The sequence below is a fragment of the Pontibacterium sinense genome, assembly GCF_015209595.1.
Lineage (GTDB): Bacteria > Pseudomonadota > Gammaproteobacteria > Pseudomonadales > Balneatricaceae > Pontibacterium > Pontibacterium sinense.
This window is the reverse complement of sequence record NZ_JADEYS010000012.1, coordinates 1-115343: the sequence shown is the minus strand read 5'-3', so window position 1 is coordinate 115343 and position 115343 is coordinate 1. Positions and strand designations below refer to the sequence as shown.

Below are 115343 nucleotides of genomic sequence, written 5' to 3'. Positions count from 1 at the left end.
ATGGTATTTTTAACGGCACTTCTGTCACCGGCATCCGCTCGGTAGGTTTTAACAACTCGCGCAGCAATAGTGCCATCCAGCGGTGGGTTTCCATCCTCAACCACCCTGTCAGGATTTGCTGTCTGAAGTTCAGTCACTTGGTGGTAACCTTCACCCTGTTCTGGCAGGGCGGAGTTGCCGTATCCAGCACACCCACCCACTGCAGCGCTTAGCAGAAGAACAACAACTGGCATCTGAATTTCTGATAGTTTCATTGTCCTGTCCTCTGCTAGTTAATACTGTGCCCAAAGGTGCTTTCCGATCCTCCAGCGGCCGATCGTATGACCGAGTCGGAGTCATCAACAGCAAAGCTTTCGGCCGTAGGTTCTTCCTCTAGTGCTGAATCTTCTTCGCTGGCGGGTGCTTCTTCGCTTGCAGTATCAGATGTAACCACCGTATGAGTTTTCCCCAGCAGGTAGAACTCGAAATCATTCGGCTCTACGAAGCCGGCACCCGGCAGTACGATTTCGTCTGCATTAAATGGCTGAGCGAGTGTTGGCGTCACTAAGATCACCAGCTCGGTTTCACCTTTCTCATACTCTTGGCTGCGGAACAGATGTCCCAATACTGGGATGTCACCTAAGCCAGGAAATTTAGAGACAGCATCACGCATGTTTTCGTTAATCAATCCTGCAATACCAATGGTCTGCCCATCTCCCAGCTCAACTGTTGAGCGAGCACTGCGCTTGGTTAACGCTGGCACGAAAAAACTTGAACTGGCGGATGTACCAGAACCCGTTCCGATCGATATTGAACTGGAGCTGGTCAACTCGCTGACACTTACATTGAGATTTAAGTTAATGCGACCGGAGTCCAGTACTACCGGAATGAACTTCAGACCGACCCCAAACTCTTTAAACTCAATAGTGATCCCATCATCGTCCGGCACTGGGATAGGAAATTCACCACCAGACAGGAATTCAGCTTCCTGGCCCGTTAGCGCAGTCAATGTCGGCTCTGCCAACACCTTGGCAAGACCGTTCTCTTTAGCGGCATCGATAGCCAGTGAGAACATGAAGTCGTCATCCAGGAAGCTAGCAAAAATCCCCTTATCAGGAATCGACAGATTCCCTGGCGCAAACTCGTCTACCGCAGGTCCGGTAACGGCACCGCTGTTAAACAGCCCCCGGCGAAGGCCATTTTCATCTACCAGATCAGGGAAGCTCGCACCGCCGTTCACCGCGCCGAAGTTCACATCACCCCCCTCGGCGAAGGCGTGAAACTTAACGCCTAATCGCTTAATCACTGATCGGGATACCTCAGCAACGGTCACTTTCAACATCACCTGTTGCGAGCCACCGATGCTCATGAGGTTAATGACGTTCCCTTTCTGGGTGGCACCGTCTGAAGATGGTTCCTGTAGATAGCTATGTGCGACTTTCATCGCTGTATCCATGCTCAATGCATTGGATAATTCGCCACTGAGGACAATCGCGCCCTGTGACGTATTCACACGGATGGGTTCACCCGGCAGAAGCTGATGCAATTTGGCTTTTAAGGAATTCAGGTCTGGGGTGACCTCTACATCCAACGATTGAGTGAGATTGTTCTTACTGTCCCACATAAGAATGTTGGTGGTGCCTATTCCGTTCCCAACGATATACACCTGATTGGCTCGCATCACCAAGATATCAGCCACTTCTTTATTACCGACTGATATTTTGTGAACCGGCCCCCCAAGTTGAATAATTCGAGACTTATAAAGCGGAACATTGACGATTTGAGCGACTCTTTCCAGAGCGACGGCCTCAGCTGCTGCATGAACCTTACTGAACGCCAGTGAAGCGACCAGCAGCAGCATGAGCAGCTGCAAAAGCCATCTTTCCGACAGGCTGTGACGGCCTGTATGCATTATGGTTGCTGAATATGCCATGATCATTCCTCTGCTTTCCCTTGTGGCTTGATCACGAGGTCTTTTAAGGCTTCATGAATCTCCACACTTCATTTGTTGTGCAACTGCATTACATCGGAACCTTCTTCGACTGCCACTGTGTACCTTTAATCACGATCACTTTAGGTGGTGCGACATAGGTACGTTTTGGTTTTGGTTTTGCTTTTGCGACCTGCTTCGGCTCTTCTACCGGATTACGCAAGGTCAGCTGGATGTTGCCTTCGCCACGTGCTTTCGCCAGCTGTTCCGCCTGTCTAGGCGTCACTTCCAGAGTAACGGCACGCACCACAACCGGATCGTTTTTATCAGTCCGGGCGGTCTGGTCAACCGCAAGTACCTTGATATCCTTAAGCACTGTCTCTGTAATGACACGCTTGCTATTACCGGAAGATCGTGACGAAATTACATCCACCTTATTACCTGGTAGCAGGAAACCGGCCACACCTACGACATCATTTACGCGAACTGTAAATGCACGCATATTGGGTTCAATCAAGGCCGCCAAGGTTGCGCCTTCCAGGTGATCAGAAACGCGCTCCATACGAATAATTTCCCCAGGCAACAAGATGTCTGTGGTGACTTTTCCAATCACATCATCAATGGCGTGAAAACTATTTTCCGGAGCGACATCCTTAGGCATCATCACAACTTTGAGGTGACGTTTTTCGATCGTATGCCCATAGGGAATATCTAGAGCTGCCAGTACAACCGGCGTTCCTATCTCTTCCTGTTTCGCGACAGTTGTCTGCTGCGAACTGATCCAGTTGTTTGCAATCCACGCCGCACCAACGGCGAAGGCGATCGATAAGAAGAACAAGGTCAGCGTTCTGCGTTTAAACATGATTAAACCCTCCCTCGAGGCATTAACGTTCGGTCATCTGCTGTTGCTCATCCAGACTTACAAAGTAACTGTCCCACGCCCAGTCAAGGTGTTCAGGCTGTAACTGGCCCTCTCCCCCTTGATACTGAAATCGATCCCAGGCCATCCCCAACAGGTCACGAGGGTGACAAGGGCGCAGAGCAACGCCTTTGGTTCCATGTAACTGGTAAAGCGCGTAGTGCAATAATTCAGGGTCGAACGGAATGTTGCGCTCGGCACACTCCTGACGCCAAATCTGCTCGTAGTGGTTCGGCTCCAGGAAACCGAAGTACACCTTGTAACCAATACGTCGCAGGAAGGCTTCATCAGCCAGATCCAGCGGATTGATGTTAGAAGAAAACACTACCACCTGATCAAACGGCGTCTGCACATGCTTACCTGCACTCAGTGTCAGGTAATCTTTGTGTTCTTCCAGGGGTACAATCCAGCGGTTGAAGATCTCCATCGGCGTCGCACGTTGACGTCCCATATCATCAATGATGAAAATGCCGTTATTTGCTTTGAGCTGCAGCGGTGCCTGATACTCCTTCAGCACACCATTAAAACTCACTTCAAGCATCTCCATTCCCAGCTCACCACCGGTGATCACAACAGGTCGCTCACATAGTACGAAGCGTGCGTCGTAATCATCATTGAGGCGCAGATTGGGATTAGTCTTCAATTCTTCAACCGGATGGTGAATCAAAGGATCAAACAAACTGACAACGCTGCCATCAATTTCCAGCGAGTAGGGTATGAGACAGCTGTCATCAAACAGCGCCATCATCTTTTGAGTAATGTAGGTTTTACCGGTACCAGCGGGTCCATAAATAAAGATGGCTCGGCCAGAATTCAGCGCAGGTCCAAGCTGTTCTTTAATCTCAGACTTGAGTGAAATTTTGGAAAAGGCACGACAGAAATGGTCGCGAGTCACGGTATAGTTATGTACGGACTGAGCCGCAACAACTTCACGATATAACTCGATTGGCACAGGTGCCGGACCGACATAACCACTCTTTGCAAACGCATCAACGGCATAGTCACGACCGCGCTGGGTCAGTCCGTAATATAGCTCTCGTTGTTCAAAACCACGTGAATGAACCTCGATCAATACTTCCTTACGCAGGAAGCTGACAATGTTCTCAATCACCGGGCCAGAGAGAGCCACCCGTTGCATTATTTGTTTAAGGGTCAGCAACCCAGCATCATTGATGTGTTTAACAAAGAGTTCAGCCAAAAAGTGCAGGGAAAGCCCTGTTTCTTCCACCGTAGTTGGTCGCGGTGCGCGCGTTCTAAGGCCGTTATCTTCTAATACGTCTTCGTTAAGTAAATGGGAATTCATTGTCCTTCTCCCCACAATTGCCACCGATAGCTCAACTCGCTACTTAAGTGATAAAAGTCCAGCTCTGAATACCAGCCAAGTGCTAAAACGCATCCCCCTGCGATAGCTACACCAAAAGGGAAACGACGCCCAGCGATTGAGTCTGTGTTAGGACTAGAGATATGTTTGGAATGTATGGCCACGGCGTAGCGTTGCACAAACGATGCCCACTCCCCTCTGCTGGTAATAAGCATCAAAGCGTAGACACCTCCCAGACATAATCCAAAAGCAGCGGATAAAGCTGCAATTTTCACCGTCGTCAGGCTGCCTACTGCTACCATTAGCTTCACATCGCCAGCTCCCATGCCTCCCGTCAAATAGAAAGGTAGGAAGATGGCCAATCCTACTGCCGCGCCAGTCAGCGCAGTGATCAACCCATCCAGGCCCAAAAACAGCGTTTGCAGAGTCAGGCCAACCAGTAAAGAGCTGTATGTCAGCCAGTTGGGAATACGATTGCGGCGCAAATCCGTTAGCGCCGCAGTCATGAGTACCAGCAGGAGAAAAACAGTAGACAGGTCGTATGTTAAATAGCCCAACATTGTTCTTTCCTCCCTCTCTGTCCCCAGCTGGTTTACATCAGTTCTTCAATCATCCTGATTAAGCACCATCACAATCGGTACCGCCGACATTGGTACACAAGGTGTTAATAGCACCGCCAACGGCAGTACCTAATTCAGTGAAAGATACAACCAAGACTGCGGCAACCAAACTACCCGCCACTGCGTACTCAACAGTAGTCAGACCTTCTTCTTCTTTCAGAAAAGCAATCAATGTGTCTTTAAAAGTTTTCATTGTTCTGTCCTCGGGTTTTTGCATGTCCTGCTTGTTTGAATCAGCGTTCGCATGCAGGTATGTCAATCAACTCACGCTGGGAACTATAGGAGGGGATTTGGAGGGGCATTGGGACTATCTTGCGAAAACCTTGTCACTATTCAAATTTTCGGACCGTACGCTCAGTAATGAAAATGTTTCATGAGATTTACACTATAAACAGGCCGAAATGGCTAATAGATGTACAGATATAAACTAAAATAGATGAAACAGTGTTTACAGTACGTAATAGATACATAACGGCAACTGTACACTTTCGGATCACATGTATCGTGATAGTGGAAGGGAAATTCATGGAAAAATCAGTCCTACTCTGGATAGACATGAAGGCCTCTAGAAGTGAAGAAGGCGTTTCTATCCTGTTTGAAAAATATTTTGTTGTGCGAATGATCGGTGCCGATCAAGCAGCGATGTTGACGCCTTCCGACATAACGCCCAGCGCCATCTGTTTTGATTACGACTTCCCAGATAAGTACGGTTTAGACCTGTTACGTTCCACGCGAATGAACTTTCCGACCTTGCCCGTCTTGCTGCTAACCGAGCAACATTCTGAAGCGCTAGCAATTTGGGCACTGCGTATGAGGGTATGGGATTTTTTGGTTAAACCGCTCAACGCAGCACAGACCGAACAAGAGATCCACCAGCTGAAGAATCAGATAGATACTCATGAGCACTGGGAAACAACCCCCTTCAACGGATCTAATGTTCCGCCCATTCCCGAAGAAGCTCGCTTCATTAATAACGGTACGCAAGAGGAACGCTCATTAGCCCCAGCGGTCTCCTATATTCAGCAACATCTGACTGAAAAGATCTCGGAAGAACAGATGGCCTGCCTTTGTCGTATGCGACCATTCCAATTCAGTCGCAGCTTCCGCAAAATTTGTGGGATTACATTTCAGGAGTTTGTGCAACGTACTCGAATTGAAGAAGCAATGCGCCTTCTGCAAAACCCAAACATGACGGTGCTTGATATTGCACTATCGGTGGGTTTTCGCGATCAATCATACTTTACCCGCGTCTTCAAAAAACATATCGGTATGGCTCCCACCGCTTACCGTGACAGCCGCATCATCGGCGAGACAATCCACAGTTCAGAGCATGAAACTCTGGATATGTTTGGCACACACTGACTTTATCGCACACATATCCCTTTCTCTGAGATCACCTTGTTGCAATGGACGCGACAGGGTTTCGGTAATTCCAGACGTTTATCGCACGCGCCCAATGTAGAAGCTAAATATCCTTCAATGGGACTGTCCCTTTGGGGTTGTTATTGGTACCTAATACCAGAAGAACCACTCTCTCAGAGATCTATCGCTTCGTATTGGTTACGCTGGTCTGAACAAACGCTTATTCGCCCAACGATATCGGCCATTGAGTGAAAAATTCACGATGCCGTGGCATATAAAAATGCACAGTTGCAGCGTAAGCGGGGATTCAGGGGCTTTATCGTAGGCGATTTTTGCGACACTGACGGAATCGTCAGTCATCGGGAACACGAATGCAGAATTGACCTGAATCGATTACAAAGACTTATATTGCATAGAGGGGGTGGGAGATGGATCTCCTTTTGATCATTTCAACACAGATATCTTGAAATACGGGGAACCATCTCATAAGCCACCGTGTTATCAGTGGCTTTTATATTGTGACGTAGATAATCAGATTGGCTGACGACTTTCAGTGGTCAGAATCAGTAGCAGGGCTTCACTATGCTCCAGCGCATCACGTCCCAGTGGGGTCAGATAGCCACCATCGTCCTGAGTGATCAGGCCTTTATCGTGCAAGCGCTGTGCAGCTTCGATCATCTCTGTTGCTGCCGTGTTATGGACTTTGATACCACTCTGGGTTGATTCCAGAGAAAACTGGCTAAGCAGGTTGAGTTCGTCAAGCAGAGACTGAGAGTACGGCATTCGTCGGATTCCTTCTGTCAGACCGGGCGATGGTGCCCGGTTCTATAAGACGTAACAGCAGGTCAGACGCGATGAGCAGTAGTGTCGGCTTTATCAGCCTGAGTGATACTCTCTGGCAGATTGCCATGCTGCACAATACGAATGACCTTCTCTACTCTAACACCTTTACGGTGAGATTTGGCACGATAAGGGTTGCCGGTGGCTTCTGCCAGTGCGTGAAAATCCATAATGTGACTCCTTTTATATTTATTGTGGGGTGTTCGTGGGTATTTTCGTTGGAGTACGAGATGGAACGGTGTAGCAGTTGATCGTCAGGGCCTGAGTTTGAACATCGATAACCCCATGTATGAGTCTCTAATATCAATCAGATAAAAATGATTCACCAGTCAACTTTCGTTTGATGTGCTGCTGCAGCATGTTTAGATTTCATATTTGAAAGATGCCTGGATGCCCTCTGGCAAATAGCTCTGCATATGATAAAAAGACAATAAATTCCGTTGGAAAAGCGCAGCAAAACGCAGCTTTATTTCTGCCGAAGCGCGCTATTATTCGTAAAAATTCCGTCTACTAAATTCAATCCGGAGGTCTTCCGATGAGCATTACCCGTATGGAAACCGGCCAGCGTATGAGCCGTATCGTTATTCACAACAACACAGTATATCTCTGCGGCCAGGTTGCTGCGGATGCGTCAGCGGGCATTGAAGAACAGACCCAGACTATGTTGGATAAAGTTGATGCGTTGCTGGAACAGGCGGGAAGTGACCGTGAGCACATCCTGTCCGCAACGTTGTACATTCGTGACATGAAGGATTTTGCAGCAATGAATGCTGTATGGGATGCATGGGTTCCTGAAGGTCACGCTCCTGCTCGCGCATGTGTGGAAGCGCGTATGGCACGTCAGGAATTGCTGGTCGAGGTATCAGTGGTTGCGGCGCAGAAGTAAAGCAGCCTATGCCACAACGGAGATCAGCTGCATAAGCAGCTGATCTTGTATCGCGCATCGCTTTTATTGTCGCCGTTCATACCGGGGCTTCCGGTATCTAATTCAGCATATCTGCAGTGGTTTCGTATTGCTCTGCCAGTAAGAAGTCTGCGGCTGTTTGTCCTTCATCTCTTAATACTGAAGCCTGGCGCCTCAGCTCCCGGATCATATCTTCCCTGCGAATGCGCGGTTCTGCGCGTTGCAACTGCGGTGCTTTATTCGGATCGGCCTGATAGTACATCTTCGAATCCTCTTCGCATATTATTCTAATATCGCTGCGTCTCTGAGCGGACAACGTACAGAGATTCAGTATAGACGCTCTCTGAAAGGAGAAGAGGGTTGGCAGAAAATATGGATTCCAAAGTGCACAAAAGCAGTTTTTTATTGTTCCAGGTCATTTTAGAACTGCTGCATCATTTCTCGCACTCTGCGGTCGTCCACGCACCTTTTGGCATAACTCAGTGTGGCGTCACTGCAGTGTATCGATTCCATATCAGCAGGCAGTTCTGCACCTGAATTGATTAGGAAGTGAATCAGTTCAAGACGCTCTGTTCCTAATGCCAGAGGCATTAGATCGGGGTCCTGAGTGAGCTGGCTCCCGTATTCAATCAAGCGACTCAGATGCACCATCTGTTCGGTTTCAGAGCAGTGATAGAAACATGCGCTGAGCAAATTATCCGTGTTGGCGTCTGCACCGGCGCGTAGAAGTTGAGTGATCAGATTCAGACTGTTCTCAGATTGCTGTAAAGCCAATAGCAATAAAGGCCGGCCGCAACTGGCCAGTGCATTCGCATTACACCCCTGATTCATGATCAGTTCCAGTGACTTGGGTTGTTGAGCACCAATAGCAACCTCTGCTGCGGATTGCTTATCTCGTAACGGAGAATCCAAGGCTGCCGCATCAAATTTCGTCAGCAGTCGGGCAAGCTTATCCAAGTCCGCATCAATGATGGCGTTAATCAGTTTCTGGTTACGGCTGGAGGTAAGTATTTTTAGCATGGCGTTTCAAAATCCCAGACGGCTGCGCAGTGGTTTAATTGTGAGCAATAGCAATACAACCGCTGCCACCCAGTGGAGCAGCATATATTCACTGCCGTATTGATGATCGCTAATCCCTGCAGCAAGCTCGAATGCGGCATCACCCAGCAAGGCATCGACCAGCAACCCGAGACCCACCGCGCTGATACTGATACCTGTCAGATAAAGGACGACCGCACGTTTACCCAGTTCCCGGATCAATATACCAAGAGATGCGATGTTTGTAGCGGGGCCCACCAGCAGGAAAACCAGCACCGTACCCGGGGATAATCCGGCAACAAGCAGTGCAGCGGCTAGTGGTGTTGAGGCGCTGGCGCAAATATACAGTGGTAAGCCAACCAAAAGCATCAGCAGCATGGCGCCTAATCCGGAACCATGGGCAGTGAGATTGCCCGGCTCAACAAGTGATGCGATCACCGCGGCCATCACCAGACCAAACGCCATCCAGTATTTTATATCGTCCAGAACATCGACCAGTGCGAAGCGTAATCCAGCCCAGATACCTGGTTTTTTTGTAGGTATTGTTTCAGTTTTAGATTGGCTGCTGCAGCATGATGCCTGAGGTGGAGCCTCTTTAACTGCATTTTTACTGCTGCAACAACTGCTTGTTGTTGTGACCGTGGCAACGGGGTCAGCTGCTTTTTTACTGCCGCAGCAGCTGGTTGTCGTCATGACAGGGGCAACGGGCTCGGCCGCTTTTTTACTGGAGCAGCCGCCAGCATCCGATGCTGAACTTTCTGCGGGTGATTCCTCTGCCTGCTTGCTTCTACAACAGCTTTTTACAGGAGTTTTTTGATCTGCAGTTGCTTTAGCCGTCCCGTCCCGATCAAAAAACAGGACCAGCAAACCACTCGCAATCGCACTGGTGATCGCAGAGAACGGACGGATGATCGCCATCACGGGACCCATCAATGCATAAGTGACGGAAATGGAGTCGATGCCTGTTTCTGGAGTCGCTATCAGGAAGGATGTGGTGGCCGGCTTAGAAGCCCCGCTACGGTGTAAGCCAATCGCGGTCGGTAACACGCCACACGAGCACAGAGGAAGAGGAGCTCCGATCAGCGCGGCACGGATGACGGACCCCGGACCTTTTCCGCTGAGAAGGCGCTTGACGAGTTTCTCAGGAATCCAGCCTTTGATGACCGCCGCCAGCGATAAACCGAATAATAACCAGATCGCAGTTTCGAGATAGATATTTAGCAGGTTTTCCAGAAACGTCATGGGCAACGATAGCTCTTAATGTCGGTGCATGGATCTTAATTCGATGCTTCTAATATACGCCGATTGAATAAATGCAGCGAGACTAATCAAATGACGCCCCAAACACGCAAGAGATAGATACCTGCACTCAGACTCAATACCGATCCTAAAGTGGTCGTCAAAATAATATTGGCAGCCAACTCCCCGTTCGCGCCCGTTGCTTTTGCCATCACAAAGCTGGCGGCGGCGGTTGGGCAGCCAAAAAGAATAAACAGCATGGCCAGATCCTGGCCGCGAAAACCATAAATCCATGCACCAATACTCAGACCCACCGGCAAAATAACCAACTTGGTCGAGGTTGCCCAGAATGCCATGGCGGAGGTGTCTTTCAGGCTCTTTATGCTGAGGGAGCCGCCAATGGCTAGCAGTGCAAGCGGAAGCGTGAGGTTAGCAAAATAGCGGCCGGTTTTTTCCACGACTTCAGGTAACGTCCAACCCATAAAGGAGAACGGTAACGCAAAAAGTACCGCCAGGATCAGTGGATTCTTAATGATTTCCAGAAGTGCTGAGCTGAACTTTAAACCGCCCTCTTTATGCAGCGGTAAGGTAAGAGCAAAAATTGACAGTACATTATACAGCGGGATCACCATCGCCAACAGGATCGATGCTTGCGCCAGCCCGGAGTCCGCAAATAAGTTATAGGAAACGGCTAAGCCAATAATTCCGTAGTTACCGCGAAATGCCCCTTGAATAAACGCCCCCAGATCCCGCCCATCCTTGATCCAGCGTGCTGCCAGCCACCACAAAAGGACAAAAGAACTTAGGGTGGCACCCACAAAGTAGATCAACTGATCAGGATTAAACACCGATTGAAAATTGGTGCCGGAGATCGCCATAAATACCAGTGCAGGCAGAGTGAGCGTAAACACCAGTCTGGAGGCTGTGCTGACAAAAGGGGCATCAATCAGGCCAATGCGCTTAAGTACGATACCGAGGAAAACAATAAAAAAGATCGGTGCAACGGTATTGGCGGTAAACGCCAGAGATTGCAGGTAGAGTTCCAACGTGAATGATCCGCCGTAGAAGTATCAGTGAGATGAATACGGCGCAATTTTAGCACAAAGGCAATGCCGGAGTTGTGACCTCCCAGGACGTTCAGCGGTACGAAATCAGCGTACTTATTGATGAAGCTTGGGGTAGTCGAAACGGGTGAGCGTACCGCAGCTTTCTGCCAGCTCCGACCAGCTGGTGATACTCAGATGGATATGCAGGAGTCCAGCGGTAGGAAATTTTTCCAGCACATCATGGGTGAGAAAATAACCCAGATCTTGCAGCCCCGGATTGTGGCCAAACATCATGATATGACGGTAACGGTCTGATTGGTTCTGTAATACGTTAAGTAAGGTTTCGTAGCAGGACTCGTATAACTCGGGAATTTTCCGGATCTCTTCCAGAGGCATTTCCAATGACTGACTCACCGATTCAGCGGTGGTGACCGCTCTGACAGCGCCGCTACTCAGAATCAGATCAGGAAAGAGCTCAAACTTAACAATGCGCTCTCCTAAAGCAGGCAGGTCGCGCAGACCTCGTTTGTTAAGCGGGCGTTCAAAGTCGCTGAGACTCGGATCGTTCCAACAGGATTTTGCGTGCCGGATTAGGGTGAGCTGACGCATGATGTTTCCCCCCTTTGAGTTACTAGTATTGTGGTAAAGGGGTAAAACCTCAAAGAAAAAACAAAAAAACGCCCGAGCCATCAGCTGGCTACGGGCGTTTTATGATCACTGAATTTAGCGATAATCGTAGAAACCGCGACCGGCCTTTTTACCCAACCAGCCCGCTGCGACGTACTTGCGCAGCAACGGTGCCGGGCGGTATTTATCTTCGCCCAGATCGTGATGCAGGACCTCCATCACCGCTAAGCAGGTATCCAGACCAATAAAGTCGGCCAGCGTCAGTGGGCCCATCGGGTGCGCACACCCCAGCTGCATCGCGGTGTCGATATCCTCTACATTCGCGATACCTTCTTCCAATACATAGCAGGCTTCGTTGAGCATCGGCACCAGAATACGGTTAACGACAAACCCCGCTTTATCATTACAAGCGACCGGGCTCTTTCCAAGCTGTTCCGTAAATGCCTTAGCCGTGTCAAAGGTGCTGTCGCTGGTCGCGAGACCTCGAATCACTTCAACCAACGCCATCACAGGCACCGGGTTGAAGAAGTGCATACCGACCACTTTATCCGGACGACTGGTCGCCGCACCTATGGTCGTGATGCTGATAGAGCTCGTATTGGATGCCAGAATGGTGTCGGCTTTGCATACCGAATCCAGATGCTGAAACAGGTTGAGCTTCAGGGTAATGTCTTCACTGGCCGCCTCGATCACCAGATCACAATCAGCCAGATCGGTCAGCGAGCCAACCGGCGTAATATGCTGAAGCAGGGTATCTGCCTCGCCGGCTGTGATCTTCTCTCTTTCCACCTGTGAATTCAGGCGCTTGGCGATGCTATTAAGTCCACTTTGGGCTGCTTGCAGATTTACGTCTGAGATTCGTACCGCGATGCCTGCGGCAGCGATAACCTGAGCAATACCGGAACCCATCTGTCCCGCACCGACTACACCTACTGAGCTGATCGTTGTCATCTGTCCCCATCCACTATACGCAAAATTTTGCACACTGAGATTAATCGTTACCGGCCAGTATAAGGGAATGTACTGATATGCGACAGCACTGGGCTATGCCTCTTTCGGTGGGGTAAGTTTGCTGAAGTCGTCGGCACCTGGCCCGAGTGGCTGACCGTAACTAAATTCAACATAGTTGCCGTTAGGGTCCCGCAGTCCACAGTAATAGCCCACCGGAAAAGGCTCCTGGCGGGGCTCCCATACCAGACTCCCTGCCTGGCGTGCCCGCTGAGCTATATCATCAACGGCAGCATGGCTGTCTAACGCAAAGCCAAAGTGCCGATAGTCGTTATCCGCCAACACCAGATTCTGCCCCCCATTCATTAATACGAAAATGAAATCAGCTTCGCGTGAAGGCTCAGCCATCCATATGATCTTTTTCGGACCGTGCTGACGCTGATGAATAATTGCCATGCCACAGAACTGACGATAAAACTGAACGCACGCGTCAATGTCTTCCACGTGTAATGCAATATGTGTCAAACGGGGTGTCTGCATAATAAAACATCCAGTCGATTCAGAATTGAGTATATAGAAGATATAGCTTAGAAACGGCGGGGGTGATGCGAGGCGGTGTTGTCGTTCAGGTATGAGGATTGCGCCCCCGGTTTATAATTTTAATAAACTAGTTTATTGCTTAAACCGTTCTGTCTCCGGGGGCGGCGAGCAGAAAAGTATCTCGTGTTTAGTGGTCGTCCAGCAGACCTTTATCAACAATTCGCCATGTCAACTCACAGGCTTCCAGCCTTTCCAAAAGCGTTGCTTCAATCTCCTCATCGGTCAGTACTGCTTCTAACTCGTTTTTATTTTTCCGGTCGAGTGTAGGCTCCTCCATAGGAGGGTGTTGGTTGCTTCTCATTGTTAACCGCCCTCTGTAATACTTGGTTGGTCATGTCCTTTCTGAAGCTTACCAAGAGGTATTAGCCCCTCTGTTGAGAGGTCTTTTTTATTGTTGGTAAGCGGTCTGGGTGAGACCGCATCTCCTAAAGGCTAGCACTGATCAAAAAAAAGTCACACCTTTTAGTGGGCTTTAATATCCGACTATTCAAATATGAATTATTTGTTACAAATATATTTTTGGTAAGTTATTGAATATTTACATTAACAGATTGATATCTATGAATTTTATTTTTTATTTCTCTTGGTTTTAATACAAGATTTTTTAATTTCTCTGGGCTATTTAGCGAATATTTAAGGCTTACACATGCTTGCTGAGGAGAAATAAACAAACGTTTGATTAGCGGAATTCCTATTCGAATATCCTTGCACATTATTCTCGCTTCTCTCGTCTCAGTGCCATACTAGAATGAGTTCTGTAAGCAACCCAGCAAGCGTACATGGAGTGAGGACAGGGTTATGACGGTTGAACGGGGACACTCTATCCCTGAGGCGATCAATCCTCAGGGCTTTAAAAACGTAACGGATATTGCGGCATGGGCCTGCAGTCAATATGCCGACAAACCAGCGTTTACCAGTCTCGGGCGTACCTTAAGTTTTCAGGAGCTTGACGAGCTGGCAGACGCCTTCGCGGTGTATCTGCAAAGCAATACGAATCTGGAACCGGGCGACCGTATCGCAGTCCAGTTGCCCAACATCGTGCAGTATCCCGTCGTACTGCTTGGGGCAATGCGAGCCGGCCTGGTCGTGGTCAATACCAACCCCCTCTACACCACATCCGAAATGCAGCATCAGTTTTGTGATTCAGGTGCAAAGGCACTGGTTATCCACAAAAGCATGGCCCGCAATGCTGAGCAGATTCTGGATGAGACGGAGATCGAAACGGTCTTTGTTACACAGGTGGGTGATTTGCACAGCTTTCTCAAGCGAGTGCTGATCAATGCGACGGTTAAATACGTTAAAAAAATGGAGCCGCCATTCAATCTGCCTCAGGCGATCCAACTATTTGACGCACTGGATCAGTGCCTCGGGCAGATCCCTGTGCCCGTGGAGATTAATAGTGAAGATATTGCGGTCCTGCAATACACCGGTGGGACCACTGGGGTATCAAAAGGGGCGATGCTGACCCACGCCAATCTCGTCTCCAATGTATTACAGACGAGTGATCGTATTAATGCCGTCGGTGATGGCTGGCAAAATACGGTGATTGCCCCCTTACCCCTATACCATATCTATGCATTCACCCTGGCACAGATTGTTCTGCTGGCAGGTGGACACAGCGTGCTAATTCCCAATCCACGAGATATGCCCGGTTTTATTAAAGAGCTGGGGCATTGGCAGACAAGTACGTTTCTTGGGCTGAATACATTGTTTGTTGGCCTATGTAACCAGCCAGCGTTTGCGGACATCGACTTCAGTCACCTGCGGATGACGGTATCGGGCGGCATGGCGTTAACGCATGCGGCGGCTGAACAATGGGAGCAGGCCACAGGGTGCAGCATTATGGAAGGTTATGGCCTGACCGAAACATCACCGGTTGTCTCGGTGAACCCCTATGGCGGGATACAAGTGGGCACCATAGGGCTGCCACTGCTGGAAACAGAGATTAAAGTGATTGATGCTGACGGTGTCACATTACCCACCGAGCAACCCGGCGAGCTCTGTGTGCGTGGACCGCAGGTCATGAAAGGCTACTGGCACAAGACACATGAAACGGAAGCGGTGTTTACCGCTGATGGCTATCTGCGTACGGGGGATGTCGCCGTGTTGCAACAGGACGGCTATCTGCGGATTGTTGACCGGGCTAAAGATATGATTATCACGTCCGGATTTAACGTATACCCCAGCGAAGTGGAGGACGTGATCTGTGATCATCCGGAAGTTCTGGAGTGTGCGGTCATTGGTGTGCCGGATGCCGTGTGTGGTGAAGCGGTAAAAGCGTTTGTCGTCAGTGCATCAGAAAATCTATCGCAAGAGACGTTGCAGAAGTGGTGCCACAGTCAGTTGACCGGCTACAAAATTCCGAAGAGCGTGGAGTTTTCAGAGGAACTCCCAAAAACGAATGTTGGCAAAGTACTGCGTCGAAAGCTGCGTGAAAATCACCCACAGTGATTGATCATGCCCCATACGCTGAATAGGGATGATCACAATGTGTGTGATCATCCCTATTATTTAGCTTGTTCTTAATCCGCTTTTTGTAACAACCTCACTCAATGCCCAAGCGAGGGATTTCAATCTTTGGGCAGCGGTCCATCACCACGTCCAGCCCCGCGTCACGTGCCCGTTGTGCACCGGCCTCATGAATCACATCCAGCTGTAACCACACCGCTTTCGCCCCAACCTGAATCGCTTCGTCAATCACTGCACCCGCCGCTTCAGAGTTTCGAAATACATCGACCATATCGATCGGCTTTTCAATCTCTGCTAAGGAAGCAACAACCGGTTGGCCTAATATATCGCTACCCGCTTTAAGCGGATTGACCGGAATGACGTCATAGCCCCGTGCCAATAGATAATTCATAACCCGAAAGCTGGCGCGCTCCGGTTTGGGGCTTGCCCCAACCAACGCAATCACTTTGCTTTGGTTGAGCACCTTTATCACAACCTCATCCATCGGGCTCAACAGCTCCACTTCACTCATCAGCTTCCCCTTGGGAACAGATCGGACATGCCTTATCTTTACGTAACTTCAGAGAGCGCCATTCCATCGTACGACCATCAAGAAGTAGCAGTTTCCCAACGAGAGGCTCCCCTACCCCCGCCAGGACTTTCAGTGCTTCCATCGCCTGCACTGACCCCACGATTCCGACCAATGGCGCTAACACACCCGATTCTGAGCAGGTCAGGTTTTCATCATCACCCTGCTTATATAAACATTGGTAACAGGGTGAATCATCTTGCCGAGAATCATAAACGGCAATCTGCCCTTCCATACGGATAGCAGCCCCGGAGACCAGTGGTTTCTTGTGAACAACACACGCCCTGTTCACCGCAAAGCGCGTCGTAAAGTTGTCGGTGCAATCCACCACCAGATCGACCTCAGACACCAGTTTCTCGAGTTCTTCGTCAGAAAGACGGCGATCAATCGCTGTAAATTTTGTATCCGGATTGAGTGCCGACAACGTTGCCTGAGCCGAAGTCACTTTCGGTTCACCAATGCGCTGGGTAGTGTGTACGATTTGTCGTTGCAGATTGGACAGATCAACTTCATCATCATCCACCAGCACCAGTTCGCCAACGCCTGCAGCGGCAAGATACATAGAAACCGGACTACCCAGTCCACCCACGCCAAGAATCAAAACACGGGCATTTAGCCACGCTTCCTGACCGTCGATCTCAACCTCGGGTAACATAATCTGGCGGCTGTACCGCAATAACTGCTCATCACTTAACATTTTCTAACTACCTCTTACCCAACAGCCGAGTGTCACCCGGTCCCGGTCACCCAAATCTTGAATGGTTGCAACGTCGTCATACCCCAGCTGTTCTAACAGCGCACGCACGCGTTGTCCTTGATCGTAACCATGTTCGAACAGCAACCAGCCTCCCCTATTCAGATACTCACGGGCATCACTGGCGATCTTTTCAATATCAGCCATCCCCTGCTTATCAGCAATCAAGGCGCTCAGGGGTTCAAAGCGAACATCCCCCTGCTGCAAATGAGGATCCTGTGGATCGATATAGGGTGGATTGCTAACGATCATATCAAAGCGCCCAACCAGAGGCTCAAACCAACTCCCCTGGACAAAGTCAGCATTGCGGATTTCAAGTCGCTGGCGATTACGTTCCGCCAATACCACTGCGGCATCCACGCGATCACAACCCACCACTTGCCAACCCAAACGCTCAGAGGCCAGAGCCAACGCGATAGCACCCGTGCCGGTTCCCAGATCTGCCACCCGATACGGGCCATTCGCCAACTTATCCAGCGCAACTTCGACCAGCGTCTCTGTTTCGGGCCGAGGAATCAGCGTATCCGCCGTCACTTCCAAATCCAGAGTCCAAAATGCCTGAGATCCGATCAGATGCGCCACCGGCTCACCTTTCAGGCGGCGGGTCAGTAATTGCTCGTAAGCCCGCTGATCAGGTTCTGACACTTCTCTGTCTGACCAGGTAAATAGATAACTGCGAGGGCGCTGCAATACATGGCACAGTAACAACTCAGCATCCAGACGGGACGAATCACTCACCCCTTGCAGACGCTCATGCAGCGCCACGGCCTGTTCGATATTCATTCGATTCCAAAGGTTAAACTAGCTTCAGCCCCATACTACCGCGACATCCACCACCATAGAAGTCGACCTAGGAGCCAATCTTAACGTCGACGATGATTTACAACTGGGTTGCGTCAGAAACAAAACAGCCCCGATACCGCAAAGCATCGAGGCTGTTTTTACAGATCAGCTTGAGCATGAATCAGCTATCGGACAACGCACCTAACTGCTCTGCCTGATACTCGTTCATCAACGGATCAACCACATGCCCAAGATCTCCAGTCATCACTTCCTGCAGCTTATAGAGCGTCAGATTGATCCGGTGATCGGTAACCCGGCCCTGCGGATAGTTGTAAGTCCTGATACGCTCAGAACGGTCACCACTGCCGACCAGACTTTTACGCGTGCTTGCCTGCTCTGCCGCATGGCGTTCCGTTTCAGCGGCCTGCAAGCGGGACGCCAGCAAAGACATCGCCTTCGCGCGGTTCTTATGCTGCGAACGCTCCTCCTGACACTCCACCACCACGCCCGTTGGGATATGGGTCAGACGGATTGCCGAATCGGTCTTGTTGACGTGCTGACCACCGGCCCCCGAGGCACGGAAAGTATCCACTCGCAGATCAGCTTTGTTGATCTCGATCGCCTCAACCTCATCCATTTCGGGCATGACCGCGACCGTACAGGCAGAGGTATGGATACGGCCCTGAGATTCAGTCTCTGGCACACGTTGTACCCGATGTGCACCGGATTCAAACTTCAGACGGGAAAACACATCGGTCCCGACAACACGGCTGATCAATTCCTTATAACCACCATGCTCACCTTCATTGGCGCTTACAATCTCAACGCGCCATCCCTGTGATTCGGCATAGCGGGAGTACATGCGAAACAGGTCACCCGAGAAAATAGCCGCCTCATCGCCGCCGGTACCCGCACGAATCTCCAGAAAGACGTTACGCGCGTCGTTCGGGTCTTTGGGCAACAACAGAATCTGCAGCTCAGTTTCTAGGCTCTCGATCCGCTCTTTCGCATCAGACAGCTCATCTTTCGCCATCTCACGCATATCGGGATCACTGTCTTTCATCATCAGCTCGGCTTCTTCCTGATCGGCCTGCGCTTCATTGTAAGCTTCAAAGCTTTTGACGACTGGCTCCAGCTCGGCATATTCCTTCGAATAGTCACGGAACAGATTCTGATCAGAAATAACGTCGGCATCAGACATCAGCGCAGCAAGCTCTTCGTAGCGATCGCTGAGCTTTTCTAGTTTAGCGAGAATAGACTCTTTCATTTATGGGTATCGTTCTGATCCGTTTCGGAAAGCTGGTACAACTCCTGTACCAGCGACAAAAGCTCAGTACGACCTTCCGCACTGGCTTTACGCATTTGAATGGTTGGCTGATGCAGCATTTTATTCGTCAGGCCACGGGCTAGCTGAGTGATAACCTCCTCCGCTGATTTCCCATTCTTCAACTGACGCAACGCTTTATCCAGTTCCTGATCGCGGGTAATTTCCGCTTGGCTGCGCAGCGAGGTTAATGTATCAACCGCCAGCAAAGAACGAAGCTGACGCATAAAATCATGCGCCCCAACTTCGATAATCTCTTCAGCCTCGCGCGCCGCACTTTCACGACTGCGCTGATTCTCTTCGATCACCTCTTTCAGGTCATCGACGGTGTACAGGTAAACATCATCCAGATCAGCGACCTGAGGCTCGATATCACGCGGTACCGCGATATCCACCATAAAGATCGGTTCATGCTTGCGCTTTTTCAGTGCGCTTTCCACAGCACCTTTACCCAGTATCGGTAACTGACTGGCTGTGGATGCAATGACAATATCAGCGTTGCAGAGCGCATCAGGAATATCACCCAACAAGATAGCGCGCCCGTCGACTTCGTTCGCAAGCGACAATGCACGGTTTAATGTCCGGTTTGCCACCGTAATATCCTGAACACCCGCCTGAGACAGATGCCGGGCCACCAGCTCAATGGTTTCACCCGCGCCGATTAATAACGCCTTACTGCTGCGTAGATCGGAAAAGATATGCTGTGCCAGACTCACCGCCGCGTACGCAACCGATACCGGGTTTTCACCAATCGCCGTATCAGTACGTACCTGCTTTGCAACCGAGAAGGTTTGCTGAAACAGGCGTCCCAGTTCAGCACCCACATGGCCATGTTCCTGCGACAACGCAAAAGATGACTTCAGCTGTCCCAGGATCTGAGGCTCACCTAGTACCAGCGAGTCCAATCCGCTGGCAACACGCATCATGTGACGCGCAGCATCTTCATCCCAGTGAGCATAAGAACAGTCCTGCAGCTGATCGGGGTCCAGATCATGAAATTCCCCGAGCCATTCCAGTAAGGCACGCGTACCTTCCAGCTCAGTGGTGCAATACAGTTCCGTACGATTACAGGTCGAGAGAATAGCGATCTCTTTAAGCGCAGCCGAGCCTCGGGCGCCAGATAGAGCGTCCGCCAATTGTTCGGGAGAAAACGCTACCCGTTCCCTCACCGATACCGGAGCGGTTTTGTGGTTAATACCTAAAGCCAGTAAAGCCATGACGCCCAAAAACTACCTCTGTAACGGAGACGAATACCGCCCTGTAATTTCAATCAAGCGCGCTATGATACAACGCTTTACACAAAAGGTTAAAAATCCCGTCCCTATTTGTTAATCCAAGGCTCAATTAATTGTGTCTTCATTGCTGAACGGTGACAGTCTGTCTACGACTGAACCATCCGCCCACGCGGCAGTCCACAGTCTGTTACACTGACATTCATATAAAGATTCATCTATATTGACCTGAACATACAGGGACGCTGGCTCATCATCACATGAAAATACGCCTCTACGCTCTAATCACTGCATTCGCACTCACTGGTTGCAGTCTGCAAACTATCAAACAGCAGTCTGCAGGCAACGATTCACCGCCTATATATAAGCAGGGTGAGTTCAATCGAGAGTCTGTGTATGAATTGCTGGTTGCTGAACTGGCCGGACAAAAAGGTCAGTTTGAACTGGCGATGGCCAACTATCTGAAGCAGGCTCGCCTGACCCGTGACCCGAATATTGCTGAGCGCGCCACCCGTGTCGCTCAATACCTACGAAACGTCGGAGCTATCACCGAGGCCGCTGAGCTGTGGATCGCTACCGATCCCGAAAACCCAGAACCGTATCAAATATCTGCCAGCATTCTGCTGCACCAAAAGCGCTACGATGAAGCCCTCCCGCTGGTCGACCGAGCACTGGAATATGACCGTCCGCGTATGCTCGCCGTAATCCGTAGCCAGATTCCCGAAATGTCTGCCGACGTATCCACCGGATATCTCAGCTTGTTTGATGAGATGCTCGCCAACAATCCCAACCAGGCCGATCTTCTCGTCACACAAGGCTTGCTGCATAAACAGCAAGGCAACAACAATGCAGCGCTCAACGCGTTTAACACCGCACTACAGGTCAATCGCAACAACGTAGACGCCGTCGCCCAAAAAGCAGAATTGCAACGCCTCCAGGGCGATTTTCGCAATGCGCTGATGACTATTCGCCCAGCACTGAAGTCTCAGCCAGACAACCAGCCACTCCTGATTTTGAAAACACAACTGCTTTTCCAGTCTGGCCAGCTGAAGCAAGGGGTGACTGAAGCCAACCGTATTCTGAAGCAGAATGGACAGGATTATCAGCTTAAGTTCTATCTTGCACTCCTGATGCTGGAAAACAATCAGACTGCCGAAGCAAAGGAACTGTTCGAAGAACTGCGGGGACAGAACGAAAATGATACCCGTCCCCATTTTTACCTTGGAGCCATTGCCCAGCAAAACGGGAAGATCGAACAAGCGATTGCCCATTTCGAAAAAGTTGATGACCCAGCAACCACTTTTCAGGCAATCAGCCGGATCGCCACCCTGCTGGACACACCTGAAGACCGCGAACGCCTCTCCGTGATTGTCAGCGATGTGCGTAAAACTCGCCCAGATCTTGCTCCTCAACTATTTACTCTTCAGGCAGAGTGGCTGAACCTGCACGACTTTTCAGACGAAGCATTGATACTGCTGGAAGAGGCTATTGCACGCTTTGAAAATGACGTCAGCCTGCTTTATACGCGCGCAATGCTGCTGGAAGCGACCGACTTTGATCGGGCAGAAATCGATCTGCGCCGCATCTTGCAAATTGAACCTAATAGTTCGCTGGCATTGAATGCTCTGGGTTACACCCTGACCGTCCATACCGAACGTTACGAAGAAGCGCATCAACTCATCTCCCGGGCGCTAAAAATGCGTCCTGACGATCCAGCCATTATCGATTCAATGGGCTGGGTACTTTTTAAACTGCAACGTTACGATGAAGCCGTCGAATACTTACTACGCGCATATGAAGCGATTCCTGACGGTGAAGTGGCATCACACCTGATTCAGGCCTATTGGGCAAAAGGTGAAAAAGACAAAGCACTGGCGCTTTTGAAGCAAGGACTCAATAAGAGCCCTGACAATAGTCATCTGCAGGAAGCCGCACAGGCGATTGGAGCACAGTAAGTCATGCCGCAGTTTTTACAGGTTGCTCTGCTGGCGACACTTTTAACCCTGACCGGCTGTAGCTCGTTCACTACCAGTGAACAACCCCCAATACCTCAGATCAACAGCTGGAACGATCACCAGCAACAAATGGCACTGCTGACACACTGGGAACTGAGCGGAAAAATTGGTATTCGCTCCCCCCAGGACAATCAATCAGCAAACCTTTTCTGGCAACAGCAAGATCAGAAATATGTCATTGAGATGACGGGCCCCCTGGGGCAGGGAGGCGCACGCATTACCGGGCAGCCAGGTCATATTCAGGTTAGCATCGCAGGTGAAGGCGATTTTCAGGCGGGCTCTCCTGAAGCACTGCTGCAGGACACCCTTGGCTGGAGCGTCCCTGTCGAGCAATTTCAATGGTGGGTACGCGGCCTGCCTGCACCTGACTCCTCCTTTCAACAACAGATGAATAACAACCGCCTCGATGAATTGATGCAGGATGGCTGGCACGTGCGCTATCTGCGCTATAAACAGCACGACATTTATACACTTCCGAGTAAAATTCGACTCAGTCGCGATGCACTCAGTATCACGTTAATCATTAAGGAGTGGACCCCACTTCATTAGCCTTCCCGGTGTTGACTTTCCACAACGCATCTAAGAGAATGTGCGCCTCTTTAAACGGGAGGCTGAATCCTCCATAGAGGAGATTACTGGGGTATCGCCAAGCGGTAAGGCACAGGATTCTGATTCCTGCATGCGGAGGTTCGAATCCTCCTACCCCAGCCAAACACTCATGAACGATTCCCTTTCTGAAAAAAATCCCGATCTAATTACCGAAAAGGTGCACGCTGTGTCCAAGATGATGGTCTTCACCGGCAATGCTAACCCGGAACTCGCTCGCAAAGTTGTTGAGCGTCTGGATATCCCAATGGGTAAAGCAAACGTTGGCCGGTTTAGCGATGGTGAAGTAACTGTTGAGATTCAGGAAAATGTCCGTGGTAAGGACGTCTTCATCATTCAATCCACTTGTGCGCCTACCAACGACAACCTGATGGAACTGATTGTGCTGTCTGATGCGCTGCGTCGTGCATCTGCTTCACGTATCACTGCCGTAATCCCTTACTTCGGTTACGCACGTCAGGATCGTCGCCCACGTTCAGCACGTGTGCCTATTACTGCAAAAGTAGTTGCTGATCTGATGTCCAACATCGGTATCGACCGCGTTCTGACCGTAGACTTGCACGCCGACCAGATTCAGGGCTTCTTCTCTGTACCGGTTGATAACGTATACGGCTCTCCAGTTTTGCTGGATGACATCGTCGATCAGGAATACGAAAATTCCATGATTGTTTCCCCTGACGTGGGCGGCGTAGTCCGTGCCCGCGCAGTAGCGAAACAGCTGGATTGCGATCTGGCAATTATCGACAAACGCCGTGAGCGCGCAAACGAATCTCAGGTAATGAACATTATCGGTGATGTTGAAGGCCGCACCTGCATCCTGGTAGATGACATGTGTGATACAGCCGGCACCTTGTGCAAAGCAGCACAGGCGCTGAAAGACAACGGCGCAGCACGCGTTGTTGCCTACGCTACCCACGCGGTACTGTCTGGCCCGGCTATCGACAACATCAACAACTCCAAGCTGGATGAGCTGGTTGTTTCCGATACTATTCCGCTGAGCAACGCTGCTCAGGACTGCAGCAAGATCCGTCAGCTGACACTGGCACCTATGCTGGCTGAAGCCGTACGTCGTGTTTGCAACGAAGAATCTATCAGCGCCATGTTCCGATAAGGAACGGCACTGACCGCCCTGGATCAAAAGTCCGGAGCATACAAGCCCACTAGGGCATCAATCAGCTGCAAAGCTCTGGTCGCGGAGGTTTGCAGTTTTGCTTATTAAAGGTATTTAAAATGTCTGATTTCGTAATTAACGCTGTAGCGCGCGAAGATGAGGGGAAAGGTGCGAGCCGCCGCCTGCGTCGTGCTGGTCTGGTTCCTGGTATCATTTACGGTGGTGATAAGCGCAAAAAACCTGCTGCTATCTCTATCCCTAACAACGAACTGATCAAAGACATCCAAGATGAAACTTTCTTCTCTTCTATCCTGACTATTAAACTGGATGACAAAGAAGAAAAAGTAATCATCAAAGATCTGCAGCGTCACCCTGCTCGTCCAGAAGTTCTGCACGCAGACTTCCAGCGCATCACCAAAACAACTCAGATCAAGATCGTTGTACCTCTGCAGTTCGCTAACTTCGAAAAATCTGCTGCTGCTAAAGCATCAGCTAAATTCGCAGTTGAGAAGAACACTGTTGAAGTACTGTGTCTGGCTGACAAACTGCCAGAAGCACTGATTGTTGATATGGCTAACGCTGAACTGGGTCAGGTTCTTCACCTGTCCGACATCTCTATGCCAGAAGGTGTTGAGATCGTTGCACTGCGTCGCGGTTCCGACCACGACCAGGGTATCGGTTACGTATACGCTCCACGTGGCGCGAAAGCTGCAGGCTAATTGCCCGCACTATAGCCCGCTAAAGGTACCGGCATGAAGGACAAAATTCAGCTTATCGTAGGCCTGGGAAATCCAGGCGCTCAATACGCTAATACACGCCATAATGCCGGTGCTGAGTTTGTTGAGCAGCTTGCTGCTCAACAACTCACCTCTCTGCAGCCCGACAAGAAATACCACGGGCTCTACGCAAAGACTCAGATAAACGGTCAGGCAGTCCACCTGCTAGTACCCACGACGTTTATGAATCTGAGCGGCCAGTCAGTTTCTTCACTGGCGAACTTCTTCAAAATCCCCCCTGAATCTATATTGGTTGCCCATGACGAGCTGGATCTGCCTCCGGGTGTCGCTCGCTTCAAGAAAGGGGGTGGTCACGGCGGCCACAATGGCTTGCGTGACATCATCAGTAAGTTAGGCAACAACAAGAATTTCTATCGTCTTCGTCTGGGTATTGGTCATCCCGGCCATGCCAGTCAGGTATCTGGCTTTGTCTTAAGCAAAGCACCTGTCAGCGAAAGACAGGCAACAGATGACGCTACACACGAAGCGATTCGCTATCTACCCCAAGCCCTTGATGGCGACTGGGCAAAAGCGATGAATCAACTCCACAGTTTCAAAGGTTAACGGTAGGACTCACCATGGGTTTTAAATGCGGTATCGTCGGTTTGCCCAATGTTGGCAAATCCACCCTGTTCAACGCACTGACCAAAGCAGGCATCGCGGCCGAAAACTACGCGTTCTGCACCATCGAGCCAAACTCAGGCATCGTACCAATGCCAGATCCACGTCTCGATAAACTGGCAGACATTGTTAATCCTCAGCGCGTATTACCTACGACAATGGAGTTTGTAGATATTGCGGGATTGGTTGCCGGCGCCTCTAAAGGTGAAGGTCTGGGCAATAAGTTTCTGGCTAATATTCGTGAAACTGACGCGATTGCACATGTCGTACGCTGCTTCGAAAACGAAGACGTACAGCACGTTGCCAACCGCATCGATCCGCTGGAAGATATCGACATCATCAACACCGAGCTGGCCCTTTCCGACCTGGAGTCGGTTGAGAAGCAGCTACAGCGCGTTCTGCGTGTTGCTAAAAGCGGCGATAAAGATGCCATCAAGCAGAAAGAGATGCTTGAACGCCTGCAAGACCAATTAGGTGCCGGCAATCCAGTTCGTGCAATGGATCTGAACGATGACGAAGCCCAACTGATCAAACAGTTCCATTTGCTGACGGTTAAACCAACCATGTACATCGCTAACGTCGATGAAGATGGATTTGAAAACAACCCTCATCTGGACGCGGTACGCTCACTGGCTGAATCAGAAGGCGCGCAAATCGTCGCTATCTGCAATAAGCTGGAAGCAGAAATTGCCGAACTGGAAGACGAAGAGCGCGACATGTTCCTGGAAGACCTCGGCATGGAAGAAGCAGGTCTGGATCGCGTTATCCGCGCTGGTTACAACCTGCTAGGCCTGCAGACCTATTTTACAGCCGGTGAAAAAGAAGTCCGCGCATGGACTGTCAAAGTTGGTGCAACCGCACCACAGGCGGCTGGCGTTATCCACACCGACTTTGAAAAAGGCTTTATCCGCGCCGAGGTTGTCTCATATGACGACTTTATCGAATACAACGGAGAACAAGGGGCGAAGGACGCTGGACGCTGGCGTCTGGAAGGCAAAGACTACATCGTTAATGATGGCGATGTTGTTCACTTCCGCTTTAACGTCTGATCTTTAGATCCACCTTACCTCTTCCCCCAAAAAAACCGATCCCATCAGGATCGGTTTTTTTATGCCCAAACTGTACAGACCTTAACCACTTTTTAGCCTTTTTTGAGTCTTCTGGGACGCGCTCGAAAAAAGATAAAAAAAAACGCACTTTCCTTTAACTTTTTTGCACACAACCTGTTGACACATAAGCCGAAACAGAGAATAATTCGCGACCTCAACAGCACGGCAATATAGCTCAGTTGGTTAGAGCATCGCATTCATAATGCGAGGGTCGCAGGTTCGAGTCCCGCTATTGCCACCATGTTGTTGAGATTGAGAAATGCAGGGGTATAGCCAAGCGGTAAGGCAACGGGTTTTGATCTCGTCATGCGTTGGTTCGAATCCAGCTACCCCTGCCACTCTATTCAGGCAATATAGCTCAGTTGGTTAGAGCATCGCATTCATAATGCGAGGGTCGCAGGTTCGAGTCCCGCTATTGCCACCATTTCCTCTGATCACCGGTTGAAATGCTTTTAACTAACCTTGTTTAGTTAGCCTGTCTGAATAGACGATAAATCAGGTTCTGCTACGAGAACCAGCAAAGACATTCGTGTTTGCACTACATTGTTGGGGTATCGCCAAGCGGTAAGGCACAGGATTCTGATTCCTGCATGCGGAGGTTCGAATCCTCCTACCCCAGCCACTCTCCTATTTATTCTAGTAAAAAACACCTAAGTGTTTCCCCTCAGTTAAAGTTTGTCTTATATCAAAGACTGATCAAAATATGTCCTGACTTTCATTTCCAAACCCTTTAAACTTGACCGCCTAAACAAGGACTGAAAGCCAGCGCCCGGGGATAGCGCATGACCCAATCACCTTCATTTGCAACCAAAGCGGTCTTAGACCAGCTCTCGACACGGCGGCGTCAGAGATTGAGAAAGAACGTACAGCTAATGTTTCTGGGAATGTCTGCAGAAGAGACAGACCCGATCATTCGGCTTTTGCGCGCCTCTCGGCTGGCTCCTCGTGGACATCTGGTATCAACTGAACAGGAATTCCTGGATGCGCTAAGCGAGCGTTCCTGGGATGTTATTCTGTTTACCACCAACCAGAGCGCTTTCAGTGGCAAGAATGCGATGCATCATCTGCGTCGCCTTGATAAAGATATCCCCCTTATTCAGCTGGTACCCAACTCTGACAGCCATTATCTGCTTCAAGGCTTGAAGAACAACATTCAGGCCGTCGTACCGCTGGAAGAAAAAGAGCTGCTGATGCTGGCGATTCGGCGCGAGCTCGAACATCTGGAAAGCCGCCGCAAACTGCGCCAGACAGAATCATCGCTTTCCGATGCAGAAAAACAGTACGAATCCCTATTAGAAAGCTCTACCCACGCAATCGCTTGCTGTGATGGTGATACCATCCTGTTCGCTAACCAAAGCATAGCCACGTTACTGGGTTTCGAATCCCCCGAAACACTGCTTGGTACATCCCTCTCTCTCTGCTTTAGCCAGAGCCATAAAGAGGAGCTGCAAGAGCAGCTTCAGATGATGCAACAGGAAAACCTGCGCAACGCGAGCTTACAGCTAACTGCCGTACGCGCAGATGAAACCGAATTCGATACCAACCTCGCTTTGCGCCCCGCGCGTTATAACAACAGCGCATGCATTCAAATTACTCTGAGTGCTGAACGCAAAGAAGAAGAACAGGTACTGCAGGACAAACTTGATTTGGTGTCCGGCCTGTATAATCTGGATTACTTCAATAACGAGCTGGACGAAACACTGCAGCGCGCGATGGAAGGTGGTGCCGACTGTAATCTGCTGTATATCAGCCTGGATAACTACCTTGAGATTCGCTCTGACATCGGCATAGAAGGCTGCGATCAGGTGGTTCGTGATATCTCCACATTGCTGAAGAAACACGTTAACAAGGCACACTTACTCGCTCGCCCAGAAGAAGACAGCTTTGCGGTCATTTATCACGACCCAAATCCGGACAAAGCAACGACGCTGGCGAGCAAACTGTGCAAAGCCATTTCAGGCAATATATCTGAATCCAGCAGCACCACGATTCAGACGACCTGCTCTATTGGTGTAACCACCATCAGTGATAACACACCGACCCGTAAAGTTATTCTGGAACGCGCACGCGGAGCAGCAGACAGTATCCGTGCCGACAATCAACGCGGCAATGGCGTCAAGCTATACGAATCGGTCGAGAGCAATACCGATGAATCCGCGGATCAGGTCTTCATGCTGGAAGATGCTATTCAGCAGAAAAATATGAAACTGCTGTTCCAGCCGATCGTGGCACTGAACAGCCAGGACATCACCGACCACCACTACGAAACCTTCCTGCGACTGATTGGCGAGAAAGGCGAAGAGATCTCTCCGAATAACTTCCTAGACACGCTGGATCAGGCAGACATCAGTATCAAGGTAGATCGCTGGGTTATTAAAGAGACCATGCTGAATATGCAGCGTGAATTCCGCCGTAAGCAGCGTAACCGCGTCTTTATCAATTTATCCAGCCGCACCCTACGGGATAGAAAAACGCTGCTGTGGCTGTCTGAGTTGCTTCGCAAGGCGGGTTTGCCTGCCAACTATCTGGTATTCCAGATCAGCGAAAACGATGCGTCTTCCTACTTGAAGCACGCTAAGTTCTTTGCCGATACATTGCGGAAGCTTCATTGCCAGATCTGTATCAAACATTTCGGCAGCTCTATCAATTCGGAGTTGGTACTGAAGCAAGTTAATCCGGACTACGTAAAACTGGATGGCAGCTACATCCAGGAATTGAACGAAGCTGGCGCAGACAGCAAAGATGTTCTCAAATTGCTGCACACCTTAAAAGTACAGAAGAAAGTCACGATTGCACCTCTGGTTGAAGGTACGCGTGTAATGGGTACTCTCTGGAAAGCGGGCGTAGACTTCGTGCAGGGCAATTACTTGCAGCCGCCAAAAGATGCAATGGATTACGACTTCTTCGATAGCTGATATTTGATATAGCTATATGCAAATAGCCAATTGATATATAAAAATTCAATGGCTATACTGAAATTCAGGCTGTGTCACTACAGGCTGTTGATTGCTTTCTATTCCAAAGTTAGTCACTGACTTGGAGACTACATTTCCTCGTAAGGTCGTCCTTACGGGGATTTTTTATGCCTGCTGTCCCATCCTCATCCCCTATTTCGCGCAACTCACGTTAGCCAGACTATACTTCCATCAGCGTTTAAACATTTTTTTTGCATAGATCCGATGGAATTCAAATGATTAGCTTTCTCGATCAAACGAGCCGCCTGTTGATTGTTCTTTGCCTGGCGTTTATTGGAGAGTCTCTGATATTTTTGGAGGGCGGGAATTTCCAGCAGCTACAGAACTCTTTACTGGTTCTACTGCTGGTTGTAGGAACGCGCCTTTATACCAAGCCATTGATTAAGGCTCGACAGGCAATACGCATAAAAAAACCCTTCTGAATCCACCAACATAGCGATACAGAAGGGTTTCTTCAATCCGACGGGGTTCACCCCTATCGTATAGTTATTTCAGCGCGTCACGGTCACGGAAACCAATTAGGTACAGAATACCATCCAGACCCAAGGTAGAAATCGCCTGCTTAGCGCTTTCCCGCACTAACGGCTTGGCACGGAAAGCGATACCCAAACCTGCAATAGACAGCATCGGCAGATCGTTTGCACCATCACCGACAGCAATCGTCTGCTCCAGACGAACACCCTCTTTCTCCGCGATTTCACGCAACAGCTCAGCCTTTCGCTCGCCGTTAACGATCGTACCTTTCACTTCACCGGTGACTTTTCCGTCAACGATATCCAGCTCATTGGCATAGACATAATCAAACCCGAGCTTCTCCTGCAAGTGATGGCCAAAATACGTAAAGCCACCGGACAAAATAGCCGTCTTAAAGCCCAACCCTTTGAGGTTAGACACCAGCTCTTCAACCCCTTCGGTCATTGGCAAACGCTCAGCCACATCCTGCAACACGGATGCATCCAAACCTTTTAGCAAGCCCACACGACGACGGAAGCTTTCGTTGAAGTCGATCTCGCCACGCATGGCTGATTCGGTAATCTCGATAACCTGATCACCCACACCCGCTTCGATCGCCAACTCATCGATCACCTCCGCTTCAATCAGCGTCGAGTCCATATCAAAGACCACCAGGCGGCGATTCCGACGGAAGATATTGTCTTCCTGAAAGGCGATATCAACATCCAGATCACTGGCCGCTTTCAGGAATTCAGCACGCAATGCACCCGCATCATGCGGCGCCCCTCGCACAGAAAACTCGACGCAGGCTTTTGTCTGATCTACTGCCTCTTCCAGAGAGATACGTCCTGACAAGCGGCTGATATTATCGATATTCAGACCATGACTGGCCGCAATACGGGTCACACAACCGATATGGTCTGCGGTGATCTTACGTGCCAGCAAGGTGATGATGTGACGGGACTTACCCTGACCCACAACCCAGCCTTCGTATTCACCTTCATCAACCGGCTGAAAACGAATGTTCATGTTAAGTTCGTGTGCTTTAAACAACACATCACGCAGAAGCGGAGAAGATTCAGCTTCTTTAGGTACTTCGATAAGAATGCCCAGCGACAAAGTGTTGTGGATGACAGCCTGACCAATATCGAGGACATTGATACTGTAGTCCGCCAGAATATTGGTGATCGCTGAAGTAACACCCGGTTTATCATCACCGGAAATTGTGAGCAGAATGATCTCTTTCATCAAAAAGTGTTCCGTAGCCGGTCGGTTTCGGCGCAAATTATAACAGAGCTGAACAAATTCATATCTATGATTACAGTAATAAGGTTACAACATCAGGACGACCTCATTGGATGATCTGATCAGCTGGATAAACAGCTACGCCACCCAGAGTATTTTTATCGCCACCGCTCTATTAGCTTTGCTCGAATCACTCGCGTTTGTCGGCATTCTGGTGCCCGGCGTGGCGATATTGGCAACAATCAGCTGGCTAGCCGGACAACAGGCGCTCTCCCTTCCTCTGTTACTGCTGAGCGGCTTTTTAGGTGCGGTGGCAGGTGATTGGATCAGCTATATACTGGGGCGCTATGCCAGCCATTGGATCGCCTCACTCAAAATCATGCAACGACACCCCAACTGGATTGCAGAGGGTGAACGTTTTTTTGCACGTTACGGTGGTCTCAGCATCTTTCTGGGCCGCTTTATCGGACCGATCCGGGCGGTGATCCCGTTTATTGCCGGAAGTTGCGCGATGCCTCCCGCACGTTTTCTGGTGTTTAATCTGCTTTCAGCAGCGTTCTGGGCGCCGGTATACCTTATCCCCGCATATTGGCTGGGCCAGCAGGCAGAAGAACTCAAGATGGGTTGGAATATCTGGCTGCAACTAGTCGCACTGGTCGTGTTTATTGGTGTCCTGTTTCACGCTATACACCACCAACTGACACCGGGAAAGCATGTCTACCGCTGGCTGCATCCATTCGCTACTGGTGCCAAAGATCTGTTACGAACCTATGTCTTTATTGTACTGACGACCCTGCTGCTGATCCTCTGCATCACCTTTCGACAGCTCACCGGTGTCTCTCCACTTGAGTTGGAGGTATACAACCAGCTTCATCCATCACCCGAATACCTACACGTGTACGCAGTGTTCGCAACACTCCTCGGTGATGGTATCTATCTGATTGTCGGCAGCCTACTAACCGCGATACTGCTGAGCGTCCACACGCGTGCCCGAACGGCTGTCATGTTCCTGCTACTAATGCTGGGCGTCTTACTACTCAATGTTGCCATTAAACACAGCCTAGGCTGGCCACGTCCGGAACTGGGACAGCTACTGTATGACAGCGACAGCTTCCCCAGCGGACACGCCTCCAGTGCCGCCACTCTGCTGGCAAGCTGGGCGGTGCTTTTTGCACACGGCTGCTGCGCAACCCTCAAACGCCGTATCTATCTGGCGTTTATGCTGCCCATAGTATCCGTGGCACTGTCGCGGGTTATACTCGGCGTGCATTGGCCATTAGATGTGATTGCCGGTCTTGCGGAGGGGTTGCTGCTTGCAGCCATCTTGCGCTGGTATTTGGGAAGGTCGAAAGAAATGCCCCTGCCAACGGTTTTTCGACGCTGGCTGGGGATGGGGATTTTACTACTGACAGTGGGATATGCAGCCCTGAAAGGGACTGCGGCTCTCAGCTTCTACACGCACTAAAACCTTAACGTGCAGTTTTCTTAACACTTCGCTTGGTCGGTTTCTTTGCGCCACCTGCAGCCACCCGACTGCCTGGAGACTTTCTACTGGTTTTGGTTTTAGCTTTGCGCTTAATCGACTTCTTACTTTTGCCTTTGGCTTTTGGTGATAACTCAGCCAACTCTCGCTCTGCGGACGAAAGTTTTGCCAGGCGCTCATCCTTCTTCGCCGCAGACGCCTGCTTACGACGCGGGTTGTGTGGATCAGCCGCCTTGGCCTTACGCGTCACCGGGCGTTTGCGTGGCTTCTTACTGTTGTCCCACTCTTCCTTGCGCCCGACATGTTCTTTTTCGCCACCTTTAGATTTAAAGCCGACCTCCGAAGGTGCGCTGATTTTACCTTCCGCCAACAACTGGCGCTTCTTCACCTTCTCACGCTTCTCGATGGTTTTTACCAGCTCGAAATCGATCTTACGTTCATCCAGATCAACCCGTACAACCTGCACCCGTAAGCGATCACCCAGACGGAAATTCTTGCGGGTCCGCTCGCCAACTAAGCGTTGTTTCGCCGCATCAAAGTTGTAATAGTCCCCCGGCAAGGCGGTGACATGGATCAGCCCCTCAACAAAGACATCTTCCAGCTCAACAAAGACACCAAAACCCGTCACAGCCGAGATCACGCCATCGAACTCTTCGCCGACCTGATCCTGCATGTACTCGCACTTCAACCACGCCACTACATCACGGGTAGCATCATCGGCACGACGCTCGGTCATCGAACAGTGTTCACCCAGCTGCAGCATCTGCTCCATGCTGTAACCGTATTGGAAATCCATATTCAATGAGAACTCATCCGGACGACCAATCGCCCGATCCTCTTTGGACGAGTGGATCATGGCGCGGATCGCACGGTGCACCATCAGGTCCGGGTAACGGCGGATCGGCGACGTAAAGTGGGTATACGCGGTGTACGCCAGACCGAAGTGACCTTTGTTGTCCGGACTATAAACCGCCTGACGCATAGAACGTAGCATCATGGTCTGGATCACATGACGGTCCGGACGCCCTTCAATCTGCTCTGCCAACAACTGATAGTCGCTCGGTGACGGCTCTTCACCACCGCCCAGGTTCAAGCCCAGCTCACCCAAGTACGCGCGCAAACTAGTCAGTTTCTGCTCTTTTGGCCCTTCGTGCACACGATACAGAGACGGGACTTTCAACTTGCTCAGGAAGCGTGCGGTCGCAACATTCGCGCAGAGCATGCACTCTTCAATCAGCTTGTGGGCATCGTTGCGGGTGACCGGCACAATCTTTTCAATCTTGCGCTCTTCACCAAACAAAATACGGGTTTCAGTGGTTTCAAAATCGATGGCACCACGAGTGTCACGTGCAGCGCGCAAGCCGTGGTAAAGACTGTGCAGCGATTCCAGATGCGGCACCACCTCACTGTATTCAGTCCGTAAGCGCTGCCCCTCATCACTCTCTGCTTCCATCAGCATCTTGCCAACTTTGGTGTAGGTCAGGCGTGCATGAGACTGGATCACCGCTTCATAGAATTTGTAACCGGACAGGTTACCCGACTCACTGATGGTCATCTCACACACCATAGCCAGACGGTCAACATGCGGGTTCAGTGAGCACAAACCGTTGGATAACAGCTCCGGCAACATCGGCACCACAAATTCCGGGAAATACACCGAGTTGCCGCGGTTGTGACCTTCGATATCCAGCGCACTGTTCGGACGCACATACCAGGACACGTCCGCAATCGCGACCCATAGACGCCAGCCACCGGAACGCTTCTTCTCCGCATAAACCGCATCATCAAAGTCTTTGGCATCTTCACCATCGATGGTCACCAGCGGCAACGCCCGCAGATCCACACGATTGGATTTTGCTCTCTCTTCCACCTCAGCGGTCAGATCACCGATCTCCTGGCGCACATCATCGGGCCACTCGTCCGGCACATCGTAGTTTGCGATGGCGACCTTGATCTCCATACCCGGTGCCATATGGTCGCCCAACACTTCGGTCACATGCGCCTGAGGCATCTGACGCTTGCCCGGCTGGCGAAATAACTCCACCACCACCAACTGCTGGTCTTTATACTTCAGCGGGTTTTCCGGATTAGGAACAATCAGGACTTTTTGCGTCACACGCTGATTTTCCGGGACCAGCTCACCGAACCCTTTCTCACCGGTAAAGCGCCCCACCAGTTTGCGGGTACAGTGCTCCAGCACTTCGACAATTTTGCCTTCTCGACGACCTTTCTGATCAACGCCGACTTCCTGAACTAACACGCGATCGCCATCAAACACTTTGCGCATTTCACGCGGTGTCAGGAACAGATCTTCACCACCCTCATCCGGCTTCGTAAAACCAAACCCATCACGATGACCAATGACGCGACCCGGAATCAGCGCCATGCGCTTGATCAGACAGAACTCATTCTTACGGTTGCTCATCAACTGACCATCACGGCACATCGCCTTCAGACGGTGCATCAGCGGATCAGCCGTGGCGGCATCATAGATCTCCAGCTCGCGGCAGAGATGTTTATGACTGATCGGCGCATTCCAGTGATCCATAAATTCCATAATGAACGCGCGACTTGGAATCGCAGTACCGTATTTCTCTGCCTCAGCGGCTGCCTGAGGGTCTTTTTCGATCCAGTTATTACCCATGCGGAGAGTTTGGCCTTTATCTATTCAAATCTATTTAGTTGAGTCTAACTCATGTCGTGCTTTCTATCTTCATTTCAGGGACTTAGCATGCCGTTAAAGGGCCCCAAAAACGAAAAAAGCCAGCGGTTAGCTGGCTTTTGAAAGACATTTATGGAGAAGCAGGCTTATGGACGCTCGTCCACTTCCTCTTCTTTCTCCGGTGGCATCAGGTCTTCCTTACAGATATTCATCATCAACAGCACGTTTGCCGCCACATAGATGGAGGAGTATGTACCAATCACCACACCCACCAGCAACGCAATCGCAAAGCCATGAATCATCTCACCACCAAAGACCGCCAGTGCAACCAGCACCAACATGGTGGTCAAGGAAGTTACCAACGTACGTCCCAGCGTCTGACTCAGGGAGATATTCATAATCTCCGTCGACGTGCCTTTACGGACCTTTCGGAAGTTCTCACGGATCCGGTCTGCCACAACGATGGTATCGTTGAGCGAGTAACCGATCACCGCCAGAATCGCCGCCAGTACGGTCAGATCAAAGTCCAGCTGCAGTACCGAGAAGAAACCCAGTACGATCAGCACGTCGTGCGCCAGTGCCGACACAGCGCCTACTGAGAATTTGAACTGGAAACGGAAGGCTACGTACACCATGATCATGAACAGTGCCAGCAGCATGCCCATACCACCCTGCTCACGCAGCTCCTCACCCACCTGAGCACCAACAAACTCGTTACGGCGCAAGGTCAGTTCCTGAGCTTCACCGTCCTGCAGCGCAGCAACCACTTTATCACCCAGTTTCGGGTCGTGGTCCTGCCCCAGACGGATCAGGATATCGGTCGGCGAACCAAAGGTCTGCACAACCGCATCGTTGTAACCAGCAGACTCCAACTGGCCACGGATATGATTCAGATCCGCTGGCTGTTCGTAGCCAACTTCCACCAGACTACCGCCGGTAAAGTCGAGGCCCAGTTTCAGGCCATTCACCGCCAGAGAGCCGATGGAGATCAGCAGCAGGACTGCCGAGAACACTGTCGCAATCTTGCGCAGGCCCATGAAGTTATAAAGCTTATTCGTCATCTCACGTGCTCCCTTAGATCGACAGCTTCTTAAGCTGACGACCACCGTAGGTCAGGTTAACCAGAGAACGGCTCACAATGATCGCCGTAAACATGGAGGTCACGATACCCACGGACAGCGTGATCGCGAAACCTTTCACCGGACCGGTACCCATCGCAAACAGGATAATGGCAGCCAGCAAAGTGGTGATGTTGGCATCAAAAATAGTGGTAAATGCGCGTTCGAAACCCGCATGGATCGCCGATTGCGGCGGCAAACCGTTGGCCAGCTCCTCTTTGATACGCGAGAAGATCAGCACGTTGGCGTCCACCGCCATACCGACTGTCAATACGATACCCGCGATACCCGGCAGGGTCAGCGTCGCCGATAGCATCGACATCACCGCCACCAGCAGCACCAGGTTGAGCGTCAGCGCAACGTTCGCCAGCAAACCAAAGACGCGGTAGTACAGCACCATGAAAACCAGCACCAGTGCAAAGCCGATCTGCACAGAGGTCAGACCCAGCTCAATGTTCTCAGCACCCAGGCTTGGACCGACCGTACGCTCTTCCACGAAGTAGATTGGCGCAGCCAGTGCACCGGCGCGCAGCAACAGGGCCAGCTCAGAGGACTCGCCTGCGCCGTCCAGACCGGTAATACGGAACTGGTTACCCAGTACAGACTGGATGGTTGCCAGAGAAATAATGTTCTTCTCCTGGTAACGTACCTTGCTGGTCACCGTTTCGCCATCAACCTTCTTAACCACCGTGCGCTCTTTGTCTTCTACAAACAACACAGCCATACGGCGTTTCACCGCATTACGGGTGGTACGGTTCATCAGCTCACCGCCCTGGCTATCCAGAGTGATGTTAACTTGCGGCTGGCCGTTTTCGTCGAAGCTCGCCTGTGCGTTCGCAACATTATCACCCTTGATGATAATCGCTTTCTCAAGCGTGGCTTTTCGACCCTCTTCGCTACGGAACTCATAGGTTTCCGTCGTAGCAGAAGACGCAGTTGTCTTCGCTTCCAGACGGAATTCCAGCGTGGCTGTTTTACCGATAATTTTCTTCGCGGCTGCCGTATCCTGAATACCCGGCAACTGCACTACGATACGGTTACGACCCTGACGCTGAACCAGCGGCTCAGCCACACCCAGCTCGTTTACTCGATTTCGCAGCGTTGTAAGGTTCTGCTTCAGCGCGTAGTCTTCGATCTCACGGATCTTAGCTTCAGACAGGTTTACAACCACATAGAATGCATTGTCGCGGTCATCGGCGCTGATCAGGAAGCCCTGGTACTCTTTACGCAGGAAACTCAGTGCATTGTCGCGGGTTTCGAGCTTGGTGAATTTCACCGCCAGGCTGCCATCTTCCTGTGTCGTTACACTGCGGTAACGTAGCTTTTCTTCACGCAGCTTACGCTTGATGTCAGAGTTGTAGTTTTCCAGCTTCTGCGCCACAGCGGTTGGCAGATCAACTTCCAACAGGAAGTGCACACCACCACGCAGGTCGAGACCCAGCTTCATCGGACCGGCACCAATAGAGGTCAACCAATCAGGGGTCGTCGGTGCCAGGTTAAGTGCGGCGATGTAGTTGTCACCCAAAATGCTGGATACCAGCACTTTAGCCTTGAGCTGCGTTTCACCATCAGGGAAACGGATCAGGCCATTACGGGCAGTCAACTCAGAAGATTTGATTTCGATACCCTCTTTTTTCAGGGCATCAGTTACACGGTCCAGCAAACGCTGATCCACCGTGTAGATATCACGGGTACCTGTCACCTGAATGGCGTGGTCATCCGGATAGAGGTTTGGCGCGGCATATAGCGCACCCAGTGCCAGCACAAAAATGACCAGCAGGTTTTTCCAGAGGGGGTATCGGTTGAGCATAGTGCCCTGTCCCTATCAGATACAAAAACGCCACTGTGTCAGTGGCGTTTCCTTATGAGGCGAAAAATCAGATGCTTTTCAGGGTGCCTTTCGGAAGCGCTGCTGACACGTGGTTTTTCTGGAATGTCAGCTCGTTACCTTCGCTTACTTCCAAAACAACGTAGTCGTCGTTCAGCTTCACAACTTTGCCCAAAATGCCGCCAGCGGTCAGCACTTCATCACCTTTGGTCAAACCACCTACCAGCTCGCGGTGCTCTTTAGCGCGCTTGGACTGTGGACGCCACATGAAGAAGTAGAAAATCAGACCAAAACCAGCCAGAAACAGCAGGTTAAACATACCATCCATTGGAGCGGCGCCAGCTGCAGATTCAGCATAGGCAGGAGAAATCAGGAAGCTCATTCAGCTTACTCCTAAACGTATTAAAAGAATTCTTTAGACTTATATGGTGTCTAACGGTGGCGTTTCAAGGCCCCGAAGACGATAAAATTCGTCCACAAAGTCGCTCAATTTACCCTGTTCAATAGCCTCACGCAATCCAGCCATTAGTACCTGGTAGTAGTGCAGGTTATGGATGGTATTCAGCTGGGCACCCAGGATCTCTTTACACTTATCCAAATGGTTCAGATAAGAGCGACTAAAGTTCTGACAGGTATAACAGTCGCATGTTTCATCCACAGGGCGGGTATCGGTTTTATTGGCCGCATTACGGATTTTAACAATACCGGTCGTTGTGAACAGGAAACCATTGCGGGCGTTACGAGTTGGCATCACACAATCGAACATATCCACACCACGGCGCACCGCTTCGACGATATCTTCAGGCTTACCCACACCCATCAGGTAACGTGGCTTGTCTTCCGGCATTTTGTACGCCAGATGATCCAACACGTTTTTCATGTCTTCTTTTGGCTCACCGACAGACAGACCACCGATAGCATAACCATCGAAGCCAACCTGAGTCAGACCTTCCAGAGACTCGTCACGCAGGTGAGGATACATCCCCCCCTGTACGATCCCAAACAGCGCCGACGGGTTATCCCCATGGGCTTTTTTGGAGCGCTCAGCCCAACGCAAAGATAAACGCATCGATTGAGCCGCCTCAGTTTCCGTTGCCGGATACGGGGTACACTCATCAAAGATCATCACGATATCAGAGCCCAGCTCACGCTGAACCTCCATCGAACGTTCCGGGCTCAGCATCACCTTGTCACCGTTGACCGGCGACTGGAAGGTCACACCCTCTTCAGTGATCTTGCGCATATTGCCCAGACTGAACACCTGAAAACCACCGGAGTCGGTCAGGATCGGCCCCTTCCACTGCATAAAGTCGTGCAGGTCACCGTGCTGACGCACAATCTCAGTACCCGGACGCAGCATCAGATGGAAGGTATTACCCAACACAATCTGTGCACCGGTCGCCTCGATATCACGCGGTAACATACCTTTAACAGTGCCGTAGGTACCTACTGGCATAAACGCAGGGGTTTCCACCTCACCGCGTGGGAATGAGAGGCGACCACGACGAGCTTTCCCGTCATCAGCCAGCTTCTCAAACTTCATGAAACACTCTCGGCTCACTTTGCCTCCAAAGACCCGGTCTTACGGGTAATAAACATCGCATCACCGTAACTGAAGAAACGGTAACACTCTTCTACCGCCACCTTGTAAGCCTGCATCACGTGTTCGTAACCCGCAAAGGCACTCACCAGCATCAGCAAGGTAGATTCCGGTAGGTGGAAATTTGTAATCAGCACATCAACCACACGGTATTCATAACCGGGGAAGATAAAGATATCGGTGTCACCCATATACGGCTGGATCTCGCCCTCTTTACTGGCGGTTTCCAGACAACGCACACTGGTCGTACCCACCGCGATCACGCGACCGCCGCGGGCCTTAGTCGCTTTCACCTGTTCACAGACGGTTTCACTGACTTCGATATACTCAGCGTGCATCTTGTGCTCATCGATGCTGTCCACTTTCACCGGCTGAAAGGTACCCGCACCCACGTGCAGGGTCACAAAGGCTTTCTCCACACCTTTCTCTTCCAGCTGAGCCAGCAACGCCTCATCAAAGTGCAGACCCGCCGTTGGTGCCGCAACCGCACCCGGCTTAGCGTTATACACCGTCTGATAACGTTCACGATCAGACAACTGATCTTCACGCTTCATATACGGTGGCAGCGGCATATGACCAAACTGCTCCAGCGCGGCAATCAGATGCCCGTCCAGCTGAAATTCCAGCTCGAACAACTTATCGTGGCGCGCCACCATCGTAGCTTCAAGATCACCTTCCAGCAGCAGCTTAGCGCCGGGCTTCGGCGACCGGCTGGAACGGATATGGGCCAGCGCGCGCTTTTCATCCAGCACCCGCTCTATCAGCACCTCAATTTTACCGCCGCTTTCCTTCTGGCCAAACAGCCGCGCAGGGATCACACGGGTGTCGTTAAACACCACCAGATCACCCGGCTCAACCAGATCCAGCACATCGGCAAAGTGTCGGTGAGTCAGCTCACCACTGTTCCCATCAAGGCAAAGCAACCGGCTCTGCGTCCGCTTTTCCAGCGGAAAGCTGGCGATCAGCTCCTCGGGAAGCTCAAAATGAAAATCTTTAACCTGCATCTAGCGTACTTACACTCGCAATTCGAAGGTCGCGTATTCTAAAGGAATCGTAAAAATTTTGCAGACAAATGACACTAACCCATTGACGTCACGTAAAAGATTTCTATAATACGCCTCTCTTTGCTGTTCAACCGTAGTGAAATTGCTAACGACAGAGGCTCAAAAGGCTTTTGTGTTACAGGATCTACACGTACAGAAAGACGCTCAACAAGACCGATGCCAGTGTGATGGAATTGGTAGACATAGGGGATTCAAAATCCCCCGCCCTTAAAAGCGTGCCGGTTCGAGTCCGGCCACTGGTACCATGTTCTTGTTGAAGACTAAGCAGTCTTAAGAAATCGAGCACTCTTCGGAGCCTCGATTTTTTTGTGCCTGAAATTTATCTCCTTCCTATATTCCCTATCTCTTTTTCCAAATTCACTTCTTTCTACTGTTACCTTTTATTACCTGCTAGACAGCTGCTTACCAATCCAGCCTGCGTCCTGCTTTCTATAAATAGACCAACGCTGCGCCTTAGGCACTAATCGACAGCAATCCTGGTCTTTGTTTTGTACCCTCAATAGACCAAAAGCCCCACATTTCAATCGTTGCACATTTCGCAATACAGTAATGATTATATCTCAATATACGCAAGACTCAGGTTGCGATACAGTAGCGTCATTCACTGATGGGCTTGCCTTGTATTCTGTGCCGGGCATAATCACCCCGTCAGAAATATTATGAATTTCGTGTGGCCGCCACATAGGCGAACACTCACCAATTTAGATGGAAATATTCAGCTATGTCTAATAACTACTTCAACACCCTGCCACTGCGCGAGCAGCTGGAACAACTGGCTAAATGTCGCTTCATGGACATTTCTGAATTCCCTGACGGCGTAGAAGCGCTGAAAGGCAAAAAAATGGTTGTTATCGGTTGTGGTGCACAGGGTCTGGCTCAGGGCATGAACCTGCGTGACAGCGGCTGCGACGTTTCTTACGCTCTGCGTGAAGCGGCTATTGCTGAAAAGCGCCAGTCTTGGAAAAACGCGACTGAAAACGGTTTTGTTGTAGGTACTTACGAAGAGCTGATCCCAACAGCTGACGTGGTTCTGAACCTGACACCTGATAAGCAGCACACAGCTGTTGTAAACGCTGTAATGCCGCTGATGAAAGAAGGCGCTTGCCTGTCTTACTCTCACGGTTTCAACATCGTTGAAGAAGGCATGCAGATCCGTGACGACCTGACTGTCATCATGGTTGCACCTAAGTGCCCAGGTTCTGAAGTACGTAACGAATACGTACGTGGCTTCGGTGTACCAACGCTGATCGCTGTTCACGAAGACAACGATCCTAAAGGCGAAGGTCTGGCACTGGCTAAGGCATACGCTGTAGGTACTGGCGGTCACAAAGCGGGCGTTCTGATGTCCTCTTTCATCGCTGAAGTTAAGTCCGACCTGATGGGCGAGCAGACTATCCTGTGCGGTATGCTGCAGACCGGTTCCCTGCTGTGCTTCGACAAGATGGTTGAAGAAGGTATCGAGCCTGGTTACGCATCCAAGCTGATTCAGTACGGTTGGGAAACCATCACTGAAGCACTGAAATACGGCGGCGTAACCAACATGCTCGATCGCCTGTCTAACCCAGCTAAGATCAAAGCATTCGATCTGGCTGAAGAGCTGAAAGTTATCATGCGTCCGCTGTACAACAAGCACCAGGACGACATCATCGATGGCACTTTCTCCCGCGTTATGATGGAAGACTGGGCTAACGACGACGTTAACCTGCTGGGCTGGCGCGCAGAAACTGCTGAAACCGCTTTCGAGAAAACTCCAGCTGGCGATGTAGAGATCTCCGAGCAGGAATACTTCGACAACGGCATCCTGATGGTTGCTATGGTTAAAGCAGGTGTTGAGCTGGCATTCGAAACAATGACAGCTGCGGGCATCATCGCTGACTCTGCATACTACGAGTCTCTGCACGAAACTCCGCTGATCGCGAACACTATCGCACGTAAGAAGCTGTACGAGATGAACGCGACTATCTCCGATACTGCTGAATACGGTTGCTACCTGTACAACCACGCATGTCTGCCTCTGCTGGCTGACTTCATGAAGGACATCAAAACCGACGTTATCGGTAAAGGTCTGGACCTGGAAGACACTGGCGTAGACAACGCTCGCCTGATCGAAGTGAACGCTGCACTGCGCGCTCACCCGGTTGAAGCGATCGGTACTACCCTGCGTGGCCACATGGCTGACATGAAGAAGATCGTTTGATTTCGATCTCACCTGTAACCTGTTACAGGTAATAGAAGGCCGGGACTAACCTCCTGGCCTTTTTTTTAGCTTTCTTTTCGCAAAGCCCCTAACGCAACACCCTATTTAAGCTAATGCCGGATAACCGATACCTATGAACATTCGTCTGGACAACCTGACCGTAAATTTTGATGACCGCTTTCAACTGGATGAGATCAACTGGCAGCTCGATGATAGCCAGCACTGGGTCATTACCGGCGCGAACGGTTCGGGTAAATCGGCTTTAGCAGCCATTCTCGCCGGTGCCGGTGAGCATGTTTCCGGCAATTTGGAAGGCGTTCCTGCAAAAGTCGGGCTGGTTTCCTTTGAGGCACAGGCCGAACTGATTGAACGCGAACGTAAAAAAGATGACGCCGATATTATGGACGTTATCTCTGAAGGTACCCCGGTACACGAGATTCTCAGTGAAGACGGTCGTAACCCAGAGCTGGTGAATCAGCTGGTAACGATGTTTAAGCTGGATACACTGGTTGATCGTTCCTTCCGCAAACTCTCCACGGGCGAATCCCGCAAAGTGATGCTGATCCGCGCGCTGGCCAGCGAACCGGACCTGCTGATACTGGATGAGCCTTTCGACGGTCTTGATGCCCACACGCTGGAGATGCTGCAACAGTATCTGGCAACACTGGTAGAAACCGTGCCGATGGTACTGGTGCTTAACCGTTTTGATGAGTTCCCGGATTTCATCACTCATATCGCGTATGTCGATCATGGCCGCTTGCAGCACCAGATCGATCGCAACAACAGCGATGCTTACAACGAGCTGTACAAACTGCTACACCTGAAAACCACCGATCTAGCCGTACCGGCAGCCGATCCTGAAAATGACATTCCACGTCTGGATCCAACACAACCGCTGGTGCGCCTGAGCAGCATCAATATCACCTATGATGGCCACCGTATTATCGATTCACTGGACTGGACCATCGAACGTAACCAGCACTGGCAGCTGAGTGGCCCGAACGGCAGCGGTAAAACCGGCTTGCTGTCTCTGATCACCGGCGACCACCCACAGTGTTATGTAAACGATATTTTTGTCTTTGGCTTCAAGCGCGGCAGCGGCGAAAGCATCTGGCAGATCAAACAGTTTATCGGCTACGTCTCCACCGCCCTGCAGTGGGAATACAAAGTGGGCACCGGCCTGCGCAATGTGATTATCTCCGGCTTCTACGACAGCATCGGTCTGTACACCAAAGCCACCGATAAGCAGAAGCAGATCGCTGACGAGTGGCTGGCCCTGCTGGGCATGACTGATCGTGCGGATACACCCTTCAACAAGCTGTCCTACGGTGACCAGCGCCTGCTGCTGATCGCCCGTGCGATGGTGAAACACCCACCGTTGCTGATCCTCGATGAACCCTGTCTGGGTCTGGATGATATGAACCGTCAGCTGGTATTGGCGCTGATTGAGAAGATCTGTGCTGGCAGCGAGACCTCGGTGCTCTATGTGAACCACCACCCGGAAGATCAGATCAAAGGTATCGACAACTACCTGGCACTCGAGAAAAAGTAACGAGAAGCCGATCACGTCTGCCCGTCATTCACGGGCAGACCACATCATTCGTTCCCACGCTCCCGTGTGGGAGCTTAGACCTACTCACCATGCGGGAACGGTTACGACAGCTGTATGGATTCCCACGGAGGATCATGGGAACCAGTACGATCCCGGACCGACCTGTTTCACGCTTAGAACAAGGCATTCAGATTATCCAGCTCCGGCTGAATATCCCCGATGTTCTCCCTCACCCATGCTGCGTTGTAGTACGTATCAAGGTAGCGCTCGCCACTGTCACACATCAACGTCACGATAGAGCCTTGCTCACCGTTCGCTTTCATCTCCTGTGCCACCTGCAACGCGCCCCAGAGATTGGTACCGGTCGACGCACCCGCTTTACGTCCTATACGGCCTTCCAGCCAATGAATCGTCGCAATACTGGCGGCATCCGATACTTTTAGCATCGCGTCGATGATGGCAGGCTGAAAAGACGCTTCAACCTGCGGACGACCAATCCCCTCGATTTTACTGCCCACGGACGCGGTCAGCTCGGTATCACCTGACTGGTAGCTGTCGTAGAACACGGAGTTTTCTGGATCAACCACCAGCAGGCGAGAGTCCAGCCCCTTGTAGCGAATATAGCGCCCGATAGTCGCTGACGTACCGCCCGTGCCCGCACTCATCACCACGGTATGCGGCACTGGGTGCGGTTCTGCTTCCATCTGGCGGAAGATGCTTTCAGCGATATTATTGTTACCCCGCCAGTCGGTGGCCCGCTCGGCGTAGGTAAACTGATCCATGAAATAGCCCCCCAGCTCAGCCGCAACTTTCACGGCTTCGCTGTGCATCTGTGTGGCCGACTCAACGAAATGACAACGGCCGCCATAAAGTGCGATCTGTTTGATTTTGCTTTGTGCGGTACTGCGGGGCATCACGGCGATAAAGGGCACCCCGATCATGCGGGCAAAGTACGCTTCAGAGACCGCGCTACTGCCTGAAGACGCTTCCACCACCGTAGTATTTTCGGTAATCCTGCCATTACACACTGCATACAAAAACAGGGAGCGTGCCAGACGGTGCTTCAGACTGCCGGTTGGATGGGTGCTTTCATCCTTGAGGTAGATATCAACCCCTTCAATCTTCAGGCCTTCCAGCTTGATGAGATGCGTATCCGCAGACCGCTGATAATCTGCAGAAATTTTACCAACTGATTCAGCCACCCAAGACGACATAACCGACCCTCTGTTCAGATTAAAACCACAGGCTTTAATCTAGCAAGGGAGCGGTAGAAATATTTTGCGAGTTCTTGACAACATACGCCCCGAAAGAGAATTATTTTTTATTCAACACAACAAAAATAGAATTCAATACTATGGATAAGATAGACAAGAAGATTCTGAACCTTCTACAGACTGACTGTACCCTCTCCGTCAGCGAGATTGCAGAGCACGTAAACTTATCCACAACGCCCTGCTGGAAGCGGATCAAGCGATTGGAAGATGAGGGGATCATCAAAGCGCGGGTTGCCCTTCTTGATGGCACAAAGATTCAACTGGGCATCTCAGTGTTTGTGCATATCAAAACCCAGCATCACGATACGGAGTGGCTGGAGAATTTCGCCTCACGGGTGATGCATTATGATGAAGTGGTGGAATGCTATCGTATGTCGGGTGAGTGGGATTACCTCTTACGCGTGGTCGTGAAAGATATCGCGGCCTTTGATGCATTCTACAAAAACCTGATCAACGGAATCGACGGTCTGTCCAATGTCACCTCAAGCTTTTCTATGGAGGAGATCAAATACACCACCAAGCTACCCATCGCCTAAAGCGATGACAGGGAGATCCCCTGTAAAGGCGTACGGTTTATTCCCGGTATAGATCTTTTAGCCAATTGCGAAAACCGCTTCCGAGCACTATCGTCGCCGGATTGATATTATTGATGGATCACTCCATGTCGAACCGGGACAGCCAAGCGATACTCTCACCTGACTATTTTAAGCACGGCAGTCTTGTTCTGATCCTCGGTGTCGTTGCCGGTTTTGTGGCGGATTATCTGTTTAATCTGACTCTCAGCCAGGCGCTTTCCAGCCACGAATATGGCGACTATAAGGTTGCGTATGCGTTTGCCGCGCTTGCCAGCGTACTGATACTGCTCGGCGGTGACAGAGTTGCTCCGAGGATTCTGTCAGGCCCCCTAGCTAAAGGTGACAACCGTGGTGTGTGGGAGTTTTTACGCTTTTATCTATGGATCGGCGCGGCACTCTCTTTGGTGGTCATCATCTGCACCTGCGCCGCCAGCGTGATGCATCTGGGCTCCTCTGATCTGCAGGATCACCACCCCTTGCTCTTGATGTCGTTTGTGCTGCCATTGATTGCGATTGGTGCCCTGCTGAGCCGGATTCTGCAATCGGCGAAACACCTGGCACTGTCCAACTTGCCCTGGCGAATCGCGTTGCCCTTGCTAAAGATCACGCTGATTTTTGGCTTGATGGCGGTTTTTACCAAGGTTGAGCTATGGCAGGTCATCGCATCGGGAGCGCTCTCCGTATGCGCGATTATCGGCTGGCAATGGCACAAGATCCGGCAATTAAATCTGGTCACACTTCAGCGTGCACCCGATACCCTGCGAGGACAACAGCTCCTGAAGCTATCGGTGCCGATGATGCTGGCGATGCTGATCACCCTTGCCCTCAATCAGATCGACCTCTTCATGTTAGAGATGCTGGCAGAAGAACATGACGTCGGCCATTTCGCCGCAGCAGCCACCACCGCACATGTGCTACCCGTTGCACAAGTCACCATTGCCGGGCTGTTCCTGCCGCTGATTGCACCGGCCTTAGAACGCGGAGAAAAAGCGGCCCGTACCCTATTCTGGCAGGGCCAGAAGATCACCACCGTGGCGATCATCGCGCTGGCCGCAGGGTTGATCATCTCTGGACAATGGTTGCTCTCATTTTTCGGCAGCGACTTCTTGCAAGCGAAACAAGCACTGGTTTATCTGATCTCAGGCTATGCGGTTTGGGCACTGGCGGCATTTTCATCCACGTGGCTGCAATACTCCCACAAGGGCAGCTATGTGGTGCTGATTGGCTGCATCACTCTGTCTATTGATGCCGTCTGCAACTTCTGGTTCATCCCGTTATACGGCATCAACGGTGCGGCCATTGCCACCATGCTTGCGATGAGTCTGGCAGCATTGATGACGTGGGCGGCCTATTACTGGCATCAGGTGCAACTCACTCAGCAAGCCCGACAACAGAACGCTTGAAGGGCCTGTGGGCGTAAGCCGATTTATTGCGCGGTCCAGCCACCATCCACAGGCAGTGCAGCTCCGGTCATTGAGGCGGCCGCATCGCCGCATAAAAAGACCACCATCTCCCCTAGCTGCTCAACGGTGACAAATTTTTTCGTCGGCTGCGCTTTTAACAGGACATCCCGCTTCACCTCGTCTTCAGTGATACCACGCGCTTGGGCGGTATCGGGAATCTGCTTCTCGACCAGCGGTGTCAGCACATACCCCGGACAGATCGCATTCACGGTAATGCCCTGTTCCGCCGCTTCCAGCGCGACGGTTTTAGTGAAACCTACCAGTCCGTGTTTAGCCGCGACATACGCCGATTTATAGGGCGATGCGACCAATCCATGGGCGGAGGCCAGATTGATAATGCGCCCCCAGCCCTGTGCCTTCATCCCCGGCAGCGCCAGTTTGGTCGTATGAAACGCACTGGAGAGATTGATGGACATGATCGCGTCCCACTTCTCAGTCGGAAATTCATCCACCGGCGCAACGTGCTGAATACCTGCGTTATTGACCACCACATCGATCTGTCCGAAGGTGTCTAGCGCTTCTTCCATCATCGTCGCAATCGCTTGGGGACAACTCATATCCGCAGCTGAATAGACAACCTCCACACCGTAGGTATCGGACAGGTTTTTACGAATTTGCTCAATCACCAGCGTATCGCCGAAGCCATTGAGCATGACATTCATACCTTTTTTGGCCAGTGCAGTTGCGATACCCAGGCCTATTCCGCTGGTTGAGCCTGTCACAATGGCATTTTTACGTTGGGTCATCAGTGAATCTCCGTTGATTATTATTAGAACGTTCTCAACGTCACTGCTAACGGGCTTCGGTATCGGCCCACTGTTGGCTACTCAGTGACGAGCCCAACCTAGAGCAAGACAGATGCCACAAAGAACATTTTCATAAAGAACAAACGGTTACAGATTTTCAAGGCAGAACTGCGGTGTGATTACTACCCACGAACTGGATAAAAAATCAGACAGAACCCAGACAACTGTATGACATACCATTCAATATCTAGTCACCGCAGACAAGATGCGGGCAGGAGTCATACTGGAAGTCCAAAAGGCGCAGAATTGCACTAGGTAGCTATCTGGGGTGTAAATAGATGTAAAGATATAAAGTCAGAACGTCTGTGATACGGAAGGAACGCGTAAGCACAGGTAAACGGAATGTGGCGGCTTCGCCAGTAACCACTGGTCACTGAACGAAGCCTAACCAAGAATGGATGAATACCCGACCACTTGGGTGATCAGATACGAAAGCGGCTGATTTCCGATTGCAGATTTGTCGCCAGATTCTTCAGACGCTCCCCACTGGCAGAGACCGTATTGGCAGCTTCCACTGTCGTCTCAGCACCTTTGGTAATCGTCATCAAATTACCGTTCATCTCTTCGGACACCAGACTCTGCTGCTCTGTCGCGGCGGCCACTTGCAGACCCATGTCACGCACGCGGCTCATATCAGTCACGATCAGACTTAACTTATCACCGGCATGCTTGGCGGCACTCACGCTGTCTTCTGCCCGCTGCCGTGACCGATCCATCACATCTACCGCTTTACGCGCTGCTTTGCTCAAGCGCTCGTTCAGGCTTTGAATCTCTTCGGTGGAATCACGTGAGTGACGCGCCAGTTCACGTACTTCATCCGCCACAACCGCAAAACCACGGCCGGTTTCACCGGCACGCGCTGCTTCAATCGCCGCATTCAGCGCCAATAGATTCGTCTGATCCGATATTTTCTGAATATGATTCAGCACGTTGCTGATCTGCTCGGTGTCCTTTTCAAGGTCTTTGATCACCGCTGCCGCTTCTTCAACTTCTGCCGCCAGCTCCTGGATCTTAGCGATAGAGCTGTCCACATCACGATTGCCATCATCGGCTTCCTGATCTGCATTCTCTATCGCCATGGAGGTTTCACCTGCGCTTCGGGCTACCTCTTCAATACTGGCCGTCATCTCCGTCATCGCGGCCGACAGCAACTCTGATTCCTGCGCCTGCCGGTCCAGTGCACCACTGGTTTCCTTCGCACTGCTCGACAACTCTTCAGCGTTGCTGGTCAGTTGATTGGTGCTATTGGTGATCTCACGAATAAGCCCCTGAAAAACTTCTAACGTTGAATCAATGCGGCCACTCACACGGCCAAACTCATCATGGCTGTTCACTTCGGTGCGTACCTTCAGGTCTCCACCCGCCACACGCTCCATAACATCGTGAATCCGTTCCAATGGCTCAATGATCGATCGCCCGATGACAGCAGCCACCCCCGCCATGAGCGCCAGCGCAATCACCAACTGAACCACCAACTGGATCAGGTTATCACTGAGGGTTTCGTTCAGATCATCGATATACACACCGCTGCCGATGACCCACCCCCACGGATTAAACGCGCGGGCATAAGATAGCTTCGGTTGAGGCTCCGTCTCACCGGCATGCGGCCAGTCATAACGGAACAGAGCCGTACTTTTTCCTGAGCCGATCAACGCGGCCATATCACTGAACAGCAGTTGTCCGCTGCTGGTGCGAGTGCGGCTCATATCTTTTCCAACCAACGATCGATTGCCTCCATGGACCATCATGGTCGCTGAACGATCAACAACGAAGAAGTAGCCATCTTCTCCATAAGTCATATTTTCCAATAAGATACGCGCTTCACTACGAGCCTCTTCTGCCGTGATCTGCCCACTATTTACGCGCGTCTCCTGCTCTTCCAGCACACTGTAGGCACTATCGATCAGTACCTGCAGTTGCAACTCCCGCTCGGCATACAATGAGGCCCGCATCTCGACCAGCGCCATCACCGTCAGGACGATCAATGCTGTGGCGGCCAGTAAAATCAGGCTCCATAGCTTGTAGCGCACCGAGAGATTGGAAAACTTCATTCTGCAACACTCCATATTATTGCGAGAGTTTCGATCTGAAACTCTAGGACAAACTGACTAAGAGAAAACATGTGAAACGACTCAACACCCCAAACCTATCCAGGCCTGTAACCACGTTCAGAGCACTGATCTAACCTGTGAAACCGTGCTGATAAGAGGCAGTGTCATTCTTTTCCTTCATCCAAATTTCAAACAAAAAACAGAAATATGTCAGAACTAGAAAACGAGACCAACCCTTGTAAAGCATTCGTAAAAACAATTCAAGAACTCATGTACTTAAAACATATTCCCGGTGATAACCATCAACTTTCCAGAAATTAAACGCAACATACGGAAAGACACTGTTCTGTAAATAGACTTAATTGAAACAACCGCATGAAAACAAAGCAGCAAACCCCCTTGAAAATTTAAACGCATCAAGCTGACGATTAAGTACCGTACAGTTACGCTTAGCCCGGTGCATACCCCCCCTCCCTGCTCACACCTCTTCCCCTCTTAAGTCGTAATCCTCCCTTCAATCAGTCATATATTTGCTACGCTGAAAGCACATGGATTGAGGAGAACGGTGCGAGATGTTGTTACGGGTATTGTGCTGCCAGCTTGGACTTATCGTGCTGTTGGGAATCTCTCCTATCGCAACAGCAGCCTTAGAACTGACGGCCGAGGAAAAAAGCTACCTGAGCAATCGGGAGCCCGTGAAGTTCTGCGTTGACCCGAACTGGATGCCCTTTGAAGCGATTGATAAACAGGGACGCTATACCGGTGTAAGCTCCGACTTTATGGAGGAATTCGCACGCCTCCTGAATATCCGGCTAGAACTCGTCCCCACCGACAACTGGAGCGATTCGCTCAACAATGCAAAACAGCGGGTCTGTGATCTGTTACCCATGATCAATATCAGTCCTGAGCGCGAACAGTTTCTGAGTTTTACTGAACCTTATGTATCCATGCCCGTAGTGCTGATCTCTGACCAAAACACCCGCTACCTCGACGGCTTAAAAAGTCTGGAAGGCCATAAACTGGTCATCCCCGCAGGCTATATCTTTGCCGAGCATGTGCGCGATAACTTTCCACAGCTTGACGTTCAATATGCAGACTCACTGTTAGAATCACTGCGTACCGTTGCCAAAGGTGAAGCCCTGGCTACGATGGCGACCCTGCCGATCGCGCTGTACCAGATCGAACGTCATGGTCTGGGCACCCTGAAAATCAGCGGGCATACCAATGTAAATATCGAGCTGAGCATCGGTGTGCGCAATGATGATCCACTGCTCGCCAGTGCGTTTCAAAAAGCCGTACAGGCGTTACCTATCGAGCTGCACGACCAAATCCTCGCACGCTGGTACCGGGTCAACGTCGAGCAGGCGCGCGATTACACCATTTTACTTGTGCTCGTCGCCTTACTGTCCGTCATTGCTGCATTCCTCTCCTATCGCAACTACAGCAGCCGGAAATTCAATGCCCAGCTGGCTAAGGTTAATGCGCGCCTGAGTGACCGGAACCAACGCTTAGAACAACTTGGAAAAAGAGACTATCTGACAGGTATTTATCACCGGATCAACATGGATTCGGAGCTGGAAAAGGATATCGATCACTGTGCCAACCAAGGACAGCCCTTACATGTCATCCTGTTCGATCTGGATAACTTCAGTCAGATCAACATTGAACATAGCCACCCGGTCGGCGACCTGCTGCTGGTAGAGGTGAGTCGGTTAGTTGAAGAGCGGCTGCCCGACAATACGTATTTTGGTCGCTGGGGCGGCGATAGTTTTTTGGTGTTATGCCCCCAGTCATCCGCCGAAGACACACATAAAATCGCTGAAGTGCTGCATACCACCATCAACTGTCATCGCTTCAGTGAGAATGTACACCTGAGTGCAACCGTCGCTGTCGCCACTTGTCATCCGCACGAGCATCAATCTAAGTTGATGAAAGAGATTGAGCAGCTGATCCGGGACAAAAAGAAAGAGGGGCCGGGACAGCTTACCAGTCTGACTATAGAGACCACCGAGTAAGACAGATAGAACGTCCCTCCGGCATGAAGTTGTTTTACTTGCCTCTAACCTCTGCAACGCCAGATTAACGAAGATCGCGACATCCGTGGTCTTCCCTCATCTCCGAAATGACACTTTGCTCTTCGCCAAATCCCAACTATTCTGTCACAGTTATTTATTACGCTGGTGCAGCATAATATTTTTAAACCCAGCACTGCAGTTACACTCAACCTGCCAGGAGGCATTAAAATCATGGAATTCAGAGCACTTATTGCAGTTGTCGCGCTCGCGTTTACTGCGACCGCATTTGCACAATCAAAAGACCCTGTAGATTCTTCTATCGCGTCTCTGCCGGCCTTAAACGCCCAGCAGACGCAAACATCGATCTCCGGTCTGTCCTCGGGTGCATTTATGGCCGCACAGTTTCACATCGCCTACTCCGACGACTTGGTCGGGGCCGGAGTAGTCGCTGGAGGCCCGTGGAATTGCGCAGGCAGCAATCCACTGATTGCACCACTGGCAACCGCGGTATCAACTTGTATGAATCCATGCAAATACACGTGGTTCTGCCCTGACTCCCTATTTCCGGATAGCACGTTTTTATCCAAGCTCGCACAGGATAAAGCCGAGGAAGGCGTCATCGATGACGTTGCGAATATTCTGGACGACAAGGTCTATATCTTTTCAGGACAATCCGATGAGACAGTGGTCACTCAAGTCGTTGATAGCACAGAAGATTTTTACCTTAAGCTGGGCGTGGATGCCTCTCAAATCCGCTACAACACCTCTGTGAATGCCGGACATGCGTTTATTACCAACGATCCGGCCGATACCGTGTGTGACGAAACCCAGCCACCGTTTATCAACAACTGCGACCTGGAACAGGCGACTCGCCTGCTCGACCATATCTACGGTGACCTGCAACCCCCTGTAGGGCGTCTGACCGGCGAACTGCTGCGCTTCAATCAGCGTGAATTCTTCGAATCCGATATGACCAGCATGGACGACGCAGCATACGTCTATATTCCGAAAGCCTGTAAAGAAGAGTCCTGTCGTGTGCATGTGGCACTGCACGGGTGTGAACAAGGTATTGGCACGCTGGGCACAGGTTACGTGACCGGCACCGGGTATAACGAAGTCGCGGACGACAACCAGATCATCGTACTTTATCCACAGATCCGTAAGTCAGAACCGCTGCCGTTCAATCCTAAAGGCTGCTGGGACTTCTGGGGGTACAGCAGCGGCGATACACCGCCATATAAGTATTACCAGAAAGATGCACCACAGATGATCGCTATCAAGAAGATGATAGATCGACTAACAACAGCCAACACCCCATCCTCCCAATCAACAGCCAACCATTAAGCCTAGATAGTCCAACCTTATATCCTCATGCAGTTACTCATACACCGAACCGGGCAGCCATTCCGGTGTATGAGTCCAGGCTGATCACGTCCTTAATCAGCACTGATAACACCCCGTTATATCGTTATAAACTGCATTAAGGGCTCAATATTTGTCCCCACAACTCATTTTTGATCAAGCATTCTTGATATAGATCAAGTGGTCCCGCATCCCGTCCTTTTAGTGCCTGACAGATCGAGATTTCAATCTATCCTTCCTGCTCCTGTTATCCGATATACAAATACTTACAGTTTTCATTTCGTCCATGCATCCAAATTACCAGTCCCTGTTATCAACCATCAGCCGAATGGCATACGCGCTGGTTGTTTTTTTAAAGCGCTCTCTCCGCCACAAAAGTGCCCTGTTTAAGGTGGCGGTATTTGCGTTGATCTATTCGATCACTGGTGCCGCCACCCTAAGCTTCCTGTCGGTGGACTATCAGCTTCTCAATATGTGGGTCTCCACCGGATTGGCCCTGCCCGTTTTGCTGATCGGAGGGCTGAGGTACTGGCCCGGTATCCTGATCGGCACGATGCTGGGAGGCATCGGGATAGACAGCACGCCGGGGCAATTATTAGGGGTCGGTATCGGCAATACGCTGGGGGCATTAGCGGCAGTGGGCTACCTGACGCACAGTTACCACACCACACTACGAATGCAAACCTTCAGAGATTACTTTCACATTGCCATGGCAGGCCTTGTCTGTGCAGCAACGTCAGCGACCCTGAGTACATTCTCAAGGTGGCTCTTCTCACCTGACGTCCCTCTCGATCTGATCTATGACTTTATCCATTGGTGGCAGGGAGACCTCATAGGTGTACTGGTGATCTCCGTATCGATATTGGTTTGGAGAACACCGCCGAAAGTGGCGTACTCCCATGCATTGCTCAGTGAAGTGCTCATTTTTGTCGTTGTGACCCTTTTGACCGCTTTCGCTATCTTTTCAGACGGTGCCAGTGGTTGGCTGGAGTCCTACCTGATGTTCGCCTTTGTCGCTTGGGGCGGTGTGCGTTTCCAAATGCACGGCGCGCTGTTTGTCATTTCGGTGTGTACCCTTCTGGGCGCGGGATATCTGGTCGAAGGCACGGTCAGCACCGGGGAGTCGCAGCCCATTCATGGCCTGACAAACTTCTGGATGTTCCTCATGGCACTGTCAGCCATCGGTACCGTATTGGCCCTCTCCATCCAGGAAAAACAGCAGTTAGAAAATGCGGCCATCACCCGCAGCGAAGTCCTCCAAAAACTCTATCAAGGTGCCACACTGTCCGAAGTCCTCGACTTTGCGTTACGGCTGATTGAACGGGATAACCCGGACTTTCGCTGCTGCGCAGCTATCTACAACAACAGCGAATCCAATATCGAACATATCAGCGCCCCTAAACTAAAAAAACATGCAAATGATCAGGCACTCAATGCCCTCGCCCAGCAAGGTTTGTCGGATTGTGTCCGTCAACGCTTTACTATTTCAGATGTCACTTGCGATCCCTATTGGTCCGCACATCTAAATATTGCTGAGGCATTAAACATACGCGCAGGCTACTCAACTCCGATCATCGGTAAAAGCGGCAAACAGCTCGGTGCTTTTTCCATCTATAAGAAATACAGCGGAGCCCCCTCGGGGATTGAACGTAGACTGGTCAGCCGTATCGCCACGTTAATGGCCTTAGTCGTTGAACAGAACCGTCTGTCGGAAGATCTGCAGCTGGCGTCACTGATCTTCGGTAATAGCAGCGAAGCGATGACGGTCACCGATGCAAACGGCCTGATTTTAGCGGTGAACCCGGCCTTTACCGCCGTAACCGGTTACGAGTTTTCCGAAGTTAAAGGCCAGAAAACCAGCATCCTGAGTTCCGACCTGCAAGACCGCTCGTTTTACCAGAAGATGTGGCACTCATTGTCAGAAACCGGCGCCTGGCAGGGAGAGATCTGGAACAAAAAGAAAAGTGGAGAGCTCTACCCTGAATGGCTCACCATCAATACCGTCTATAACAATGACGGTCTGCCTCACCGCCGGGTCGCCCTGTTCTCAGACCTGTCGGCACAAAAAGAGTCAGAGAAGCTGATCTGGCAGCAGGCCAACCTGGATGCCCTAACCTCCCTGCCCAACCGCACGATGTTCCAGGATCTGCTAACCAGCACCATGTGCGAAGCCGATTTCTCAGGTTTGCCCATGGCTCTGCTGTTTATCGACCTGGACCGATTTAAAGACGTCAACGATTCCCTCGGTCACCATCAGGGGGACGACCTTTTGAAGCAGGTCGCTGCACGGATCAGTAACTGTGTGCGCCAGTCCGATGTGGTGGCGCGCTTGGGTGGTGACGAATTTACCGTCATTCTAAAACAGGTATCGGATGCCCGCAGCCCGGAACGTGTCGCCTCCGACATCATTAATAGCCTGTCGTCGGCTTACACCTTAGACGACGGTGAAGTGAATTACCTATCCGCCAGCATCGGCATCAGCCTGTACCCAAATGACGCTCAGGACTCCGAATCACTGCTGAAAAATGCAGATCAGGCAATGTACATGGCCAAACGGCAGGGGCGTAACCGTTTTCAGTTCTTTACACCACAAATGGAAGAGGAAACGCGCGAGCGTATCCAACTGACCTCAGACCTGAAAACAGCCACCCAAAAACAGGAGATGGTGGCCTATTACCAACCCATCATCGACCTACAAAACGCGTCAGTATATAAAGCCGAACTTTTATTACGCTGGATACATCCCAAACGCGGTTTTGTCAGCCCGGCTGATTTTATTCCTCTGGCGGAAGAGACCGGTATCGTCGTTGAAATTGGTGACTGGGTGTTTATAGAAGCCATCAAACAGGTCGAGCAGTGGCGCCAACAGTTGGATGAACGCTTCCAGGTCAGTGTAAACGCGTCTCCAATTCAGTTTCAGGATGCCGACGGCAAACTGTCCAACTGGACCACGCTCATGGAACAACGCGGTGTATCGGGCGATGCAGTCGCAATCGAGATCACAGAAAACTTGCTCATGCAGTCCGGTGATGGGGTCACCGATACGCTCAAAGGATTCCGGACCGCAGGGCTGAGTATTTCACTGGACGATTTTGGAACCGGCTATTCGTCCCTCTCTTATCTGCGACAACTGGATATCGACTTTCTTAAAATCGATCAGTCATTTGTCCGCAATCTGACACCGGATTCCAGTGAACTGTCATTGTGCGAAGCCATCATCGTGATGGCACACAAACTGGGCATCAAAGTCATAGCTGAAGGCATTGAAACACAAGAACAAAAGGCACTGTTAACTCAAGCAGGATGCGACTACGGCCAGGGTTATCTGTTCTCCAAACCGGTACCGGCCAACCAATTTGAGGATTGGTACCAACACCACCACGTCGAGCCATGCGCAAAATAGGCATTCATCCTAAATGAAAAACAAGATTACGCCGATCAACCACGAACGCGTTTTGAAAGCGAGTGACTTCATCGTTTCGAAAACGGATGCATCGGGTCGTATCACTTACTGCAACGAGATATTTATCGAACTTTCCGGCTATTCCGAAGAAGAGCTTTTAGGCGCACAGCACAACATCGTGCGCCATCCGGACATGCCCCGCGGCGTGTTCCACTTTCTCTGGACCACGATCAACGAGGGCCGGGAATGCTTTGCTTATGTTAAAAATATGGCAAAAGACGGTAGTTATTACTGGGTATTTGCCAACGTCACCCCCGATACCGGCCCTGATGGTCGGCCTGCCGGTTATTTCTCGGTGCGGCGCAAACCCCATCCGGATGCGATTGCTGCCATAACGAATATCTATGCCGCGATGCTGGCCGAAGAACAAAAAGCCGGTCCACGCAACGCTATTGAAGCCTCCCTTAATCTACTCCATTCAAAACTTGAGCAACTCAATCTCAGCTATGAAGAATTTATCCTTTCTATCTAAGGCAACGTACGAAGTTGTCTTTCTTAACACATTGTTGTTCATCGCCGGGCTGATTGGTGTTGCATCCCACGGCTGGCAACCTCTGGACTGGTTATGGCTGGGCTCCCTGATGGTGTTTGGGATCGGCAGTGCCTATTTCTACCTGCGCCAGCTGAAAATAGCCCTATCCCCGTTAACTGAGATTGCCCGTGTCGCCAGCGAGATCAGTAACGGCCAGTTAGGTTCACGCATCACCCATATCCGTCGTAAGGACAACCTGGGCGAGGTCTGCTGGCACTTCAACAATATGCTGGACCAGCTGGAAACCTGCTTCCGCGAACAATCCACCGCCCTGAAATTCGCCAGTGAAGGCAAATTTTTCCGCAAGATGCAGACCTCGGGATTGCACGGCGCTTATCTCGAAGCACTGGAGCAGGGCAACGCCTCGCTGGACATTCTTCTGGATAACCACAAACGGGAGATGCGCAATAAACTGTTATCCAACCTAGGGCACCTGAACGCTGAGAATTTGCTAAAGAACATGTCCACCAGCCAAACCGACATTCTCGGTATCGTGGCCGCCACTGAAGATCTGGAAGCTCTATCCGCGAAAAATGCACATGCAGCAGAGGAAAGTATTCACTCCATGACCGAGATGAGTGCGACCTTCAGCAGTCTGCTCAACAAGATTGACCAAACCGCTCAAGCAGTGGAGGACTTCAACGCCCGTCAGGAGGAGGTATCCAACTCGGTCAACCTGATCACCACCATTGCGGATCAAACGAACCTGCTCGCTTTGAATGCAGCCATTGAAGCTGCACGAGCGGGAGAACACGGGCGTGGTTTTTCGGTGGTAGCGGATGAAGTCAGAAGCCTCGCTGAACACTCAAAGAAAGCCTCATCCGAGATCTCTGATGTGATGCAAGCGCTGCGCAGCGATTCCGCCCGGATGCTGAGCAACACCTCCTCCATGCGCGAGATGTCGACCACCTCAAGTAATACTCTGGGACGGTTTGAAGAACACTTCAACGAAGTCGCCACCGCGTCCAATATGGCCCTGTCACGCATTAGTTACATCCATGATGTAAGCTTTGCGTCCCTCGCCAAGCTTGAGCACTTTATCCACAAACAAAACGGTTACACCGCCGTGAACCTCGGTCGCCATTCAGACAATGCAGAGCTGGCAGATATAGCAGAGCACGAGTGCCGTTTAGGTCAGTGGTTAAATTCTGACGAATCGGCACAGAACTTTGGTCAGTTGCGTGCATTCAATTCGATCCCTGCCCCTCATGCCAATATGCATCAGCATATGCAACAAGCACTCTCGCTGATCGACCAGGATTGGGAACGCAATTTAGATGTGCAGCAACAGCTGTATAGCACCTTTGAACAGGTAGAGACCGCCTGCGATACGGTGATCGATACACTGGATGAAATGGTCAGTGCGAAGCATGGTGTTAAACTCTCAAACCAGCCACGCTCCCTCAATATACATTCGTCACCTAAAATGAATCGCTTAGCAGCGGCCTGACCGCGGTGCATTATCGATGTACGTAACCCGTGGCGACAGGGATGTCCCGCGCCCTCCCTTGCCCCTCAACGATCAGTAAAGATACACCTACCTCACCCACTGCTACCTGGTCTGAGTGCTAAACTTATCCCGTGTAATAAGGAGTGTATATGGGATTATCTCTATCTCAGATCGGCTCTATTATGTGGCCGGGACGTCAGTACTTGCGCCTACCGTCATACATCGTATTGATCGCACAGCTGATGGTGTCCACACCCGCTTTGGCTACCGATATCGATGCGCTGATCAAGCACATTGATCACCTCTGGCGTGGTGAAACCTCCCGCGCCGAAATGGAGATGCAGGTCAAAACCCAACGTTACCAACGCACGATGACCATGGAAACGTGGTCACGCGGCAAAGAGTATTCTCTGGTCAGGATCCGTAATCCGGTAAAAGACCGTGGCATCGCCACGCTTAAGGTCGAGGCCAATATCTGGAACTACCTGCCCAAGATCAACCGCGTAACCAAGATCCCTTCCAGCATGATGTCCGGCTCCTGGATGGGCAGTCATTTCACCAATGATGACCTGATAAAAGAGAGTACCTTCGCTGAAGATTATCAATCCGCCATCAGTTTCGAGGGTGAGCGCAACGGTCAGATGCTCTACGAGATCACGTCGATCCCCAACGTCGACGCAGCGGTGGTCTGGGGTAAGGTGATCATGCAGATTGAGCAGCACACACTGGCACCACTGCAAGCGCTGTATTACGACGAAGAGGGGGTGTTAATCCGCACCCTCACATTTGATCAACAGCGCACGCTGGACGACCGGGTGATTCCCATGCGTCTGACCTTACAACCCACCGATAAACCCAACGAATCCACGGTGATTATCTATCGCAATATCCGCTTTGGTGTCCCGCTGGACAGCACCTTCTTTTCACTTAAAAATCTGCAGCGACTCCGGTAGCAGCCAATGCCTGTCCAGACTGCTAACTCATCCAGTCTGTCGATGTTGTTGTTTATGGCGTGGCGTAATCTCTGGCGCAACCCTGTACGCAGTCTACTGACGGTTTCTGCGTTGGCGGGCGGACTGATCATGATCATTCTCTATTCCGCTTTACTAACGGGCATGACACGTCAGATGTCGCAGCACGCGACAGAGATATCCACCGGTCATCTTCAGCTCCAGCGTCAGGCGTTCATCGACGATCGCGATCTCTACGCGACCCTGCCCTGGCCCTATCTACAACAACTGGAAGCCAGACACCCTGAGATGCACTTCGCGCCACGCCTGTACGCTGCGGGACTGGCCAGTGCAGAAAACACCTCAACCGGTGTGATGATCAAAGCCATTGATCCTCTACGTGAACGCCAGACCACCCGGATGCTCGAACATATCCGCCAAGGCAAAGCCGACTTTGCTATTGCCGACCACACCGCATCAGGACTGCCCCGCTACAACCTGGTGATCGGTGCTCAACTGGCAAAAAACATGCAACTGACACCGGGCAGTGAACTGATTCTGGTCACTCAAGCCGCCGATGGCAGTATCGGCAACGCGCTGTTTCGGGTCGCAGCAATCCTGAAACCACTGGAGCCCAACTTTGACCGGATGGGTGTGCTGATGTCGATAGAAGCCTTTCAGCAACTGATGTATCTGGAAGATGGATTTCACGAACTGGCAATCAAGTTAGAGATCATAGATCAGCTCGACAGCGCGCAGGTCACACTCATTCAGCAGCTGGCAGCCTTCACCCACGAACAGCCACTGGAACCACTAGGCGGCGATCCGATCATCCGCAACTGGCGCCAACTTAACCCGGCGGTATCCGAGATGCTTGAGCTCAGCCAGACGATGATGCTTTTCGTGGGCCTGATTGTGATCAGCCTGGCGTCGATGGGGATGCTCAACACCATGCTGATGGCCGTGCACGAACGTACCCACGAATTCGGCATCCTGCTCGCCATCGGCATGAAGCGCAGGATCTTATTAGCAATGGTACTGTTTGAGTCTTTTCTACTGGCGTTGGTATCTGCCGCGCTCGGGTCCGCTGTTGGTTCTCTGATGACCGTCTATCTGGAGCGGGACGGGATCGATCTCAGCCACTACATGCCTGACGGTTATGACTGGGCGGGCGTGGTGTTTGAACCGGTGATGCAGATCTACCTCGAACCCACCCATGTCCTTCACGCCTGCGGTCTGATGATGACCGTCACGCTGCTCACCGCCCTTATCCCTGCCTGGCGAATGGCACGCCTCAATCCAGCCGAGGTGATGCGATGACGCACGAGACATTCCATCACCATACGACCGATCTGCCATCGAGCCAGCTTGCCCTGCGCATGCTCCTGCAGCTGGCATGGCGAAACCTCTGGCGACACCGTAAACGCACCCTGATCACTCTCAGTTCCATCGCCATCGGCTTCAGCCTGGCAGTGATCTCCATCGGGTTGGGAGATGGCAGCCATAACTCAATGGTGCGTAACGCGATTCAGTTGGGCGAGGGGCACCTCACCGTACAGCCACCGGGCTATCTGGCGTCACCCGCGAATCACCGGTTTATCCCCGACGGGCAAACACTCGCTCAGCAGATGCAACAGCTGGAGATTGCCGGCCATATCGATCCGCGTATTTCGCTGCAGATATTAGCAAGCACCGCCCATAACTCGGTCGGTAGCAGCTTGCAGGGCATGGATACACAGCATGATCAGCGTATCCGTTTGCTTAAACCCAAGTTGATCGCCGGTCTCTGGCTGGAACCGGACGATCAGCGTGGCATTTTGATTGGCGTAGGGATGTCTCGCAAGCTCAAAGCCAAGGTCGGCAGTAAAGTGGTATTGATGGCGGGAAAACAGAGCGGAGATTCACAAGCGCAGCTGGGGCGGGTACGGGGAATCTTCGCCTCTGGGGTCTCCGAGCTGGATGACTTTCTGGTACTGAGCGAGATCGATTTTGCCCGCTACTTTCTGCTCGGAGAATCAGACAGTGACGTTGCCGACACCCCGGCGACACCTATTACACGCGTTGCCGTATTTCTGGACAACCCCGACCACTTAAACCACTGGAAAACCCAGTTATCCACAGTCCTGAAATCGGAGCATATCGCCGTACTCGACTGGCAGGAGATGATGCCGCAGCTGGTGCAGTTCATCATCGTGGATGACGCCGGGAACTACATCTTCCTCACGCTGATACTGATTATGGTGGGATTTGGCATCATCAATACGGTACTGATGAGTGTACTGGAACGTACCCGCGAATTCGGCCTGTTGCGTGCGCTGGGTTTAAGCCGCTACCACCTATTGTTGCTGGTGTTTGCCGAATCTTTACTGCTAAGCGTATTGGCTGTCACCGCAGGCTGGTTGATAGGTGGATCAGCCCACCTCTGGTTTGCCAGTCAGGGGATCGATCTGTCCGGGGTGATGAACGAAAGTACCGAAATCATGGGCACTTTTATCGATCCGGTGGTGTATACCGAGCTGTCCTGGGCCCGGATTATCCAGCTCACGACCATTATCTTTATCACCACACTGTCGAGCGGGATCTATCCGGCCATCAAGGCCGCCCGTGTTACACCGGTGGAGGCGCTGCGCACATGACCTGTTTGCGGGCAAATCAGACCAATCAGCAGGGAGATCAAAAATGGCATTACTGACACTGGAGGCGATCAGCAAACACTATCGGCAGGGTGAGATTGATTTACCGGCGCTCAAACAGGTGGACCTGAGCGTTGAGCCCGGCGAATTTGCCGCGCTGGTCGGCCCCTCCGGTTCGGGTAAAACGACCTTGCTGAATATCATCGGCGGCCTGGATGTCCCCAATCAGGGGCACGTCTGGTTGCACGGTACCGATCTCACCCGGCTTAAAGACGCTCAGCTGTCCGACTTCCGACTATTTCAGCTGGGTTTTATATTTCAGGCTTACAACCTGGTACCGGTCCTGAGCGCGCTGGAAAACGTCGAACTGATTATGGTGCTTCAGGGCCGCCCCAGCGCAGAGCGGGAAGCCCGGGCCAGGCATTATCTGTCATTAGTGGGACTGGAGGACGTGATGCTGCGCCGCCCATCAGCATTAAGCGGCGGTCAACAACAGCGCGTTGCGGTTGCGCGGGCGCTGGCAGCGGGGCCACGTCTGGTGCTGGCCGATGAACCCACCGCCAATCTGGATTCAGAAAACGCCACGGCCCTGCTGGACATCATGCACCGGCTTTGCCGGGAGGAAAAAACCACCTTTATTTTCTCCACCCACGACCCACGAGTTATGGAGCGTGCCGAACGTATTATCACGCTGCGCGACGGAGCCATCGTGCAGGATCAACACCTGAATCAGACCGCTTATGCAGATCACAACTAGCATCCCGGTCCTGCTGGCAACGCTGCTATGCTGCCTGCCATCGGCTACCGTGCTATTTGCAGCGGAACTCACCGGCCGTGCAGCGCTGTTGGGATTGCTCAGCGAAACACCCAAAGGGGCCACCATCAACCGCGACACCCTGAGCGCCAATCAGCAGAGCTTACGCCTGATGCTGGCCCGCAATAGCGACCGGGATGAGTGGTCGCTCCATCTGCGCGCCAGCCGCCTACAAAGCAATGGGGTCTCTGCAGAGCGCCGGACAGCCCGTGATCTGTTCCGCTATCGGCAGCTCGCGGGCAGTGTACTTGAGCACGCCAGCAACAATCATCAAGCACAACTGGCCTATGAGATTGACCGCGCCGTTTATCAGCGTCATTTTAGCACCAGCACGTTAAGCATTGGCCGACAGCCCATCGACTGGGGCAGCGGCCGCTTCTGGCAACCGTTCAATGTGTTCGGTGCGTTCGCCCCCACCGATCTGGATACCGATTACAAAGCGGGCATCGATACTCTGGTCTATGACTGGTACCCCACTCCCTTTTCATCACTGACTGCCGTATACGCCTTTGCACCAAACGACGCCGACACACATTCAAACAGCGCAGCCCTGTATTACCGCCAGCCCGCTGGAGATCAATCTGAAATCGCATTCATAGCTGGCGAAGTTGTGGATAACCGTCTTTGGGGAGCCTCTGTGGAGAGTGAATGGTCGGGCGTTGGCTGGCGTGTCGAAGGGGTGTTTTTCGATCAACCGCAGCCTGCGCAGGATGGCCTGCTCTGGATCGCCGGTCTGGATTACCAGTTTGAGAATGGTACGCTGCTGAATCTGGAATGGTACGACAATACATTAGGTAGCGGGAGCCAGTCCTCACTACCGCAGGGGCATGCCAGCCTGTTGATCCAAAACGGACTGCAACAGCACCTCAGCCGACAAGTTCTGGGGATGGGCCTGAGTAAAGATCTGACACCCCTGCTGCATGGCAGTTATACCCTGCTGCTCAGCCCGTTACGCGATAATCAGAACGAACGCCACGTTTCCTCTCTGCATCAGTTTAATGCTCTTTATTCGCTGAGTGACGAATCAGATCTGCTCGTATCCTTTCAGTTTACGCAGGGTAAAGGCCTGAACCCGTCGGGCCAGCCTCAATCGGAGTTTGGCCACCAGCCTGCCAATATCATCCTACGCTGGCGGCTGTATTTTTAAGGCGTTCACTCAGCGTCTTTCTGTCTCAAATACCCATGCAATTTGCAGGTATAGAGCGGTGAACTATGCTTCGTAAGTATCGCCTTACATTTTTGCGGCTGAATACTACAGGCATAGATTATGCGTATTGCAACGATCAGCAAGGACAAGAAATCTGTCGCGGTAAAACCGAACCTGACAAACTACCCCCTTCTTTACCATGACTTCACCTGGCAAGAGGCCCGTACCTGTATCGACGGTCTGCCGGACGGCGCTCTCAATATCGCCTACGAAGCCGTAGACCGCCACTTAAAACGCGGGCTGGGTGAGAAAACGGCGATTCTCTGGCTGTCTAAAGACGGTCATACTCAAACACTGAGCTACCGCGAACTGTCTGAACAAACCAGTCGCTTTGCCTCGGTGTTGCAACTCTTGGGGGTACGTAAAGGCGATCGTGTATTCGGGTTGCTGGGACGCACTCCGGGCCTCTATATCGCACTGCTGGGCAGCCTGAAAAATGGCTCTGTGTTTTCGCCGTTATTTTCAGCATTTGGTCCTGAGCCAATCCGTTCACGGATGAGCATCGGTGATGCACGCGTCCTGGTCACAACGGAACGGCTCTACCGTAAAAAAGTGATGCCCTGGCGCGACCAAATGCCCGGACTCAAACACATCCTTCTGCTTGATACGTCCGATGATCTGCCAGCCGGCTGCCTCGACCTCAATCGACTGTTGGCAGGCGCAGATCCTACCAGCCCGGCAGAACCCACCGACCCGGAAGATATGGCCCTGCTGCATTTCACGAGCGGAACGACGGGCACTCCCAAAGGCGCGGTACATGCCCACCAAGCGGTGCTCTACCACATCCTCTCCAGTCGCTATGCACTCGACCTGCACCCCGATGATACCTACTGGTGCACCGCCGACCCGGGCTGGGTAACCGGAACCTCCTATGGTGTGATTGCGCCTCTTTGTACGGGGGTCACGATGGTGGTCGACGAGGCGGAGTTTGACGCGGCTCACTGGTACGACATCCTCCAGAAACAACAGGTCAGTGTCTGGTATACCGCCCCGACGGCGATTCGCATGTTGATGAAAGCCGGTGATGAGCTGGCTCAGGCCTATGACCTGTCTCACCTGCGGTTTATGGCCAGCGTAGGAGAACCGCTCAACCCTGAAGCTGTCCTCTGGAGTCAGCAGGTACTGGGGCGCCCCTTTCATGACAACTGGTGGCAAACCGAAACCGGAGGCATCATGCTGGCCAACTTTGCCTCAGAAGCGATCAAGCCCGGCTCGATGGGTCGACCGCTACCGGGCATAGAAGCGGCGATCGTTAAGCGGGATATCAAGGGCGCCCTGGTATTTATCGAGGATGATTACGAGGTCGGTGAGCTGGCACTGAAGTGTGGATGGCCCTCCATGTTTCGTGGATACCTCGATGCCGAAGACCGCTATCAATCCTGCTTTCAGGATGGCTGGTACTTGAGTGGCGATCTCGCCTCCCGCGATGTGGACGGCTACTACTGGTTTGTCGGCCGCGCAGATGACGTGATCAAGTCCGCCGGTCATTTAGTGGGACCGTTTGAAGTAGAAAGTGTGTTGCTGGAACACCCCTCTGTCGCCGAAGCGGCGGTTATCGGCATTCCCGATCCAGTGGTTGGTGAAATGGTTAAAGCCTATGTCGCCCTGAAAGCGGGTTTCAAAGCCGATGAGGCGTTACGCAAGACACTGCTTGGCCATGCCCGTAAATATCTGGGGGCCTCCATCGCACCCAAAGAGATTGTTTTTCGCGACAATCTGCCTAAAACCCGCAGCGGAAAAATCATGCGTCGCCTACTGAAAGCAAGAGAGCTCGGCCTGCCGGAAGGCGATATCTCAACGCTGGAGAGTGACGAAACATGACCGATATCCACGATAAGCCCCATATTCGCCGCAGCCATTTATTACAGCTATTGCAGAATATGATCCGTATCCGTCGGTTTGAAGAGAAATGCGCAGAACTCTACACGCTGGAGAAAATCCGTGGCTTTCTCCACCTCTATATTGGCGAAGAGGCGATCGCCGTGGGCTGTAATCAAGCCCTGCAGCCAGAGGATGCTTTAATCTGTACCTACCGCGAGCACGGCCATGCACTGGCCCGCGGTGTCTCAATGACTGCCGTGATGGCCGAAATGTATGGCAAGCTGAATGGTTGTAGCCATGGCCGCGGCGGCTCCATGCACCTGTTTGACGCCGACACCCGGTTTTACGGCGGCAACGCCATTGTCGCAGGCGGGTTACCTCTGGCCGTGGGATTGGCACTGGCCGACAAACTGCAAAATCGTCACCGGGTGACCGCTTGTTTCTTTGGTGAAGGTGCCGTGGCGGAAGGTGAGTTTCACGAAAGCCTCAATCTGGCCGCCCTCTGGCAACTGCCGGTGCTATTTGTCTGCGAAAACAACCTCTACGCCATGGGCACCGCCCTTGATATCTCGGAGTCGGAACAGGATATTCATCATAAAGCGGAGAGCTATCAACTCAGTGCCGAGGTGGTGGATGGTATGAATTTGGTGGCAGTGGAACAGGCGGCCCACAACGCCTGCGAGGCGATTCGTAAGGATGGTCTACCCCGCTTTCTGGAGTGCCGGACCTACCGTTTTCGTGCCCATTCGATGTTCGACAGCCAGCTCTATCGCGACAAAGAAGAGGTGGATGCATGGCGCCAGAAAGGTCCGATTGTGCAGCTGGTCAACTGGCTCCGGGACAACCAACAATTTCGCGATGAAGAGCTGAACACGATTGAACGAGACGTAGAAAGGGAGATCAGCGAAGCCGTAGCCGCCGCCGAGCACGGTGAGTTTGAAGACGCCTCCAGTTTGCTTCGGGATGTTTACACCCCGGGGGCGTCACAATGAATAACGAATCTCCCCGCAGCATGAGTTATCGCGAAGCGATCCACGAAGCCCTGCGTGAAGCGATGCAAACAGATCCACGGGTATTTCTGATGGGCGAAGATGTCGGACACTACGGCGGCTGTTATGGCGTGTCCAAAGGATTGCTGGATGAATTTGGAGAAACGCGTATTCGTGACACCCCCCTGTCAGAATCCGGCTTTGTCGGAGCCGGTATCGGTGCGGCGCTGGGCGGAATGCGGCCCGTCGTTGAGGTAATGACCGTCAACTTCAGCCTGCTGGCACTCGACCAGATCGTTAATAACGCAGCCACTATCCGCCATATGTCCGGGGGACAGTTCAGTGTGCCTTTAGTCATCCGTATGGCTACCGGAGCCGGTCGCCAGCTTGCCGCGCAGCATTCACATAGTCTGGAATGCTGGTATGCCCACGTCCCGGGTCTTAAGGTGTTGGCGCCCGCGACCATCGCCGATGCGCGCTTCATGCTATCGATGGCCTTGCAAGACCCCGATCCTGTCGTGATTTTTGAGCATGTCATGCTCTACAACAACGAAGCGCCGATCCCTAGCGCGGATCAATGCCTGCCAATGGAACAAGCAGCGATCCGTCGTGAAGGCAGTGACATTACACTGATCACCTACGGCGGTTCGCTACCTAAAGCACTCGCGGCGGCAGATCAACTCGCCCACGCCGGTATTAGTGCGGAGGTACTCGACCTGCGCAGCTTGCGCCCACTGGATAGCGCAACCATCGTCAGTAGCCTCAGCAAAACCCATCGTGCCGTTATTATTGATGAAGGCTGGCGCACCGGCTCTCTGGCCGGCGAAATCAGCGCAATAATCATGGAGCAGGCTTTCTGGGAGCTGGATGCCCCGGTAGCCCGGATATGCAGCCAGGAAGTCCCCATCCCCTACCCTAAACATCTGGAGGACGCGGCGCTGCCCCAACAAACCGACATTGTGAACACAGCCAAGCAGGTGCTGGGGGTACAATGATCGAGCTGACGATGCCCTCCTTTAGCGCTGATATGGAGAGCGGCATTCTCACGGAATGGCTTGTAAAGCCAGGAGACGCTGTCAAAAAAGGCGAGATCATCGCCGTGATTGAAACCCAGAAAGGGGCGATTGATATGGAGGCGTTCCAGTCCGGTATCATTCATACACTACGGGTCGAACCCGGCAGCAGCGTGCCTGTCGGTCATCCGATTGCCACACTGGAGACAGAGATTACGGCTGACTCGACAGCCGACTCAGCAGCCCAAGTCCCCCCCCAGACCACACGTATCAAAGCCTCACCTCTGGCCCGTCAGCTGGCGCTCCACAACCATATCGATCTGGCTGGCTTGAACGGCAGCGGTCCCGAGGGAGCCATTGTTGCGCACGATTTAGAATCGCAGAAGTTCATCGATAAAACCCCCGCTACTGAAACACTGAACCACACAAAACCCCAGGCCACCGGCCGTGATGAACAGCAGATGATGCGCCGGGCCATAGCCTCCGCCATGTCGCGTTCCAAGCGGGAGATTCCCCACTACTATCTGGCCACCACCATCGATCTGCAACCTGCGCTGGAGTGGATGACCCACTACAACCACGACAAACCACCAGAAGCGCAGCTGCTGATGACTGCCCTGTTACACAAGGCGGTCGCACTCGCTCTGACCCGCAATCCAGAACTGAACGGCTTCTATACACAGGGTCATTTTCAACCGGCATCAGAGATCCATCTGGGAATGGCAATCTCCATGCGTAACTGGGGCCTGATCACCCCGGCTTTGCACCATGCAGACCAACAAAGTCTGCCTGACTTAATGCAGCAGATGCGAGACCTGACCTTACGCGCCCGACGAGGCGGCCTGCGCAGCTCAGAGATGACCGATGCCACCATCACTGTCAGCGGTATGGGGGATCGAGGCGTGGAAACCCTGTTCGGCATTATTTATCCACCACAGGTCGCCATCGTCGGCCTCGGCAAACCGATGCTGCAACCTTGGGTAGTGGATGGAAAGGTGCGACCACGTCTTCTTTTCAATCTCACTCTGGCCGCTGATCACCGGGTCAGTGATGGCCATCAGGGCGGGCGGTTTCTTGGAAAGGTCAATAAACTGCTGCAAAACCCAGCCGGATTATAGCGGTCTATCAAGAGTGACTGGAGTGACTATGAAACAGGAACAGATCGACGCGATTGTATTCGAGGAGTTGCAGAATATTGCTCCGGAGTTGGAGCCGGACACGCTGGACCGGGAGGAAGATCTGCGCGACGAGCTGGATATCGATTCGATGGACTTTATGATCCTGATAATTGCTCTCGGAAAGCGGCTGAATATACGCATACCTGATACAGACCACCATCTGCTGAATAGCATCAACAACCTGCTCGCGTACCTGTATAAGTCTGCGGCCTGAAACCCGTCTCCAGCATCATTCTCGATGGATAGGGGCGACCTCACCGTCGCCCCTATCCATGAACGATCAGAAAATTACTGCGGCCATTTCATCTCGCCTTCCAGCACTTTTGCGCTGATCTGCAAAGAGCCGGTGCCACCTTTACCCGGGTAACGTGACTCCATCGCTTCAATCAGCTCAACGGAGTCCGCTGCTTTTGCCGATTCCTCTTCAAAGGTTTTCACGTAGGTATAGGTGTAATTGATCGCGGTCAGATCACCTTTGTTATCACCCAGATAATGTCCAGGAATCACACGTTCGGGTTGCAACGCGGTCACAGAATCCAGGGTACCACGCCAGTGATCACGGGATTCTTGTGTCTGCGTATCCGCCACCCAGACATGCATATTGTCGTACAACGCGACACCACCCAGCACCGTTTTACTTTCAGGAATCCAAAGGAAAGCATGTGCCGGATCAGGGCCATCCAATCCAACCACTTTGATTTTCTCGCCATCAACACTCAGCGTATCCCCCTTAAGAGGCTTTGGAATCACCAGCATCTGCGGCGCATTTTCACCCAGAATCGGTCCCCAGTAGGCTTCCTTACGCACAATGGTCTGCTGGATCTTTTTGATGGTTTCCTCACTCGCTAGCACAGTCACATCCGGGAACTGGGTTTTGATGACATCCAGACCAAAGTAAAAATCCGGATCCGCAGCACTGATAAACACTGTGGTCAGTTTTTTACCACTGTCACGGATCATCTTTACCAGCGCCTGCGCATCGTTACGCTGGAACTGTGCATCAATCAGCATCGCTTCGTGGTCACCTGTAATCAGGGTAGACGTCACCGGAAACATACTTTTTTCACCCGGGTTATATACCTGCAATGTCAGATCACTGTCTGCAACAGCACTCAGCGGGGTGTAGGCGACGGCGGTTGCTACCGCAGTGATCGCCGTGCGTTTCAGAACTGTGGATAGATTTAGCATTGTTATCGACCTCTCAGACTCAATCGGTTAATTCGTTCATTAATCAGCTGAGGTCTATGCTAAATTTCAACCAGAGAAACAAAAACCGTATATCAAGCAATGAATAATTGCTTATTCCGGACATATTAATTTCAGGATTGAGGCCCTTATGGACCGTCTTACTGCCGCTGAAGTGTTTATTACCATTATTGAACGCGGCAGTATGATCGCTGCCGCCGACGCGCTGGATATGTCGAGATCGATGGTGACCCGCTATCTGGCCCAGATGGAGTCATGGGCGGGTACCCGACTGCTGCATCGCTCAACCCGCCGCCTAAGTCTCACTGCAGAAGGGGAAAAAGCGCTGCTTCATTGTCAGCGGTTACGAGAGATTTCACAGGAAGTTGAAGCCGGCTTAGGGGACAGTCGCGAAAAGCCACGTGGACGTCTGCGTATCAGCTGTTCGCAGTTTGTCGCGCAGCTGATGCTGCTACCCTCCCTGAACAGTTATCTGCGCCGCTACCCTGACGTGGCCGTGGACCTGCAGATCCGCAATGAGATGATTAATCTGGTGGAAGAGCGGATTGATCTGGCGATACGGATCACCAATACCCTCGACCCGAACATCATCGCCCGTCCGCTGGGCCAGTGCCCCTCGGTGCTCTGCGCCAGCCCGGAATATTTGCAACAACGGGGAACCCCGCTGTCCGCTGAACAGCTCAAGAACCATAACTGTTTGGTGTATGCGAACTTCGGCACCAGTGTGTGGGAGTTCATCTATCAAGAGGATCTGGTGTCAGTCCCTGTCACAGGCAACCTGAGTGCCAACGACACCACGGTATTACTCAGCGCAGTGCGCAGTCACAGCGGTATATCCATGCTACCGCTGATGTCAGCCGCGCCTTATCTCGCATCTGGCGAACTGGTACAGGTATTACCCGACTATCAACCGCACGCTTTGGGTATCTATGGTATCTACCGTTCACGTACCCATATGCCACAGGCGCTCAGATTGCTGATTGATCAGTTGGTCGAGGACTTTGCCCAACAGGTATAACCCATAGACCTGCTGAGGAGTCAGGGCATCGGAAGACGATACCCTGACTTCACTATCACACGGACGCTTCCTTTTCCTGCAACGCTTCGACCAATGCCAGTGCTTTCTGCTCCTGGGTATCAATCGACTGCGTGCCTCCTACACTGTTCAACTCAGCGATCAGCTTGTCATTAGAGGAACACACAAACACCGGTACCTCAGGTGCCACATGATTGAGCGCGTGCGCAACCTGACGGATACGCTCTTCGTTGCTCATCGCGATGATGACCGCCCGTGCCTGCTCAATGTGAATTCCGCGTAAAACCTGGCTCCGGCTGGCATTACCAAAGATCACTGGCAGGTATTCCTCTTCTGCGTGGCGATACATGTGGGCTTCATGCTCTAGCCCCACATAAGCGATCTGCTCTTTACTCAAATGCAGCCCAACCCGACGCCCCAGTGATCCGAACCCACAAATCACCACCTGATTCGCTTCCACGTGTCCCGGTCCTTCATGCATAGCCGCCGCTGGGGAAACAAGTTCTTCCTCGTCCCCACTTTTCACCATCCAGTCGGTGATTCGATCCAGTGAACGGAACAGGAACGGGGTCAGCATCATGGTAAAGACAATCGCCATCACCAATATCTGGCCAAATGCAGCATCCATAAACAGATTATTGGCCTGTGCGGTTTCAAACACCACAAACGAGAATTCACCGCACTGAGAGAGCAGCAGCGCTGTTTTCAGTGACGTTCGGGTACCGTGAAATACCCGAATCAAAGCAAAGAGAATCAGGCTCTTTACTGCCAGCAATCCCACCATCACGCCCAGAATCAGCAACAGATTATCTAGCACAAACGGCGGACTGACCTGCATCCCGACGGTGATAAAAAACACCCCTAGCAGCAGATCACGAAACGGGATCAGGTCGGCCTCCACCTGATGTTTATAGTGCGTTTCGGCAATCACCATACCGGCAATAAAAGCACCCAACGAGTAGGAGAATCCAAGCGTATGCGCCAGCTGCGCTGCGCCAATCACAAACAGCAATAATGCACCGATAAAGATCTCGTTGGAACGTGCGCCAATCACCTGTTCCATCAGGTGTGGCGTGGCGAAACGGGCCCCCACAAACAGCAATGCAAAGACAATCGCACCGTCGATCACCACATTCAGCAATAGTTCCGGCACACTCTGATGGGTACTGGCAAAAATAGACACCATCAGCAATAACGGGATCACCGCTATATCTTGAAACAGCAATACGCCGACAGCATTACGCCCATAGAGATTGCCTACCTTGCGATTTTTCGTCAGCAGGTTCAACACAATGGCGGTGGATGACAACGCCAACGCCAGACTGACAATCAGGTTCACTGCGGGTTCAAGCGCCAGTAACCAATGTCCTATGAAGAAAAAGACCGCCGCGGTAATACCCATTTGTAAGGCGCCGTAAAGGAACACCTCTTTTTTCATCAGCTTTAACTTTTGCGGTGAAAATTCCAGCCCAATGGTAAACATCAAAAACACGATGCCGAACTCGGCCACCGTTTCTAAACTCGCACTGTGCTCCAGATCAAAAGCAAAACCCACCGCCATACCAGTGAGAATGTATCCAATCACCGACTCCACCTGCAGTTTTTTCAGCAGTACATTTAATACCAGTGATAACCCTGCGCAGATCAGAATCAGAGTAATAAGGTTTTCCATAGTGACGTCTTTCGTTCCCGATTATTCCAACTCTGATCATAGCTGACCTTCAAGCGCTTAAACATGGGTCAGCCGTCGAATAAGTTGCTGAATTTGATAGGTATCAGGCAAGATAGTGATCAACTGAACTTCGCACTGGAATCACAGTCACCTACGAAGGTCACAGCGCATCTGAGCACTGCTTAATAAAGGGAACTTATCACGGTCAGATGGTTCCTATTACGGGACATATGAAGGTGAGAACCGCCCGACTGAGCAACCGCCTCCGGTGATTCGCTGAGAATGCCGAAAATTCGGCTGTTCAGCGACTAAACGCACGCCTATAATCGCTCGCCGTTACTATTATTTTACAAGCTGGGATTTAGCCTCAATGGATAACGCACTACTGGAACAACTGGGTACCAAAATTGATCAACTGCTGGACGAGATGGAACTGCTGCGCATGGAAGTGAGCGAACTGCGTGCCGAACGTGACAGTCTGACGTCTGAACGCGATAATCTGCTGTCTAACCAGACAGATTCAACGGATCGCATCAAAGCTCTGCTGGGTCGGTTCGACAACCTGGACGCTGCATAACAAGCACCGATCTATTCGGCAGGATATCGTACACCTGTCTGTCGAACGGTCACGCTTGCATGAGTTCCGGAATAGCACCTGCACTTACTGCTGTTACAGCGGTTCTATTCCGGGCTACCTGCCTCTAATCCCTCCTAACGCACCTCAAATCCCGACGAACCATCCCCTGCAAACAACGTCTCGATCCGGTTAATTTCCTCCACCAGAATATCGATAAACGCCGATGCCAACAGTGATTGCGGTCGATGGGCCGGGGTCAGAATCGACACCATGAGCGGCACCACCGGTGCAAACGGTCGAAACACCAACTGTGGCTCCACCTGATGATAATCGTAATAACTGCTCGCGGTGATGGGATCACAGATGCAGTAACACAACTTCTCCTCCACCAGCTTTAACGCTGGCTGGAAGTTGCGTAACTCAAAGCGCGGCTCAAACACAGCCTTCTCCTTACGAAACGCTTCGCGACTGGCAATCAGGTTCGGATGATCTTCCTGTAAGACCGCCAACGGTTTGCCCGACAGATCCTGCGGTGTGATCAGTGCTTTCTCCGCCAGCGGATCATCGTGACGAAGCGCACAGACACAGCTCAGTTCGAAATTTTGCATCGCCAGTGCACTGTTCGGTGGAGGTGTTTCCGCCAGGCCCAGATCGTATTGCTGTGAGGCGACCCACTCTTCAATGATGGCCGAGGCACGCATCATCAAGGAGATCTTCACCTGCGGCTTATCCTGCACAAAATCAGCCACCAGCCGGGGCATCATGAACTGAGAAGATGCGGGCATGCAGGCGATACGCAACCGTCCCTCTTTCAACGAGGCCAGCTCTTTCATCGTACGCGACGTATGTGCCAGTCGTTCCAGCACCGCTTCCGTCTCCTCCAGAAAAAACTGCGCTTCGGGTTTACGCACCAGCCGCCCGCGCTGGCGTTCAAACAGTGTCAGCCCCAACTCCTCTTCCAGACTGGCAATCAGAGAGCTGACCGCCGGCTGGGTTCGATTCAACGCCCGTGCCGCTTCTGAGATTGATCCGGTGCGCATCACTTCACGAAATGCCTGCAACTGGCGAATGCTGAGATTCATAAAATCCTCTGATCTGTAAAACCCACTGATTTGTAAGGCAACTTCCCTAAAGCATAAAAAAAATCTATGGACTGATCAATATTATCGTTTTGATTTTATAGGGTGTGATTGCGAATATTTCACAACGGAATCTGCGCTGTTGTCTCTGCCTCCGGCTCACAGACCCAGTGCACATCCAAAACTAATAACTACAAGAACGTTGTGATTTGAGGAAACACGCCCATGAACCGATTCGTCAGTATTCTTCTGACCGGGCTGATCTGTTTGGTGGCCCTCGGACAGTTTGTCCAGGTAATCACCCGCTACGTGCTGGAGATCCCGGTGATGGGTCTGGAGGAAAGTCTCCTCTACCCAACCATGTGGCTCTACCTGCTAGGGGCAGTGAACGCATCCCGCGAGAACACCCATATCCGCGCTAACGTGCTGGAAATATTCCTGAAAACCCGTCATCAGCACACGATCCTCGCCATCATCGGTGAAGTTGTGAGTCTGGTTGTGGGTTGCTGGCTCACATACTGGGCATGGCGCTTTACCAAGTACTCCTGGCGGGTATGGAAAGAGAGCCCAACCCTGTACATCCCTACTTTTTACGTCGATATCGCCTTAATGACCGGCTTGGTATTGATGATGCTGTACACCGCTATGCACCTCGTCGGCCATATTCGCGAGCTGTTTGCTGATGAGGAGCCGAATCATGGTTGAAGTTGCGCTGATGGCGGTGGCCGTACTGGTCATCCTGTTAACCCTTGGCATCCCACTGCCGTACTGCTTTGGTGGCGGTTTGATGGTGATGTATTTCCTTGGCGATGTTGTGATGAAAGGCAACATGCTATGGGGCTTCCAGCAGCTGGGTAACCCGGTGCTGCTGGCAATTCCGCTGTTTGTCCTGGCCGGCACCATTATGAGTGTCAGTGGGATCGCGGCCAGTTTGTTGCGCTTTGTGAACATCTTTGTAGGTCATCTACGCGGTGGTCTGGGTGTGGTTGCAACCATCAGCTGTGCGCTGATTGGTGCAATCTCCGGCTCCGGTCTGACCGGTGTCGCGGCGATAGGTCCGTTGCTGATCCCTGAGATGGAGAAACAAGGTTATCCACGTGAATACGCAACGGCACTGATCGCCAACGCCTCTCTGCTCGGTCTGCTGATTCCACCGAGTGTGACCATGATCGTGTATGGCTGGGTCACCGATACCTCCATCCTCGCCTGTTTCCTGGCTACCTTAGGTCCGGGTTTGCTGATCATGGCGAACTTCTCCGTGGTGAACATCTGGTTGGCGCGTAAGTTCCCGCTGAAGCTGGAAGAACGCCCTAAAGGTGAAGAGTTTGTCGCTGAAGTCTCCCGTCGTGGCTTTAAAGCAACACCTGCGCTGCTGATGCCCGTGATCATTCTGGGCGGCATCTACGGCGGCATCATGACGCCAACCGAAGCGGCGGCCGTATCGGTGATCTATGCGATCCCTGTGGGTTTCCTGATCTACAAAGGTCTGGACTGGAAAACCTTCCTCGGTGCCGGCAAAGAAGCCTCCACCTCGGTGGGTGCGATCATGCTGATGATTCTGTTCTCCATGATTCTGTCGCAGATGTTTGTACTGGAAAGTGTGCCTCAGCAGCTGGTTGAAGCGATCTTCTCCATCACCGAAGACAAAGTGATCCTGCTGATTCTGATCAACGTGCTGCTGTTCCTGGTTGGCATGGTTGTTAACGACGTCACCGCCATCATTCTGATCGCCCCACTGCTGCTCCCACTGATGGAAGCGATCGGCATCAGCCCGGTGCAGTTCGCAGCGATCATGGGTGTGAACACCGCCATGGGTGGGGTAACGCCACCGTATGCCTCGATCCTGTATCTGGGGGCGCGTATCGGCAAGGTGCAGGTCACCAAGGTGATTCGTCCAGCGATGATCCTGATCATCACCGGTTACCTGCCAGTGGTGTTCCTGACCTCCTTCTGGTCTGACCTGTCACTGGGTCTGCCAGCGCTGTTTGGCTATTGATCGACGTTACATAGAAACACTGAAAAAGATCCCGAAAGCCGGGTCATTACGATCCGGCTACGGAACCAACGAGAAAGTCCCGGACTTATTCGAAGGATCCTGAACCTGTTATCAGGTTCCCAAATATAAAAAGAAGTAAATGAGGATAATGAGATGAAACTGAACCTGTTGTGCAAAACCGTAAGTGCGGCCATGTTTGCCGGTGTCCTGAGCGTGTCTGCTGTTGCTGAAGCGGCAACGCTGAAGATCAGCCACATCCGCCCACAAGGCACGATTGTTGATAACGAGCTGAAGGAATTTGCAGGTAACGTAGAAACAGCCACTGAAGGTGATGTGAAGGTTAAGATCTTTGCTGCCAGCGCGCTGGGCGACTACACCACCGTACAGGAGCGTATCTCCGTAGGTGCTGTGGATATGGCTGTACAGCCTGCCGCGACTGCAGCGTCCCGTCAGATGCAGATCACCTACTTCCCATACGTCGCAGCTAACTGGAAAGAAGCAAAAGTTGCTTACGGTCCAGGCGGTGCGATCTACGAAGCGATGAAAGAACTGTACGCGAAACAGGACATCACCATGCTGGCCGCGTACCCGGTTTACTTCGGTGGCGTAGCACTGAACCGTGATGCAGTTTCTCCGGGCAACCCGAACGTCGATAAAGGCATCAAGGTACGTGTACCGGGCATCAAGAGCTTCCAGCTGACATCTGACTCTCTGGGTTACATCAGCTCCCCAATTCCATTCTCTGAAGCATTCACCGCCGTACAGACCGGTGTTGTAGACGGTGTGATCGGTTCCGGTGCAGAGGGTTACTACGCCTCTTTCCGTGACGTAACTAAAACCTACGTGCCGGTTAACACCCACTTCGAAGCTTGGTACATGGTAATCAACTCTGAGACGCTGGCTGACCTGGACAGTGATGACCGTGCCGCGCTGATCAAAGCCGCGACTGACTTCGAAGCAAAACGCTGGGAGCGTGCTGAAGCGGATCAGGGCGATTACGAACAGAAACTGGCTGACCACGGTGCCACTATCGTGAAACTGTCTGATGAAGAGCTGGCTGCAGCGGCGAAAAAAGTTCGCGCTGAAGTATGGCCAAAAATCCTCGACGACATCGGTGCTGAGTGGGGTCAGGGCGTTCTGGATCAGATCAAAAACTGATCGACCCTCTACCTGAAGACAGACCTGTGCGGCGGATGCCTCGCTGCACAGGCTCTGCTCTCATCCCCGGCGAGCAGCCAGCCATGCTGTTCGTCGTACCTGATCCGCCACTTCTGCAGTGTCAGAGCTGGCCAAAGACCGCGTAACCCAACACCGACGCAACAGGTTTCTATGATGTTCCGATATCTATCGCAACCGTCAGGGTCTCAGTCCGATCCACAGATCCATTTGACGATTAATGACCGCGAGATCCGCGTGCCCGCCGGTACCAGTGTCTGGGCCGCGATGGCGCAGGCAGGTGATACCGTAACCCGGCTTTCTCCCGTCACCGAACAGGAACGCTCCGCTTACTGTGCCATGGGCGTGTGTTTTGAGTGTCTGGTTGAGATTGATGGCATGCCAAACCGTCAGGCGTGTCTGACACAGGTGTGCGAAGGCATGTCTGTGAAACGTCAGGAAATTACCCAAACCAGCGATGCGTTTGCCGATGTATCCGGCAACAACGCTGTGCAATATCAGGAGGGCCAATAAATGAATATCTACAGCCCGAGTGATGATTCACCCAACGAATTCAATCCCGGCAGCAGCTACGATATAGCCATCATTGGCGCGGGCCCTGCGGGAATGTCAGCAGCCATCACGGCTGCTGATGCCGGTGCGACCGTTGTCGTACTGGACGATAAACCTCAGCCCGGTGGCCAGATCTACCGTAAAGTGACCAGCAGCCCGCTGACACAACCGGAAGCACTGGGCGAAGACTACCTGAAAGGCGCCAAACTGGTTGAAGCCTTTCAAAACTGCAACGCCGAACATCTGCACGGTGCCAGTGTCTGGCATGTGGGCGATAACGGCGAAGTACTATTCTCCCGCGATGGTGGCACCCAGAGCCTGACCGCACGTGAGCTGATTATCAGCGGCGGCGCGATGGAACGCCCTTTTCCGATTCCGGGCTGGCACCTGCCGGGTGTCATGTCTGCTGGCAGTGCACAGGTCATGCTGAAGTCCGACGGACTGGTGCGCGATAACGCGGTATTTGTTGGTACCGGACCCTTGTTGTACCTGATCGTGGCGCAGTACCTGCGCTTAGGTGTACCGGTCAAAGCACTGATCGATACCACCCCAAAATCCGCCTATATCGACTCAATGAAAGAGATAAGCGGCACGTTAAGCGCGCCCAAGATGGTCAGCAAAGGTTTATTGCTGCTCAATGAGATCCGCAAGGCGGGCGTACCCGTTTACCGTTTTGCCAAAGATCTGGAGATTACCGGCGAGAGTGCGGCCACAGGCTTGAAATTCACCTCAGGTCACGAAGGCCGCCAGATCGAAGCCGACCATATTTTCCTGCATCAGGGCGTCATTCCCAACCTGAACCTGACCCGTGCTTTAGGTCTGGAACATGATTGGTGTGAACAACAGCTCTGCTGGAAACCCAAGCTTAACCGTTGGGGCCAAAGCTCCGTGCCAACGATCTCCGTAGCCGGTGACGGCAGTGGTATCGTCGGCGCTGATGGTGCTGCATTGATGGGGAAACTGGTGGCACTGAATCAGCTGCAACGTCACCACCAGATCAGTGCAGAGGAACGCGACCAGCAAGCACGTCCGCTGTTTCGTGAACTCGAAAAGCTCAACAAATTCCGCCGTTTTATCGACCGACTGTATCGCCCGATTGATGCCCACCGCATCCCCGACGCACCTGACACGGTGGTATGTCGCTGTGAAGAACGCACCGTCGCCGATCTGCAACGGGGCTTTGAACTCGGCGCGAGTGGGCCTCAGGATCTGAAAGGCATGACTCGCTGTGGCATGGGCCCCTGTCAGGGGCGTCAGTGCGGTCACACCGTCAGCGAACTGCTGGCCCAGTGGCGAGATACCACGGTCGATCAGGTCGGTTACTACCGCCTGCGCTCTCCGATGCGTTTGCTTAACCTGACCGAATTGGGTCAGTTCAGCCGTGTAGAGCCGGCCCAACAGTCCAATACAGGAGCCAAGTCATGACCAGTATGAACAGCGATGTACTGATTATTGGTGGTGGTATTCAGGGCTGTGCCACCGCTTACAATCTGGCGCGTCAGGGCGTCTCCGTCACCGTTCTGGAGAAGGATTGGGTCTCCCGTCACGCCTCCGGTGTGAACGCAGGCGGTGTACGCCTGCTCGGCCGTGATGTCGCAGAGGTAGAGCTGAGCAAAGCATCCATGGCGCTCTGGCACCGGCTGGATGATGAGCTGGATGCTGACACCGGCTTTCGTGCCCGTTCGCTGATCAATATCGCTGCCGATACTCAGGATCTGGATACCCTGCGCAACCGTCAGTCCCTGATGCACGGTCTGGGCTATCACCACGAAGTGATGATCGATCAACAAGAATTGCGTGAGCGACTGCCCCACGTGGCCCCGCACTGTGTCGGTGGCGTGGTGTCAGAGACGGATGGCTATGCCATTCCCTATCAATCCACGCTGGCGTTTCGCCGTGCGGCTGAGCGATCGGGCGCACAGTTTATTGAAGGGGTTGCCGCTCAGCAGATCCGTAAGGTGGGTCAGCACTGGCTGGTAGAAACCGATAAAGGCCGCTATGAAGCGGAACATCTGGTGAACTGCTCCGGCGCATGGGCTGACAAGGTGGCCGTTAAAATCGGCGACAATGTACCTCTGACCCACAGCGCTCCGATGCTGATGATCACCACCCGCATGCCACATTTTGCCACGCCAGTAGTGGGTGCGGTCAGCCGCCCGTTGTCCTTTAAACAGTTTGAAAACGGCACCGTCCTGATCGGTGGTGGCGCGAAAGGGTTTGCCGACCGGGACAACAACCGGACCCGCCTCGACTACGCCAAAATGGCCGTAGGTGCACGTAATGTGGTGGAGTTTTTCCCGATCATGAAAACCGCTTCGGTTAACCGGATGTGGGCCGGATTAGAAGCCTACATGCCGGATAACCTGCCCGTGATTGGCAAAAGTGTCAACGCAGACAACGCCTATCACGCCTTTGGTTTTTCCGCCCATGGTTTCCAGATGGGACCGATTGTCGGTCAGGTGATGGCCGAGCTGATTATCGACGGAAAATCACGCTTTGATCTGAACAAACTGCGCATCGACCGCTTCGAGCGCAAGGTGCTGTAAACCCTCGTAAGAGACTTTTGAACACCCTCATTGATATCCGGAGAGACAGAGAAATGAGCATCGAGCGTATTGGTTCTAACGACCGCATGAGCAAAATTGTTAAACACAACGGCACCGTATACCTGTGTGGTCAGACCGCTAGCGATCCTGAATGGGATACGGCGGAACAGACTCAGCGCTGCCTGGATAAGATTGATGCCCTGCTGGCAGAAGCGGGCAGTGAGCGTAACAAACTCCTGTCTATCACCATCTATGTACGTGACATGAAAGATTTTGCGGCGATGAATGCTGTTTATGACGCATGGGTCGCTGACTGCGAAAAACCGGCACGTGCGTGTGTTGAAGCGCGTATGGCACGCCCCGACGTACTGGTCGAATTCACAGTGATCGCCGCTCAGTAACGTTTTTATTAGCTTGGCAAAACCGGGACCGTTGGTCAGAGCTTCACCACTCTGACTGACACTCCTGTGATGGAACGCATGACCTGCTCCATCCTTTTTGGCCGCTACTTGCCTTCGCCGGTAGCGGCTTTTTTTTGTCTGCAGAAAACGTAACACCGATGACGTTAACAATAATGTGCAGAGCCGTCTTTAGACTGCCAGCAGACTAATCACCCAACACTAAACGATTAGCTCACCCACCTTAAAGTACCCTGTTCAGGGACGATTGAACGTTCTAGTCTGAAACTAAACTTATTTCTTCAACCACTGAACTTCTGCGCAATCTACCGCTCCAAGGCCACTATGATCTATTTACCTGCATTCCGCTCACATCCCTTGCTTGCCCTGCTGGCCGCGCTGTTAATCGCGTCCCTGCTGGGTCGTGGTTTGTTGGCGGTACAGCAGGGGCAACACGCATCGGCACCGATGATCGATCCACAGATCAAAGCGCAACAACACGGCCACTACCACCCACCAGAACTCGGCCACTTCCACGATGAAAGCCTTGAGTTATCTGATAGTAGCCACACCTTACTCCACAGCATCAGTGCGATAGAAAACCAACTGAATCATCCCGGCCTTACCACGCGGCTAACTAAATCCCGTGTACCTTTGCAGAATTATCTGCTCCCCGATCCGACGGATCCCCAACTGCCCGGTCTATACCGACCACCTCGGGTTTAACGCATCCCGTTCCACCATGGAACCGTTCAACGTTGAAGAATCCTTCGCTGCGTTTATACACAGCGGACTTATCAACTTGCCTCCGAATTAGGAGAAAACGATGCGTATATCATCATTTGACGGCAGGGATTTCGCCCTGTCCGTCCGGATACTCCTGCCCGTGTTACTGCTATTAGTCACGGCTGGCTTCAGTCCCTCCGGTTTTGCCCACGGCGTGACCGAAGGTGATGCCCTGTTTATCGAACAAACCAGCGGTGTACAACTGCTGCCTTTTATCTACCTCGGTGCCAAACATATGGTCACCGGATACGACCACCTTCTGTTCCTGCTGGGGGTGATCTTTTTCCTCTACCGCATGCGTGAAGTGGGTATCTACGTCACCCTCTTTGCCGTTGGCCACAGTGTGACACTGCTGTTCGGCGTGCTCAGCGAAATCCACGTGAATCCATACATTGTGGACGCCATCATCGGATTATCGGTGGTTTATAAAGCGCTGGATAATCTGGGCGCCTTTAGACGCTGGCTTGGGTTTCAGCCCAATACCAAAGCGGCGGTACTGATCTTTGGCTTCTTTCACGGCTTCGGTCTGGCAACCAAACTGCAGGACTTCACACTGTCCGAGGACGGTCTGGTCGCCAACATTCTGGCCTTCAATTTGGGTGTCGAAATGGGTCAGTTGCTGGCCTTGGGTGGCATTCTGATCATCATGAACTTCTGGCGCCGAAGCCGGGCGTTTTCCTATCAGGCCTTTACGGCCAATGTGGTGCTGATGGCGGCAGGGTTCCTGCTGATCGGCTATCAAATGACCGGCTACCTGATTGCAGCCTGAGGAGAGAACCATGCGAGATATTTCTGATATGACTACCGACGGCCTGCCATCCAACGCCAGTTTGATTAAAGCCACAATTGCCGCCGCCGCACTGGGAGGCGTTCTGCTGGTGACCACCGTATTACCGGCTGAATACGGCATCGACCCGACCGGACTGGGTAAAGCGATGGGCCTGACCCAGCTCAACTCATCTACAAAATCCACGCCCCCCGTCCCTGCCACCGTAGTAACAGCAACACCACCGGCGGTGAATGCCGTTGCCGCGGTTGCGGCCGTTTCAGCTGCCGCATCAACACCGACGGTTGAAACTGACAATGACGATGAAAACAGCCCCGTACGTAAACGCGACAGCGCCTACCAGACCCGCACTATGACGCTGTCCCTCGCGCCCGGTCAGGGCACAGAAATCAAAGCCGTGATGGAGGCCGGAGAACGCTTTGTCTTCAACTGGAAAACCGAAGGCGGTGCGGTGAACTTTGATATGCACGGCGAGCCACCCAACGCCAAGCGTGACGAGTTCACCAGCTATTGGTTTGCCCGTAACCAGCGCCAGGCCAGCGGTTCATTTACCGCACCGTTTAAAGGTACCCACGGCTGGTATTGGCGTAACCGAGGCACAAAACCCGTAAAAGTTAATGTCTCTCTGAGCGGTTTCTTCCGCGACGTATATATGCCCTAAACAATGCCCTGATCCAGGGTAATTCACCACGGTGCACAGTCCTCTCTGTGCACCGTTCTCCTATCTATTGTCTTTACGTTATTCACATCAAAGTTTGCTGTAATTTCAGTGGCTTGCCCCTGCTTTTTATCCGCAAGACTTATGAAACACTCGTTCAGCGTGCTAAGCTGGTTTGAGCTAAAAATGAGTGCCTTTGAAAGACAGAGAAAACGCATGACTGGTCTGAAAGTTCTGATTGTTGACGACGCGCGCTTTATTCGCGATCTGGTTTCCAAAATTGTAAGCAGTGGTTTCCCAAATTCAGAGGTTAAAGCCGCTGAGGACGGAGAAGCTGGCCGCAAGATGATGATGCAACACCAGTTCGACATCATATTGTGTGACTGGGAGATGCCGGGGCTATCAGGTCTCGAAGTTTTACAGTGGGCACGCCAGCAACCCAACTATCAGAAAGTCCCGTTCCTGATGGTCACCAGCCGCGGCGAACGTGATTATGTGTTACAAGCGGTGCAGTCCGGGGTTAACGATTACATTGGCAAACCCTTTGAACCGTCCCACCTTATCGATAAGATCAAAACCTGGCTGGCAAAAGGCGGAGAGACCAGTTCTGTCGCCCGCCGCCGTGCCGCCGAAATGCTGGCCGCCGAACAGAAAACCCAAAAGCCCGCCCCAAAAAAACCAAAAGGTCTTGCCCAACTGCGTTTGGGCGGTGGAGTCCACCGCTGTGCGGTGAAAGATCTGACCCTACAACAGGTGCGTGTTGCCGTAAAACGGGAAGATGTGATTCCAGCCATGCTAGAGGCAACGGTTGTCGATATCGAACAGGCTGATGGCAGCACTGTGCAGCTAAACGGTTTCGTGCGCGCAGTTGAAGCCCACGAACCTAAAGTTGATACCGCATTCTTAAACGTCGATGTACTTTTCGTGGATAACGATCCAGAGAAGATGGCACTGTTGTCCCGTTACATCGAACGGATGAATAAAAGCACCGGTTAATTGACCAACATTCCTGGATACCACGTAGCGGGATTATCCACCCCGCTACGATAGTCATTCGCCTTGGCCAACCTTCCCAATATGTAAGTCGCTCATAACCTCACCACGTTCTCTACGTTAGAGATCTACCCCAGATCGAGGTTATTCCTTCCTCACCAAAATCAACTCGAACTGGGACTCACACACGCACCTGCCACTTTATACCCCTATTCCGCCTGAATTCGGCATTTTCCAATCATTTTCCCCTCCAATTTGAACCAATAGCTCTGCGCTGCAGCTCTACCATGTACCTCTGTTCAAAACTTTTAATAACAAAGAGGTGCTCCAGTGAACTTAAATATCGCAGTGATCCCAGGTGATGGTATTGGTACAGAAGTGATGCCAGAGGGTATCCGGGCAGTGGAGGCCGCCTGCCGAAAGTTTGATATCGATATCAGCTGGGAATGGTTCGATTGGTCCTGCGAAACGTGGTTAAAAACCGGTCGCATGATGCCAGAAGACGGGATCGAGCAGCTGTCTAAATTCGACGCGGTGTATCTTGGCGCTGTCGGTTTCCCAACCGTACCGGACCATATCTCTCTGTGGGGCCTCCTGATTCCTATTCGCAGAGAGTTCGAGCAATACATCAACTTACGTCCAGTACGTTTATTTGAGGGTGTTTCTTGCCCACTCGCGAACAAAAAACCTGGCGACATTGATTTCTACGTTGTCCGCGAAAACTGCGAAGGTGAATACTCAGATATTGGCGGCCGCATCTACAGCGGCTCTGATCATGAAGTCGTTGTACAGCAGTCTGTTTTCACAAAGCGCGGTGTTAACCGTGTGCTGAAATACGCATTTGATCTAGCCCATAAACGCCCGCGACAACAATTAGCATCAGCCACCAAGTCCAATGGCATTATCCACTCAATGCCTTTCTGGGACGAGTGTGTTGAAGAGATGGCAACTCACTATCCACAGGTAAAGGTAGATAAATATCATATCGATATTCTGACTGCTAACTTCGTCAATAAACCCGAAACGTATGATGTGGTTGTCGGTTCAAACCTGTTCGGAGATATTCTCTCGGATTTGGGCCCCGGCATTACAGGCACGATTGCAATCGCGCCGTCCGCCAATATCAACCCGACGGGTGATTTCCCGTCAATGTTTGAACCTGTACATGGCTCTGCACCGGATATCGCAGGTCAGGGGATTGCCAACCCTATCGGAATGATTTGGTCCGGTGCAATGATGCTTGAACATCTGGGTTATCCAGAAGCACACGATTCCATCATGCGGGCTATTGAAGAGACGCTAAAAAACAGTGAGAACCTGACACCAGATATGGGCGGAAAAGCAACCACGGCTCAGCTTGGTGAAACCATCGCTGCATCGATACGAGGATGTGAATCATGATTGAGATCATGCAAAAAAACCTACTGAAAACCCAGGCGTTTGTTGATGGAGAATGGGTTGATGCAGACAACGGAAAAACTTTCGATGTCTACAACCCCGCAACGGGCGAGAAGATCGCCTCGTGTGCAGATTTAAGCGCCAACGAAGCACAACATGCCATCGAGCGCTCAAACAATGCATTTGTGAAATGGCGCAAAACGACTGCCAAACATCGCGCGAGCCTGTTACGTAAGTGGTACGAACTGGTCATGGAAAATCAGGAAGACCTGGCTCAGATTCTAACCGCGGAACAAGGTAAAGCGCTGTTAGAGTCTCGCGGGGAAATTGCCTACGGTGCGTCCTATATTGAATGGTTTGCAGAAGAAGCTAAACGTAGTTATGGCGACGTGCTGCCCACCGTATCGGATGACCGCCGCCTACTAACGATTAAACAACCCGTAGGGGTTGTCAGTGCCATTACACCGTGGAACTTTCCAACCGCAATGATTACCCGGAAAGCATCTCCAGCCCTGGCAGCAGGTTGCACTATCGTTATCAAACCTGCGGCAGAAACACCGCTTTCAGCTTTGGCCTTAGCAGAGCTTGCACGTCAGGCGGGTATTCCTGACGGTGTCATTAATGTCATTACGAGCACAAACAGCAGAGAAGTAGGGCTTGAACTAACAACCAACCCTTTAGTGAAGAAGGTCACGTTCACAGGCTCCACTCCTGTCGGCAAAATTCTGCTAACTCAGGCAGCGCAAACTGTGAAAAAAGTGTCGATGGAACTCGGAGGAAATGCGCCTGTTCTTGTGTTTGAAGACGCTGACCTTGAACAAGCCGCAAATGGTGCCCTGTTTGCAAAGTTCCGCAACTGTGGTCAAACCTGCACTTGTGCAAATCGAATCATTGTTCACGAGAACGTTTACGATGAGTTCGTGGATATCTTCACCGCTAAGGTTAAAGCGCTGAAACAAGGTAACGGGGTTGAAGACGGTGTCGAAATCGGCCCGCTCATTAACGAAAAAGCGGTCAATGATGTTAATGCGCTGATGGAAGATGCATGTGATCAGGGGGCAACAGCTATCATCACACATCAACTGGACGATACATTGAAAGGAAGCTTCTATCCTCCAACGATATTGACCAATGTTTCGCCTAAAGCACGCGTGTTTAGCGAAGAAATTTTTGGACCGGTCGCTCCGATCTTCAAGTTCTCTTCCGATGAAGAAGGCATCGCCCTGGCAAATGATACCGAATACGGACTGGCATCTTACATCTACACCAAGGACTACACACGTATCTGGAAAGTGAGTGAGGAGCTGGAATACGGCATGGTGGGTATCAACGAAACTTCGATCGCCGCAGATGTTATTCCTTTTGGTGGCGTAAAAGAATCGGGCCTGGGGCGTGAAGGTTCAAAGTATGGCTTAGACGACTTCACCGAAATGAAATACCTCTGCATGGGCGGAATGTAAAAGTTGAATGCTCTGGGAGGCCAAAAGCCTCCCCTTTGCCACCGCCAGACAGTGGCTTTTTTATTTTTGGAGAACACACAATGACGACTGTCGACTATGAAAACTTTGCGAACCTTAAGCTACAGACGGGCACTATTGTTGAAATTGACGATTTTAAAAGGGCACGTAATCCCTCTTACAAAGTAAAAGTCGATTTTGGCAACGAAGACGTCCGCTGGTCCAGTGCTCAGATAACCCGTTACGCCAAAGAGGAGCTTATAGGTAAACAAGTGATCTGCATTACTAACCTACCTGAACGAAATATTGCCGGCTTCATGTCCCAAATGCTCATTCTCGGTGTACCAGATGAAGACGGGGGCACCATACTGCTATCCCCCGATCTGGCAGTGAATAATGGAGTACAAGTCTTCTGACATTCTATGCTGCAAGCCCCCCAGAACTCAGCATAATCTAGTTTTTGGGGCCGCCTTTCAGCACCTCCCTCTCCTTGAGCCATGCAATCATTATGCTTACTGATGAGCGTTGCTACTGATCAGTAAACCTTGTTCCAAATGGTTACATACGGCGAAGCACTTTCTCAGACGCTTACCTGAGAAGCTCTTTTGAAGGGAGCATGCTCCCTTCGTTTTTTGCCTTCAGGAACAACCCTAAAACACAGCCCACAAAGCTGAATATAAAAAGGTTGGACATGAATAAAGACGCATTAATGACATTTGATCGTCAGCACCTGTTTCACCCGGTATTGCCACCCCACGTTCATGAGGAACATGGTGCGCTCATCCTGGAAAGTGCAAAAGGTGCCTATGTTAAAGATATCGATGGTCATGAACTATTGGACGGCTTTTCTGGCCTGTGGTGTGTAAATGCCGGCTATGGCCATGAGTCCATTATTAACGCAGCGCATGAACAGCTGAAGACGCTGCCCTATGCCACCGGTTATTTCCACTTTGCATCAGAGCCGACTATACAGCTCGCAAAACGTCTGGCAGATTTAGCACCCGGCAACCTGAACAAAGTGTATTTCACGCTCGGTGGTTCCGATGCTGTCGACAGTGCAATTCGCCTTATTCGTTTCTACTTCAATTCATTGGGCAAACTGAATAAGAAAAACATCATTGCGTTAGAAAAAGGCTATCACGGCTCCAGCAGCACAGGAGCAGGCCTCACAGCATTGCCTGTTTTCCATCAGAAATTTGATCTTCCATTGGCTTGGCAGCATCACATTCCTTCCCACTACCCGTACCGAAACGGTGAAGGACTTAGCGATCAGGAAATCATCAATAAGTCTGTGTCCGACCTCAAAGCGAAAGTAGAACAGCTTGGCGGGCCGGACCATGTAGCCGCATTTTTCTGTGAACCGGTACAGGGATCGGGTGGCGTCATTGTGCCTCCCACCGGCTATCTGAAAGCGATGCGGGATACGTGTAGAGAGTTGGATATTCTTTTCCTGGCAGACGAAGTGATCACCGGATTTGGCCGTACCGGTCCCATGTTCGCCTGTGAAACAGAAGGTGTAGTGCCAGACATGATGACTGTCGCAAAAGGCCTAACATCAGGTTATGCACCTATGGGGGCTCTGCTGATGGGTGATCATATCTATGACGTCATTGCAGATGGTGCAGGTAATACACCGGTAGGCCATGGTTTTACCTACTCCGGTCACCCTGTAAGCGCAGCCATCGGACTCGCCGTACTCGATCTGTACGAATCGGGGGGGCTGCTGGATAACGGACAAAAAGTTGGTAACTACTTCGAGCAAAAATTGCGAGGTCTGTCAGATCACCCGCTTATTGGAGAAGTAAGAACGGCAGGTATGCTTGCGGGTATCGAACTAGTCGTTGATAAAACAAACAAAACCAAACCTTCAGCGGCATTGCAGGTATCCCCGAAAATGTACAAAGAAGGCTATAAAAACGGCTTAATCTTCCGTGCTTTTGCAGACGACGTGATCGGTTTTGCACCACCACTATGCTGCACTGTATCAGACATCGACATTCTGATCGCACGATTTGAAAAAACGCTGAATAATGTACTGAATATTGAGGAGATAAGAAATGAAGTTGTCTGATTACAAAGCGCTGACATTTGATGTTTACGGCACTCTGATCGATTGGGAAAGCGGCATGGTCGCGGGACTTAAGCCATTGACTGATAAAGTTGACCGCATACTCACACGTGATGAAATTTTGGAGGCTCATGCTCGTCATGAATCATTCCAACAAGCTTATACTCCTGCAAAACGCTATCAAGATCTGCTGCCAATCGTATACCGCCGCCTGGCTGAAGAGTGGAATGTTGAAGTAACGCTGGACGAGTGTGAAGCTTACGGCCAATCAGTAAAGGACTGGCCTGCGTTTCCTGATTCCCCTGGAGCATTGCAGTACCTGAAGAAGCACTTCAAGCTGGTCGTACTGACCAACACCGACAACGATTCATTCCAGCACAGTCAGGCAAAACTGCAGGTCGAATTCGATGGTCGTTATACAGCGGAAGACGTAGGTTCCTACAAGCCCGCAGACCGTAACTTTGATTACATGCTAGAAAAGCTGAAATCGCTGGGCGTGGAAAGGCATGAGGTTCTGCATACGGCTGAAAGTATGTTCCATGACCACGAGCCCGCGAACAAATACGGTCTGGCGAACTGCCACATCTACCGCCGTTATAACCAAGACGGATTTGGTGCGACGATGACACCAGGTGAAATGCCCACTTATGACTTCCGCTTTAACAGCATGGCTGATCTGGTGAAAGCGCATCAGAAAGAGCTGGAAGGCTAAGGCACTGAAAACAAAGGGGTGTGAATCCAGTTACACCCCACTCCTTTGATTGATCCTCTCTCGTAAACCCTCTATATTAAAATTCATAACAAACACGGGGTGAGATATGTCTTCAGATCATAAGCTGGATCGTATTGATATCAGGATTCTAGCAGAGCTCCAAAAAAACGGCCGAATCACTAATGTGAATCTAGCGGACAAGGTCGGTCTCTCCCCCAGCCCTTGCTTAAAGCGCGTAAAAAAGCTTGAAGAAGCAAATTATGTGGTCGGCTATGGCGCTCAAATTGATCTGGCAAAGCTAGGCGATTATGTAACTGTATTTACAGAATTTACGTTGAACCAGCATTTCCGACACAATTTTCATGAATTTGAGAAAACACTTACTACGTATCCAGAGGTAGTTGAATGCCACCTTATCAGTGGTGGTTATGACTATCTCGTAAAATTTGTCGTTAAAAGCATAAGTCATTACCAAGAAGTTATTGACCATCTTTTAGAGAAAGAAAAAATGGTTCGAGAATACTTTAGCTATATAGTAATAAAAACACCGATTGAAAGCCGCTCAGTTACATTAGAAAAAATATTCTCATGAATCTCTAATTTTAAACTCAATCGCCAAAATATAATGCTCTTATCTTCAGACATACAGCACTAAGCCCCAAAACAACTTACTAATCAGCATAAAAAATCTTCATTATCAATTAATATCCTCAGAATCCACACCTGAGAATACTAAGATGTTCTATAAAAGTTCGCTAACAGCAATCCTCATGACTATTGTGTCAGGGGTGCTCATGGCGACCTCGGCTGTCGTATTTAAATGGATAGAAATTTCAGCAGAGATATTTATTTTCTTCCGTATGTTTATTGGTGCTATTTTTTTTGCACTATATCTATTCATAATCAGGCAACCGCTAAGACATAAAAATGGATTTCCACTGTCCTCGTGTATCGCCGGCGCATGTCTAGCCGCTGTATTTATCCTTTATATGAAGAGCCTGAGCTATCTGGGCATGACAGTAGCCATTATGTTTGTATACATGGGTCCTTTGCTAGCGACAATAGCAGCACATTTTATCTTTCAGGAGCGCTTAAACCAAAAGACATTAGCACTGATCACCACTGCATTCCTTGGCTTCTTGATGATTCAGGACTTTTCTTCTGGAAAAATCCTGCACTTGGATACCGGCATCACCTTAGGACTGGGGGCCGCAATATCCTATGCGTTATTTGTCATTATCAACCGTTACCCTGTCTCAGCTGACGAACAGAACGTACGCATTTTTTATCAGCTATTATCAGGCGCGATTGTATGCATTCCATTCACTCCTGACTTCTCCAGCAATTTTTCAAGCGAACAGTGGATTGGATTCATATTCACCGGATTTTTCCCCGGTTGCTTAGCCATATTTTTTGCCGTTAGCGCTATTCAACGTTTAGAGACATCTGTGGTCAATACGCTGCTTTATATCGAACCTGTATTTGTTGCCGTATTCGGCTGGTTAATTTTCCACGAGCCGCTCTCGTTAAATCAATCAATCGGCACCCTAATAATCATTACTAGCAGCCTCCTTCTGGTTATCTCAAAACACAAAAGCAAGAGTCACCATCGGGTTAAAAAATCTTTATAAGACGACCACATCGACGATGATATTTTTGTAGCTTTTTAGACAAATATAAAACCTTTTCTGCTGTTTCCTGCCGTCATAGAGCACTTTTCACCTCTCTCGCCACGGTATCTTAAATATGTTTGAACTGGTCGTTGTTACTGTCTTCGGATGTCCCCCGATACAGCGATTTGTTCAGCACCTACATATAAACATGATAAAAGGTGTACAAAATGAAAAAGCTCATCAAAGCGATCAGCCTCGCAGCTGGTGTAACGGCCACATCTCTAGCTGCCTCTGTCCCAGCATACGCAGACACGACAATCCGTATTGCAGGAACACATGCACCCGATCAATACGCGTCTCAGGTCTTGGACAAAATCAAGGATCGCTTAGAACAAGCCGATGTGGGACTGAAGGTGAAAGTGTTCCCTGCGAGTCAACTTGGTTCAGGCGAGCAGCTATTAGGTGACGCCATTCGTGGCAGTATCGATATCGTCCATGCTTATGTTTACAGCCACAAAGATCCGGTACTAGAGCTGTCTTCATTGCCCTATCTGTTTACCTCTTATGATCAGATGGCCAAAGCTTATAAACCTGGTTCAGTTTATTTCGACACCATGGAACACCGCTTAGACCGTATGGGACTAAAGCTTCTGGGGATCACCGGTGAAGGCTTTATCGGTGTAATGGCGTCCAAGAAACCGGAAAACATCAACACCACTGAAAAGAAAGGCATGAATATCCGTGTATGGAGTTCTCCCGCTGCACAATCCGCCACCCAGACTATGGGCTACAACACGACAACCATCGATTGGGGTGATGCTTTTGCCGCCATTCAGCAACGAGTCGTTGATGGCATGATTGGCGCTACTCCAGAAGCCACGTACGCAACCTTTAAAGAAGCAATTAAGTACTACGTACCCTATAACGCGTTTGTTGAAAGCACGTCCTACTATGCGAGTGAAAAAAGCTGGAACAAAAAACTTAACCAGGAACAACGGGACCTGATTAAGAAAGTATTCGCGGAAGAAGCGGCTAAATTTGTAGATTGGAGTCGTCAGAATGACGCCAAGTACCTAGCCGAACTTGAAAAGTTTGGCGTTGAAGTCTTACCTGTTGCCGAAGGAGACCTGAACAACATCGCGGAAGAAGTGCGTGATACTACCTGGCCTCTGATGGAAGAACGTATCGGTAAGGATTTGATGGCCAAGGTTCGTGCTGAACTGTCCCAAAACTGATCCAGCTGCTTAGTCTGTTATGGCCCTTCATTGAAGGGCCATTTCCTCCTTCCCTAGATCACAGCGGTTTTCAGCTATGCATTTAAATCTTCCCAGTCATTTAGACCGATTCGTCCAATTCATGTTAGGGATCAAACGTCTGATCCTGATCATAAGCAGCTTAATCATGGCCCTGACGTTCTGTCTGGTCGTGGTCATGCGTTACATCTTCGAAGCTGACCTTTTCGCCTATGAAGAGTGGATTTTGGTCATCGCGTTCTGGATGTACTTTATCGGAGGAGCTGTCGGCAGCTACGAAAACAGTCACATTAAGGCTGATTTCCTGCTGACCGTATTAAAAACAGCCCGAGCTAAATGGGTCCTGGTTAACGTGACGCTTACTCTTGAATTTATCATCTGCTCAATTCTGTGTTATTGGGCCTTTCTGATGATTCAAGAAGAATTGGTTGCTTATCCCGAATGGCAGAGGACTTCGGCCCTCCAGATCCCGTTCATTGTTCCACGACTCAGTATTTTTATCGGCTTGATGTTCATGGCGTTCTACACCTTGTTACACCTATACAGCGGTTTGAGATCCGGTCCTTCCGAAGAATGGGTTAACGAAGAAATACCCCCTAACTCGAATTAAGGATGCAGGTATCACTATGTTAATTCTTATTACACTCGCTATCTTATGTATAGCCCTCGTTATGGGGATGCCCGTTCCATTCGCATTCGGCGCAGCCCTAATCTACATCGGAGTCACTGGTGATCATGATGTAGCCGGTTTCATGCCCTCCGGCCACTGGCGTATGAACGTTCTGGTATTGCTTGCTATACCGCTGTTTATCATGGCCGGCGGGATTATGGAGAAAGGCAAAATCGCCAAACCCTTAATCGACCTGGCAGAGGTATTTGTTGGTCGTATCAAAGGCGGTTTGTCCTACGCAGGCGTCTGTGCAAGTGGCATTTTCGGTGCTATTTCAGGTAGTGCAACGGCAACGCTGACATGTATTGGCAGCATCATGATGCCGCAGCTTGAAAAAGCGAACTACCCTAGAGGTCTGTCCGCCGCATTGTTAACCAGTGCTGCTCCTCTGGGTTTACTGATCCCACCAAGCTCCATCCAAATTATCTATGCATGGGTGACTCGTCAGTCCGTGCTCAAGTGCTTCTTGGCCACGATAGTGCCCGGCCTGATTTTGATGGTGTTACTTTGTATCGTAAACGCCGTTTTGCTACGCAAACATAAGAACATTAAGACGTTACCACCAACCAACAATTTCGCAGGTGAGGTTGCGAAACAGTCGCGCCTCGCATTGCCTGCCCTATTAATGCCCGTCATTATTTTAGGAGGTATCTATGGCGGCATTATGACTCCGACTGAGGCAGCAGGAATTGCTGTAATCTATGCAATCCCTCTGGGTTTCTTTGTGTATAAAGGGCTGAATGTTAAGAACTTCTCTGAGGCTTTGATACAAACGGCTACAACGACCGGTGTAGTGATGGTCATGTTCTTTATGGTTATGATCGTGAGCCGACTTCTGGTCTTTGAAGACATTCCCGGATTAGCCGAAGAATTGATCTTCTCAGTATCTGATAATCCAATTGTCATCCTGGTGATGATCAACTTTGTCATGATTCTGATCGGTATGCTGATGGACGACGTGAGTGGTGTTCTACTCGCTTCACCATTGCTGTTTCCTATAGCCCAGAAGCTGGGGATGGACCCAATTCAGTTCGCTGCTGTATTAGGCGTGAATTTAGGCATGGGAAACATTACACCTCCGACAGCGCCATTGCTCTATCTCGGAGCGCGAGTGACAGGCGCCAAGGTGAGCGAAATGTTAAAGCCAACCCTTATTTTCATCACATTTGCATGGCTGCCAACATTGGTCATTACCACTTACATTCCTGAAGTTTCACTTTTCCTTCCAGAGTTACTACTCGGGTAACAGCTCATCTTTCAGACTGGCCAATCACCTTGGTCAGTCTGAAAGAGACTCTTATCAACTCCATATTTTTCACTCCTTATCAGGGCATACAGTAAATGCGACATGAAAGGCTCCAATGCAAGAATCGGGTGGAGATCGATTACGGGCTGACGCACACTTAGAGCGTAGTAACATCATCCCCGGAAACAGATCTGTCAGGACACCTCATGAACTCAGAGCAACACTACAGCACCGTGGCACGGGCCATTGAGTTTATCCACAGTCAGGCCCGTCAGCAGCCGACACTGGCCGAAATTGCAGCGGCGGTGGATAGCAGCGAATCCCACCTACAACGGGTCTTTAGTAGCTGGGCAGGCATCTCACCTAAGCGTTTCCTGCAATACCTGACGAAGGAGTATGCCCGGCAAGCCTTACAGCGCTCCGGTGACCTACTCAGTGTGACACTGGATAGTGGTCTTTCCAGCCCTGGGCGCTTGCATGATTTGATGATTTCCTGCGAAGCGATGACGCCCGGTGAGATCAAAAATGGCGCCAAGGGTATGCGCATCGGTTATGGTTTTGCGATGACGCCATTTGGTCATGCACTCATCGGCTGGACCGAGCGTGGCATTTGTTACCTGGCATTTTGTTCCGATGATGAAGCGACGCGTTTACACGAACTGAAAAGCCAGTGGCCGGCGGCGGATATCAGCGAAGATTGCGGCACAGCGGTTCAATATGCCAACCAGATCTTTCCCTACACACCGCAACCAGGAAAATTGCATCTGGTGTTGCGCGGCACCAATTTCCAGATCAAAGTCTGGGAAGCGTTAATGAAGCTCATGCCTGGAGAACGCATCTCCTATGGGCAACTGGCACATCAACTCGGTATGCCCAATGCACAGCGGGCGGTAGGCAGCGCGGTGGCAAAAAATAACATTGGCTTTCTGATTCCCTGCCATAGGGTTATTAAAGGGACTGGCGACAGCGGCAATTACCGCTGGGGCTGCGAGCGTAAACAAGCCATACAAGTGTGGGAAACCGGCCACTCCAATATACAGATGGACGCAGATACTCAGTGAGCGCCGCAGTCGCTCATGACCTTGAGGCGAAGCATTGGAGTACGCTCGTGAGCGTTGGCGTCACGACTCATTGAATATCAGCGCCTTCAAGTCACACACCTCAGATCAGCTTTTTTGTCCGTGATCAGTTTTTTTGGTGAATTATTGAACAAATTATTTGTGCGACGCACAACAGATCCATATAATACTTAGGTCTTAGAAAATGGTATGTATCTGGAGCTGATCTATGAAAAACACTGTCTACACAGGCATCGCAAATGACGACCGCCGTATTGCCGCTGAACTGCAGGCAATGGGTGCTTTTGATCAGGCTCAAGCGGATGAGAAATCTGCACTGGTGAAAGCAATTGAAGCGGCAGGTGAATTTGTGACCTGGATGCGCTGGAAGGGTGAAGTGGGTGTCTACGGTTGTCGCGTAGGGGCTGCACATGCACGCCGTGTAGAGGCACTGGCAGCTTAAGCCAAGTGACCTTCGCTGCAGCAGACACTCATCGAGTTCTGCTGCAGGTTCTTCCCGTCAATGTGTCCGGCTTTTTTGTCCGTCTGCTCTCATTTACACTATTTGATTATCCCGGGTCCGTACGCAATTACGCCCGTCTTCCTTCGCCTGATATACGCCAAGATCCGCTGATTTAATTAACATCTCCGGACCTTCCATCGCCTGCGTTCGTGCGGAAACCCCCACGCTGATACTACCGTGCCACTCTCCTTCTCCCGCAGATACACGCATCGCGTTCACCTGTGCGCGAACGTTCTCCGCGACCATCAGCCCGTCTTCCAGTCCCGTATCCGGGCAGATGATCAGGAATTCATCGCCACCGAGGCGTGCAACGATGTCATCGGAACGGACTGAATCTTTCAGCGTATTGGCCAGCTCTTTTAACACCACATCGCCGGCATCATGCCCGTAAGTATCGTTGATCTGTTTAAATCCATCAGCGTCGATCATCATGCAACTGAGCGCTGAAAACTGTTGATCCGCACGCAGCCACTCTTGCTCAAACGCAATCAGCGCATGGCGGCGGTTAGGCAACCCGGTCAGTACATCGGTCATCGCTATCGCTTCCAGCCGAGCGTTGGCTTCTGCCAAATCATGGGTGCGCGCATCAACCCGCTCTTCCAATGTTCGGTTCAGCTCCGTGAGCTGGCGGTTACGTTTAGACACCTGCTGAAACAGGCCGTTAAGCGCGTGCAACAGCGGCTCGGTCGATGTCGCACGATCACGTTCCTCTCGTTCGAAAGCATCGGCACCACTGGTACCTGCTTTGATCGCATCAACCTGACGCGACATGGACATATCGGTGCCTAAGATATGATACGCCAGCCAATGGGTCAGAAACTTCAACACCGGTTCGCCCGATTCAAGACCGTTTTCACGCAGCTCATCACGCATATGCAGAACTTCTTCGATGAAGTGCTTGTGCGCTTCTTTGTGCGGTTTAAGGTGGCGCGGATCAATACCCGACTCCTCCATAAACTGCTCTTCTTCGCTGAAATGATAGTGGGTGTATTCAGTCAGTTCCTGAAGCAGGCTTTCCATCATGACCGTGGTCACTTCGCTTCGCTCCGCCAACAGATCACCAAACTGGTTGATAATGTCCACCAGCCGGTGGTGTTGCTGATCAACCTCTTCGATCCCTGTCAGAAAGCTTTTATTCCAGCGAAATGATTCCATATAAACAGCCTCGTACAGCACATAAAAAATAGTGCACCATAGTGTGGCTAAACGTATTTAAGGTCCAGTAGGGACAATGGGTTACATGATATTGATCAATGTTCAGGCAGCCCAGAATACCGCCAGTTTCCATCGTGACCGGCCCCGTTTTAGGGTAAGAGGCAATACTCCGCTCAGGTTATACTGCCAATTGAATACGGCGTTATGAATAGAGACCGCTCCCGAAGAAACATCTTTCCTCGCTCTGCACCGATGTACGGAACCGGTCACCGAACTGTTTGATGAAGCCGACCTGCTCTCCGATATCCCGTACGTTGCCAACGCCACACGTCTGCCACAAAAGATCACCGATGCCCCAGCATCAGTCACCATCATAGACCGCGATATTATCGACGCGTCGGGTGCTGTCACCGTTCCGGATCTATTCCGCTTGGTGCCTGGCATGCAGGCTTATTCAGTCACCCGTAACCGCAGCGCCGTGACCTATCACGGTATGAGCGGCCCTTTCCCAATCGCCTTGAAGTCATGATCACTGGCCGCAGTATTTATCTGCCGATGCTGTTCACCGTGGACTGGGGATCGATTGGTATTGCATTGGTTGACATACGCCATATCGAGGTGATACGCGGCTCCAACGTTCCGGCATTCGGTTCCAATGCGCTGTTAGGCGCGATCAATATCGTGACGAAGTCGCCCGTTGAGCAAAGCGAAAATTCCGTCAGCGCGATGACCGGAGCCAACGGCACCCACGAAATACAGTTTCGGTTAGGAGGATTATCTGGGGATAACTTTAGTTTCCAATTGGCTGGCGGTTGCAGCGGAAATGCGGGTAACGCCCGCTATCGGGACGGATTACAAAACCTGTTCGATCCGCAGTATTCTGAATTCTACGAATTCAATGAAGTGGACCGACGGATGTATCTCCGGGGGACGTTAAGTGTCTGATTCAGCTCCCTGAGCTAAACATCTGTGCTATAACCCAATGAGTGCTGACGGATCACACTGACTGGGTTAGGATAACCGTTCAATAATAACAACGATATGGTTATGGACTGGATACTCACCAACAACGGCTTCATTCTTGAAGCTATTGTGATGACAGGCATTATTATCTACGTGGGTACCCGTATATAACCGCGAATTAGTACCGGATTATGACGCGATTACAGAATGGACCTGTTGTATCTGTGCTCTTATCGGCTTGGCGTTTTACGCGTTGTCTTGCTCCTTTAGGCGCTCTTTCATTTTCACTCGCTGCCCCGCTGACGTTCGCCAGCGACGGCGTTACCGATTTCACTGAAGCTGACCTCTTTGCCGATATTCCAGAGGTACTATCAGCCACCCGTTTGCCTCAGCGCCTCACCGAAGCGCCGGCGGCGATTACCATCATTGATCGGGAGATGATTGATGCTTCCGCCGCGACCCGTATTCCGGATTTACTCAGGCTGGTGCCGGGCATGCAGGTCTTTCATGTCTCCCGCAACCAGACGGGGGTGACCTATCACGGCGTAAGTGATAATTTCCCCAATCGCATGGAAGTGATGATTGATGGCCGCAGTATTTATCTGCCACTGCTTTCAACGGTGGGCTGGGAAACCATCGGTATTGAGCTGGACGACATCGACCGCATCGAAGTGGTCCGTGGCTCCAACGTTCCCACACAGGGGTCCAACGCATTTCTTGGATCGATCAACATCATCACCCGCACGTCTCTTAACGAACCCAATAACAGTGCCAAAGTTCTAACCGGTAACCGGGGGGAGAAGCGTGCGGAACTGCGTCATAGCCTGTTTACGGACTTTGGGCACTTACGTATCTCCGCAGGAAGCAGCGCTCACGACGGCAGTCCCCTGTATAACGAAACAGCTGACAACCAATACCTAAACCTCAGCGGCTCATCAACGCTGTCATTACGCGACACCATAGATCTTCAACTGGGTTTCGCCCGGGGTGAAACCTTTATCGTGGATGCAGGTTCATTGCGCCATGTGCCCAGCCCACGTGATCACGACGCCAACTTTCAATATCTGGTGTGGAATCACGCAGCCTCAGATGAAAACGAGTTTCGTCTCAGCTTTTATCACAACTACCTGAAACTCAATGTCGATGCGATACCAGCCAACGAATGGTTATCCCGTGAGTTTGAGGTAGACCTGGCCACAGCGACCGGTTTTGCGAATCTGTTTGGTGTGGACGGCTCAATGATCCGACCCGATTCAGAGCACGGAACATCAGAACAGTATGATATTGAGCTGCAACACACCCACTACGCCAATGAATCACTCAGCCTGATCAGTGGCTTGGGATACCGATACGAACAGGCTAAGAGTGACGTTTTGCTGGATACCGAAAGCTGGATCGTGGAAGAGCGTGGGCGTGCCTTTGCCAACGCGCAGTGGAACCAGACCGATCAACTGGTCTGGAATCTTGGAGCCATGCACGAAACCGCCTCAATCGCAAGCAACCGTCTTTCCCCCCGGCTGGCACTCAACTATCTCATTGACGAAAGCACCAGTGTTCGTGCCGCACGGACACGTGCCTTTCGTATGCCCTCTATCCTGGAGCGACATAACACTTATTTCCTGCGCCAGAATGATGCCAACGGCAATCGTATTCTGGAACAGCAAGCCTCTCCCGCAGAAGGCCTGATCCCCGGTCAGATAGACACCACAGAGCTCGGTTTCTATTGTTTGATTCCGGAAAACAATCTGCAGTTAGATGTACGCCTGTTTCATGAACGCGTCAGCCAGGGCATCCGCTCAAAATTTGTCGAGGTCGATCCTGATCTGGTGATCGACGACCCGGTACTGGCATCTCTGGAAAATGGTACAAGTATTACCAAAGGAAATGTTGAGTTCTTTGACGCCGAAGGCATCGAATTTCAGGTAAAATACAAACCTCAGCCCGAAACACTGGTGCTGCTGAACTACGGGCATGTTGAAATTGATGGTCAGTATCTGAAAAAACCTAACGATACTTTCCAGCTACACCACTATGCCCCTAAGGATACCGCCTCAGTACTTGTCAGCCATCAGTTCGATGATCAGTGGCAGGCAAGTCTGGCCCACTACTTCATGGGTTCAACCCGCTGGTTAGAAGGCACCAGCGGCAAAGAGGTACGTAAAGCGTATCAGCGGACAGATCTGCAGATCAAAAAACGATTCCCGCTGACTCAACACACCGATGCAGAGGTTAAGCTGATTGTGCAAAACCTTCTGGATAAGCGCTATCAGGAGTTTTATGCCAACAACCATTTCGATCGCCGCGCCTACGTGGAATTCAAACTACTCTATTAATTGAGTAGCCGACTCACAATGGATTGTGTCAATGGCAATATCGCCGCGTAAATCTTTCCGGGCATTCAACGTCCGCTGTTTAATCAGCTGCGTTGTTTATCTTTTTCTGGCATTGGTTTCAGAGGTATACGCGCGCCCGCTGGTTGTACTCAGCGACGATACCCGTAGCTACCAAAAAGTGCTGAACGCTATTCGGCACTATAGTGATCAGCCGGTTGCCAGCATTTCCACCGACCAGCTTCTGCTCAACCCAAAACAACTGGATCAAGAACCTCACGATTACTACGTGGCCGTCGGTTCTCGCGCCACCAACACCTTACTGCGTTTACTACCCGCTGAAGCACCACCGCTGCTCTCCACGTTTATTCCACGTCGCAGTTACCAGAACCTGATCCAAACCTATAACAACAGCGCAACGGTGCTTGCGAACAAGGTATCCGCGATCTACCTTGATCAGCCCTATTCCCGACAATTGCGGCTGGCGCGCCTGATCCGACCCGACGCAGATACGATTGGGGCCGCTTTTAGCTCACAATCAGCGCGCGACCTGCCTCTGCTCGAAGATGCACTCAACGCCACCGGACTGACATTGAGTCACCGGGTGCTGGACGAAGATAAAAATCCGATCAAACAACTCCAGCCGTTGCTGGAGTCCAGTGATATTTTTCTCACACTGCCGGATAAGGCGGTCTTTAACCGTACAACGGCCAAGTGGATTCTCTATATCTCATTCCGCTTGCGTGTGCCTCTATTGGGCTTCTCTCGCAAATATGTAGATGCGGGTGCTGTTGCGGGGGTCTACTCAACCGCCTCTCAGATCGGGCGTTACACCGGGGAAGTGATGGCCACATTGAACCCACTACAACCGGTCCTGCCCAAACCCCGTTATCCCGTCTATTTTTCTGTTGCAACGAATCCATCTGCGGCCAAAAAGCTGCGCATGGATGTTCCTGCCGAGGCTGTACTTGAGCAGAAGCTTAAGGAGGCGGAGCAGTGATCCTGAGCCGATTCAAAAATATTACCATTCGCCAGTGGGTGCTGATTGTCAGCTTGTTGCCCCTGGTGTTGATTACGCTGCTGCTTGGCAGTTATTTTATCCACACCCAATTGCAGGACGCCGAAAATGCCCTGCGTGAGCGTGGCGAAAGCATGTCACATCTAATGGCATCTGCAGCCGAGTTCGGCCTGATCACGGATAACAAAGAGATGCTGTCCAGCCTAATCCGTCATCCAAATAAAGATATCGACGTTGCTGATATCGTCTTTCTCAACAGCGACTTTAACGTGGTATTGCGTTCTGACCAGTACGGCTCGGATATCCGACAGGATTTGAATTACCCACATTTCACCGATAAATACATTTTCTTCCTACAACCGGTAACGGCCACCGGCATCGACGTTTTAGACTCCCCGGAATTTACCGATTCAAGCGGAGTTGAAGCACGTCCGCCCCAGATCGGCTGGGTCGCGGTTATTTTATCGAGGGTTCACACCCAACACCGTCAGCAAGAGATCATCCTGAAGGGGATATCAATTGCACTCGTGGGTCTGTTTCTTACGCTATTTATCGCCATCCGTTTTGGCCGCCGTATCACAACGCCAATATTGCGTATCACCGAGGTGGTCAAACAACTTGAAAAAGGTCAGCTGGATGTGCGTTCCCCCTCCGTTGCAACGGGTGAGCTTAAGACACTGTCACGCGGTATTAACCGTTTGGCACAGCGGGTACAGGAATCCAACCAGACACTGGAAAGTCAGGTCAATCGGTCGACCACCCGCCTGCGTGCAACACTGGTGCATCTGGAACGGCAGAACCTGGCACTGATCGCGGCCCGTAAGAAAGCCGATGGCGCAAACCGCACTAAGGACGATTTCCTCGCACGCATGAGTCACGAGCTGCGGACACCACTCACGTCCGTACTGGGTTTCTCCCGTCTGCTGGATAAAACCGAGCTTCGCCCGGAGCAAAAAGAATACACGCGGATCATCAACCAAACGTCATCCCTGCTGTTATCGATCATTGATGACATTCTGGATTTCTCCAAGCTGCAGTCCAACGCCATTAAGCTGGAGAAACTCTCCCTGAATGTCGATTCACTGGTCAGCGATATTGTCGAAATGCAGGCCCCCGCAGCCCATGCCAAAGGGCTGGAACTGATCCCATTGGTCGCACCGGACATCCCGGCAGATCTACACGGTGATCCGATGCGTCTGCGCCAGATTTTGACCAACCTGGTGAGTAACGCGATTAAATTCACCGACCACGGTCACGTCGTGATCCGGGTCTATCAGGAGAAACAGAGCGACGACAGTTCGACCTTGCTGTTTGAGGTAGAAGACACCGGCGTTGGTATTCCGAAAAACCGTATCCGGAATCTTTTTCAGGCATTCACTCAGGCGGATAACTCCATCACCCGCAAGTTTGGAGGCTCTGGTCTGGGATTGGTCATCGCTCGACTGCTATCAGAGCTGATGGGTGGCAGTATTGAGCTGAACAGCGAAGAAAACAGCGGCACAACCGTCAGCGTATACATCCCAATGTACTGCCCAGAATCTCAGGTAATACCTGCAACCTATCATGGCGGACAAGTACTGATTTTCGACCAGCACCCGCTCAACCGTCGTAACCTAAAAAACCAGCTTAGCTATTTAGCACCGAAACCAATATCCGTTACGACCTGCGAAGAGATGCTACGCCGCCAGTCGGAACAAGAGATCAGCACCATTGTCTGGGGACTGGAGCCTAATGCGACCCGCTCCAGCACGTTTGCAGAAGAACTACGCATCGTCTGCGCACAGTATCAGGGTCCGCTGATCTTACTGGCGTGCGAACCGCCTGAACTGGCCCTGCCAGAAAACATCACCGTACTGCGTAAACCCACACGGACCGGAAACCTGCTCAGCGCGGTTCTGCCAGACCGGTTTGATGCACCGGAGAATGAATACAGCGAAAAAGAGGTGGAGCTGCCGCTACGGATACTGGTGGCCGAAGATAACGACTTCAACCGTCTGTTGATCACCCGTATTCTGGAACAGGCCGGCGCTGAAGTCGTGATCAGCACCAACGGTGAAGATGCCATCAAGTATGAGCAGAAAGAGACATTCGACCTTATTTTGATGGATGTTCATATGCCAAAAGTGGACGGCATTCAGGCGACAGCCGCGATTCGCCAGCGCAATAAAGAGATCCCGATTATCGCCCTCACCGCGAATGTTGTTGCCAGCGAGCATCAGCGCTTGATCCATGCCGGTGCCAATACCGTATTGTTGAAACCGATCAACGATCAGGAAGTAAAAACCGCGATCAACGCACTGACACAAAAAACGGCTCTGACTACCCGCACACCTGCGGAAGCCAGTTCCAATGCTCAGATGCTCGAAGACTACCAGATCAGCAAAGACCTTCTTCATCAGGAACTTCTTGATCAGCTCACCGGGTTATTCTCAGGCTTTGAAGACCGCAGCTCCGAAAAAATGCGTCATCACTCGCACCAGTTATTGGGGCTGGCCGGTCTCTATGAACTGCCTGAACTGGAGATGGTGGGGATCGAACTGAACCGGGCAATCAAGCAGGATAATATTCGTCAGACGTGGGATGCGTTATGGCGTTTACAGCGGATGGTCGAACACAGTCAGTACTAGTTCTGAACGTATGTCGAGCGCGCTCAGAACTCTTTATAGGACGGTTCTTTTGCGATGAGAATCTCAAGTTTTTCTGCGACCTTACCGATCCGCTCACGGCCGTCACGACCATAGATATTCAACCCGGGGGTGGCAGGAGGATGTTCGTCATCCCCTTCGTCAACAGCAACACAGAGCTGACGGATCTCCTCCAGATCAGGGTCATGCGGAATCGGCATACCCAGAAATAACTGCCAGGCGCCCTCATTGCCCTGATTGCTGGCGACGTCTTTTAAGAGCTGCAATGTATCCTGACGTGATGGACGATAGGTCGGCGCGCGACCAAACACCAAGGCGACCGCCAACCCACCCACAATGAGCAGGGTCACCAGAAAAATCGCAATAAACTCCATCAGTGAAAGTGCTTTTCAAATGGATAAGAGGCCAACAGCCCTGCAGCTTTCAGCAAGGCATCTTTGTGCTCGGCTTCTATCTGCTTCATCTCTTGTGTATAGCGCCACCGCTCCTGTTTATCCAGCTCCTTCCACTTCTTCAGATACGGGATATGACGGGTCCGCTCAAACACCTCATTGATAACACTGAAATCAGGTTCCTGCTTTAGCTGAGGTGATAAGTTGTCCAGCAACACGCTAATACGAATCGTACCTTCGGTCAGTGTCATCCGCTCATCATGAATCATCGCATTGGCAATCACATGGATACTCTCGATCAGGTAATCACGCTGTTCCTGCGCTTTCGCCTCCAAAGCATGCAACTTAGCCGCCTGCTCTTCTTGTGCTGCTTTGATCGTTGCCCGCTGACGCAGGATAAATACAACTAACCCAGCACACACCAGCAACCCAACGGCGATCAGACCATATACCCACGTCTCAGACATTGTCTCTCCTAACAGGACCTGTTTAGATACAACTCAAATAGATTGAGGCCACTATGCAAATTCTCGCAAATGCGCCCAGCGTGGGCGATATTATCCACGAACTGTATCTAAAACCCACTCATTTATCGGTTGAAGGGGCGGCAGAGCTATGCGGCATTCCCCTTGAGCAGTTCCAGCGTATTCTGGATGGATCTGAGACCATCGGGTATGAGTTGTCATATAAACTCGCACAGGGATTTAAAACCTCCTACACCTTCTGGCTGCATCTGGCGCAGGATCATCAAACAGAGTCGGTCACGCACACAGAACCCACTTCACAGGATGATAGCGATGTCAGCAACTGAAACCCATTACCGGGGGCTGGAGCGGATGTACCATGCAGCCCCGATTAATAAGCTGCTGGAAAGTACACTCAATGTTGAGAAAGGCAGTTCAACGATCCTCAGCACGGTGCAACTGGATTACTTTCATGCGGCAGGTTCGATGCATGGCTGCTTGTACTTCAAGGCACTGGACGATGCGGCTTATTTTGCTGCGGCCAGCCGTAACCGTTCCCAATTTTTGGTGACCACCGGATTTACGACATACATCACCCGTGCAGTCAGTGAAGGCCCACTTACGACCAAAGGCAGGCTGATCAGTGCTGGTAAGCAGTTATTGGTTGCGGAAGCGGTGATGTACGATCCCCGTGGACGTGAAGTTGCTCGTGGCAGCGGGACCTTTATGCCCAGCGGAAAGCTGCTGGCAGAACAGCCAGGATATACCGACTGATATTTGTCATCAGGGTAATACACGGATGTCTACCCTATCCATATTGCCCTGTTGATCCACAACACTGATCTGATACCGTCCCGCCTGCGTCAGCTGATAGGGCAAACCGTTCTGACTGCGGCCGATATATCCCCCGTTCAGATACCAGTCCCGATACCCTGATCCCCCTTCCGCATTTAGCATGATATCCAGTGCCTCGGTTCGATGAGCGCCGGGCAGTTGTAAGAGTGCATCCGTGGGCCAGCTGGTGATATGCAGCGGTGCTTCGGCCGCCCCAGAACTTCGTTGACAGCGGGCATCCAGTGGTGGCAACCGGTGCTGATTCTGCCAATGCCGGGGAAGCCAGGGATCCACGGCTTCCGGCCACAGCGCAATCAATGCAGGCTCTAATGTATGACCGGGAAGACAAGCTGGCTCAGCACGTTTTCCACTCACCGGATCAAGCCAGATCTGATTCACCTGTTTCTGTAGCGTCAATTCAGAAGTTTCGGGCAATGTCGCTGGTGCAGTATCGTTTAGCAACCAAGCGTCATAACGTTTGAGGCAGTTGGGCGCGGTATTTTCACGGCGCGTGTGCTGAGTCCCCGCAGGCCAGCAGATCGTTTGCCGACTGACAGATTCAGGCTGCTGCGGATGTTCTGCTTCAGAGCTTGGCAGTGCCGCATGCACCCGAAACAACAAGGGCGCAGCCGTCACACGGCCATAACGCCCCGGACTGGCACTGCCATCGGGTCGTCCAACCCAGACACCAATACTCCAGTCAGGCGAAACACCCATCGCCCAGGCTTCCCTATATCCGTAGCTGGTGCCTGTTTTCCATGCTAAATCCCATTCCTTCCGGGTGTGCTGACCGATACGCCGGTAAGGATGTTGCGCCAACATATCCCGAATGATCCAGGCCGCACCGGAAGACATCAGATACCGCTCCTGCTTTGGGCTGTCAGTCTGAAAACGAGGGCTGATCGCTTTTCCGTCTCTCGCTAATGCACTGTAGATCCCCAGCAACGATTCCAGCTGCACACCAATCCCCCCCAGAATCACCGAGGTATTGGGCTTTGCACTGCCCGGGCCAAAGGTTTTCAAGCCCCCGTTCTGCAAACGCGTGACAAAGCGATCTGCGCCGAAGTGTTCGATAAGCTGCACTGCGGGCACATTCAACGAGCGTTGCAGCGCCGAGGTAGCCGTCACCGGGCCATTGAAAAAGCCGCTGAAATTCTGCGGGCGATATTGGCTTTTGAAACGTGGTGCATCGATCAGCAGAGAGTGAGAGTGGATCAGCCCCTCATCCAACGCAAACCCATAAAGGAAAGGCTTCAGGGTTGAGCCGGGAGAGCGTACGGCCTGAATGATATCCACCTGTCCGGCACGCTTTTGCGACCAGAAATCGGCGGAGCCAATGTAGGAGCGAACAGCACCATCCCGATTTCGCATCACCATAACCGCAACCGAATGCTCCTCACTCAGGGACTCCGTGTATTGATCAACTAAGCGCTCCAACTGAATCTGAAGGTCATAATCCAGCGTGGTGTTGATCGTCCGGCAATCCGTGCAGTCCTGATAGAGCCGTCTTGCCAGCAGAGGTGCGACATTGGGCATTCCTTGAGCAAACGTCGATACAGGCTCCTGCCGGGCATCGTTAATCCGCTGCAAAGACCATAATCCCAACGATTGCATCCTTTGCAGTACTTTGTCGCGTGCTTGCCGGGCCCGTTGTGGATGGCGGTCGGGACGATAGTCGCTTGGACGCTGGGGCAATACCGCCAGCAATGCAGCTTCCGCATCACTCATTTGTAAGGCGGGTTTATCAAAGTAGTAATAACTGGCCGCCTGAACGCCCGACAACGTGCCACCAAACGAAGCGATATTCAGGTAGATGCTTAGGATTTCCGCTTTGCTATAGTGCCACTCCAACTGCAAGGCCCGCAGAATCTGCGAGAGCTTTCCTAAGTAGCTGCGGGCATGCGGATAGAGCAAACGCGACACCTGCATGGTCAGCGTCGACCCACCGGACAACACCCGTTCGCTGCGCAGGTTTTGCCAACCGGCGCGCAGCAGCGCCAGAGGATTCACCCCTGGGTGCTGATAGAACCAGCGATCCTCGTAGGCGAGTAACAACTCCAGATAGGTCGGCGAGACCTGCTCGAGTGTAACGGGGTAACGCCATTGGTGATTAGCACCGGGAAATGCCCGTAATGGGGTGCCATCTTCAGCTAATACAACGGTGCTAACCGCAGGGATAGGGGCCATGGGATACAGACGATCCAAGGATCCAAACAGCCCTGCAACCAGGGCTACCGAGACAGCAACCCCGATGACCAGGCGACGAAGGCGTTTCATTCCCCAGCAATAATCCGAATCTGTCCCGCTGCAGACCCATTGTGGCGCAGTTCTGGTCGGTACATATCTTCAGCAAAGGTAGGCGGTACGGTGAACACACCCGGCGATACCACCCGTGCCAGATAGAAGACTCGAGCGCTTTTAGCCCAACCGGGATTCAACGCAACGACATACCGATCATCCCGAAACTCCTGGTGACGAATATCCTGCCCCTGCATGATATCCACAGGCGACTGACCATCAAACTTGAGGTTATCCAGTTCATAAGCCGTTGCCAGATTCTGGTTTTCCAGCTCCAGTCCCGCCGGTAACAAGTCAACCAGCAACAGGTGATGGGTGGTTTGTGCCACATTGGTTTGCAACTCAACCAGCACCATCTCTCCGGTTTCCAGCGTTTGATCTTTCAGCGGTTTGCCATCCAGATCGTAGAAACGCCTGATCACATCAATGCCGTTGCTTTCGGCAGCGGGGGTCTGTTTGCTATAGCCGGATAAACGAGCAGTCAGGTACGCGGTTTTGTCACTCAGGTTTTTGATACTCAGTCCGTCCATCAGAACTTGCGCCTCATACTGACTGTACAGGCCGCTCAGGTCTTTAAGCGCTACCACTTTATCGCCCAAAGTTAACTCGGCAGACAACGTGTCCGCAGGCATTTGCTGCAAGATTAAACCCGCCATCACCAGTGCATTGCGTTCTTGCGTACTGAGCCATGTACGCTGCTTAAGTTGTTTATCCAGTGCAAACAGTAGCGGTCCCCAGTGGGATTCGGGCAGCTTCGTTTCCAACATCCAGTACAAGGCCAGCGCCAGATCTCTGACTTTGCTGCCATAGGTGCTGCTTTTAAAGGTACGCGACGCCAGTGAAAGCTGTGCCTGAGTCAGTGCGGCATCCGCCCGCTTTTGATCACCTGCTTGCTGTAAGCCAAGACCGAGCTGCAATAACCCCAGCGCCGTCCAGTTTTTGCCTTTGTTGTCATACAGGCTACGCAACTCCGACAGACGTGCTTGTCCGTTGCGCGCCAGTACCTGAGCAGCATATGCACTCACCGCAAAACGGGTACGCTGCATGTTGTTTGCATACTCACTGTGAATCCAACGGGGATTGCGCAGGTAACGCTGAACACGCTGCAGTGCTTGTTGCAGGTTCTGCTCGGGCACGCGATACCCCTGATCTCGAGCACGCATCAGGAAGTCGGTCACATACACCGTAAGCCAATACTCTTCTGGACTTTGATTACCCCACAGGCCGAAACCGCCACTGCTTTTTTGCATACCCAGTAAACGCTGGATGGCTAATCGAATCGCGGCCTGACGCTCCTGATCGGATTCACCCTCAATGCCCAGATCTCGCAGCCTGTTGGTCGTGGTAAACAACTGTGAAAACACACCACTGGTGGTTTGCTCCAGACAGCCATAAGGATAACTGCGCAACGCCTGAATATGGCGACTGATCGCCAGCGGCGGTTTTGCTGATACGTTGAGTGATAACTCGGTGCTGGAAAGTATCAATGGAGAAAGCGCATCCATCGGTAAACTGAAGCTATCCCCCTGAGACAATACCTGCTGCCAGCGGGACTCGCTGGACGACCACGCCGGACGTGAAGAGAGATACCAACGTCGACTGAAAGCACTGTCTGCCCCCTCCTCCAAACCTTCCAGACCACTCACGGACAGGTCAATAGAAACACGTCCAAATTCCTCAGTCGCATGCACGGGGATCTGCACAACGGTGCGCTCATTATCGACCAGCGTCACCGACTGCTTAAGGTGATTTTGACCACCCTCTAATACCAATCTGGCGTCCAACTTCATATCCAAACTAATAGTCTGCTCTCGGCCACTCAGGTTATGTAACTGCAGGGCCAATTCTGATTGATCGCCAATCGCCAGAAATCGCGGCTTAACCAATGCCGTCACCAGTGGTGCGGCAACCTGTAATTCATCGGCACTTGAGCCATAGCTATCATCGGAAAAAGCCAACGCCATCAAGCGCACGCGACCGTTAAAATCAGGGAAATGCACAGGGACCTGCGCCTGCCCGTTTTCATCCACATCAACCACACCTGAAAACAGCGATACGATCTGTACGTCAGAGGCTTGCTGATCCCCGCCGCGTTGCAGGTCTGCATCACCGCCAAAGCGCAATGTCGCAAGATCACCATCATCTGCGTCAATCAGCGCACCGTAACTATCGCGTACATCGACACCGTAGCGGCGCTGACCAAAAAAGCCTTCAAACGGATCGGGGGTTTCAAAGCGGGTGATGTTAAGTACTCCCAGATCCACGGCGGCGAGCGTTAAACCAACGCGTGAAGGAATATCGCCGCCAGCACGGCGGCTGATCTGCACGGGGATGGTCAGGGATTTCTCCGGCAACGCTTTGGCAGGCAGATCCAGCGTGACGTCTAAGCGACGTTTGTCGCGTAACAGACGCAGGGGCTGAATCCCCATCATCCGGCGGGGCAATCGTGTTTCACGCTCAAGACCTGGCTGAACCAACATCACAGAGAGATAGAGGTCGTGACGATTCCAGCTTGGGTCCACCGGAAGTTCGATGGTTGCACCTTCTTCGGGGACGGAAATCTTACGCCAATAGAGCGGCTGATCCCCTTCAACGACCAGATAACCATCTCCCGCTGCGGGCGGTTGCAGGCGCATCTGAACCTTATCCCCTGCGCGGTAAGCGTCTTGATCCAGCGAGATACCAATACGGTCGGGCCTCCCCGATAAGGCTTGTTCCTGTTCGCTCCAACCGGCTTTAAAGCGGTAACTACTGATCAGGCCGCTATCTGGATTTTTGACTTCCAACCGGTAGTAGCCCCACTCTACCGGCACCTCGATCTCGCTGGTCTGATCAGCATTCAGTGAAATCGTTTGATTGAATACCGGATACTGGCGCTCGGTATAGTTGTTACTCCAACCTTCAGCATCCGAATATACCCAGTGGTAACGTCGATGTTCACGTATCAAGGTAACTTCAAGATCATCCCGTGCCAGCTTCTCATCGCCATCGGTGTAGATCAGTTCGAAACTCGCGTTACCGTTGTAATCCGTGGTGTGTTCCTCAAACAAAGGGCGGATCCCAACCAGCTGAGGGGCAGGTAATACGTAGCTACTAAAGGAACGACTAACCGGCCGCCCCCCCATATCCTGCAAGCTCTCGAACAATCTGAGTCGCAGAGGCGTTTTGGTTTTTTGCCAGAACGGTTTTACCTTGAGCTGAGTTTCACCCTGACTATCGAGTTTCTGGTTATCCAGTTCAACTCGACGGTTCCAGTCGGTCTCGCGTATATCTCCAAAATAGTAATCGGAAAAGGCCTCAAACGGATGCGCATACATCGCGACAACCAGCTCTGACTGCAGTTGATTTCCATCGGCAGGCGCACCATATAAATATTGGCCAGACACCTTCAGCATCAGAGCTTCGGTTGCACTAATCCGTTCTTCGCCATCGAGTATTAACGACATGCGTTCTGGTAGAAACTCCTCCACCTGAAAACTGTATTCACTACGGGTCTGATCCGGCAGCAGTACAGAGAGTATCCAGCGACCGGTCGGCTGATCTTTAGCAATAGGAAAGGTCGTTTCGTAATAGTTAAGCTCATCAGGTGTAATCGTACGTGTACTGACAACGCGACCATCAGGTTGTTGCAGCGACGCCTGCAACGGAATCCCCGGCACCATCTCTCCGTCACGGCCTCGCAGTAAACCACTGACCGTCACCGATTCCCCTGGACGGTAGAGATCACGTGCTGAGTAAAGGAATAACGTTTGCGCCTGCGGGTTCAACCCAGTGACTGGAAATTCAGAAAGATCCAGCGCCGGACCATACAAGCGCACCAGTGTTGTATCTTCCGCTGAACTAGCTACCAATATTTTAGGAGTAGCATCACCACTCAGATCCAGATCGCGAAAGCTTGCACGGCCATTGGTTGTCGAGGACTGAGTCGCAATAACCTTCCCATCTCCGGTCAGCAATGAAAGCTCTATACCTGACTGAGGTTCAGCGGTGGATAGCGCACTCACATAGGCGTCGATTTGCTGATCATAGATACGCAGTTGGACACCCAGATCAGTCACCGCAAACCACGTCGCTGGATAGCTATAATCGTAATTACCGGAGCGGCGCATCACGGCCAGGTACGTACCTTTCTGTTGCAAGGCAACGATATCCTTAACGGGTAAGTAACTGGTAGCCTGCGCATTGCGCGCCATAGTCAGATCAAAACGTCCGGTATAAGCCAATTCAAGCTGCGGTATGTATTCCCGCACCCGCCAAAACTCCTGCTGCCCCGGCTTTTGATTATCGGCCAGAAAACTCACTAAACGCTCTGCAGGGATACGGTAAAAATCCACATCAACCGATTTAGCGTTGCGTGAAATAACCGGTAAACCCTTCGTCAGTTTATGGGCCAATAAATTCCCACGCCCGACAAAACCCAACATGGGAGAGAGGGCTTCTGTTTTTAACACGACAGAAAACGGCTCTGAAATGGCTTGTTTCAACTGCGATGGCATGCCCGCCAGGACAGTGACTTTATAGGATTTTTCAGGCAATAAATGAGGGAAATAGAGTGTTGTGGCGGTATCACCGGCAGCCCACTCTCCGTTAACACGTTGACCGGAATCGGCTTCGACCTGAAGCCACTGGGCAACCTTACCCTCTGCTGCGACTGGTGCAGTAAAGGTAACCGCTGCCGCAAGACGCCCCTGATAAAACTCAGTACTGATATCTGCAACCCTGAAATCCACACCTTCAAAGCGTGTGTCCGGTTCCACTACCTCTGGCGGTATAACCTGAATATGCTGTGTCTCAGTACTAGGGGATACTTGCTCGGATACCTGATCGAGCGTTTGAACAGGAGCCTGGGAATCATCGTCACCGCATCCTACTAGCAATGCCACAACGAATAAAAGAAAAGACCAATTCGCGGGTTTTACCGACATGTTTCCACTCCCTGATAGCCATAAGTCCGTTACCGATAAGTGGAAATAGTAGCACGTAGATTTGAAGGTAAGCTTAACAACAGAAAGAGTGACTAACGTTATAGTGTTGTATGCAACATAAAACCCAGACCTGAAGGTGCCCCCTGTAGGGTCGTCTTTAGGCGACCTGCACTTTGGTGAAGCGCGGATGGCTTGTTCAAGTTCGGAACTAAGGTGATTAACAGAAGGCAGCTGATGCCTGCCTGGTTGCCTGAAGACAACCCTACAATAAGATGGGAGCGCGCAGTGCGCGGCCGTTTTGATCTCCGGCCATAACGAAAAAACCCCAGCTGCATCGCAACTGGG

Annotated in this window: 101 protein-coding genes and 6 tRNA genes (1 of these 107 running past the window's edge); 68 read left to right on the top strand and 39 right to left on the bottom strand. The window is 51.5% G+C overall.

Going from position 1 to position 115343, the window contains the following annotated elements; all coding sequences use genetic code 11:
- From IOQ59_RS12860 to IOQ59_RS12835, 6 genes are all read right to left on the bottom strand, one after another.
- Positions 1 to 254 carry the 5' portion of a hypothetical protein gene (locus tag IOQ59_RS12860; RefSeq protein WP_193953778.1) on the bottom strand. It extends 31 nt beyond the left edge of the window, so 254 of the gene's 285 nt are visible here — the first part of the coding sequence; the start codon lies at positions 252 to 254; its stop codon lies off the left edge, out of view.
- 14 nt (positions 255 to 268) lie between these two features.
- Positions 269 to 1912 (bottom strand): type II and III secretion system protein family protein, encoded by a 1644-nt coding sequence (locus IOQ59_RS12855; protein ID WP_228050878.1) that lies wholly within the window; start codon positions 1910 to 1912, stop codon positions 269 to 271.
- Between the two features lie 88 nt (positions 1913 to 2000).
- Complete coding sequence (cpaB, locus tag IOQ59_RS12850; RefSeq protein WP_193953777.1) at positions 2001 to 2771, bottom strand: Flp pilus assembly protein CpaB; 771 nt, start codon at positions 2769 to 2771, stop codon at positions 2001 to 2003.
- A 22-nt stretch (positions 2772 to 2793) separates the two neighbouring features.
- Positions 2794 to 4131, bottom strand: a complete 1338-nt coding sequence (locus tag IOQ59_RS12845; protein WP_193953776.1) for an ATP-binding protein — start codon at positions 4129 to 4131, stop codon at positions 2794 to 2796.
- Positions 4128 to 4709 (bottom strand): A24 family peptidase, encoded by a 582-nt coding sequence (locus IOQ59_RS12840; RefSeq protein WP_193953775.1) that lies wholly within the window; start codon positions 4707 to 4709, stop codon positions 4128 to 4130. The genes IOQ59_RS12845 and IOQ59_RS12840 overlap by 4 nt, the downstream gene beginning before the upstream one ends.
- A 58-nt stretch (positions 4710 to 4767) precedes the next feature.
- Positions 4768 to 4962: a Flp family type IVb pilin gene (locus IOQ59_RS12835; protein WP_193953774.1), complete on the bottom strand. Its 195-nt coding sequence runs from the start codon at positions 4960 to 4962 to the stop codon at positions 4768 to 4770.
- A gap of 332 nt (positions 4963 to 5294) precedes the next feature.
- Between IOQ59_RS12835 and IOQ59_RS12830 the strand changes: the two genes are divergently transcribed.
- Complete coding sequence (locus IOQ59_RS12830) at positions 5295 to 6131, top strand: helix-turn-helix transcriptional regulator (RefSeq protein WP_193953773.1); 837 nt, start codon at positions 5295 to 5297, stop codon at positions 6129 to 6131.
- 531 nt (positions 6132 to 6662) lie between these two features.
- Here the strand turns inward: IOQ59_RS12830 and IOQ59_RS12825 are convergent.
- Positions 6663 to 6914 carry a TIGR02647 family protein gene (locus IOQ59_RS12825; protein WP_193953772.1) on the bottom strand — a complete coding sequence of 84 codons (252 nt, stop codon included), beginning with the start codon at positions 6912 to 6914 and terminating at the stop codon, positions 6663 to 6665.
- Between the two features lie 62 nt (positions 6915 to 6976).
- Positions 6977 to 7141, bottom strand: coding sequence for a hypothetical protein (locus IOQ59_RS12820; RefSeq protein WP_193953771.1), 165 nt, complete (start codon positions 7139 to 7141; stop codon positions 6977 to 6979).
- Between the two features lie 365 nt (positions 7142 to 7506).
- Between IOQ59_RS12820 and IOQ59_RS12815 the strand changes: the two genes are divergently transcribed.
- Entirely contained in the window at positions 7507 to 7857 is a 351-nt protein-coding gene (locus IOQ59_RS12815; protein WP_193953770.1) for a RidA family protein, read from the top strand.
- Between the two features lie 97 nt (positions 7858 to 7954).
- Here IOQ59_RS12815 and IOQ59_RS12810 read toward each other — a convergent pair whose 3' ends face one another.
- From IOQ59_RS12810 to IOQ59_RS12775, 8 genes are all read right to left on the bottom strand, one after another.
- The gene (locus tag IOQ59_RS12810) at positions 7955 to 8137 is read right to left on the bottom strand and encodes a hypothetical protein (RefSeq protein ID WP_193953769.1); all 183 of its coding nucleotides are present in this window, start codon (positions 8135 to 8137) and stop codon (positions 7955 to 7957) included.
- Positions 8138 to 8295: 158 nt separating this feature from the next.
- Positions 8296 to 8895, bottom strand: coding sequence for an ankyrin repeat domain-containing protein (locus IOQ59_RS12805; protein ID WP_193953768.1), 600 nt, complete (start codon positions 8893 to 8895; stop codon positions 8296 to 8298).
- Positions 8896 to 8901: 6 nt separating this feature from the next.
- Positions 8902 to 10155 carry an SO_0444 family Cu/Zn efflux transporter gene (locus tag IOQ59_RS12800; protein WP_193953767.1) on the bottom strand — a complete coding sequence of 418 codons (1254 nt, stop codon included), beginning with the start codon at positions 10153 to 10155 and terminating at the stop codon, positions 8902 to 8904.
- Between the two features lie 86 nt (positions 10156 to 10241).
- Entirely contained in the window at positions 10242 to 11198 is a 957-nt protein-coding gene (locus IOQ59_RS12795; protein WP_193953766.1) for an AEC family transporter, read from the bottom strand.
- A gap of 114 nt (positions 11199 to 11312) precedes the next feature.
- Positions 11313 to 11807, bottom strand: coding sequence for a SixA phosphatase family protein (locus IOQ59_RS12790; protein WP_193953765.1), 495 nt, complete (start codon positions 11805 to 11807; stop codon positions 11313 to 11315).
- 114 nt (positions 11808 to 11921) lie between these two features.
- Positions 11922 to 12776, bottom strand: coding sequence for a 3-hydroxybutyryl-CoA dehydrogenase (locus IOQ59_RS12785; protein ID WP_193953764.1), 855 nt, complete (start codon positions 12774 to 12776; stop codon positions 11922 to 11924).
- Between the two features lie 93 nt (positions 12777 to 12869).
- Positions 12870 to 13313 (bottom strand): VOC family protein, encoded by a 444-nt coding sequence (locus IOQ59_RS12780; protein WP_193953763.1) that lies wholly within the window; start codon positions 13311 to 13313, stop codon positions 12870 to 12872.
- 187 nt (positions 13314 to 13500) lie between these two features.
- Positions 13501 to 13674, bottom strand: coding sequence for a hypothetical protein (locus IOQ59_RS12775; RefSeq protein WP_193953762.1), 174 nt, complete (start codon positions 13672 to 13674; stop codon positions 13501 to 13503).
- A gap of 497 nt (positions 13675 to 14171) precedes the next feature.
- Here IOQ59_RS12775 and IOQ59_RS12770 point away from each other — a divergent pair, with 497 nt between their 5' ends.
- On the top strand, positions 14172 to 15824 hold the full coding sequence (locus IOQ59_RS12770; protein WP_193953761.1) for an AMP-binding protein: 1653 nt from the start codon (positions 14172 to 14174) through the stop codon (positions 15822 to 15824).
- A gap of 94 nt (positions 15825 to 15918) precedes the next feature.
- Here the strand turns inward: IOQ59_RS12770 and IOQ59_RS12765 are convergent, their stop codons facing one another.
- The 5 genes from IOQ59_RS12765 to hemA all read right to left on the bottom strand — a co-directional run bounded on the left by IOQ59_RS12765 (position 15919) and on the right by hemA (position 20488).
- Positions 15919 to 16353, bottom strand: a complete 435-nt coding sequence (locus IOQ59_RS12765; RefSeq protein ID WP_228050877.1) for a CoA-binding protein — start codon at positions 16351 to 16353, stop codon at positions 15919 to 15921.
- Positions 16346 to 17107 carry a molybdopterin-synthase adenylyltransferase MoeB gene (locus IOQ59_RS12760; RefSeq protein WP_193953760.1) on the bottom strand — a complete coding sequence of 254 codons (762 nt, stop codon included), beginning with the start codon at positions 17105 to 17107 and terminating at the stop codon, positions 16346 to 16348. The genes IOQ59_RS12765 and IOQ59_RS12760 overlap by 8 nt, the downstream gene beginning before the upstream one ends.
- A gap of 3 nt (positions 17108 to 17110) precedes the next feature.
- On the bottom strand, positions 17111 to 17947 hold the full coding sequence (gene prmC / locus IOQ59_RS12755; protein WP_193953759.1) for a peptide chain release factor N(5)-glutamine methyltransferase: 837 nt from the start codon (positions 17945 to 17947) through the stop codon (positions 17111 to 17113).
- Positions 17948 to 18128: 181 nt separating this feature from the next.
- Positions 18129 to 19214 carry a peptide chain release factor 1 gene (gene prfA / locus IOQ59_RS12750; RefSeq protein WP_193953758.1) on the bottom strand — a complete coding sequence of 362 codons (1086 nt, stop codon included), beginning with the start codon at positions 19212 to 19214 and terminating at the stop codon, positions 18129 to 18131.
- Positions 19211 to 20488, bottom strand: a complete 1278-nt coding sequence (gene hemA / locus IOQ59_RS12745; RefSeq protein WP_193953757.1) for a glutamyl-tRNA reductase — start codon at positions 20486 to 20488, stop codon at positions 19211 to 19213. The genes prfA and hemA overlap by 4 nt, the downstream gene beginning before the upstream one ends.
- A gap of 275 nt (positions 20489 to 20763) precedes the next feature.
- Between hemA and IOQ59_RS12740 the strand changes: the two genes are divergently transcribed.
- From IOQ59_RS12740 to IOQ59_RS12685, 12 genes are all read left to right on the top strand, one after another.
- A complete protein-coding gene (locus IOQ59_RS12740) occupies positions 20764 to 22458 on the top strand; it encodes a tetratricopeptide repeat protein (protein ID WP_193953756.1) in 1695 nt (564 codons plus the stop codon).
- A gap of 3 nt (positions 22459 to 22461) precedes the next feature.
- Positions 22462 to 23067, top strand: coding sequence for a lipoprotein insertase outer membrane protein LolB (lolB, locus tag IOQ59_RS12735; RefSeq protein ID WP_193953755.1), 606 nt, complete (start codon positions 22462 to 22464; stop codon positions 23065 to 23067).
- Between the two features lie 87 nt (positions 23068 to 23154).
- Positions 23155 to 23229, top strand: a tRNA-Gln gene (locus IOQ59_RS12730).
- A gap of 64 nt (positions 23230 to 23293) precedes the next feature.
- The gene (locus IOQ59_RS12725; protein WP_193953754.1) at positions 23294 to 24235 is read left to right on the top strand and encodes a ribose-phosphate pyrophosphokinase; all 942 of its coding nucleotides are present in this window, start codon (positions 23294 to 23296) and stop codon (positions 24233 to 24235) included.
- 119 nt (positions 24236 to 24354) lie between these two features.
- Positions 24355 to 24954, top strand: coding sequence for a 50S ribosomal protein L25/general stress protein Ctc (locus tag IOQ59_RS12720; protein WP_193953753.1), 600 nt, complete (start codon positions 24355 to 24357; stop codon positions 24952 to 24954).
- A 33-nt stretch (positions 24955 to 24987) separates the two neighbouring features.
- On the top strand, positions 24988 to 25575 hold the full coding sequence (gene pth / locus IOQ59_RS12715; RefSeq protein WP_193953752.1) for an aminoacyl-tRNA hydrolase: 588 nt from the start codon (positions 24988 to 24990) through the stop codon (positions 25573 to 25575).
- 14 nt (positions 25576 to 25589) lie between these two features.
- The gene (gene ychF, locus IOQ59_RS12710) at positions 25590 to 26681 is read left to right on the top strand and encodes a redox-regulated ATPase YchF (RefSeq protein WP_193953751.1); all 1092 of its coding nucleotides are present in this window, start codon (positions 25590 to 25592) and stop codon (positions 26679 to 26681) included.
- 224 nt (positions 26682 to 26905) lie between these two features.
- Positions 26906 to 26982: transfer RNA gene (locus tag IOQ59_RS12705), tRNA-Met, on the top strand.
- A 22-nt stretch (positions 26983 to 27004) separates the two neighbouring features.
- Positions 27005 to 27079 (top strand) — tRNA-Gln (locus IOQ59_RS12700).
- A 9-nt stretch (positions 27080 to 27088) separates the two neighbouring features.
- Positions 27089 to 27165: transfer RNA gene (locus IOQ59_RS12695), tRNA-Met, on the top strand.
- A gap of 123 nt (positions 27166 to 27288) precedes the next feature.
- Positions 27289 to 27363 (top strand) — tRNA-Gln (locus IOQ59_RS12690).
- 160 nt (positions 27364 to 27523) lie between these two features.
- Positions 27524 to 29656 (top strand): EAL domain-containing response regulator, encoded by a 2133-nt coding sequence (locus IOQ59_RS12685; protein ID WP_193953750.1) that lies wholly within the window; start codon positions 27524 to 27526, stop codon positions 29654 to 29656.
- Between the two features lie 546 nt (positions 29657 to 30202).
- Here the strand turns inward: IOQ59_RS12685 and serB are convergent.
- Entirely contained in the window at positions 30203 to 31417 is a 1215-nt protein-coding gene (gene serB, locus IOQ59_RS12680; RefSeq protein WP_193953749.1) for a phosphoserine phosphatase SerB, read from the bottom strand.
- A gap of 106 nt (positions 31418 to 31523) precedes the next feature.
- Here serB and IOQ59_RS12675 point away from each other — a divergent pair, with 106 nt between their 5' ends.
- A complete protein-coding gene (locus IOQ59_RS12675) occupies positions 31524 to 32879 on the top strand; it encodes a bifunctional DedA family/phosphatase PAP2 family protein (RefSeq protein WP_193953748.1) in 1356 nt (451 codons plus the stop codon).
- 4 nt (positions 32880 to 32883) lie between these two features.
- Here IOQ59_RS12675 and rnr read toward each other — a convergent pair whose 3' ends face one another.
- The 6 genes from rnr to queA all read right to left on the bottom strand — a co-directional run bounded on the left by rnr (position 32884) and on the right by queA (position 41109).
- Complete coding sequence (gene rnr, locus IOQ59_RS12670) at positions 32884 to 35541, bottom strand: ribonuclease R (RefSeq protein WP_193953747.1); 2658 nt, start codon at positions 35539 to 35541, stop codon at positions 32884 to 32886.
- 164 nt (positions 35542 to 35705) lie between these two features.
- Positions 35706 to 36620: a protein translocase subunit SecF gene (gene secF / locus IOQ59_RS12665; RefSeq protein ID WP_193953746.1), complete on the bottom strand. Its 915-nt coding sequence runs from the start codon at positions 36618 to 36620 to the stop codon at positions 35706 to 35708.
- A gap of 13 nt (positions 36621 to 36633) precedes the next feature.
- A complete protein-coding gene (gene secD / locus IOQ59_RS12660; protein ID WP_193953745.1) occupies positions 36634 to 38487 on the bottom strand; it encodes a protein translocase subunit SecD in 1854 nt (617 codons plus the stop codon).
- Between the two features lie 67 nt (positions 38488 to 38554).
- Entirely contained in the window at positions 38555 to 38887 is a 333-nt protein-coding gene (gene yajC, locus IOQ59_RS12655; RefSeq protein WP_193953744.1) for a preprotein translocase subunit YajC, read from the bottom strand.
- A gap of 39 nt (positions 38888 to 38926) precedes the next feature.
- Complete coding sequence (tgt, locus tag IOQ59_RS12650; protein ID WP_193953743.1) at positions 38927 to 40048, bottom strand: tRNA guanosine(34) transglycosylase Tgt; 1122 nt, start codon at positions 40046 to 40048, stop codon at positions 38927 to 38929.
- A 14-nt stretch (positions 40049 to 40062) separates the two neighbouring features.
- Positions 40063 to 41109, bottom strand: a complete 1047-nt coding sequence (queA, locus tag IOQ59_RS12645) for a tRNA preQ1(34) S-adenosylmethionine ribosyltransferase-isomerase QueA (RefSeq protein ID WP_193953742.1) — start codon at positions 41107 to 41109, stop codon at positions 40063 to 40065.
- A 218-nt stretch (positions 41110 to 41327) separates the two neighbouring features.
- Between queA and IOQ59_RS12640 the strand changes: the two genes are divergently transcribed.
- From IOQ59_RS12640 to modF, 3 genes are all read left to right on the top strand, one after another.
- Positions 41328 to 41414 (top strand) — tRNA-Leu (locus tag IOQ59_RS12640).
- 476 nt (positions 41415 to 41890) lie between these two features.
- Complete coding sequence (gene ilvC, locus IOQ59_RS12635; RefSeq protein WP_193953741.1) at positions 41891 to 43366, top strand: ketol-acid reductoisomerase; 1476 nt, start codon at positions 41891 to 41893, stop codon at positions 43364 to 43366.
- A gap of 133 nt (positions 43367 to 43499) precedes the next feature.
- The gene (gene modF / locus IOQ59_RS12630; RefSeq protein ID WP_193953740.1) at positions 43500 to 44918 is read left to right on the top strand and encodes a molybdate ABC transporter ATP-binding protein ModF; all 1419 of its coding nucleotides are present in this window, start codon (positions 43500 to 43502) and stop codon (positions 44916 to 44918) included.
- A gap of 173 nt (positions 44919 to 45091) precedes the next feature.
- Here modF and IOQ59_RS12625 read toward each other — a convergent pair whose 3' ends face one another.
- Positions 45092 to 46132: a PLP-dependent cysteine synthase family protein gene (locus IOQ59_RS12625; protein ID WP_193953739.1), complete on the bottom strand. Its 1041-nt coding sequence runs from the start codon at positions 46130 to 46132 to the stop codon at positions 45092 to 45094.
- Positions 46133 to 46272: 140 nt separating this feature from the next.
- Here IOQ59_RS12625 and IOQ59_RS12620 point away from each other — a divergent pair, with 140 nt between their 5' ends.
- The gene (locus tag IOQ59_RS12620; protein ID WP_193953738.1) at positions 46273 to 46728 is read left to right on the top strand and encodes an Lrp/AsnC family transcriptional regulator; all 456 of its coding nucleotides are present in this window, start codon (positions 46273 to 46275) and stop codon (positions 46726 to 46728) included.
- A 125-nt stretch (positions 46729 to 46853) separates the two neighbouring features.
- A complete protein-coding gene (locus tag IOQ59_RS12615; protein ID WP_193953737.1) occupies positions 46854 to 48170 on the top strand; it encodes an oligosaccharide flippase family protein in 1317 nt (438 codons plus the stop codon).
- 23 nt (positions 48171 to 48193) lie between these two features.
- Here the strand turns inward: IOQ59_RS12615 and IOQ59_RS12610 are convergent, their stop codons facing one another.
- Positions 48194 to 48976, bottom strand: a complete 783-nt coding sequence (locus IOQ59_RS12610) for a 3-hydroxybutyrate dehydrogenase (protein WP_304621442.1) — start codon at positions 48974 to 48976, stop codon at positions 48194 to 48196.
- 482 nt (positions 48977 to 49458) lie between these two features.
- Positions 49459 to 51087: a methyl-accepting chemotaxis protein gene (locus tag IOQ59_RS12605; RefSeq protein ID WP_193953736.1), complete on the bottom strand. Its 1629-nt coding sequence runs from the start codon at positions 51085 to 51087 to the stop codon at positions 49459 to 49461.
- A 572-nt stretch (positions 51088 to 51659) separates the two neighbouring features.
- On the opposite strand from IOQ59_RS12605, the gene IOQ59_RS12600 reads away from it, so the two are divergent.
- The 15 genes from IOQ59_RS12600 (at position 51660) to IOQ59_RS12530 (ending at position 70728) form a co-directional block, all read left to right on the top strand.
- A complete protein-coding gene (locus IOQ59_RS12600; RefSeq protein WP_193953735.1) occupies positions 51660 to 53102 on the top strand; it encodes a diguanylate cyclase in 1443 nt (480 codons plus the stop codon).
- Positions 53103 to 53333: 231 nt separating this feature from the next.
- The gene (locus IOQ59_RS12595) at positions 53334 to 54446 is read left to right on the top strand and encodes an extracellular catalytic domain type 2 short-chain-length polyhydroxyalkanoate depolymerase (RefSeq protein WP_193953734.1); all 1113 of its coding nucleotides are present in this window, start codon (positions 53334 to 53336) and stop codon (positions 54444 to 54446) included.
- Between the two features lie 304 nt (positions 54447 to 54750).
- Positions 54751 to 57867 (top strand): bifunctional diguanylate cyclase/phosphodiesterase, encoded by a 3117-nt coding sequence (locus IOQ59_RS12590; protein ID WP_193953733.1) that lies wholly within the window; start codon positions 54751 to 54753, stop codon positions 57865 to 57867.
- A gap of 13 nt (positions 57868 to 57880) precedes the next feature.
- Positions 57881 to 58399 carry a PAS domain-containing protein gene (locus tag IOQ59_RS12585; RefSeq protein ID WP_193953732.1) on the top strand — a complete coding sequence of 173 codons (519 nt, stop codon included), beginning with the start codon at positions 57881 to 57883 and terminating at the stop codon, positions 58397 to 58399.
- Positions 58374 to 59909, top strand: coding sequence for a methyl-accepting chemotaxis protein (locus tag IOQ59_RS21465; RefSeq protein WP_193953731.1), 1536 nt, complete (start codon positions 58374 to 58376; stop codon positions 59907 to 59909). The genes IOQ59_RS12585 and IOQ59_RS21465 overlap by 26 nt, the downstream gene beginning before the upstream one ends.
- A gap of 149 nt (positions 59910 to 60058) precedes the next feature.
- Positions 60059 to 60862, top strand: coding sequence for an outer membrane lipoprotein-sorting protein (locus IOQ59_RS12575; protein ID WP_228050876.1), 804 nt, complete (start codon positions 60059 to 60061; stop codon positions 60860 to 60862).
- Between the two features lie 6 nt (positions 60863 to 60868).
- Positions 60869 to 62179: an ABC transporter permease gene (locus IOQ59_RS12570; RefSeq protein ID WP_193953730.1), complete on the top strand. Its 1311-nt coding sequence runs from the start codon at positions 60869 to 60871 to the stop codon at positions 62177 to 62179.
- Positions 62176 to 63495, top strand: coding sequence for an ABC transporter permease (locus tag IOQ59_RS12565; RefSeq protein WP_193953729.1), 1320 nt, complete (start codon positions 62176 to 62178; stop codon positions 63493 to 63495). Before IOQ59_RS12570 ends, IOQ59_RS12565 begins: the two co-directional genes overlap by 4 nt.
- A gap of 43 nt (positions 63496 to 63538) precedes the next feature.
- Positions 63539 to 64249: an ABC transporter ATP-binding protein gene (locus tag IOQ59_RS12560; protein WP_193953728.1), complete on the top strand. Its 711-nt coding sequence runs from the start codon at positions 63539 to 63541 to the stop codon at positions 64247 to 64249.
- On the top strand, positions 64233 to 65453 hold the full coding sequence (locus tag IOQ59_RS12555) for a hypothetical protein (protein WP_193953727.1): 1221 nt from the start codon (positions 64233 to 64235) through the stop codon (positions 65451 to 65453). Before IOQ59_RS12560 ends, IOQ59_RS12555 begins: the two co-directional genes overlap by 17 nt.
- A gap of 120 nt (positions 65454 to 65573) precedes the next feature.
- The gene (gene acsA / locus IOQ59_RS12550) at positions 65574 to 67334 is read left to right on the top strand and encodes an acetate--CoA ligase (RefSeq protein ID WP_193953726.1); all 1761 of its coding nucleotides are present in this window, start codon (positions 65574 to 65576) and stop codon (positions 67332 to 67334) included.
- Positions 67331 to 68326 (top strand): pyruvate dehydrogenase (acetyl-transferring) E1 component subunit alpha, encoded by a 996-nt coding sequence (gene pdhA / locus IOQ59_RS12545; protein WP_193953725.1) that lies wholly within the window; start codon positions 67331 to 67333, stop codon positions 68324 to 68326. Before acsA ends, pdhA begins: the two co-directional genes overlap by 4 nt.
- Positions 68323 to 69318, top strand: coding sequence for an alpha-ketoacid dehydrogenase subunit beta (locus IOQ59_RS12540; protein WP_228050875.1), 996 nt, complete (start codon positions 68323 to 68325; stop codon positions 69316 to 69318). The genes pdhA and IOQ59_RS12540 overlap by 4 nt, the downstream gene beginning before the upstream one ends.
- Complete coding sequence (locus IOQ59_RS12535; RefSeq protein ID WP_193953724.1) at positions 69315 to 70454, top strand: dihydrolipoamide acetyltransferase family protein; 1140 nt, start codon at positions 69315 to 69317, stop codon at positions 70452 to 70454. The genes IOQ59_RS12540 and IOQ59_RS12535 overlap by 4 nt, the downstream gene beginning before the upstream one ends.
- 28 nt (positions 70455 to 70482) lie before the next feature.
- Entirely contained in the window at positions 70483 to 70728 is a 246-nt protein-coding gene (locus tag IOQ59_RS12530; protein WP_193953723.1) for an acyl carrier protein, read from the top strand.
- Between the two features lie 74 nt (positions 70729 to 70802).
- Here IOQ59_RS12530 and IOQ59_RS12525 read toward each other — a convergent pair whose 3' ends face one another.
- Positions 70803 to 71702 carry an MBL fold metallo-hydrolase gene (locus IOQ59_RS12525; RefSeq protein WP_193953722.1) on the bottom strand — a complete coding sequence of 300 codons (900 nt, stop codon included), beginning with the start codon at positions 71700 to 71702 and terminating at the stop codon, positions 70803 to 70805.
- Positions 71703 to 71850: 148 nt separating this feature from the next.
- Between IOQ59_RS12525 and IOQ59_RS12520 the strand changes: the two genes are divergently transcribed.
- Entirely contained in the window at positions 71851 to 72738 is an 888-nt protein-coding gene (locus tag IOQ59_RS12520; protein ID WP_193953721.1) for a LysR family transcriptional regulator, read from the top strand.
- Positions 72739 to 72793: 55 nt separating this feature from the next.
- Here IOQ59_RS12520 and IOQ59_RS12515 read toward each other — a convergent pair whose 3' ends face one another.
- On the bottom strand, positions 72794 to 74428 hold the full coding sequence (locus tag IOQ59_RS12515; protein ID WP_193953720.1) for a cation:proton antiporter: 1635 nt from the start codon (positions 74426 to 74428) through the stop codon (positions 72794 to 72796).
- A 370-nt stretch (positions 74429 to 74798) separates the two neighbouring features.
- On the opposite strand from IOQ59_RS12515, the gene IOQ59_RS12510 reads away from it, so the two are divergent.
- Positions 74799 to 75005 carry a cell division protein ZapB gene (locus IOQ59_RS12510; RefSeq protein ID WP_193953719.1) on the top strand — a complete coding sequence of 69 codons (207 nt, stop codon included), beginning with the start codon at positions 74799 to 74801 and terminating at the stop codon, positions 75003 to 75005.
- 134 nt (positions 75006 to 75139) lie between these two features.
- On the opposite strand, the gene IOQ59_RS12505 is transcribed toward IOQ59_RS12510, so the two are convergent.
- Positions 75140 to 76087 (bottom strand): LysR substrate-binding domain-containing protein, encoded by a 948-nt coding sequence (locus IOQ59_RS12505; protein ID WP_193953718.1) that lies wholly within the window; start codon positions 76085 to 76087, stop codon positions 75140 to 75142.
- Between the two features lie 222 nt (positions 76088 to 76309).
- Between IOQ59_RS12505 and IOQ59_RS12500 the strand changes: the two genes are divergently transcribed.
- The 23 genes from IOQ59_RS12500 (at position 76310) to IOQ59_RS12390 (ending at position 97914) form a co-directional block, all read left to right on the top strand.
- The gene (locus tag IOQ59_RS12500) at positions 76310 to 76789 is read left to right on the top strand and encodes a TRAP transporter small permease (RefSeq protein ID WP_193953717.1); all 480 of its coding nucleotides are present in this window, start codon (positions 76310 to 76312) and stop codon (positions 76787 to 76789) included.
- A complete protein-coding gene (locus IOQ59_RS12495; protein WP_255512547.1) occupies positions 76782 to 78080 on the top strand; it encodes a TRAP transporter large permease in 1299 nt (432 codons plus the stop codon). The genes IOQ59_RS12500 and IOQ59_RS12495 overlap by 8 nt, the downstream gene beginning before the upstream one ends.
- Positions 78081 to 78233: 153 nt before the next feature.
- Positions 78234 to 79238, top strand: coding sequence for a TRAP transporter substrate-binding protein DctP (gene dctP, locus IOQ59_RS12490; protein ID WP_193953715.1), 1005 nt, complete (start codon positions 78234 to 78236; stop codon positions 79236 to 79238).
- Between the two features lie 171 nt (positions 79239 to 79409).
- A complete protein-coding gene (locus tag IOQ59_RS12485; RefSeq protein ID WP_304621441.1) occupies positions 79410 to 79769 on the top strand; it encodes a (2Fe-2S)-binding protein in 360 nt (119 codons plus the stop codon).
- Complete coding sequence (locus IOQ59_RS21460; RefSeq protein ID WP_193953713.1) at positions 79770 to 81233, top strand: FAD/NAD(P)-dependent oxidoreductase; 1464 nt, start codon at positions 79770 to 79772, stop codon at positions 81231 to 81233.
- On the top strand, positions 81230 to 82354 hold the full coding sequence (locus tag IOQ59_RS12475) for an NAD(P)/FAD-dependent oxidoreductase (RefSeq protein ID WP_228050874.1): 1125 nt from the start codon (positions 81230 to 81232) through the stop codon (positions 82352 to 82354). Before IOQ59_RS21460 ends, IOQ59_RS12475 begins: the two co-directional genes overlap by 4 nt.
- 53 nt (positions 82355 to 82407) lie before the next feature.
- Positions 82408 to 82755: a RidA family protein gene (locus tag IOQ59_RS12470; RefSeq protein ID WP_193953712.1), complete on the top strand. Its 348-nt coding sequence runs from the start codon at positions 82408 to 82410 to the stop codon at positions 82753 to 82755.
- 342 nt (positions 82756 to 83097) lie between these two features.
- On the top strand, positions 83098 to 83478 hold the full coding sequence (locus tag IOQ59_RS12465) for a hypothetical protein (RefSeq protein ID WP_193953711.1): 381 nt from the start codon (positions 83098 to 83100) through the stop codon (positions 83476 to 83478).
- Positions 83479 to 83578: 100 nt separating this feature from the next.
- Positions 83579 to 84307 (top strand): HupE/UreJ family protein, encoded by a 729-nt coding sequence (locus tag IOQ59_RS12460; RefSeq protein ID WP_193953710.1) that lies wholly within the window; start codon positions 83579 to 83581, stop codon positions 84305 to 84307.
- Between the two features lie 10 nt (positions 84308 to 84317).
- Complete coding sequence (locus tag IOQ59_RS12455; RefSeq protein WP_193953709.1) at positions 84318 to 84986, top strand: hypothetical protein; 669 nt, start codon at positions 84318 to 84320, stop codon at positions 84984 to 84986.
- Positions 84987 to 85199: 213 nt separating this feature from the next.
- On the top strand, positions 85200 to 85979 hold the full coding sequence (locus IOQ59_RS12450) for a response regulator (protein ID WP_193953708.1): 780 nt from the start codon (positions 85200 to 85202) through the stop codon (positions 85977 to 85979).
- A gap of 327 nt (positions 85980 to 86306) precedes the next feature.
- Positions 86307 to 87377, top strand: a complete 1071-nt coding sequence (locus tag IOQ59_RS12445) for a tartrate dehydrogenase (RefSeq protein WP_371871864.1) — start codon at positions 86307 to 86309, stop codon at positions 87375 to 87377.
- Entirely contained in the window at positions 87374 to 88834 is a 1461-nt protein-coding gene (locus tag IOQ59_RS12440; protein WP_193953707.1) for an NAD-dependent succinate-semialdehyde dehydrogenase, read from the top strand. The genes IOQ59_RS12445 and IOQ59_RS12440 overlap by 4 nt, the downstream gene beginning before the upstream one ends.
- A gap of 80 nt (positions 88835 to 88914) precedes the next feature.
- Complete coding sequence (locus tag IOQ59_RS12435; protein WP_193953706.1) at positions 88915 to 89247, top strand: tRNA-binding protein; 333 nt, start codon at positions 88915 to 88917, stop codon at positions 89245 to 89247.
- A gap of 275 nt (positions 89248 to 89522) precedes the next feature.
- Positions 89523 to 90902, top strand: a complete 1380-nt coding sequence (locus IOQ59_RS12430; protein ID WP_193953705.1) for an aminotransferase class III-fold pyridoxal phosphate-dependent enzyme — start codon at positions 89523 to 89525, stop codon at positions 90900 to 90902.
- Positions 90889 to 91611, top strand: coding sequence for a haloacid dehalogenase type II (locus tag IOQ59_RS12425; protein WP_193953704.1), 723 nt, complete (start codon positions 90889 to 90891; stop codon positions 91609 to 91611). The genes IOQ59_RS12430 and IOQ59_RS12425 overlap by 14 nt, the downstream gene beginning before the upstream one ends.
- Positions 91612 to 91717: 106 nt before the next feature.
- The gene (locus IOQ59_RS12420; RefSeq protein WP_193953703.1) at positions 91718 to 92203 is read left to right on the top strand and encodes an Lrp/AsnC family transcriptional regulator; all 486 of its coding nucleotides are present in this window, start codon (positions 91718 to 91720) and stop codon (positions 92201 to 92203) included.
- Positions 92204 to 92348: 145 nt separating this feature from the next.
- Positions 92349 to 93242, top strand: coding sequence for a DMT family transporter (locus IOQ59_RS12415; protein ID WP_193953702.1), 894 nt, complete (start codon positions 92349 to 92351; stop codon positions 93240 to 93242).
- A gap of 209 nt (positions 93243 to 93451) precedes the next feature.
- Complete coding sequence (gene dctP / locus IOQ59_RS12410) at positions 93452 to 94459, top strand: TRAP transporter substrate-binding protein DctP (RefSeq protein ID WP_193953701.1); 1008 nt, start codon at positions 93452 to 93454, stop codon at positions 94457 to 94459.
- Between the two features lie 166 nt (positions 94460 to 94625).
- The gene (locus tag IOQ59_RS12405; RefSeq protein ID WP_193953700.1) at positions 94626 to 95087 is read left to right on the top strand and encodes a TRAP transporter small permease; all 462 of its coding nucleotides are present in this window, start codon (positions 94626 to 94628) and stop codon (positions 95085 to 95087) included.
- Between the two features lie 16 nt (positions 95088 to 95103).
- Complete coding sequence (locus IOQ59_RS12400; protein WP_193953699.1) at positions 95104 to 96393, top strand: TRAP transporter large permease; 1290 nt, start codon at positions 95104 to 95106, stop codon at positions 96391 to 96393.
- A 206-nt stretch (positions 96394 to 96599) separates the two neighbouring features.
- The gene (locus tag IOQ59_RS12395; protein WP_193953698.1) at positions 96600 to 97454 is read left to right on the top strand and encodes a methylated-DNA--[protein]-cysteine S-methyltransferase; all 855 of its coding nucleotides are present in this window, start codon (positions 96600 to 96602) and stop codon (positions 97452 to 97454) included.
- A 226-nt stretch (positions 97455 to 97680) separates the two neighbouring features.
- Positions 97681 to 97914 (top strand): hypothetical protein, encoded by a 234-nt coding sequence (locus tag IOQ59_RS12390; protein WP_193953697.1) that lies wholly within the window; start codon positions 97681 to 97683, stop codon positions 97912 to 97914.
- Between the two features lie 93 nt (positions 97915 to 98007).
- Here IOQ59_RS12390 and IOQ59_RS12385 read toward each other — a convergent pair whose 3' ends face one another.
- Positions 98008 to 99129 (bottom strand): GGDEF domain-containing protein, encoded by a 1122-nt coding sequence (locus IOQ59_RS12385; protein WP_193953696.1) that lies wholly within the window; start codon positions 99127 to 99129, stop codon positions 98008 to 98010.
- 208 nt (positions 99130 to 99337) lie between these two features.
- On the opposite strand from IOQ59_RS12385, the gene IOQ59_RS21630 reads away from it, so the two are divergent.
- The 5 genes from IOQ59_RS21630 (at position 99338) to IOQ59_RS12360 (ending at position 106067) form a co-directional block, all read left to right on the top strand.
- Positions 99338 to 99658, top strand: coding sequence for a TonB-dependent receptor plug domain-containing protein (locus IOQ59_RS21630; RefSeq protein WP_193953803.1), 321 nt, complete (start codon positions 99338 to 99340; stop codon positions 99656 to 99658).
- Positions 99655 to 100074, top strand: a complete 420-nt coding sequence (locus IOQ59_RS12375) for a hypothetical protein (protein ID WP_193953695.1) — start codon at positions 99655 to 99657, stop codon at positions 100072 to 100074. Before IOQ59_RS21630 ends, IOQ59_RS12375 begins: the two co-directional genes overlap by 4 nt.
- A gap of 209 nt (positions 100075 to 100283) precedes the next feature.
- Positions 100284 to 102425: a TonB-dependent receptor plug domain-containing protein gene (locus IOQ59_RS12370; protein WP_193953694.1), complete on the top strand. Its 2142-nt coding sequence runs from the start codon at positions 100284 to 100286 to the stop codon at positions 102423 to 102425.
- A gap of 31 nt (positions 102426 to 102456) precedes the next feature.
- Complete coding sequence (locus tag IOQ59_RS12365) at positions 102457 to 103422, top strand: ABC transporter substrate-binding protein (protein WP_193953693.1); 966 nt, start codon at positions 102457 to 102459, stop codon at positions 103420 to 103422.
- The gene (locus IOQ59_RS12360) at positions 103419 to 106067 is read left to right on the top strand and encodes an ATP-binding protein (protein ID WP_193953692.1); all 2649 of its coding nucleotides are present in this window, start codon (positions 103419 to 103421) and stop codon (positions 106065 to 106067) included. Before IOQ59_RS12365 ends, IOQ59_RS12360 begins: the two co-directional genes overlap by 4 nt.
- A gap of 23 nt (positions 106068 to 106090) precedes the next feature.
- Here the strand turns inward: IOQ59_RS12360 and IOQ59_RS12355 are convergent, their stop codons facing one another.
- Both IOQ59_RS12355 and IOQ59_RS12350 read right to left on the bottom strand, forming a co-directional pair.
- A complete protein-coding gene (locus IOQ59_RS12355; protein ID WP_193953691.1) occupies positions 106091 to 106459 on the bottom strand; it encodes a hypothetical protein in 369 nt (122 codons plus the stop codon).
- Entirely contained in the window at positions 106459 to 106944 is a 486-nt protein-coding gene (locus IOQ59_RS12350; protein WP_193953690.1) for a DUF2489 domain-containing protein, read from the bottom strand. Before IOQ59_RS12350 ends, IOQ59_RS12355 begins: the two co-directional genes overlap by 1 nt.
- A gap of 53 nt (positions 106945 to 106997) precedes the next feature.
- Between IOQ59_RS12350 and IOQ59_RS12345 the strand changes: the two genes are divergently transcribed.
- Positions 106998 to 107288: a helix-turn-helix transcriptional regulator gene (locus tag IOQ59_RS12345; protein ID WP_193953689.1), complete on the top strand. Its 291-nt coding sequence runs from the start codon at positions 106998 to 107000 to the stop codon at positions 107286 to 107288.
- Positions 107275 to 107715: a PaaI family thioesterase gene (locus tag IOQ59_RS12340; RefSeq protein ID WP_228050873.1), complete on the top strand. Its 441-nt coding sequence runs from the start codon at positions 107275 to 107277 to the stop codon at positions 107713 to 107715. The genes IOQ59_RS12345 and IOQ59_RS12340 overlap by 14 nt, the downstream gene beginning before the upstream one ends.
- 9 nt (positions 107716 to 107724) lie before the next feature.
- On the opposite strand, the gene pbpC is transcribed toward IOQ59_RS12340, so the two are convergent.
- Entirely contained in the window at positions 107725 to 110052 is a 2328-nt protein-coding gene (gene pbpC / locus IOQ59_RS12335) for a penicillin-binding protein 1C (RefSeq protein WP_193953687.1), read from the bottom strand.
- A complete protein-coding gene (locus tag IOQ59_RS12330; RefSeq protein ID WP_193953686.1) occupies positions 110049 to 114998 on the bottom strand; it encodes an alpha-2-macroglobulin family protein in 4950 nt (1649 codons plus the stop codon). The genes pbpC and IOQ59_RS12330 overlap by 4 nt, the downstream gene beginning before the upstream one ends.
- Positions 114999 to 115343 lie beyond the last annotated feature (345 nt).

Coding starts and splice junctions, on each gene's coding strand:
- IOQ59_RS12330 (WP_193953686.1), bottom strand. CDS start 114,998: ATGTCGGTAAAACCCGCGAATTGGTCTTTTCTTTTATTCGTTGTGGCA.
- IOQ59_RS12465 (WP_193953711.1), top strand. CDS start 83,098: ATGATCTATTTACCTGCATTCCGCTCACATCCCTTGCTTGCCCTGCTG.
- secD (WP_193953745.1), bottom strand. CDS start 38,487: ATGCTCAACCGATACCCCCTCTGGAAAAACCTGCTGGTCATTTTTGTG.
- IOQ59_RS12610 (WP_304621442.1), bottom strand. CDS start 48,976: ATGACCCAACGTAAAAATGCCATTGTGACAGGCTCAACCAGCGGAATA.
- secF (WP_193953746.1), bottom strand. CDS start 36,620: ATGACGAATAAGCTTTATAACTTCATGGGCCTGCGCAAGATTGCGACA.
- IOQ59_RS12605 (WP_193953736.1), bottom strand. CDS start 51,087: ATGAAGTTTTCCAATCTCTCGGTGCGCTACAAGCTATGGAGCCTGATT.
- IOQ59_RS12450 (WP_193953708.1), top strand. CDS start 85,200: ATGACTGGTCTGAAAGTTCTGATTGTTGACGACGCGCGCTTTATTCGC.
- IOQ59_RS12355 (WP_193953691.1), bottom strand. CDS start 106,459: ATGGAGTTTATTGCGATTTTTCTGGTGACCCTGCTCATTGTGGGTGGG.
- IOQ59_RS12540 (WP_228050875.1), top strand. CDS start 68,323: ATGAATAACGAATCTCCCCGCAGCATGAGTTATCGCGAAGCGATCCAC.
- IOQ59_RS12685 (WP_193953750.1), top strand. CDS start 27,524: ATGACCCAATCACCTTCATTTGCAACCAAAGCGGTCTTAGACCAGCTC.
- pth (WP_193953752.1), top strand. CDS start 24,988: ATGAAGGACAAAATTCAGCTTATCGTAGGCCTGGGAAATCCAGGCGCT.
- IOQ59_RS12855 (WP_228050878.1), bottom strand. CDS start 1,912: ATGGCATATTCAGCAACCATAATGCATACAGGCCGTCACAGCCTGTCG.
- modF (WP_193953740.1), top strand. CDS start 43,500: ATGAACATTCGTCTGGACAACCTGACCGTAAATTTTGATGACCGCTTT.
- IOQ59_RS12810 (WP_193953769.1), bottom strand. CDS start 8,137: ATGTACTATCAGGCCGATCCGAATAAAGCACCGCAGTTGCAACGCGCA.
- IOQ59_RS12395 (WP_193953698.1), top strand. CDS start 96,600: ATGAACTCAGAGCAACACTACAGCACCGTGGCACGGGCCATTGAGTTT.
- IOQ59_RS12530 (WP_193953723.1), top strand. CDS start 70,483: ATGAAACAGGAACAGATCGACGCGATTGTATTCGAGGAGTTGCAGAAT.
- IOQ59_RS12820 (WP_193953771.1), bottom strand. CDS start 7,141: ATGGATTTTCACGCACTGGCAGAAGCCACCGGCAACCCTTATCGTGCC.
- IOQ59_RS12485 (WP_304621441.1), top strand. CDS start 79,410: ATGATGTTCCGATATCTATCGCAACCGTCAGGGTCTCAGTCCGATCCA.
- dctP (WP_193953701.1), top strand. CDS start 93,452: ATGAAAAAGCTCATCAAAGCGATCAGCCTCGCAGCTGGTGTAACGGCC.
- IOQ59_RS12615 (WP_193953737.1), top strand. CDS start 46,854: ATGTCGAACCGGGACAGCCAAGCGATACTCTCACCTGACTATTTTAAG.
- IOQ59_RS12590 (WP_193953733.1), top strand. CDS start 54,751: ATGCATCCAAATTACCAGTCCCTGTTATCAACCATCAGCCGAATGGCA.
- prfA (WP_193953758.1), bottom strand. CDS start 19,214: ATGAAAGAGTCTATTCTCGCTAAACTAGAAAAGCTCAGCGATCGCTAC.
- ilvC (WP_193953741.1), top strand. CDS start 41,891: ATGTCTAATAACTACTTCAACACCCTGCCACTGCGCGAGCAGCTGGAA.
- IOQ59_RS12740 (WP_193953756.1), top strand. CDS start 20,764: ATGAAAATACGCCTCTACGCTCTAATCACTGCATTCGCACTCACTGGT.
- IOQ59_RS12570 (WP_193953730.1), top strand. CDS start 60,869: ATGCCTGTCCAGACTGCTAACTCATCCAGTCTGTCGATGTTGTTGTTT.
- IOQ59_RS12600 (WP_193953735.1), top strand. CDS start 51,660: ATGTTGTTACGGGTATTGTGCTGCCAGCTTGGACTTATCGTGCTGTTG.
- IOQ59_RS12500 (WP_193953717.1), top strand. CDS start 76,310: ATGAACCGATTCGTCAGTATTCTTCTGACCGGGCTGATCTGTTTGGTG.
- IOQ59_RS12420 (WP_193953703.1), top strand. CDS start 91,718: ATGTCTTCAGATCATAAGCTGGATCGTATTGATATCAGGATTCTAGCA.
- queA (WP_193953742.1), bottom strand. CDS start 41,109: ATGCAGGTTAAAGATTTTCATTTTGAGCTTCCCGAGGAGCTGATCGCC.
- yajC (WP_193953744.1), bottom strand. CDS start 38,887: ATGAGCTTCCTGATTTCTCCTGCCTATGCTGAATCTGCAGCTGGCGCC.
- IOQ59_RS12825 (WP_193953772.1), bottom strand. CDS start 6,914: ATGCCGTACTCTCAGTCTCTGCTTGACGAACTCAACCTGCTTAGCCAG.
- cpaB (WP_193953777.1), bottom strand. CDS start 2,771: ATGTTTAAACGCAGAACGCTGACCTTGTTCTTCTTATCGATCGCCTTC.
- IOQ59_RS12340 (WP_228050873.1), top strand. CDS start 107,275: ATGTCAGCAACTGAAACCCATTACCGGGGGCTGGAGCGGATGTACCAT.
- ychF (WP_193953751.1), top strand. CDS start 25,590: ATGGGTTTTAAATGCGGTATCGTCGGTTTGCCCAATGTTGGCAAATCC.
- IOQ59_RS21465 (WP_193953731.1), top strand. CDS start 58,374: ATGAAGAATTTATCCTTTCTATCTAAGGCAACGTACGAAGTTGTCTTT.
- IOQ59_RS21460 (WP_193953713.1), top strand. CDS start 79,770: ATGAATATCTACAGCCCGAGTGATGATTCACCCAACGAATTCAATCCC.
- IOQ59_RS12405 (WP_193953700.1), top strand. CDS start 94,626: ATGGCCCTGACGTTCTGTCTGGTCGTGGTCATGCGTTACATCTTCGAA.
- IOQ59_RS12470 (WP_193953712.1), top strand. CDS start 82,408: ATGAGCATCGAGCGTATTGGTTCTAACGACCGCATGAGCAAAATTGTT.
- IOQ59_RS12845 (WP_193953776.1), bottom strand. CDS start 4,131: ATGAATTCCCATTTACTTAACGAAGACGTATTAGAAGATAACGGCCTT.
- IOQ59_RS12625 (WP_193953739.1), bottom strand. CDS start 46,132: ATGTCGTCTTGGGTGGCTGAATCAGTTGGTAAAATTTCTGCAGATTAT.
- IOQ59_RS12515 (WP_193953720.1), bottom strand. CDS start 74,428: ATGGAAAACCTTATTACTCTGATTCTGATCTGCGCAGGGTTATCACTG.
- dctP (WP_193953715.1), top strand. CDS start 78,234: ATGAAACTGAACCTGTTGTGCAAAACCGTAAGTGCGGCCATGTTTGCC.
- IOQ59_RS12400 (WP_193953699.1), top strand. CDS start 95,104: ATGTTAATTCTTATTACACTCGCTATCTTATGTATAGCCCTCGTTATG.
- IOQ59_RS12790 (WP_193953765.1), bottom strand. CDS start 11,807: ATGCGTCAGCTCACCCTAATCCGGCACGCAAAATCCTGTTGGAACGAT.
- IOQ59_RS12525 (WP_193953722.1), bottom strand. CDS start 71,702: ATGCTAAATCTATCCACAGTTCTGAAACGCACGGCGATCACTGCGGTA.
- IOQ59_RS12620 (WP_193953738.1), top strand. CDS start 46,273: ATGGATAAGATAGACAAGAAGATTCTGAACCTTCTACAGACTGACTGT.
- IOQ59_RS12430 (WP_193953705.1), top strand. CDS start 89,523: ATGAATAAAGACGCATTAATGACATTTGATCGTCAGCACCTGTTTCAC.
- IOQ59_RS12830 (WP_193953773.1), top strand. CDS start 5,295: ATGGAAAAATCAGTCCTACTCTGGATAGACATGAAGGCCTCTAGAAGT.
- IOQ59_RS12835 (WP_193953774.1), bottom strand. CDS start 4,962: ATGAAAACTTTTAAAGACACATTGATTGCTTTTCTGAAAGAAGAAGAA.
- IOQ59_RS12350 (WP_193953690.1), bottom strand. CDS start 106,944: ATGTCTGAGACGTGGGTATATGGTCTGATCGCCGTTGGGTTGCTGGTG.
- rnr (WP_193953747.1), bottom strand. CDS start 35,541: ATGGGTAATAACTGGATCGAAAAAGACCCTCAGGCAGCCGCTGAGGCA.
- IOQ59_RS12775 (WP_193953762.1), bottom strand. CDS start 13,674: ATGAGAAGCAACCAACACCCTCCTATGGAGGAGCCTACACTCGACCGG.
- pdhA (WP_193953725.1), top strand. CDS start 67,331: ATGACCGATATCCACGATAAGCCCCATATTCGCCGCAGCCATTTATTA.
- serB (WP_193953749.1), bottom strand. CDS start 31,417: ATGAAAGAGATCATTCTGCTCACAATTTCCGGTGATGATAAACCGGGT.
- IOQ59_RS12365 (WP_193953693.1), top strand. CDS start 102,457: ATGGCAATATCGCCGCGTAAATCTTTCCGGGCATTCAACGTCCGCTGT.
- IOQ59_RS12435 (WP_193953706.1), top strand. CDS start 88,915: ATGACGACTGTCGACTATGAAAACTTTGCGAACCTTAAGCTACAGACG.
- IOQ59_RS12805 (WP_193953768.1), bottom strand. CDS start 8,895: ATGCTAAAAATACTTACCTCCAGCCGTAACCAGAAACTGATTAACGCC.
- pbpC (WP_193953687.1), bottom strand. CDS start 110,052: ATGAAACGCCTTCGTCGCCTGGTCATCGGGGTTGCTGTCTCGGTAGCC.
- IOQ59_RS12565 (WP_193953729.1), top strand. CDS start 62,176: ATGACGCACGAGACATTCCATCACCATACGACCGATCTGCCATCGAGC.
- IOQ59_RS12765 (WP_228050877.1), bottom strand. CDS start 16,353: ATGAGTGAAGTGGAGCTGTTGAGCCCGATGGATGAGGTTGTGATAAAG.
- IOQ59_RS12780 (WP_193953763.1), bottom strand. CDS start 13,313: ATGCAGACACCCCGTTTGACACATATTGCATTACACGTGGAAGACATT.
- IOQ59_RS12800 (WP_193953767.1), bottom strand. CDS start 10,155: ATGACGTTTCTGGAAAACCTGCTAAATATCTATCTCGAAACTGCGATC.
- IOQ59_RS12815 (WP_193953770.1), top strand. CDS start 7,507: ATGAGCATTACCCGTATGGAAACCGGCCAGCGTATGAGCCGTATCGTT.
- IOQ59_RS12375 (WP_193953695.1), top strand. CDS start 99,655: ATGATCACTGGCCGCAGTATTTATCTGCCGATGCTGTTCACCGTGGAC.
- IOQ59_RS12475 (WP_228050874.1), top strand. CDS start 81,230: ATGACCAGTATGAACAGCGATGTACTGATTATTGGTGGTGGTATTCAG.
- IOQ59_RS12520 (WP_193953721.1), top strand. CDS start 71,851: ATGGACCGTCTTACTGCCGCTGAAGTGTTTATTACCATTATTGAACGC.
- IOQ59_RS12760 (WP_193953760.1), bottom strand. CDS start 17,107: ATGTTAAGTGATGAGCAGTTATTGCGGTACAGCCGCCAGATTATGTTA.
- IOQ59_RS12575 (WP_228050876.1), top strand. CDS start 60,059: ATGGGATTATCTCTATCTCAGATCGGCTCTATTATGTGGCCGGGACGT.
- IOQ59_RS12840 (WP_193953775.1), bottom strand. CDS start 4,709: ATGTTGGGCTATTTAACATACGACCTGTCTACTGTTTTTCTCCTGCTG.
- IOQ59_RS12455 (WP_193953709.1), top strand. CDS start 84,318: ATGCGAGATATTTCTGATATGACTACCGACGGCCTGCCATCCAACGCC.
- IOQ59_RS12385 (WP_193953696.1), bottom strand. CDS start 99,129: ATGGAATCATTTCGCTGGAATAAAAGCTTTCTGACAGGGATCGAAGAG.
- lolB (WP_193953755.1), top strand. CDS start 22,462: ATGCCGCAGTTTTTACAGGTTGCTCTGCTGGCGACACTTTTAACCCTG.
- IOQ59_RS12440 (WP_193953707.1), top strand. CDS start 87,374: ATGATTGAGATCATGCAAAAAAACCTACTGAAAACCCAGGCGTTTGTT.
- IOQ59_RS12510 (WP_193953719.1), top strand. CDS start 74,799: ATGGATAACGCACTACTGGAACAACTGGGTACCAAAATTGATCAACTG.
- IOQ59_RS12770 (WP_193953761.1), top strand. CDS start 14,172: ATGACGGTTGAACGGGGACACTCTATCCCTGAGGCGATCAATCCTCAG.
- IOQ59_RS12595 (WP_193953734.1), top strand. CDS start 53,334: ATGGAATTCAGAGCACTTATTGCAGTTGTCGCGCTCGCGTTTACTGCG.
- IOQ59_RS12390 (WP_193953697.1), top strand. CDS start 97,681: ATGAAAAACACTGTCTACACAGGCATCGCAAATGACGACCGCCGTATT.
- IOQ59_RS12460 (WP_193953710.1), top strand. CDS start 83,579: ATGCGTATATCATCATTTGACGGCAGGGATTTCGCCCTGTCCGTCCGG.
- acsA (WP_193953726.1), top strand. CDS start 65,574: ATGCGTATTGCAACGATCAGCAAGGACAAGAAATCTGTCGCGGTAAAA.
- IOQ59_RS12585 (WP_193953732.1), top strand. CDS start 57,881: ATGAAAAACAAGATTACGCCGATCAACCACGAACGCGTTTTGAAAGCG.
- IOQ59_RS12505 (WP_193953718.1), bottom strand. CDS start 76,087: ATGAATCTCAGCATTCGCCAGTTGCAGGCATTTCGTGAAGTGATGCGC.
- IOQ59_RS12370 (WP_193953694.1), top strand. CDS start 100,284: ATGACGCGATTACAGAATGGACCTGTTGTATCTGTGCTCTTATCGGCT.
- prmC (WP_193953759.1), bottom strand. CDS start 17,947: ATGAATATCGAACAGGCCGTGGCGCTGCATGAGCGTCTGCAAGGGGTG.
- IOQ59_RS12425 (WP_193953704.1), top strand. CDS start 90,889: ATGAAGTTGTCTGATTACAAAGCGCTGACATTTGATGTTTACGGCACT.
- IOQ59_RS12720 (WP_193953753.1), top strand. CDS start 24,355: ATGTCTGATTTCGTAATTAACGCTGTAGCGCGCGAAGATGAGGGGAAA.
- hemA (WP_193953757.1), bottom strand. CDS start 20,488: ATGGCTTTACTGGCTTTAGGTATTAACCACAAAACCGCTCCGGTATCG.
- IOQ59_RS12555 (WP_193953727.1), top strand. CDS start 64,233: ATGCAGATCACAACTAGCATCCCGGTCCTGCTGGCAACGCTGCTATGC.
- IOQ59_RS12560 (WP_193953728.1), top strand. CDS start 63,539: ATGGCATTACTGACACTGGAGGCGATCAGCAAACACTATCGGCAGGGT.
- tgt (WP_193953743.1), bottom strand. CDS start 40,048: ATGAAGTTTGAGAAGCTGGCTGATGACGGGAAAGCTCGTCGTGGTCGC.
- IOQ59_RS12345 (WP_193953689.1), top strand. CDS start 106,998: ATGCAAATTCTCGCAAATGCGCCCAGCGTGGGCGATATTATCCACGAA.
- IOQ59_RS12535 (WP_193953724.1), top strand. CDS start 69,315: ATGATCGAGCTGACGATGCCCTCCTTTAGCGCTGATATGGAGAGCGGC.
- IOQ59_RS12495 (WP_255512547.1), top strand. CDS start 76,782: ATGGTTGAAGTTGCGCTGATGGCGGTGGCCGTACTGGTCATCCTGTTA.
- IOQ59_RS12415 (WP_193953702.1), top strand. CDS start 92,349: ATGTTCTATAAAAGTTCGCTAACAGCAATCCTCATGACTATTGTGTCA.
- IOQ59_RS12785 (WP_193953764.1), bottom strand. CDS start 12,776: ATGACAACGATCAGCTCAGTAGGTGTAGTCGGTGCGGGACAGATGGGT.